General features: G+C 63.5%; 103 protein-coding genes (1 of these 103 only partly in view). 47 read left to right on the top strand and 56 right to left on the bottom strand.

Annotated features, from left to right (window positions below; genetic code table 11):
- The 5 genes in view from PPL01S_RS12955 to PPL01S_RS12935 are tightly spaced (at most 17 nt apart) and all read right to left on the bottom strand, a layout consistent with a single transcriptional unit that may run on beyond the window.
- Positions 1-570, bottom strand: the 5' portion of a protein-coding gene (locus PPL01S_RS12955; RefSeq protein WP_016391180.1) for a metal ABC transporter substrate-binding protein. 333 nt of this gene lie to the left of the window's left edge; the window shows 570 of its 903 coding nt (coding positions 1-570); it begins with the start codon at positions 568-570; its stop codon lies beyond the left edge, outside the window.
- A gap of 17 nt (positions 571-587) precedes the next feature.
- A complete protein-coding gene (locus PPL01S_RS12950; RefSeq protein ID WP_016391181.1) occupies positions 588-1172 on the bottom strand; it encodes a DUF6162 family protein in 585 nt (194 codons plus the stop codon).
- Positions 1169-1489 (bottom strand): hypothetical protein, encoded by a 321-nt coding sequence (locus PPL01S_RS12945; protein ID WP_016391182.1) that lies wholly within the window; start codon positions 1487-1489, stop codon positions 1169-1171. Before PPL01S_RS12945 ends, PPL01S_RS12950 begins: the two co-directional genes overlap by 4 nt.
- Positions 1486-2025: a PA2404 family protein gene (locus tag PPL01S_RS12940; RefSeq protein ID WP_016391183.1), complete on the bottom strand. Its 540-nt coding sequence runs from the start codon at positions 2023-2025 to the stop codon at positions 1486-1488. Before PPL01S_RS12940 ends, PPL01S_RS12945 begins: the two co-directional genes overlap by 4 nt.
- A complete protein-coding gene (locus PPL01S_RS12935; protein ID WP_016391184.1) occupies positions 2022-3215 on the bottom strand; it encodes a PepSY-associated TM helix domain-containing protein in 1194 nt (397 codons plus the stop codon). The genes PPL01S_RS12940 and PPL01S_RS12935 overlap by 4 nt, the downstream gene beginning before the upstream one ends.
- A 230-nt stretch (positions 3216-3445) precedes the next feature.
- Between PPL01S_RS12935 and PPL01S_RS12930 the strand changes: the two genes are divergently transcribed.
- Positions 3446-3874, top strand: a complete 429-nt coding sequence (locus PPL01S_RS12930) for a hypothetical protein (RefSeq protein ID WP_028625600.1) — start codon at positions 3446-3448, stop codon at positions 3872-3874.
- Between the two features lie 138 nt (positions 3875-4012).
- Here PPL01S_RS12930 and pbpG read toward each other — a convergent pair whose 3' ends face one another.
- Entirely contained in the window at positions 4013-4939 is a 927-nt protein-coding gene (pbpG, locus tag PPL01S_RS12925; RefSeq protein WP_028625599.1) for a D-alanyl-D-alanine endopeptidase, read from the bottom strand.
- Positions 4940-5069: 130 nt separating this feature from the next.
- A complete protein-coding gene (locus PPL01S_RS26040; RefSeq protein ID WP_415639441.1) occupies positions 5070-6017 on the bottom strand; it encodes a tyrosine-type recombinase/integrase in 948 nt (315 codons plus the stop codon).
- Here PPL01S_RS26040 and PPL01S_RS25670 point away from each other — a divergent pair.
- Both PPL01S_RS25670 and PPL01S_RS12910 read left to right on the top strand, forming a co-directional pair.
- Positions 5998-6309 (top strand): hypothetical protein, encoded by a 312-nt coding sequence (locus tag PPL01S_RS25670; protein ID WP_028625598.1) that lies wholly within the window; start codon positions 5998-6000, stop codon positions 6307-6309. The genes PPL01S_RS26040 and PPL01S_RS25670 overlap by 20 nt on opposite strands.
- A gap of 4 nt (positions 6310-6313) precedes the next feature.
- A complete protein-coding gene (locus PPL01S_RS12910; protein ID WP_028625597.1) occupies positions 6314-6703 on the top strand; it encodes an antiterminator Q family protein in 390 nt (129 codons plus the stop codon).
- Positions 6704-6868: 165 nt separating this feature from the next.
- Here the strand turns inward: PPL01S_RS12910 and PPL01S_RS12905 are convergent, their stop codons facing one another.
- Positions 6869-7186 (bottom strand): hypothetical protein, encoded by a 318-nt coding sequence (locus PPL01S_RS12905; RefSeq protein ID WP_016392098.1) that lies wholly within the window; start codon positions 7184-7186, stop codon positions 6869-6871.
- Positions 7187-7203: 17 nt separating this feature from the next.
- A complete protein-coding gene (locus tag PPL01S_RS25110; protein WP_144062859.1) occupies positions 7204-8445 on the bottom strand; it encodes a hypothetical protein in 1242 nt (413 codons plus the stop codon).
- A gap of 460 nt (positions 8446-8905) precedes the next feature.
- Between PPL01S_RS25110 and PPL01S_RS12900 the strand changes: the two genes are divergently transcribed.
- From PPL01S_RS12900 to PPL01S_RS12895, 3 genes are all read left to right on the top strand, one after another.
- Positions 8906-9226, top strand: coding sequence for a phage holin family protein (locus PPL01S_RS12900; protein ID WP_016392097.1), 321 nt, complete (start codon positions 8906-8908; stop codon positions 9224-9226).
- Positions 9227-9483: 257 nt separating this feature from the next.
- Positions 9484-9903 (top strand): putative lysozyme, encoded by a 420-nt coding sequence (locus tag PPL01S_RS26035; RefSeq protein ID WP_016392096.1) that lies wholly within the window; start codon positions 9484-9486, stop codon positions 9901-9903.
- Positions 9900-10358: a hypothetical protein gene (locus tag PPL01S_RS12895; RefSeq protein ID WP_028625596.1), complete on the top strand. Its 459-nt coding sequence runs from the start codon at positions 9900-9902 to the stop codon at positions 10356-10358. Before PPL01S_RS26035 ends, PPL01S_RS12895 begins: the two co-directional genes overlap by 4 nt.
- Here PPL01S_RS12895 and PPL01S_RS12890 read toward each other — a convergent pair.
- The 3 genes from PPL01S_RS12890 to PPL01S_RS12880 all read right to left on the bottom strand — a co-directional run bounded on the left by PPL01S_RS12890 (position 10343) and on the right by PPL01S_RS12880 (position 11724).
- A complete protein-coding gene (locus tag PPL01S_RS12890; RefSeq protein ID WP_028625595.1) occupies positions 10343-10699 on the bottom strand; it encodes a helix-turn-helix domain-containing protein in 357 nt (118 codons plus the stop codon). The genes PPL01S_RS12895 and PPL01S_RS12890 overlap by 16 nt on opposite strands.
- Positions 10700-11111: 412 nt before the next feature.
- Positions 11112-11294: a hypothetical protein gene (locus PPL01S_RS12885; protein WP_028625594.1), complete on the bottom strand. Its 183-nt coding sequence runs from the start codon at positions 11292-11294 to the stop codon at positions 11112-11114.
- A 94-nt stretch (positions 11295-11388) separates the two neighbouring features.
- Positions 11389-11724 (bottom strand): hypothetical protein, encoded by a 336-nt coding sequence (locus PPL01S_RS12880; RefSeq protein WP_028625593.1) that lies wholly within the window; start codon positions 11722-11724, stop codon positions 11389-11391.
- 161 nt (positions 11725-11885) lie between these two features.
- Between PPL01S_RS12880 and PPL01S_RS12875 the strand changes: the two genes are divergently transcribed.
- Positions 11886-12707: a shikimate 5-dehydrogenase gene (locus PPL01S_RS12875; RefSeq protein ID WP_028625592.1), complete on the top strand. Its 822-nt coding sequence runs from the start codon at positions 11886-11888 to the stop codon at positions 12705-12707.
- 76 nt (positions 12708-12783) lie between these two features.
- On the opposite strand, the gene PPL01S_RS12870 is transcribed toward PPL01S_RS12875, so the two are convergent.
- The 3 genes from PPL01S_RS12870 to PPL01S_RS12860 all read right to left on the bottom strand — a co-directional run bounded on the left by PPL01S_RS12870 (position 12784) and on the right by PPL01S_RS12860 (position 14234).
- The gene (locus PPL01S_RS12870; protein WP_028625591.1) at positions 12784-13026 is read right to left on the bottom strand and encodes a hypothetical protein; all 243 of its coding nucleotides are present in this window, start codon (positions 13024-13026) and stop codon (positions 12784-12786) included.
- A 98-nt stretch (positions 13027-13124) separates the two neighbouring features.
- Positions 13125-13652: a lactoylglutathione lyase gene (gloA, locus tag PPL01S_RS12865; protein WP_016392089.1), complete on the bottom strand. Its 528-nt coding sequence runs from the start codon at positions 13650-13652 to the stop codon at positions 13125-13127.
- A gap of 222 nt (positions 13653-13874) precedes the next feature.
- The gene (locus PPL01S_RS12860) at positions 13875-14234 is read right to left on the bottom strand and encodes a histone-like nucleoid-structuring protein, MvaT/MvaU family (protein WP_028625590.1); all 360 of its coding nucleotides are present in this window, start codon (positions 14232-14234) and stop codon (positions 13875-13877) included.
- A gap of 357 nt (positions 14235-14591) precedes the next feature.
- On the opposite strand from PPL01S_RS12860, the gene PPL01S_RS12855 reads away from it, so the two are divergent.
- Positions 14592-15881 (top strand): OprD family porin, encoded by a 1290-nt coding sequence (locus PPL01S_RS12855; protein ID WP_028625589.1) that lies wholly within the window; start codon positions 14592-14594, stop codon positions 15879-15881.
- 65 nt (positions 15882-15946) lie between these two features.
- Positions 15947-16696 (top strand): precorrin-6A synthase (deacetylating), encoded by a 750-nt coding sequence (gene cobF, locus PPL01S_RS12850; protein WP_016392086.1) that lies wholly within the window; start codon positions 15947-15949, stop codon positions 16694-16696.
- 41 nt (positions 16697-16737) lie between these two features.
- Here the strand turns inward: cobF and PPL01S_RS12845 are convergent, their stop codons facing one another.
- The gene (locus PPL01S_RS12845; protein ID WP_016392085.1) at positions 16738-17088 is read right to left on the bottom strand and encodes a response regulator; all 351 of its coding nucleotides are present in this window, start codon (positions 17086-17088) and stop codon (positions 16738-16740) included.
- 252 nt (positions 17089-17340) lie between these two features.
- Here PPL01S_RS12845 and PPL01S_RS12840 point away from each other — a divergent pair, with 252 nt between their 5' ends.
- The 8 genes from PPL01S_RS12840 (at position 17341) to PPL01S_RS12805 (ending at position 39048) form a co-directional block, all read left to right on the top strand.
- Positions 17341-20808 (top strand): response regulator, encoded by a 3468-nt coding sequence (locus tag PPL01S_RS12840; protein WP_016392084.1) that lies wholly within the window; start codon positions 17341-17343, stop codon positions 20806-20808.
- Positions 20805-21626: a CheR family methyltransferase gene (locus PPL01S_RS12835; protein WP_028625588.1), complete on the top strand. Its 822-nt coding sequence runs from the start codon at positions 20805-20807 to the stop codon at positions 21624-21626. Before PPL01S_RS12840 ends, PPL01S_RS12835 begins: the two co-directional genes overlap by 4 nt.
- The gene (locus tag PPL01S_RS12830) at positions 21623-22222 is read left to right on the top strand and encodes a chemotaxis protein CheB (protein WP_016392082.1); all 600 of its coding nucleotides are present in this window, start codon (positions 21623-21625) and stop codon (positions 22220-22222) included. Before PPL01S_RS12835 ends, PPL01S_RS12830 begins: the two co-directional genes overlap by 4 nt.
- Positions 22192-23418 carry a hybrid sensor histidine kinase/response regulator gene (locus PPL01S_RS12825; protein ID WP_016392081.1) on the top strand — a complete coding sequence of 409 codons (1227 nt, stop codon included), beginning with the start codon at positions 22192-22194 and terminating at the stop codon, positions 23416-23418. The genes PPL01S_RS12830 and PPL01S_RS12825 overlap by 31 nt, the downstream gene beginning before the upstream one ends.
- A gap of 47 nt (positions 23419-23465) precedes the next feature.
- Positions 23466-23843 (top strand): response regulator, encoded by a 378-nt coding sequence (locus PPL01S_RS12820; protein ID WP_016392080.1) that lies wholly within the window; start codon positions 23466-23468, stop codon positions 23841-23843.
- Positions 23844-24110: 267 nt separating this feature from the next.
- Complete coding sequence (locus tag PPL01S_RS24320) at positions 24111-31652, top strand: Tc toxin subunit A-related protein (RefSeq protein ID WP_028625587.1); 7542 nt, start codon at positions 24111-24113, stop codon at positions 31650-31652.
- A gap of 95 nt (positions 31653-31747) precedes the next feature.
- On the top strand, positions 31748-36088 hold the full coding sequence (locus PPL01S_RS12810) for a SpvB/TcaC N-terminal domain-containing protein (RefSeq protein WP_042156017.1): 4341 nt from the start codon (positions 31748-31750) through the stop codon (positions 36086-36088).
- An 80-nt stretch (positions 36089-36168) separates the two neighbouring features.
- Positions 36169-39048: an RHS repeat domain-containing protein gene (locus PPL01S_RS12805; protein WP_042156015.1), complete on the top strand. Its 2880-nt coding sequence runs from the start codon at positions 36169-36171 to the stop codon at positions 39046-39048.
- Between the two features lie 84 nt (positions 39049-39132).
- Here the strand turns inward: PPL01S_RS12805 and PPL01S_RS12800 are convergent, their stop codons facing one another.
- Genes PPL01S_RS12800 through PPL01S_RS12790 form a run of 3 tightly spaced genes read right to left on the bottom strand, consistent with a single transcriptional unit; the run spans position 39133 to position 41771 of the window.
- Entirely contained in the window at positions 39133-39714 is a 582-nt protein-coding gene (locus PPL01S_RS12800) for a TetR/AcrR family transcriptional regulator (RefSeq protein WP_016392076.1), read from the bottom strand.
- Between the two features lie 12 nt (positions 39715-39726).
- Positions 39727-40575: a 3-hydroxybutyryl-CoA dehydrogenase gene (locus tag PPL01S_RS12795; protein WP_028625585.1), complete on the bottom strand. Its 849-nt coding sequence runs from the start codon at positions 40573-40575 to the stop codon at positions 39727-39729.
- An 11-nt stretch (positions 40576-40586) separates the two neighbouring features.
- On the bottom strand, positions 40587-41771 hold the full coding sequence (locus PPL01S_RS12790) for an acetyl-CoA C-acyltransferase family protein (protein ID WP_016392074.1): 1185 nt from the start codon (positions 41769-41771) through the stop codon (positions 40587-40589).
- Positions 41772-41938: 167 nt separating this feature from the next.
- On the opposite strand from PPL01S_RS12790, the gene PPL01S_RS12785 reads away from it, so the two are divergent.
- The gene (locus PPL01S_RS12785; RefSeq protein WP_028625584.1) at positions 41939-42949 is read left to right on the top strand and encodes an AraC family transcriptional regulator; all 1011 of its coding nucleotides are present in this window, start codon (positions 41939-41941) and stop codon (positions 42947-42949) included.
- A 31-nt stretch (positions 42950-42980) separates the two neighbouring features.
- Here the strand turns inward: PPL01S_RS12785 and PPL01S_RS12780 are convergent, their stop codons facing one another.
- Complete coding sequence (locus PPL01S_RS12780) at positions 42981-44510, bottom strand: catalase (RefSeq protein ID WP_016392072.1); 1530 nt, start codon at positions 44508-44510, stop codon at positions 42981-42983.
- Positions 44511-44615: 105 nt separating this feature from the next.
- Complete coding sequence (locus tag PPL01S_RS12775) at positions 44616-45053, bottom strand: carboxymuconolactone decarboxylase family protein (RefSeq protein WP_016392071.1); 438 nt, start codon at positions 45051-45053, stop codon at positions 44616-44618.
- A 200-nt stretch (positions 45054-45253) separates the two neighbouring features.
- Between PPL01S_RS12775 and PPL01S_RS12770 the strand changes: the two genes are divergently transcribed.
- Positions 45254-45712: a nucleoside deaminase gene (locus PPL01S_RS12770; RefSeq protein WP_016392070.1), complete on the top strand. Its 459-nt coding sequence runs from the start codon at positions 45254-45256 to the stop codon at positions 45710-45712.
- Complete coding sequence (locus PPL01S_RS12765) at positions 45709-46905, top strand: CynX/NimT family MFS transporter (RefSeq protein ID WP_028625583.1); 1197 nt, start codon at positions 45709-45711, stop codon at positions 46903-46905. Before PPL01S_RS12770 ends, PPL01S_RS12765 begins: the two co-directional genes overlap by 4 nt.
- Here PPL01S_RS12765 and pdxR read toward each other — a convergent pair.
- Positions 46898-48331 carry a MocR-like pyridoxine biosynthesis transcription factor PdxR gene (gene pdxR / locus PPL01S_RS12760; protein WP_016392068.1) on the bottom strand — a complete coding sequence of 478 codons (1434 nt, stop codon included), beginning with the start codon at positions 48329-48331 and terminating at the stop codon, positions 46898-46900. The genes PPL01S_RS12765 and pdxR overlap by 8 nt on opposite strands.
- Before the next feature lie 427 nt (positions 48332-48758).
- Here pdxR and PPL01S_RS12755 point away from each other — a divergent pair, with 427 nt between their 5' ends.
- The 3 genes from PPL01S_RS12755 (at position 48759) to PPL01S_RS12745 (ending at position 56374) form a co-directional block, all read left to right on the top strand.
- Positions 48759-51119 (top strand): DNA polymerase II, encoded by a 2361-nt coding sequence (locus tag PPL01S_RS12755; protein ID WP_016392067.1) that lies wholly within the window; start codon positions 48759-48761, stop codon positions 51117-51119.
- A gap of 76 nt (positions 51120-51195) precedes the next feature.
- Positions 51196-55635, top strand: a complete 4440-nt coding sequence (locus PPL01S_RS12750) for an NEL-type E3 ubiquitin ligase domain-containing protein (protein ID WP_028625582.1) — start codon at positions 51196-51198, stop codon at positions 55633-55635.
- Positions 55636-55822: 187 nt separating this feature from the next.
- On the top strand, positions 55823-56374 hold the full coding sequence (locus tag PPL01S_RS12745) for a DUF4174 domain-containing protein (protein ID WP_016392065.1): 552 nt from the start codon (positions 55823-55825) through the stop codon (positions 56372-56374).
- Positions 56375-56386: 12 nt separating this feature from the next.
- On the opposite strand, the gene PPL01S_RS12740 is transcribed toward PPL01S_RS12745, so the two are convergent.
- From PPL01S_RS12740 to PPL01S_RS12730, 3 genes are all read right to left on the bottom strand, one after another.
- Positions 56387-56878 (bottom strand): HvfX family Cu-binding RiPP maturation protein, encoded by a 492-nt coding sequence (locus PPL01S_RS12740; RefSeq protein WP_016392064.1) that lies wholly within the window; start codon positions 56876-56878, stop codon positions 56387-56389.
- Between the two features lie 172 nt (positions 56879-57050).
- Positions 57051-58334 (bottom strand): sensor histidine kinase, encoded by a 1284-nt coding sequence (locus PPL01S_RS12735; protein ID WP_028625581.1) that lies wholly within the window; start codon positions 58332-58334, stop codon positions 57051-57053.
- The gene (locus PPL01S_RS12730; protein ID WP_008092733.1) at positions 58331-59071 is read right to left on the bottom strand and encodes a response regulator; all 741 of its coding nucleotides are present in this window, start codon (positions 59069-59071) and stop codon (positions 58331-58333) included. Before PPL01S_RS12730 ends, PPL01S_RS12735 begins: the two co-directional genes overlap by 4 nt.
- A 217-nt stretch (positions 59072-59288) precedes the next feature.
- On the opposite strand from PPL01S_RS12730, the gene PPL01S_RS12725 reads away from it, so the two are divergent.
- Positions 59289-59564, top strand: a complete 276-nt coding sequence (locus tag PPL01S_RS12725; RefSeq protein WP_016392062.1) for a DUF2790 domain-containing protein — start codon at positions 59289-59291, stop codon at positions 59562-59564.
- Positions 59554-60087 (top strand): thioredoxin family protein, encoded by a 534-nt coding sequence (locus tag PPL01S_RS12720; protein WP_042156011.1) that lies wholly within the window; start codon positions 59554-59556, stop codon positions 60085-60087. Before PPL01S_RS12725 ends, PPL01S_RS12720 begins: the two co-directional genes overlap by 11 nt.
- A gap of 115 nt (positions 60088-60202) precedes the next feature.
- On the opposite strand, the gene PPL01S_RS12715 is transcribed toward PPL01S_RS12720, so the two are convergent.
- The 9 genes from PPL01S_RS12715 to PPL01S_RS12675 all read right to left on the bottom strand — a co-directional run bounded on the left by PPL01S_RS12715 (position 60203) and on the right by PPL01S_RS12675 (position 68360).
- The gene (locus tag PPL01S_RS12715) at positions 60203-61051 is read right to left on the bottom strand and encodes a shikimate dehydrogenase (RefSeq protein WP_016392060.1); all 849 of its coding nucleotides are present in this window, start codon (positions 61049-61051) and stop codon (positions 60203-60205) included.
- Positions 61048-61497, bottom strand: a complete 450-nt coding sequence (gene aroQ, locus PPL01S_RS12710) for a type II 3-dehydroquinate dehydratase (protein ID WP_016392059.1) — start codon at positions 61495-61497, stop codon at positions 61048-61050. Before aroQ ends, PPL01S_RS12715 begins: the two co-directional genes overlap by 4 nt.
- 126 nt (positions 61498-61623) lie before the next feature.
- Positions 61624-62961, bottom strand: a complete 1338-nt coding sequence (locus PPL01S_RS12705) for an MFS transporter (protein ID WP_033743426.1) — start codon at positions 62959-62961, stop codon at positions 61624-61626.
- Positions 62962-63194: 233 nt separating this feature from the next.
- Positions 63195-63557 (bottom strand): hypothetical protein, encoded by a 363-nt coding sequence (locus PPL01S_RS12700; RefSeq protein ID WP_016392057.1) that lies wholly within the window; start codon positions 63555-63557, stop codon positions 63195-63197.
- A 53-nt stretch (positions 63558-63610) separates the two neighbouring features.
- Positions 63611-65761 (bottom strand): TonB-dependent receptor, encoded by a 2151-nt coding sequence (locus tag PPL01S_RS12695; RefSeq protein WP_028625579.1) that lies wholly within the window; start codon positions 65759-65761, stop codon positions 63611-63613.
- Positions 65762-65829: 68 nt separating this feature from the next.
- Positions 65830-66237 carry a DUF2946 domain-containing protein gene (locus PPL01S_RS12690; RefSeq protein WP_028625578.1) on the bottom strand — a complete coding sequence of 136 codons (408 nt, stop codon included), beginning with the start codon at positions 66235-66237 and terminating at the stop codon, positions 65830-65832.
- Positions 66238-66301: 64 nt separating this feature from the next.
- Complete coding sequence (locus PPL01S_RS12685; RefSeq protein ID WP_016392054.1) at positions 66302-67078, bottom strand: ParA family protein; 777 nt, start codon at positions 67076-67078, stop codon at positions 66302-66304.
- Positions 67079-67167: 89 nt separating this feature from the next.
- Entirely contained in the window at positions 67168-67653 is a 486-nt protein-coding gene (locus tag PPL01S_RS12680; RefSeq protein WP_028625577.1) for a hypothetical protein, read from the bottom strand.
- Between the two features lie 83 nt (positions 67654-67736).
- Positions 67737-68360, bottom strand: coding sequence for a glutathione S-transferase family protein (locus tag PPL01S_RS12675; protein ID WP_016392052.1), 624 nt, complete (start codon positions 68358-68360; stop codon positions 67737-67739).
- 150 nt (positions 68361-68510) lie between these two features.
- Between PPL01S_RS12675 and codA the strand changes: the two genes are divergently transcribed.
- The 3 genes from codA to PPL01S_RS12660 all read left to right on the top strand — a co-directional run bounded on the left by codA (position 68511) and on the right by PPL01S_RS12660 (position 71509).
- Positions 68511-69752, top strand: a complete 1242-nt coding sequence (gene codA, locus PPL01S_RS12670) for a cytosine deaminase (RefSeq protein ID WP_016392051.1) — start codon at positions 68511-68513, stop codon at positions 69750-69752.
- 200 nt (positions 69753-69952) lie between these two features.
- Entirely contained in the window at positions 69953-70696 is a 744-nt protein-coding gene (locus PPL01S_RS12665) for a sulfite exporter TauE/SafE family protein (RefSeq protein WP_016392050.1), read from the top strand.
- Positions 70697-70774: 78 nt separating this feature from the next.
- A complete protein-coding gene (locus PPL01S_RS12660) occupies positions 70775-71509 on the top strand; it encodes a hypothetical protein (RefSeq protein ID WP_016392049.1) in 735 nt (244 codons plus the stop codon).
- A 125-nt stretch (positions 71510-71634) separates the two neighbouring features.
- Here PPL01S_RS12660 and PPL01S_RS12655 read toward each other — a convergent pair whose 3' ends face one another.
- Positions 71635-72177: a WYL domain-containing transcriptional regulator gene (locus PPL01S_RS12655; protein ID WP_016392048.1), complete on the bottom strand. Its 543-nt coding sequence runs from the start codon at positions 72175-72177 to the stop codon at positions 71635-71637.
- 127 nt (positions 72178-72304) lie between these two features.
- Positions 72305-73213: a LysR family transcriptional regulator gene (locus PPL01S_RS12650; protein WP_028625576.1), complete on the bottom strand. Its 909-nt coding sequence runs from the start codon at positions 73211-73213 to the stop codon at positions 72305-72307.
- Between the two features lie 155 nt (positions 73214-73368).
- Between PPL01S_RS12650 and PPL01S_RS12645 the strand changes: the two genes are divergently transcribed.
- Genes PPL01S_RS12645 through PPL01S_RS12635 form a run of 3 tightly spaced genes read left to right on the top strand, consistent with a single transcriptional unit; the run spans position 73369 to position 76967 of the window.
- On the top strand, positions 73369-74673 hold the full coding sequence (locus tag PPL01S_RS12645; RefSeq protein WP_016392046.1) for an MFS transporter: 1305 nt from the start codon (positions 73369-73371) through the stop codon (positions 74671-74673).
- Positions 74674-74703: 30 nt separating this feature from the next.
- Positions 74704-75945, top strand: a complete 1242-nt coding sequence (locus tag PPL01S_RS12640; RefSeq protein WP_028625575.1) for a Zn-dependent hydrolase — start codon at positions 74704-74706, stop codon at positions 75943-75945.
- Positions 75945-76967 (top strand): histone deacetylase family protein, encoded by a 1023-nt coding sequence (locus PPL01S_RS12635; RefSeq protein WP_028625574.1) that lies wholly within the window; start codon positions 75945-75947, stop codon positions 76965-76967. Before PPL01S_RS12640 ends, PPL01S_RS12635 begins: the two co-directional genes overlap by 1 nt.
- A gap of 223 nt (positions 76968-77190) precedes the next feature.
- On the opposite strand, the gene PPL01S_RS12630 is transcribed toward PPL01S_RS12635, so the two are convergent.
- Positions 77191-78615 (bottom strand): aminotransferase-like domain-containing protein, encoded by a 1425-nt coding sequence (locus PPL01S_RS12630; RefSeq protein WP_016392043.1) that lies wholly within the window; start codon positions 78613-78615, stop codon positions 77191-77193.
- 324 nt (positions 78616-78939) lie between these two features.
- Between PPL01S_RS12630 and PPL01S_RS12625 the strand changes: the two genes are divergently transcribed.
- Positions 78940-80349, top strand: a complete 1410-nt coding sequence (locus tag PPL01S_RS12625; RefSeq protein WP_016392042.1) for an amino acid permease — start codon at positions 78940-78942, stop codon at positions 80347-80349.
- Positions 80350-80352: 3 nt separating this feature from the next.
- Here the strand turns inward: PPL01S_RS12625 and PPL01S_RS12620 are convergent, their stop codons facing one another.
- The gene (locus PPL01S_RS12620) at positions 80353-80532 is read right to left on the bottom strand and encodes a hypothetical protein (RefSeq protein ID WP_028625573.1); all 180 of its coding nucleotides are present in this window, start codon (positions 80530-80532) and stop codon (positions 80353-80355) included.
- 111 nt (positions 80533-80643) lie between these two features.
- Here PPL01S_RS12620 and tam point away from each other — a divergent pair, with 111 nt between their 5' ends.
- The gene (tam, locus tag PPL01S_RS12615; RefSeq protein ID WP_016392040.1) at positions 80644-81420 is read left to right on the top strand and encodes a trans-aconitate 2-methyltransferase; all 777 of its coding nucleotides are present in this window, start codon (positions 80644-80646) and stop codon (positions 81418-81420) included.
- Here the strand turns inward: tam and PPL01S_RS12610 are convergent.
- Together PPL01S_RS12610 and PPL01S_RS12605 are read right to left on the bottom strand one after the other, a co-directional pair.
- Positions 81417-81782, bottom strand: a complete 366-nt coding sequence (locus tag PPL01S_RS12610; protein ID WP_028625572.1) for a DUF2784 domain-containing protein — start codon at positions 81780-81782, stop codon at positions 81417-81419. The genes tam and PPL01S_RS12610 overlap by 4 nt on opposite strands.
- A gap of 75 nt (positions 81783-81857) precedes the next feature.
- Positions 81858-82727, bottom strand: a complete 870-nt coding sequence (locus tag PPL01S_RS12605; RefSeq protein ID WP_016392038.1) for a LysR substrate-binding domain-containing protein — start codon at positions 82725-82727, stop codon at positions 81858-81860.
- Between the two features lie 244 nt (positions 82728-82971).
- Between PPL01S_RS12605 and PPL01S_RS12600 the strand changes: the two genes are divergently transcribed.
- From PPL01S_RS12600 to PPL01S_RS12580, 5 genes are all read left to right on the top strand, one after another.
- Entirely contained in the window at positions 82972-84288 is a 1317-nt protein-coding gene (locus tag PPL01S_RS12600; protein ID WP_016392037.1) for an MFS transporter, read from the top strand.
- A gap of 14 nt (positions 84289-84302) precedes the next feature.
- Positions 84303-85694: an FAD-dependent oxidoreductase gene (locus tag PPL01S_RS12595; RefSeq protein ID WP_016392036.1), complete on the top strand. Its 1392-nt coding sequence runs from the start codon at positions 84303-84305 to the stop codon at positions 85692-85694.
- Positions 85695-85789: 95 nt separating this feature from the next.
- Positions 85790-86500: a YebC/PmpR family DNA-binding transcriptional regulator gene (locus PPL01S_RS12590; RefSeq protein WP_016392035.1), complete on the top strand. Its 711-nt coding sequence runs from the start codon at positions 85790-85792 to the stop codon at positions 86498-86500.
- A 131-nt stretch (positions 86501-86631) separates the two neighbouring features.
- Positions 86632-87576 carry a LysR family transcriptional regulator gene (locus PPL01S_RS12585; protein WP_028625571.1) on the top strand — a complete coding sequence of 315 codons (945 nt, stop codon included), beginning with the start codon at positions 86632-86634 and terminating at the stop codon, positions 87574-87576.
- Positions 87577-87753: 177 nt separating this feature from the next.
- Positions 87754-89166, top strand: coding sequence for a DOPA decarboxylase (locus PPL01S_RS12580; protein WP_016392033.1), 1413 nt, complete (start codon positions 87754-87756; stop codon positions 89164-89166).
- Positions 89167-89269: 103 nt separating this feature from the next.
- On the opposite strand, the gene PPL01S_RS12575 is transcribed toward PPL01S_RS12580, so the two are convergent.
- Positions 89270-90643 carry an MFS transporter gene (locus tag PPL01S_RS12575; RefSeq protein WP_028625570.1) on the bottom strand — a complete coding sequence of 458 codons (1374 nt, stop codon included), beginning with the start codon at positions 90641-90643 and terminating at the stop codon, positions 89270-89272.
- Positions 90644-91011: 368 nt separating this feature from the next.
- Between PPL01S_RS12575 and quiC the strand changes: the two genes are divergently transcribed.
- The 4 genes from quiC (at position 91012) to PPL01S_RS12555 (ending at position 94519) form a co-directional block, all read left to right on the top strand.
- The gene (gene quiC / locus PPL01S_RS12570) at positions 91012-92919 is read left to right on the top strand and encodes a 3-dehydroshikimate dehydratase QuiC (RefSeq protein ID WP_016392031.1); all 1908 of its coding nucleotides are present in this window, start codon (positions 91012-91014) and stop codon (positions 92917-92919) included.
- A 187-nt stretch (positions 92920-93106) separates the two neighbouring features.
- Positions 93107-93487 (top strand): hypothetical protein, encoded by a 381-nt coding sequence (locus tag PPL01S_RS12565; protein WP_081663483.1) that lies wholly within the window; start codon positions 93107-93109, stop codon positions 93485-93487.
- Between the two features lie 11 nt (positions 93488-93498).
- Positions 93499-93726, top strand: coding sequence for a YMGG-like glycine zipper-containing protein (locus PPL01S_RS12560; protein ID WP_016392029.1), 228 nt, complete (start codon positions 93499-93501; stop codon positions 93724-93726).
- Between the two features lie 121 nt (positions 93727-93847).
- Complete coding sequence (locus tag PPL01S_RS12555) at positions 93848-94519, top strand: TetR/AcrR family transcriptional regulator (protein ID WP_016392028.1); 672 nt, start codon at positions 93848-93850, stop codon at positions 94517-94519.
- A 7-nt stretch (positions 94520-94526) separates the two neighbouring features.
- On the opposite strand, the gene PPL01S_RS12550 is transcribed toward PPL01S_RS12555, so the two are convergent.
- Entirely contained in the window at positions 94527-95534 is a 1008-nt protein-coding gene (locus PPL01S_RS12550) for a GlxA family transcriptional regulator (RefSeq protein WP_016392027.1), read from the bottom strand.
- Between the two features lie 303 nt (positions 95535-95837).
- Between PPL01S_RS12550 and PPL01S_RS12545 the strand changes: the two genes are divergently transcribed.
- Positions 95838-96050 (top strand): PLDc N-terminal domain-containing protein, encoded by a 213-nt coding sequence (locus PPL01S_RS12545; RefSeq protein WP_016392026.1) that lies wholly within the window; start codon positions 95838-95840, stop codon positions 96048-96050.
- Positions 96051-96098: 48 nt separating this feature from the next.
- Here PPL01S_RS12545 and PPL01S_RS12540 read toward each other — a convergent pair whose 3' ends face one another.
- Entirely contained in the window at positions 96099-96416 is a 318-nt protein-coding gene (locus PPL01S_RS12540) for a hypothetical protein (RefSeq protein ID WP_016392025.1), read from the bottom strand.
- Positions 96417-96582: 166 nt separating this feature from the next.
- On the opposite strand from PPL01S_RS12540, the gene PPL01S_RS12535 reads away from it, so the two are divergent.
- The 3 genes from PPL01S_RS12535 (at position 96583) to PPL01S_RS12525 (ending at position 100360) form a co-directional block, all read left to right on the top strand.
- Positions 96583-97077 carry a GNAT family N-acetyltransferase gene (locus tag PPL01S_RS12535; protein WP_016392024.1) on the top strand — a complete coding sequence of 165 codons (495 nt, stop codon included), beginning with the start codon at positions 96583-96585 and terminating at the stop codon, positions 97075-97077.
- Between the two features lie 140 nt (positions 97078-97217).
- Positions 97218-99311, top strand: coding sequence for a putative bifunctional diguanylate cyclase/phosphodiesterase (locus PPL01S_RS12530; protein WP_028625568.1), 2094 nt, complete (start codon positions 97218-97220; stop codon positions 99309-99311).
- A 170-nt stretch (positions 99312-99481) separates the two neighbouring features.
- The gene (locus PPL01S_RS12525) at positions 99482-100360 is read left to right on the top strand and encodes a DMT family transporter (RefSeq protein ID WP_028625567.1); all 879 of its coding nucleotides are present in this window, start codon (positions 99482-99484) and stop codon (positions 100358-100360) included.
- Between the two features lie 12 nt (positions 100361-100372).
- Here PPL01S_RS12525 and PPL01S_RS12520 read toward each other — a convergent pair whose 3' ends face one another.
- The 11 genes from PPL01S_RS12520 to PPL01S_RS12475 form a co-directional block, all read right to left on the bottom strand.
- Complete coding sequence (locus tag PPL01S_RS12520; RefSeq protein ID WP_016392021.1) at positions 100373-100909, bottom strand: GNAT family N-acetyltransferase; 537 nt, start codon at positions 100907-100909, stop codon at positions 100373-100375.
- Between the two features lie 316 nt (positions 100910-101225).
- Positions 101226-101624: a hypothetical protein gene (locus tag PPL01S_RS26030; protein WP_162176852.1), complete on the bottom strand. Its 399-nt coding sequence runs from the start codon at positions 101622-101624 to the stop codon at positions 101226-101228.
- Positions 101625-101630: 6 nt separating this feature from the next.
- The gene (locus PPL01S_RS26025; protein ID WP_144062858.1) at positions 101631-101825 is read right to left on the bottom strand and encodes a hypothetical protein; all 195 of its coding nucleotides are present in this window, start codon (positions 101823-101825) and stop codon (positions 101631-101633) included.
- Positions 101826-101975: 150 nt separating this feature from the next.
- Complete coding sequence (locus PPL01S_RS12510) at positions 101976-103070, bottom strand: sigma-54 interaction domain-containing protein (RefSeq protein ID WP_016392019.1); 1095 nt, start codon at positions 103068-103070, stop codon at positions 101976-101978.
- 9 nt (positions 103071-103079) lie between these two features.
- Positions 103080-104267: an acyl-CoA dehydrogenase family protein gene (locus PPL01S_RS12505; RefSeq protein WP_016392018.1), complete on the bottom strand. Its 1188-nt coding sequence runs from the start codon at positions 104265-104267 to the stop codon at positions 103080-103082.
- Positions 104268-104276: 9 nt separating this feature from the next.
- A complete protein-coding gene (gene msuE / locus PPL01S_RS12500; RefSeq protein ID WP_016392017.1) occupies positions 104277-104837 on the bottom strand; it encodes an FMN reductase in 561 nt (186 codons plus the stop codon).
- A gap of 350 nt (positions 104838-105187) precedes the next feature.
- Entirely contained in the window at positions 105188-105706 is a 519-nt protein-coding gene (locus PPL01S_RS12495) for a cytochrome c family protein (RefSeq protein WP_016392016.1), read from the bottom strand.
- A gap of 4 nt (positions 105707-105710) precedes the next feature.
- Positions 105711-106232, bottom strand: coding sequence for a methylamine dehydrogenase light chain (locus tag PPL01S_RS12490; RefSeq protein ID WP_016392015.1), 522 nt, complete (start codon positions 106230-106232; stop codon positions 105711-105713).
- Positions 106233-106246: 14 nt separating this feature from the next.
- Positions 106247-106882, bottom strand: a complete 636-nt coding sequence (mauD, locus tag PPL01S_RS12485) for a methylamine dehydrogenase accessory protein MauD (protein ID WP_016392014.1) — start codon at positions 106880-106882, stop codon at positions 106247-106249.
- Positions 106883-106886: 4 nt separating this feature from the next.
- Complete coding sequence (locus PPL01S_RS12480) at positions 106887-107423, bottom strand: MauE/DoxX family redox-associated membrane protein (protein WP_016392013.1); 537 nt, start codon at positions 107421-107423, stop codon at positions 106887-106889.
- Positions 107424-107438: 15 nt separating this feature from the next.
- Entirely contained in the window at positions 107439-108590 is a 1152-nt protein-coding gene (locus PPL01S_RS12475; protein WP_016392012.1) for an amine dehydrogenase large subunit, read from the bottom strand.
- Positions 108591-108782: 192 nt separating this feature from the next.
- Between PPL01S_RS12475 and PPL01S_RS12470 the strand changes: the two genes are divergently transcribed.
- The gene (locus PPL01S_RS12470) at positions 108783-110270 is read left to right on the top strand and encodes an aldehyde dehydrogenase family protein (protein WP_016392011.1); all 1488 of its coding nucleotides are present in this window, start codon (positions 108783-108785) and stop codon (positions 110268-110270) included.
- A 69-nt stretch (positions 110271-110339) separates the two neighbouring features.
- Here the strand turns inward: PPL01S_RS12470 and PPL01S_RS12465 are convergent, their stop codons facing one another.
- Entirely contained in the window at positions 110340-111332 is a 993-nt protein-coding gene (locus PPL01S_RS12465) for a DUF6708 domain-containing protein (protein ID WP_042155997.1), read from the bottom strand.
- On the bottom strand, positions 111332-112197 hold an 866-nt coding region (locus PPL01S_RS25335), incomplete at its 5' end, for a hypothetical protein (RefSeq protein ID WP_042155995.1). The genes PPL01S_RS12465 and PPL01S_RS25335, both read right to left, overlap by 1 nt.

The following is a 112197-nucleotide window of genomic DNA, read 5'->3' as shown; positions in this document are numbered from 1 at the left end:
GAAGGTGGCATCGGGTGCTTCGCTGACCTTGGCCAGGGCCTCGGCGCGCAGGGCGCGCAGGCGCTTGGCATAGGCCCGGGCGTTCTGCGTGTAGAACTTGGCGTTGTCCGGGTCGAGCTTGCCCAGTTCGCGGGCGATGTTGTTGACCTGGGCGATGGTGGTGCTGATCGACAGGAAGGTGTGCGGGTTGACCACCTTGCCGGCGCCGCGGGCGGCGATGCCGGTGGCCGCCAGCAGTGGCACGTTCTGGTTGGCCTCGATGGTCTTGATGTCGGGCTTTTCGCTGGCGGCGATCATGCGGTCGGCGAAGTCGTCATGGCCGACGCCGTTGAGCACCACCACGTCCAGGGTGCCGATGCGCTTGATGTCCTCGGCCCGTGGCTCGTAGGCGTGCGGGTTGAAGCCCGCCGGGATCAGCGGTACCACTTCGGCCTTGTCGCCGACGATGTTGCTCACGTAGCTGTAGTAAGGGTGCAGGGTGATACCGATGCGCAGGGGTTTGCCGGTATCGGCCAGGGCCAGCACGGGGAAGGCGCAGGCCAGCAGCAGGGCGAGGGCGGAACGGAACATGAAGAAATTCCTTGAGTTCAGTGACGGTGTTCGCGGGTGACCCCGGCGTCGTAATGGCTGACAACCTGCTGCCAGCCCGCCGCGATCAGCGCAGCCTGGCCGAGGTCGTCCGGGGCCAGCGCCGCGCTGTCACGGCGTAGCCAGACATCGGCCTGGCCGTTGCCGTCGCCCGGCAAGATCAGCAGAAAGCTGCCGGCGATCGCCGGCGCCTGGCTCAGGCCCAGGTAGGCGCCGGTCGGCAGCCACGACCACTGGTGGCGCCCCCGGCTCTGGCTGCCGGCGTCCACCACGAACGGCGGCAGGCCTTCTTCGGCCAGCGCGTCCACGGCGGGCACTTCGGCGTTTTCTTCGCGCAATAGCTGGATCTCGTCGAACGCCACCCGCAGGTCGGTGTAGATGCCCTGCTCGGCGGCGCTGAGGTCGCGGCGCGCATCGATCTGGTGGCTGGCGATGGCCTGTTCGTCCTCACGCTCGCCACGCAGCAGCACCACAGAGCTGGCAACAGCGAGGATCAGCAGGCTGACCAGCAGCACATAAAGGGTTTCATGCCCGGCACCGGCGGGGCGTACCACCTGGGTACGGCTGGGGCTCGGGCCGCTCATGGCTGCGCGATGTCGGCATGGTCGACTTCCACCACGTGCCCGGGGCCGGCGTCGAACAGTACGTAGAACTCGCCGTCGGGGCGCTTGAAGGTCAGGGTCGAGTCCTGGCCGAGCTTGCCACCAACCAGCACTTGCTCGTCGTAGCCGATCACATCCAGGGTCACCCCCGGCGCGCCGCTGCCATCGGAGAAACCGCCGGTGCATTTGACCTCGCCGCCCGCGACCTCTTCGCATTCGCACATCGGGTTATGGGCCAGCGCCGGGCTTGCAGCCAGGGCCAGCAGGGGCAGGGCGAACCTGCGCATCAGGTGCTTCATTTCTTGCCTCCTTGTTTTTCGAGCCAGGTCACAGTGGCGGGGGACGCCTTGGCCAGAGGGACCGACGCCTGGTGCAGGCTGCCATCCCAGCCTTCGATGGTGATCCACACCTCGGCATCGGGCCGGGTGCGGGGCGGTATCGGCAGGTTGGTGCCCATGCGGTACGGCGCACCGAAGAAGATGGTGCCGGCGGCGCGCAGACTGCGGGGCTTGCCGATGCGCAGGTAGACCGCCTTCACATCATTGATGCAGGCCTTGCACAGGGCGGCGTTGAAGCTCTTGAAGTAACCGGCCGGGCCGTCGGCGCGGGGGGCTTCGTTGCGCAGTTCGGCGAGGTCGAGGCGGTAGGGGCCGACCTGGATGTCGCTGATCGGGTTGGCGCCCAGGCCAGCATCGCCGCGAAACAGCGCGGCATCGGCAAAGTACTTGGGCATGAAGCCCAGCGGGACGAGGATCAGCAGGATATTCAGGTGGAAGCGCCACTTCAGCCACCACTGCTTGAGCGGGCTGGCGGGCAGGGCAGGGGCCTGGCTCATGGGCGGATCTCCACGGTGGTGTCGCTGTGGGCCTTGCGTGGCGTGCGCTCGCTGCGCTTGAGGGCGGCGGCGGTGGCCTGGGCGGTGCGCTTGGTCCAGATCAGCAGGCCGCTGAACACCATCAGGGTCAGGACCAGGCCGAAGAAGAACCAGATCAGCTTGATCGGCAGGCCGCCAAAGTCGCCGGTGTGCAGCGGTCGCATGGACTCGGTGACGAACTCCAGGGTGGAGCGGTCGCTGATCACGAACTGGCTGTCGACGTTGCGGGTGTAGGGGTTGACGCTGGCGCTCTGGAGCATCAGCGGGTACCAGCCGGGGCCGCCCAGGGTGATATGGCTGTAGGCGGTGGCCGGCAGCATGATGAAGTTGACCTCAAGGCCCGGCACCGCAAGGCCCGCCAGGCGCGCTGCCTCATCCACGTCGATGCGCGGCGCCGGGCTGCCATCGGCGGTTTGCGGCACGTCCTCGCGGGCGATCACCGGCACGATCGGTTCGCTGGAAATCGAGATGTGGTTGTCGAACAGGATGGCCTGGATCAGGAACCAGGTGCCGGTGATGGAAATGACCGCGATGAACCAGATCGACCAGACCCCGGCCAGGCGATGCAGGTCGCCCCAGAAGATGCGTGGCCCGTGGCCGGTGCGCACCGGCTTGAAAAACCCTTTCCAGAATTTCTTGTACACCACCAGCCCCGTCACCAACGACGCCAGCATCGGCAGGCCGAGCAACGAGACCAGGTACCAGCCCCAGCTGAAACCGTTGGTGAAGGGCACCAGCCACCAGCCATGCAGGGCACGGGTGAAGGCCTCGAAGTTGAAGTCCGGGACCTTGCCCTGGATCGCTCCGGTGTACGGGTTCACGTAGAGCGTGGGGCTGCTGCCATCGGGGTAGGTCACGCCGGCATTGAGGGCGAAGTGCGAGCCGTCGGGCTGACGCAGCGAGCGGACCACCAGGTCCGGTTCGGCCTTGTGCAGGGCATCGAGCACTTGCTGGAAGCTCAGGCGTTCGGCGTTGTCGTCCGGCTTGCTGGCCCGCACATCGGGGTTGGCCAGCCAGACGATTTCCTGGCTGACCACCGCGAGCATGCCGGTGAAGCAGACGATCAGCACGAAGAACCAGATCGGCAGGGCGAGCCAGCTGTGGACCAGGAACCACAATCTGGACTTGGATTTTTTCGGTGATTTGGCCATCGGTCGGTCTTCTGAAAAGGAGGGTCGAGCACAGGCCCAACCGCTGGGGCTGCATTTATAAAGACGAATGAGAATGAAAATCCTGCAAGGTTAAGTGCAAGCAGATGTTTCAAGACGCAACAAAACTGGCAAGGCGTCATGGCGAGGGGGGCTGCTGGCACTAAAGGTCTGCACAGGGCGGCCGATAGGAAGGCCAACGCAAGGACTCATTTCAACGCAGGGACAAACACATGACAGGTATTGCAGCAATCTCCATCGGCGCCGTGTCGCCGGCTCCTACGGCTGTTATGGCCAGTGAGACCGAGAAGGTTGAAGAGGGCCAGGGCAAGACCGTTCAGGCCGACACCTCGAAGCTGCGCGGCAGTGACCAGGCGCAAGGCGCACAGGGCAGCGAAGCGAGTAGCGAGCCCGCGCACATCAAGCAGCTGCGTGAGATGATCAAGAAACTGCAGCAGCAGTTGGTCGAGGAGCAGAAGCAGCTGGCGGCACTGATGGCGCAGAAGATGGACGAGACGTCCAAGCTGGCGGCGGTAGGGGCCAAGCAGGCGAGCATCGCCACGCTCAATGGCGAGATTCTGCAGGCTACCGCGCAGTTGCTCGAAGCCTTGCAGAAGACCGGCGGCAACAGTGCTGGCGGGATGGTCAGCACCCAGGCCTAGGTTTGCCGTGCAGGCGCGGGGTGCCCTATCGCCGGCAAGCCGGCTCCCACAGGTCCACCACAGGCTTCGAAAGCCGCGCCTTGACTGTGGGAGCCGGCTTGCCGGTGATGGGGCCTCCGGCAAGCCCGATCCCGCGTTTTACTCGGTCGCCAGCCGGGTCTTGGTCTGCCGATCCGACTTGTACTGCATCGCCACCGCCGGTGCCGGCTTGGCTGCGCCGGTTTCCAGCCACTGGCGCATGCGGCTGGCATCGGCGAAGTGGGTGTACTTGCCGAAGGCGTCGAGGATCACCATGGCCACTGGGCGGTCGTCCATGCGGGTCAACAGCACCAGGCAATGGCCTGCTTCATTGGTGAAGCCGGTCTTGGTCAGCTTGATGTCCCAGTTGCTCTTGTTGACCAGGTGGTCGGTGTTGCGAAAGCCCAGCGTGTAGTTGGGCTTGCGAAACGCTACGGTCTTTTCGCGGGTGGTCGACAGCTCGCTCAACAGCGGGTATTTGCGCGAAGCCATCAGCAGCTTGCCGAGGTCGCGTGCGGTGGACACGTTCTGCGTCGACAGGCCGGTCGGCTCGACATAGCGGGTATGGCTCATGCCCAGGCTGCGGGCCTTGGCGTTCATGGCCTTGATGAACGCCGGATAGCCCCCGGGGTAGTGGTTGGCCAGGGTGGTGGCAGCACGGTTTTCCGACGACATCAGCGTGATCAGCAAGGTCTCGCGGCGATCGAGCTCGCTGCCAAGACGCACCCGGGAATAGACACCTTTCATGTCCGGGTTGTTGGCAATGGTCATGGTGAGCATTTCGTCCATGGGCTGCTTGGCATCCAGCACCACCATCGCGGTCATCAGCTTGGTGACCGAGGCAATGGGCACCACGCGGTCGGCGTGGCTCGAATACAGTTCCTGGTTGGTGTTCAGGTCGATCAGCAGGGCGCTGCCGGAAGCCAGGTGCAGCTTGGAAGGGTCGCGTTGAACCTGGGTCGGGGGTTGTGCAGCAGCGGTCGACGGGAGGGTCGCAGTTCCTGTGAGCAACAGCAGCAGGCTGAGGATGGACAGGGATGTTTTCACGTTGAGGCTCACTAAAAGTTGGTATGTCGTTGGCTGTGCAAGGGTTTCCCCCTAAAAACGCTTGCATTCTGGAGTATGGCTGAACTGCTGTCGAATGCCTTATATCTAAAGGGCGCAACGTGAACGAAATTTAATCCTGTACCAATTCTGTACCAATTAGCGCACTTTCGAGCTTGGCCAATTCGGACCAATCGTTGGCAGAGTTTAGCCATTTCGCGTAGGTGGTGAGCAGGACCTGCACCGAGTGTCCAAGTTGGCCAGCGATGAATGCGGGGTTCATTCCAGACATGAGGCACATCGTGGCATAGGTGTGTCGGCAGTTGTACTGGGGCCTTGAACGAATGCCCAAACTTTCCACTGCCTCGTTGAAGTGACCGCCTGGTGTGGTTGGACCTTTCATGTGCGGCGAGCGCCCGGAAGGTTGGAACACATAGGGAGAGGTTGCCGACACCCGGCGCTTCTGGACCGCCCGGTAGTGGGCGATCTCCTTGGCCCTTTCCAGCGCGGAGATGGCTCGGCTGTTCAGCATGACAGTCCGGGTGTACTTCGTCTTGGTGCGCTCGACGACCTGCCTCTCAACCACGATCCGGCAGATGTGTGCGGTCTTCTTTTCCAAGTCAATCTCGTCCCAACGCAGGGCCATGATTTCGCCTGTGCGCATGCCGGTGTAGAACGCGAACTCGTAGAAAGCGGCGAACACCTGGTTGCACCGCGAGAAGTTCGCGTACATCCATCCGATCACGGCGTCGGCCTCTTCAACGGTGCACGGGTCGACTTGTTTTTTACTTTTCTGCGGCAGTTGAATCGACGCCGCCGGGTTCCTGTCCACCACTTCGTCATAAACCGCCGCGCGGAACATCGCCTTGACCCGGGCGATTGCGGCGCGTTTGACTGTCGGGCTCTTCCATTCGGTCCTTGCGACCACCTCCCTCAGCACCATGGGCGTCACTGCCACCGGAAAATATCTGTTCCCTGGTCGCAAAGGGCAATCCATGAGTGCCAGCCAGGCCGCGTCGGTGTTCCGTCGCTTGGCCAGCCGCGAATGGTCGAGCCATGACTTGCGCAAGGTGGCGCGCACGGCATGGCTCCTTGACCTGGTTCAATGTCCGGTTTGCAGGGGTAGGGCGGTCGTAAAGGGAGTGTTTTATGAATTGGTATGTGCGGATTGCAACGGCTCAGGTTGGCTCGTCGAAGGTTCCAGGTTGGTGCTTTCGATGGACGAGTTAGTGACGCAACTGAGTTTCAAGCTTCAAGACGCAGAGAACGAGATCGACAGGCTAAAGAATCCATGCAAGGCAGGTGGCCCGGAGCAGCATTACCAAGAATCGAACCGCCTGGGAGTAGGCGGCACAAATTACACAGGGGATTGAGACCATGATGATTCGAAAACCAGCAGGGCGGCCATTGGGAGATACCGAATATTTGCTGCAGCAGTGGGGGTGGTGGCGGATGGATAGGGCGGGCATGCCAAGCTATACGTCGCCAACCTTTGCCCTAATGCACCAGGCGGTGCCGCAGCCCTCGACGAGCAAGAACTATTGCATTACCGACGACTGGGCCCTTGCCATAGATAACGCAGTAGCTCGTCTTACTGTTCGCGATCAGCAAATGGGTGATGTTATCTGGTTGTACTACGGGGCCAAATGGCCGATGGTGAGGGTGGGCAAGCACTACGGTATCAGCGAAGGAAAAGCGAGAGCGCTTGTTAGGGCAGGCGCAGCTTGGATTGACTGCTGTGTAAGTGATAGACGCGTCGCAGCTTGAAGTCAGTATGGAAGTTGCTTTGTTTCGAGGCTGACTGAAAGTAGGGGGCTTTAGCAAGCCCCGCTTCCTATGTTGGTAGTTGTGCGCTATTTGCAGAACTTAATTGAAGGGGGAGAGCTTTAAATAATATATTCAAGTTCATTATGCCCGGCTGCAGCTGTATGTTTAGTAATAAATCATGGTAAAGCCGCTATCAGTGGGGGTGACATAGAAATTGAATCCAGCATTTTGCGCCTGCTGCTTTCGTGTTTCAATCCAATCGTCAGATATGTCAGAAAGTATCTTGACGATCTTTGCTATATTCGATGTTTTGCAAAGCACCAGGATCTTGCAGGTTTTATTCGAGTTGCCCCAGAATATTACGGGTTGCCACGATTTGGCTTCGCCGGCTGATAGCAGAGCCTCGAAAAAAGCATGGTCTTCGTTAGTGTCAGCTATGTTGAGAATGTTGCATACAATATTTTCATCTCTTCCGAAAATCATGGCTGTAATCCTGTTGTTTACCTAGTGAGTGGGTTTCCATTGCCAGTGTCGACGGTGGTTGATCTGGGCTGCCTGGCAGCTAATTCAACAGATAGTTTTCTAATGTCTTCGTAACGTCTGGGGTTTTCGATTAAATCCTCAACTTTACCTATTGGCATGATGCCGCCACTAGGAAGTATTAAGTACTCCGTTGCCCAGTACCCGAGGACTAGTGGTTTATCAAATGTTTCGTCCATTGTGATGCCTCGCTCGGAGCGGGCTGCTACTCTAAACGAGCCACCTGGTAGAACGTATCCGTCATATTTTCGCTGCGATTCCAGATTTGTAATTTGACCGCGCAGAGAGTTAAGTTGCTGCTGTGTTCTGAGATTGTTGACCCTTGCGATATCCGCTTGCAAGGCAGCTATTTCTGGATTGCTACTCGCTTCTTCGGGTACGGGAGGCACGGCGGGAGTGTCACCCAGGGCTGTATCTGCTTTTTTTAACTCGAGCTGAGTGTTTAAATAGGTTATAAGCGATTTATAATTTTCTTCTGAGGAGCTCAATAACTCAGGGGAGCTTACTGGGGCGCCCGCTTGAAGTGTAGTGCCAGAAGTTTCATCGAATGTAAGTGATACAGTGGCGCCTTGAATGCTGAAAGTACGTGTGATTACTCTAAGTATGGTAGGCTCAGAGCTAATTGAAGCCATATAAGCAAGGGAGGTTTTTTGTCTGTTTGCCCAAGTCCAGAGGATCTCATTCATGATCTGGTCCGGCAAACCTTGGCTGGTCGCATCTTTGAGTACTACCGATCCAGTAGCACCCTGCGCACCGCTGGCGGCGAGTGCAACAGGTACTGAATTTAGTGGGATTGCAAGTCCTAACGAGCCGCGGTTATCGACTGAAAAGTTGTAGCTTGGAAATGCGGCTTTAGAGGGACGATAAAATGAAGGAGGATCAACTTGAGTGAAGCTGTTGGAGAAAAAATAATTGTACTGCTCTTGGCTTATTGGAATTCGAGCATAACGATTTACAAGAGGTAGAAATCCCTTTTTTTCCCACGTTTCCATTTCGGTGTTAATTGAGTTGTTTGAAATGTAAATGTCACCGGGTCTAATATCCTCCTCCAATGGATAGATGGGCATGACCTGGCTCGCGCGAACCGTCATACTCCAATCTTTAGCCACTCGTTCAAGCGAATTTTTTGGGGCTATTAGTCCGCAGGATGTCAAGGCGGCAGCAAGTGAAATCAACGTCATGGGCATGATTTTTTGACGCATAGATGCCACCCTCTGCCTGGCCGGCAATGTGTTAAGACAGGAACAGATTATCTACTAGATCAACTACTACAAAAGCATTTATAGCTCAGGGTTTTTGAGGCATAACTGGCATGAAAAAAAACAATTACTCATTGTTGTTGGATTGTTTTTTTCTATTGGTGCTTTTGGTTCGATTTATTTTGTTCCTAAATTCTTAAAGAGGCCGGATGTGGTTTTCCAGTCAGCGAAAAGGGAATGGTGAAAAAGTACTTTTCCGCGCGGAATAACTCTGTTTTCATAGCAGCGTGTGTTGCTGTGAACGCAGCCCGACGCTTTCCAAAAGTCGACCATTGAGTCGGTTTTTTTTGTCCCTATTTTGAGCCCCGCCATTGTGCGGGGCTTTTTGTTCTCGGCCCTACGCCTGCTCCTTGCTTCCAGCGGATGCCGGTGTCGTAGGAGCCGACTTAATTAAGGAATACAAATGAACAACGAGCATCAGGCGCTCGCAGATGTGCCCCTGTGGCTGTTGGTGCTATTGAGTATGGCTGGATTGTCTGGGGAAATGTTGCGGGCATCGGGGGCAGATTTGAGCCTGCGCCAGATTCTGCAGAGGGTTGCACTTCGTTTCCTTGCATCTGGTTTGCTCGGCATGGCGACACTGCTGCTTGCCATGGCTCTTTGGAGCAACCTCTATCTCGCTGCAGGGCTGGGAATCGTTATCGCTGTGATCGGTGCTGACGTTGCAGGCGGACTGTATACCCAGTTCCTGGCAAAACGCGCTGGAGTTCAAACCGAAAAGTAATCTGGGGGCAGCATGATCGACTTGAAACTTGATATCGACAGCGTGCCTCTGGCCCGCGAGATTTCGGACATTCAGCGAAAGCAAATCCCCTTCGCCCTGATGCTCGCGCAGACGCGCCTGGCCACCAATCGCATCAAGCCGGGCATTGCGCAGGTCATGGCCCAACGCCTCGACCGGCCGACGCCGACCACCCAGCGCAGCCTGTTTGCCCAGGCGGCAACAAAGAGTCGCGGCGCCAAGGTCTGGTTCAAAGATCAATGGACGACCGGCATACCTGCCGACACCTACCTTCAGCAAGCGGTGCAGGGTGGGGCGCGGCCGCACAAGCGTTTCGAGAAGTCGCTGATCGCCCAAGGCCTGATGAAGTCCGGGCAGTACGCGGTGCCCAACCCCGACCTGTTGAACCAATACGGCAACGTCTCGCGCGGGGTAATGACCCGCATCCTGTCGGGCCTGGGCGCGGCCGAGGGCGGGCGCGGCTACCAGGCCAACGCCACCGGCAGCAGCCGCAGCACGCGGCCGCCTCGGCGGCGTGGTTCTGGCACTCGCGCGGGCTCAATGCGCTGGCGGAACGCGGCGACCTGGTCGGCATCACCCGCAAGATCAACGGCGGCAGCAATGGCCTGGCCGACCGCCAGGCGCTGTGGGAGAAGGCCCGCCAGGTGCTGGGCGTATGACCGGCCTGGACGGGCGCCTGGCGCTGTTGGTGCTGCTGCTCGGCCTGGCCGTCGGCGGTCGCGGCGCTTGGCTGTGGCAGGCGAACGCCTACGGCCAGCAGCTGGCCACCCAGGCGGCCGACTTCGCCACCGCACGTGACACCGCCGCGCAGGCCGCGCACAGCGCCCTGGAGCAGCGCCTGCAGGCGCAAAGCGGCACCCACTACAAGAAGATGCACGATGCACAAGAAGCTCGCCAGCGCCTGGCTACTGCTGATCTGCGGTTGTCAGTCCTCACTGCCTACCCCGCCGCCGCCGCAGGCCTGGTACATGGCGCCGCGCGCGTCGAACTTGCCCCAGCGCATGCTCAACGAATTCTCGCCATCACCGGCGACGGCGACGACGGATTGAAGGCGCTGCAAGCCTGTCAGGCTTACGTTCGGGAGGTTGTCGGCACCAATCATTCGAGCAGGTGATAGTCGCTTCTGCTGCGGGGGTCTTTTGTGGCGCCCCGGCAATTCGCTCCCGTGAACGGTGCGTTGCCCGGAAAGAAGATCAAGCCCTCTCGTTCAAATGCGAAGGCGAGAGCTTGCATGGTGACCTCGCGCAGCGCTTCGCCTTTCTCGATTCGAGCGATAGCCGACGGTGATACCTTTGATCGGAAGGCGAGAGCTTCAATGCTCCAGCCCAACATTGTCCGAGCCGCTTTGCAGTGTTCGTTGTGGAAACTCAGCGGCAAACTCTCAACCAGCTGCCTTAGTTCGTCGAGTTGTTCGCGCCTTGGCCGGTCGGGAAAATGGATGACGTCAGCGGTCATGGGGGTTCTCCGTTATCTGTATGTGCATACAGTATATGGGCTGACCTCATTCGTCCAAAGCAGGAGCGATATTGATTGGTGAGAATTGATGTCGGCAGAACGCCGGAGGGGGGAACTTGGCTGTGGCTACACCTTCTCGGTTTTACTGGGCGAAGGGGGCCCAAACTCGCCAAAACATATTGATCTGGATCGACGTATATGCCGCTAACGGAGCGGCCTGATGTCGATTTTTGACGCTTGCCGTACTGCTGGAAACCTGCTGTCGATTGCTCGTTGAACGGGGCCACCGAAATGAAAAAAGCTTCATGCTGTAACGGTTATCACGAATCCGTTCGTCGGTTCGTGCGGGGCAAAAAAAGACCCGCCATCGGCGGGTCGCAAGAGGGGTACAGAGCAACACACAACAATTCGTTCAGGCGATCAGGCAATCGGCCTGGAGCTGTTCGGCCAAGGCCTGGGCGGACGCCCGGGTCGCCAGTGGCCCGCTCACGGCTTCGCCGTTGCGCACCAGGTACCAGCAGGCCAGCAGCCCCTGCTTACGCAGTGTGGAAGGGACGGCGCTGCCGATGACGGACATGATCTGAATAGTGGCCATGGGGACCTCCTGTGAAACATGGCCCTACCTTACGCAGCAGCCGACGCGGTTTGAAATCAACTTGCTCAATAGTGCTCATCAGGGTTTTCAACGGTCACCAGCGTGGCGGGCCGTAATACACCGGCGGCGGGCCGTAGAGGCGATATCCCGGTGGGGGTGGCGCCGGTACGTAGTACGGCTGGTAGTAGACCGGTGGAGGCGGTGCCTGCACATAGACCGGCGGGGGGCCGTAATACACCGGCTGGCGCTCTACATAGACCGTGCGGTACTGGCCAGCGGAAACCGTGGCCCCGACCACCGCCCCGACCACGGCTGCACCGAGCAGCGGGCCTGGGCCATACCAGCCACCACCGCCACCGTGGGCGGATGCTTGCCCGCTGATGGCCAGGGCACCGACCAGCAGGGCGATTCCGGGGATGAGACGGTTCATGACGTTTCCTCGCAAAGAAACCCCATGCTTGGGGTCACGTTACTATGCGCCTGCGCTCTGTCAGCTGAGCACAGGGAAATGGTAAAGGTTGTGTAAGGGGCGACCAGTGGTGATCTCTGTTAGGCTGGTCAAACGTTTCAGTTATGAAAAAGGAGCAGTTCATGTCGACAACTCCGAGTAGAGATACCGTGTTGTGCATCTCCCTGGCGGGGCGGCCAGGCACATTTGGCGTGCGTTTTCATAACCACCTCTACCAGCAGCTGGGCCTGGATTACTACTACAAGGCAATGACCACCGACGACCTGCCGGCTGCAGTTGCCGGCATCCGCGCGCTGGGCATTCGCGGCTGTGGAGTGTCGATGCCTTATAAAGAGGCCTGCATGGCCTTGGTCGATGAGATCGACCCGTCCGCGGCCGCCATCGAATCGGTCAACACCTTGGTCAATATCGCTGGCCGGCTGAAGGCGTACAACACCGACTACCTGGCGGTGCGCCAGCTGCTCGAGCAGCATCGGGTCGACCCAGGCACTGCCTTCGCCCTGCGTGGCAGTGGCGGCATGGCCAAGGCGGTGGCCAGTGCCTTGCGCGACGCCGGGTTGCGCGAGGGTGTGATCGTCGCCCGCAACGAGCAGGCTGGCAGGCAACTGGCGGATGTCTGCGGTTATCGCTGGATGGCGGACCTTGGTGACCTGTGCCCGCCGATGCTGGTGAATGTGACGCCGATCGGCATGGCCGGTGGGCCTGAGGCCGAGCAGCTGGCGTTCGGTGAAAATGCCATTACGGCTGCCGAGCGGGTGTTCGATGTGGTGGCGATGCCGGCGCAAACGCCTTTGATCCGGCGGGCGCAGGCGTTGGGCAAGCCGGTGATTACCGGGCTGGAAGTGATTGCGCTGCAGGCCCTGGAGCAGTTTGTGCTGTACACCGGGGTTCGGCCGACGGCGCAGCAGGTGCAGGCGGCGGTGGCGTTTGCGCGGGATAAGTAGCTGGCTGTCAGGGCCCTATCGCCGGCAAGCCGGCTCCTACAAGAACCGGGTGCCGGCGAGAGGGCCTTGGCCAGTGTCAGAAGGCCTTGTGCCCCTTGTCCAGTTGCTCATCCACCAGGGCCCGGCCATGGGCCAACGACACATGCTGGGCATTCTCGAGGTCGGAGAAGAACTTCATCGGCATCGAGATACGCCTGCTGGTGTGCCCCTCGGGGTCGGTGATCAGGCAGCCGGCGGCATAGGGCAGGGGAGAGTCGGGATGGGGCATCACACTGGCGGTGATGGTGTGCTTGCGGTATTCACAGTGAAGAGATTGCATCGTCCTTACCTCGCTGTGGCGCGTATGAAGCGGTTACCTTCATATACCACAGCGAGGGCCCGGAAGTTCCCCGGCCGACGAGCGCGACCGGGCAGGGTTCAGCCCTTGAGCTCGGCAGGTTGGATCACTTCGACCCAGTAGCCGTCCGGGTCCTTGATAAAGGCCAGGTGGTTCATCCGCCCGTCTGCCAGGCGCTTCTGGAACGGCACGTCCAGTTCTTCGAAGCGGGCGCAGGCAGCACGCACGTCAGGCACCGAAATGCAGATATGGCCAAAGCCGCGCGGGTCGGTGTTGCCGTTGTGGTAGGCGAACTCGGGATCGTTCTCGGTACCGTGGTTGTGGGTCAGCTCCAGCACGCCCGGAATGGATTTCATCCACTGGTGACGCTCGGCGTCGTCAGCAGGGATCTGCGCCGGGTCGACCAGGGCCAGGAAGTAAAGGCTGAAGGCCGCTTCCGGGAAGTCACGCTTGTCGACCAGGCGGAAACCCAGCACGCGGGTGTAGAAATCCAGCGACTTCTCGATGTCCTTGACCCGCAGCATGGTGTGGTTGAAGACGAAGCGGGCGGTAGCGGTGTCAGGCTGGGCGGTAACGCCCGGCAGGGTTTGCAGATCGTGCAGGCTCATGGGTACTCCAGAGACGAGGCTGGCAGCGTGGCCAGCGGAACAGACAGTGGGCCATGATACGGCAGTGAAGCGATTGCGCAAATGAAAGCGCCCTGCACAAGGCAGGGCGCTGGAATTAGAGGCCCGCATGTGCGGGCGCGTGATGGGGTCGCTAGTCCTTTAGCTGTCTCGATACTGGGCCAGCGCTTGTGAAAAAAGTGTGAAGCTGGCGTTGATGTTTCATCAGCGTACCCAGCCTTCCACCGTGCCGGCACCGTACTGTTCTTTCCAGGCCTTCAGGCCTCGGTGGTTGCCACCTTTGGTTTCGATCAGCTCGCCGGTATGGGGGTTTTCGTACACTTTCACCACACGCGGGCGGCGTTGCTGCTTTGGCGCACTGGTGGTGCTGCGCGTCGCGGCTTTCGGGTCGAGGATGGCGATGATATCGCGCAGACTCTTGTCATAGCTTTTCATCAGGCCGACTAGTTTCTGCTCGAATTCGATTTCGCGTTTGAGGCCGGCATCCTTTTTCAGCGCCTCCAGTTGCGCCATTTGTTCCTGGAGCGCTTTTTCGGCAGCACGAAACTCTGCAAGTCTGGACACTGTAATCACTCCTGTACGTCTTCCGTGGCAGGGCGTGACGAACATTGAAGAGGGATAAACGCCGGCCACGCGGGTGGGTCTAACTGTTCGCTGACATCGAGTGTAGTCACTTGTCAGGCCCTGGTAAACCGCAAACTTTTTAGTGTGGCGCGGGAACTTTGCTAGTTTCCCGCACGGTAAATTCGGGCCATTTTCCGGGGGCTTTGCCTGGTTTTTAGACCATGGTCCAATGGCTTGTTGCAGAGCGGTTGCGGGATCATTTCAGATGATAGCTGATGATTGTTCGGCTATCCCGCATCCGCGCCGCTTTGTTCGGCGCGGATTTGTTTTTTGCCTTTCTTCTGGATGTTCCCTCGCATGTTTGCCCCTTTTCCTCTCGCCCCCGGGCGCCGTGTTGCCGGCCTGTTCCTGTTGTGTGCCGGTGCCCAGGTCCAGGCCGCCGGTTTCCTTGAAGACAGTACTGCCAAGGTCGAAGCGCGCACTGTCTATTTCAACCGGGACTTTCGTGACGGCCACAGCAGTTCCAGTCAGGGCGCGTCAAAGCGTGAAGAAGCGGCACAAGGTTTCATTCTGAATCTGCAGTCCGGTTATACCCAGGGCCCGGTCGGCTTCGGTGTCGATGCATTGGGCATGTTCGGTTTCAAACTCGATTCCAGCCCGGCAGACAGTAACAGCGGCTTGTTGCCTTCTTCCGGCCATGATCCACGCCACTCTGCCGATCAATACGCGAAGATGGGCCTGGCGGCCAAGGTCAAGGTTTCCAGGACCGTGTTCAAGTACGGCTCGACGATGCCGGATGTGCCACTGTTGAAGTACAACGATGGCCGTCTGCTGCCGACCATGTTCCACGGCGCCCTGCTGACGTCCGAGGAGCTGAAGGACTTCAAGCTCACCCTGGCCCGCTTCAATCAGTACACCGCACGGGACTCCAGCGACCGCCAGGATATTCGCGTGCATTGCAAGAACAAGCGTTATGCCTGCGACATCGAGGCGGATCACTTCGACCTGGCAGGCCTGGATTACCGCTTCAACGAGCGCTTCAGTGCCCAGTACCAGGTGGGCGAGCTGGACAACATCTACCGCCAGCACTTCCTCGGTTTCGTCGCCAACCAGCCGCTTGCCGTCGGCGGCCTTTCGGCCGACCTGAGGTTGATCAAGAGCGATGATATCGGCAACGCCCACGCTGGCGAGATCGATCATCGCGCCTTCAGTGGCATGCTCGGCTACAGCCTGGGTGGCCACAAGGTCAGTGCCGGCTGGCAGCGCATGTACGGCGAAAGCGCCATGCCTTACCTGGATGGCACCAACCCGTACCTGGTCAACTATGCCCAGGTCAACGACTTCGCCGCCGCTCAGGAACGCTCCTGGCAGCTGCGCTACGACTATGACTTCAAGGCCCTCGGCGTGCCAGGCCTGACGTTCTTCACCCGCTACATCAACGGTGATCACATCAAGGTCCCGGGCAGCAACGCCGAGGGCAAGGAATGGGAGCGCGACACCGAGCTCAAGTACCAGGTGCAGAGCGGCACGTTCAAGGATGTCAGCGTGCGCCTGCGCAACTCCACCTACCGCAGCAACTACGAGCAGTGGGCGCGGGACATGGACGAGACGCGGGTCATCGTCAGCTACAACTTCTCGATCTTCTGAGGTCGCTTTGCCAAACCCCGGCGGCCGGCCGACAATGGCCGCTGGTTCCCTTGCAGGGTCTGGCGATGAAAGAGCTGCTGCTGATCGGTATCGGCCCGGGTGATCCACGGCAGGTCACCTATGAGGCCGTGGAGGCGTTGCGCCGTGCCACGGTGTTCTTCGTGCTCGACAAGGGCGCTGACAAGGACGCGCTGGTAGGGCTGCGCAAGGCCATCCTCGAACGTTACTGCCCCGAGGCTGGCTACCGCCTGGTGCAAGTCGCCGACCCGCAGCGCGATGCCGAGGCCGCAGACTATGTGGAGGCCGTGCAGGACTGGCATCGCCAGCGCGCTGCCCTTTACGCCCGCCTGATCAACGAAGAAATGGGCGCCGAGGATATCGGTGCCTTTTTGCTGTGGGGCGAGCCTGGCCTGTATGACAGCACCCTGCGCGTGCTTGACCTGGTCCGCGAACGCGGGGTCGCCCTGCGCTTGCAGGTAATTCCCGGCATCAGCAGCGTGCAGGCGTTGGCGGCACGGCATCTGGTCCCGCTCAACCGTATCGGCGAGCCGCTGACCGTGCTGCCAGGGCGTCGCCTGGCCGAACTGGGGTCGCTCGACAACGTGGTGGTGATGCTCGATGGGCAGTGTGCGTTCGCGGCGCTCGACGACCCTGGGCTGGTGATCTACTGGGGCGCTTACCTGGGGACCGAGGACGAGGTGCTGATTGCCGGGCCTTTGCAGGCGGTGAAGGCGCGTATTCTAGAGGTGCGGGAGGAGGCGAGGGCGCGCAAGGGGTGGGTCATGGATACCTACCTGTTGCGGCGCGAGTTGTAGGCCTTCATCGCCGGCAAGCCGGCGATGAAGCCACCACGCTCTCAAGGCGTGCCCAGAATGCCCACCACCTTGTCACGCAGTTGGTCGATGCTGAACGGCTTGCCGATCATCTGCATCCCTTCCGGCACCTCGAAACTTTCGGCATAGCCACTGGCAAACAGCACCGGCAGCAATGGTCGCAGCGCGCGTGCCCTGGCGGCCAGCTCTTCGCCGCGCATGTCCGGCAGGCCCACATCGGTCATCAGCAGGTCCAACTGCTGGGCCGGGTCTTCGAGAATGCGCAGGGCGCTCGTGGCGTCTTGTGCTTCGATGGCCTTGTAGCCCAACTCGTCGAGCACTTCGACCATCAGCATGCGAACGATGTCGTCGTCTTCGACTACCAGAAGGTACATGGTTCATTTCCTGTTGAAAAAAGACGTGTCTCTATTCTGTGCACCGGGTGGCGGCAGAAGTTCCCGAGGATACCGACCATCACGTTGCGAGGGAACGATTCGTGCACGCCGCCTTCAAATACTGGCTAAATGCCCTGCCGAACCAGCCAAAGCTGGTTAGACTCGCTTGTTAACCGGTGAGCGCAGCGGCAGGCACGAACAGGCGTCGGCCGCCACACTGATCAATGGATTTTTTCGCTCGGGCGTTTTCAAATGATTCAAGCAGCCTCGATGGACCAACGAAGCTTCCGCAAGCTGTTGAGCCGCAACATTGGCCTGCCGCTGGGCGTAGGCCTGCTCGGCGCGGTGGCTTTCGTCGCGGTGATCAACTACCTGCTGTCGTCCATGCAATGGGTCGAGCACACTGACCGGGTGATCGGCAATGCCAACGAAACGGTCAAGTTGTCGATCGACATGGAAACCGGCATGCGCGGCTTCCTGATCACCGGCGACGAACGCTTCCTCGACCCCTACGAAGTCGCCAAACCGAAAATCTTCAGCAGCCTGCAAGGCCTGCGCGGCATGGTCGAGGACAACCCGCAGCAGGTCGACCGCATCGACCGCCTGCTCGCCTTGCAGCAGGCCTGGAACGAGTTCGGCAGCGAGATGATCGCCCTGCGCCGCAACGACGGCGACTACCGACAGGCTGTCAGCAATGGCCGGGGCAAGCGCATCACCGACGAGATCCGCAAGGAGTTCGACGACCTGGTCGGTGCCGAACAGCAACTGCGCACCGCGCGCAACGAGAACGTCAGCAGCGTCACGGTCACGGCCATCACCGCATTCGTGCTGTTCATCGTTGGCCTCAGCGGGTTGCTGGCCTACCTGGGGCGGCGCGACCTGATCGCCTTGTCGAGCAGTTACGATGACAACCTCAGGGCCCAGCAGCGTTCGGCCGAACGCCTGGAACACCAGGCCTGGCTACGCAACGGCCAGACCCAGCTTGCCGAGCAGGTGCTGGGGCAACTGACCCTGCCCATGCTGGGCGACAACATCCTGCGTTTCTTTGCCAGCTACTTGGGCAGCGTGGTCGGCGCGCTGTACGTGCGTGACGGCCACGGCCGGCTGGTGCGTGTCGCCAGCTATGGCCTGGATGCCGAGCAGCAAGCCCGCGAACAGGTGCTGGCCAGTCACGATGGCCTGCTGGCCCAGGTTGTGCGCGAAGGCCGCCTGCTGCGCCTTGAGGACTTGCCCGAAGACTACTACCGCCTGAGCTCCGGCCTGGGCAGCGGCCTGCCACGCAGTGCCCTGCTGATGCCGGCCAGTGATGATGGGCAGATCAACGGAGTGATCGAACTGGGCTTCCTGCGCCCGCTACAGGACCGTGACGACGCGTTCATGGAGCGGATCGCCAGCAACCTCGGCACTTCCATCGAAAGCGCCCGCTATCGCCAGCGCCTGCAGGAGGTGCTGGCCGAGACCCAGCAACTCAACGAAGAACTGCAGGTACAGCAGGAAGAACTCAAGACCGCCAACGAAGAGCTCGAGGAGCAGTCGCGGGTGCTCAAGGAGTCCCAGGCGCACCTGGAAACCCAGCAGGCCGAGCTCGAGCAGACCAACGAGCAGTTGTCCGAGCGCACCGACGCCCTGGACCGCAAGAACGACGAGCTGAGCCAGGCCCAGGAAGAACTGCAGGCCCGTGCCGACGACCTGCAGCGCTCGAGCAAGTACAAATCCGAGTTTCTCGCCAACATGTCCCACGAGCTGCGCACGCCGCTCAACAGCTCGCTGATCCTGGCCAAGCTGCTGGCCGAGAACGGCGAAGGCAACCTCAGCGCCGAGCAGGTCAAGTTCGCCGACTCCATCTACTCGGCCGGCAACGACCTGCTGAACCTGATCAACGATATCCTCGACATCGCCAAGGTCGAGGCCGGCAAGCTCGAAGTGCGCCCCGAGACCACCCAGGTCGAGCGCCTGGTCGAAGGCTTGCGCGGCATGTTCCTGCCGCTGGCCGAGCACAAGGGCCTGGGCTTCGAGGTCAAGATCGAAGGGCAAGTGCCGGCCACCTTGTACACCGACCGTCAGCGCCTGGAGCAGATTCTCAAGAACCTGCTGTCCAACGCCGTCAAGTTCACCGACCATGGCCAGGTCAGCCTGGGCATCAGCTACCAGGCCGGCACCGGTATCGTCTTTGCCGTGCGCGATTCGGGCATCGGCATCGCCGCCGACCAGCAGCAGGCGATCTTCGGCGCCTTCCACCAGGTCGATGGCAGCAGCAACCGCCGTTATGGCGGCACGGGCCTTGGCCTGTCGATTTCCCGCGACCTCGCGCACCTGCTGGGCGGGCAGATCAGCGTCGACAGCAGCCCCGGCCAGGGCAGCGTGTTCAGCCTGATCCTGCCAGAACGCTATGAAGCCGAAGCCGAAGAGGTCGAGGCACTGAGCCTGCGCCCGGCAGTCGACACCCTGCCACCGGCACCCAAGGCAGTCGCACCGACGGTGCCGAAGCTGCCGGCACCGAGCTTCGCCGACGACCGCGAGCGCGCGCCTTTCAGCAACCGTTGCATCCTGGTGATCGAGGACGAGCCGAACTTCGCCCGCATCCTCTTCGACCTGGCTCATGAGCTGGGCTACAGCTGCCTGGTGGCCCAGGGCGCCGACGAAGGTTTCGCCCTGGCGGCCCAGTACATCCCCGATGCGATCCTGCTGGACATGCGCCTGCCCGACCACTCCGGCCTCACCGTGCTGCAGCGCCTGAAGGAGCTGGCGGGCACCCGGCACATCCCGGTGCACATCATCTCGGTCGAGGACCGTGTCGAAGCGGCCATGCACATGGGCGCAGTGGGCTATGCGGTCAAGCCGACCAGCCGCGAACAGCTCAAGGAGGTGTTCGCTCGCCTGGAAGCGAAGCTGACCCAGAAGCTCAAGCACATCCTGCTGGTAGAAGACGACGACCTGCAGCGCGAGAGCATCGCCCGCCTGATCGGCGACGACGATGTCGAGATCACCGCCGTGGCCATGGCCCACGAGGCCCTGGCACTGCTGCGCGAGAACGTCTACGACTGCATGATCATCGACCTCAAGCTGCCGGACATGCTCGGCAACGAGCTGCTCAAGCGCATGACCGCCGAAGACATCCGCGCCTTCCCGCCGGTGATCGTCTACACCGGGCGCAACCTGACCCGCGAAGAAGAGGCCGACCTGCTCAAGTATTCGCGCTCGATCATCATCAAGGGCGCCCGCTCGCCAGAGCGCCTGCTCGATGAAGTGACGCTGTTTCTGCACAAAGTCGAATCGCAGCTGTCCCATGAGCGCCAACGCATGCTCAAGACCGCGCGAAGCCGCGACAAGGTGTTCGAGGGCCGCAAGATACTGCTGGTGGATGACGATGTGCGCAACATCTTCGCCCTCACCAGTGCCCTGGAGCACAAGGGCGCGATCGTCGAGATCGGCCGCAACGGGCGCGAGGCCATCGAACGGCTGGAGCAGCACGGGGACATCGACCTGGTGCTGATGGATGTGATGATGCCGGAAATGGATGGTTTCGAGGCTACCCGGCTGATTCGCCAGCAAGCGCGCTGGCGCAAGCTGCCGATCATCGCCGTGACCGCCAAGGCCATGAAGGACGACCAGCAGCGATGCCTGCAGGCTGGCGCCAATGACTACCTGGCCAAACCGATCGACCTGGACCGCCTGTTCTCGTTGATCCGCGTATGGCTGCCGCAACTGGAGCGAATTTGATTAGCGAACGCAACACCGACATCGAGATCCGGCTGTTGATCGAGGCGATCTACCTCAAGTACAGCTACGATTTCCGCGACTACTCCGGCGCTTCGATCAAGCGCCGGATCCTCCATGCGCTGCGCCAGTTCGAGTGCCTCACGGTGTCGGCCCTGCAGGAACGGGTGCTGCACGACCCGGGAATGTTCATGCAGCTGCTGCAGTTCCTGACCATTCCGGTGAGCGAGATGTTTCGCGACCCCAGCCACTTCCTTGCGCTGCGCAACGAGGTGGTGCCGCTGCTGCGCACGTGGCCGTCGATCAAGATATGGATCGCCGGCTGCAGCACGGGCGAGGAGGTGTATTCGATGGCTATCCTGCTGCGCGAAGAGGGCCTGCTGGAGCGCACCATCATTTATGCCACGGACATCAACCCACGCTCGCTGGAAAAGGCCAAGCAGGGCATCTACTCGATACAGAGCATGCGCGATTACCAAGAGAACTACCGCCAGGCCGGTGGCCGTCGGGACTTTTCCGAGTACTACACTGCCGCCTATGGCAACGCCATCATGGACAGCAGCCTGCGCGACAACGTCACCTTCGCCGACCACAGCCTGGCCACCGACAGCGTGTTCTCCGAGACTCAGCTGGTGTCCTGCCGCAATGTGCTGATCTACTTCAACAAGGCGTTGCAGGACCGGGCCCTGGGGCTGTTCCACGAGTCCTTGTGCCACCGCGGCTTCCTGGTGTTGGGCAGCAAGGAGTCGGTGGACTTTTCCGCTTACAGCGAGCGCTTCGAGCCGCTGGTCAAGCCAGAACGGATCTACCGCAAATCATGAACGGCGTGCAGGCGGTAGTGATCGGCGCCTCGGCCGGCGGCGTGGCGGCCCTGTTGCAGGTACTCGGCGGGTTGCCTGCCGGGTTCGCCCCACCGGTGCTGTGCGTGCTGCACCTGCCCGATGACCGCCACAGCCAGTTGGCCGAAGTGCTGCAACGGCGGGTGCATCGTCCGGTGGCTGAGGCCCATGACAAGGAGCCCATCGCGCCCGGCCAGATCTACGTGGCGACACCGAGCTATCACGTGTCGGTGGAAGCCGATTTCACCCTGTCGCTGAGCCAGGAGGACCCGGTGCATTTTTCCCGGCCGGCAATCGATTTCCTGTTCATGTCGGCGGCCGACGTGTACGGCGCCGGACTGCTCGGCATCCTGCTCACCGGCGCCAACGAAGACGGCGCCGAGGGCCTTGCCTACATCAAGAACAGGGGCGGCCGGACCGTGGTCCAGGACCCCCGCGACGCACAGGTGGCGTTGATGCCGGAGGCCGCCCTGGCCCTGCATCGGCCCGACCATATCCTTTCTCTGAGCGGTATCGAGCAGTTGCTCGCGACCCTGGAATCCAGCGCATGCCAAGCCCTACCACAGCCAAACTGCTGATCGTCGACGATCTGCCGGAAAACCTGCTGGCTCTCGACGCCCTGATCCAGGGCGAAGGCCGCGAGGTGCATCAGGCCCAGTCGGCCGAAGCGGCACTGTCGCTGTTGCTCGAGCACGAATTCGCCCTGGCGATCCTCGACGTGCAGATGCCGGGCATGAACGGCTTCGAGCTGGCCGAGCTGATGCGGGGTACGGAAAAGACCCGCAATATCCCGATCGTCTTCGTCACCGCGGCCGGCCGCGAGATGAACTACGCGTTCAAGGGCTACGAGAGCGGCGCGGTGGACTTCCTGCACAAACCGCTCGACACCTTGGCGGTGAAGAGCAAGGTCGCGGTGTTCGTCGACCTGTACCGCCAGCGCAAGGTCCTCGACCTGCAGCTGCAGGCCCTGGAGCACAGCCGCCAGGAACAGGCACTGTTGCTGGCCCAGTTGCAGGAGGCGCAGGGTGAACTGGAGCGCGCGGTGCGCATGCGTGACGACTTCATGTCGATCGTCTCCCATGAAGTGCGCACACCGCTCAACGGCCTGATCCTGGAAACCCAGCTGCGCAAGATGCACCTGGCCCGTGGCAATCTCGATGCCTTCTGTGCCGACAAGCTGCAGGCCATGGTCGAGCGCGACGAGCGGCAGATCAACAGCCTCATCCGGCTGATCGAAGACATGCTCGATGTGTCGCGCATCCGCACCGGCAAGCTGTCGCTGCGGCGCAAGTCGTTCGACCTCGGCCAGACGGTTCGCGGCCTGATCGAGAACTTCACGGCCCAGGCCACGGCGCTGGAGACGTCCATCGAGCTGCAATGCTGCGAGCTGCTGCAAGGGGAGTGGGACGAGTTTCGCATTGAGCAAGTGCTGGCCAACCTGTTGTCCAATGCCTTGCGTTATGGTGAACGGCGCCCCGTGCAGGTTCGCGTGTTCGCCCAGGACGGCATGGCCTGTGTGCAAGTGCAGGACCAGGGCATCGGCATCAGTGCCGCCAACCAGCGGCGGATCTTCCAGCAGTTCGAGCGGGTCGCGACGCAGCAGGCCAGCAATGGCCTGGGCCTTGGCTTGTACATCTCGGAGCAGATCGTCCAGGCCCATGGCGGGCGTATCCTGGTCGACAGCGAAGAGGGCAAGGGCGCTACCTTCAGCCTGCAATTGCCACTGGCGACGCAACCTGAGCAAAACGACCAGGCGCGGGCAACCTCTGCGTAAGCCTGGGGTCAGATGGCCAACTGTATGAATTTCAAGGCGTTGCAGTCATGAGTGAAGATGCACAAGACGTGGTACTGGTGGTCGAGGACGAGCCGGCGATCCGCATGATCCTGCGCGATTACCTGGCGGGCGAGGGCTACCACGTGCTGGTGGCCGAGGATGGCGAGCAGGCGTTCGCGATCCTCGCGAGCAAGCCGCACCTGGACCTGATGGTGACGGATTTTCGCCTACCGGGTGGCATTTCCGGCGTGGAGATCGCCGAGCCTGCGGTGAAGTTGCGGCCGGACCTGAAGGTGATTTTCATCAGCGGGTATCCGGCCGAGATCATCGAGTCGGGCAGCCCGATCGCGCGCAAGGCGCCGATCCTGGCCAAGCCGTTCGACCTGGAGACCTTGCACCAGCAGATCCAGGCCCTGTTGCGCTGACGCTGCCGGCTCTATTGCCGGCAAGCCGGATCCTGCAGGCAGTGCACCGTCTTCAGATCATGTAACAGGGGAAAGCCGAATGCGCCGAAAAAGCCTACGGCCACTTTCCTGGGGTAACACTTCCTGACTGTCAGATGTACGAGTCGTTTCAATCAGCACCTTCGATTACTTTCGTTGTGATCGAAGTGTGGCTGCCATATCAATTGGCTGCCCCTTTGTAATAAGCGAATCCACTGTTCGGGTTCTTCTTTTTTATAAGGTGTTGCCATGAGCAAACAGTATTCTGAACAACTTCAAGCCTTGATCGATAACGGCGGCGTTTCACTAGCCAGCATGGGTGAGCTTTCGCGCGAAGAACTGCGTGAACAATTAGAGGGTCAGGCAGATACCACGGATGTTGACCTGCTGCACGACGAAATACGTGAGGCTTGCAACCAGGTCAAGATTGAAAAGAAGAATGTCATTGTCCGTGAATCGCCACTGCTCCCGAGCAGGCTCGCCGACCAGCCATTGGAAGCCTCACGTGAAGACGCGGCTGTCGAAGCCCCTGCGGATGCACGGATGCAGCGCGCGCCCGCCGCTGCAGACTGGCGCCAGGACCGCGCGCAACAATTCTGCAGCCCCGGCGACGTAGCCTCGATGTTTTCCCCGGCTGCCTACCTCACGGAGCTGTACCGGCAGGCAAAGGCGCTGTACCCGGAGCAGAACCCCTGGCATATCGACACGCGTCGACCTGATCTGAAGCAGCTTCTGCTGGGGCAGGAGAACCTGGACACGCCGATCAGTGCCCTGAGCATGTCCAACGAAATACTGCTCAGCCGCGCGCGCACGGCGCTCTCCACTCCCGATAGTCCGACGCTGAGCGATGACAACCTGCTGGAGGCGCTGGCGCGTGATGTCGGCACCAGCGGCACGCCCTACCATTTTCAACACAATCGTCTACGCCAGGTATTTGCCCTGCGCGATGAGGATTTCTCGCAGTTGCACGCGGCGCCGCAGTTTGCCAAACACCTCGATGACACTGCGCTGGCCTGCTTGCGCTATGACATCCCGCCGGCATTGCGCGGTTTGCTGACGGACGAGATCAACGAGTCGAACGCAGAGGAAAAGTTCGCCAGCTACTTCCCTGGGGTGACGCCGGAACTGATGATGCAGCCTGCCCGTTTACGCAGTTGGTTTGGCCTGTCGGACGCTGAGCTGCAGAATTTCATGGGGGTATTGGATAACGCGCAATATGATAAAAACATGCTGACGACACGGGTCGGCAATGAAGTCATAAGGCTGGAATTAAGTGGTCCATCTTCATTCTTGAATTATGTTCGACTGTTTCCTTTGAATGAAACGACCTGGCAACTGGCGTTCAATTTCAAAGTCAGTCGTGTTGATCGTTTCAATATCAGTGGTGCGTTTTCCCTGGCGCTGAAGGCGCAAGATTTTGGGGTGGCGGAATTATTACCCAATACTGAATATCGTCAGAGTTTCGAATGGAAGGAAGTGCCCGCCGATTTCACATTCAGAACACAATGGATCAAGTCTCGCGATGGTGGCAATGGCGCTCATGCACACATGTTCAATGCCAGCTTCCAGCGCCATTCGGTAGCGGCCTATCTGCTCACGCTGAACAAGATCATCCGCTTGTACAAGGCCACGGGTCTTCCCATGGCTGTCTTGCAAGGCATCATGCACAGCGTCGACCCCGCGCGGATCACCGATGAGACGTTGGCCGTCATCTATCGCACCGCCCAACTGGTTGCACGGCATGGCATCGACCATCAGGAAGGGTTGCTGATGGCCAGGGGGCTGATCTCTCAGGTAGCCAATGACGGTGAGAAAAGCCAGTTCGATCAGCTCTTCAATGATCCGCCGTTGGTCGAAGGCGGTTTCAGCACGTCCCTTGAGCAGATTTCGCTACATCCTAACCAAGCCCGCGAAGATGCCGAGTCCAAGGCAACCTTGAAACGTGCATGCTGCACGGATGACGAAGGGTTGTATGAACTGGGCCGAATACTGGTCAGCGGTAACACGCACAGGAGTGTCAGTGTCCACCTCCACCGGCCTCACCTCTCTGGTCTCTACACCTTGAGCTTGTGGGCACAGCATCACGACCTGACCCCTGGCGAACTGCGCCTGTTGTTGGAAATGCTCGGTGTGGTCCGTCCGATGAATGCACTGAACCGCAGCGAATGGCAACAGGTGCTGCAGGAGCTGGGCAGTACTTGCGACTGGATGAGGGCGCGTGGCTGGACTGTCCACGACTTGCATCTGATGACCCGCTCCGTCCGAACGATCCCGGTCAGTACCGAAATCGGTAACCTGCTCAACGATTCCAGGAACATGCTGATCACTGCGCAGCTACCCACGACCGATGAAGAGGTAGTCAGTGCGCTCTCTCCCTTGATCGCCTCGACGTTCAACCTCAGCGGTGATGCGCTCGCACAGGCCCTGTTGCGCTGGGGAAGCCTGGCAAAGCCTGGCGGACTGACCCTGCGGCAAACGTGTCAACGGCTGCTCCAGACAGCTCCGTCGGGCCCCCATCAACCTGAAGTTGTGCAGTTCGCCTATGGGCTTGCGCAAATGGCGCTGATCGTCCATGCCTGCCAGGTATCGGGTGATGCGCTGCGCCTGTTGGTGGAAAAACCACGGTTATTGTCGAACAGGGCAGGGGAGCGTGTCGGCGTGGGCTTGCCGCGCGATGTCCAGACCATCATCGCGCTTGGCAACTTCAGTGCGTGGCTGACCAGGCTGTCGGACCCTTCGGGTGCGGGCGGTGCACTGCTCGGGCTAATGGACAAAGGTGTGACATTGGCCGACCTTGCCGTCATGACCGACGTTACCCAGCTAGCACTGGAACAGGCGGCCGCGCAGGCACATGGCAAAGATGACCTGCAAGCGCCAACCATGGTCCACAGCTGGGAAGAGATCGAGGTACTGCTGCAGTGGTCGACGCTGGCCGAAACCTATGGCGTGATGCCGGCCACCCTGGGAGCACTGCTTGCCCTGGACAGTGATTGGGGCAACTGGCAACGCGTGGCAGATGCTTTTCAGGCGGGGCTGCAACCGGTCCAGGTAAAAGTGGCGCATGCCGCCACCGAGCGCCCGCTCAGCCTGGCGTTGACGGGTGTGCTGACGGCGCGACAGCATTTTACCGTGCAAGGGCTGAACCAGCATCTGCTGCTGGATGTGCTGAACACCGAGCAGGTGATCAGCAGCCGTATCGCTGAAGCCATGGCCGCTCTGCAGCAGTTCATTCACCGTACCCTGTCCACGCCGGAAGACCCGCAGGGCATACGCCAGGCGGCCTTGAGCCGCCAGTTCTTTCTTGATTGGACGCGTTGGAACGCCACCTATGCCACCTGGGCGGCGGGGCAGATGCTGATGTACTACCCGGAAAACTACATCGACCCGACGTTGCGTCTGGGGCAGACGCCGGCGATGGACGACATGCTGCAGGCCCTGGGGCAGGCGCAGATCAATGACGATACGGTGGGCGATGCGTTCCATGGCTACCTCAGCGCATTCGAGGAAGTGGCCAACCTGGAAACGATCAGCGCCTATCACGACAGCCGCGATGCCAGCGAGGGCAAGTCCTGGTTGGTCGGACGCAGTCGTGGCGAGCCTCACCATTACTGGTGGCGTACGGTAAATGAAACCAAGCGTGGCGCCGAAGGCGTACTGCCCGCCAACGCCTGGAGTGCCTGGACCAAGATCGAACTGGCCCCACAGGTGCAGGGGCGACTGATACGCCCAGTCGTGTTCAGGGGCAGGCTGCACCTGGGTTGGGTCGAGCGCCAGGAGCAGATCATCAGCCGCGATGACAAAGGTCAGCCGGCGCTGCGCGATTGGCGCTGGTCCTTCAAGCTTGCCTGGCTGCGCTACGATGGCAAGTGGAGTGCGCCCATCGACTACCCGCTGGTCATTGATGCAAAGGCCGAAGCCCGCCTCGACCATCTCTCGTTGTTCCTTGCCGGGTGGCCGGAGCGCGAAGGGTTGTTGATGGGGATCTATGATCGCGTCCAGGCCAATGCTTCCGAAGCGTCGTCCATTGCCGGCCTGCACATCCTCGAAAACCTCAGCAGCCGAAAGCTGGACAGTATCGCGCCGTATCTGGGGTGGGTTCAGCACTGGCTTGATACCGCTGAAAACACTGGCACATGCGCGGTCTTCGAAGGACTGGGGGTACCTGTCGCGCAGCAGCGCGTGGCCGTGGCCAGTGGGTCGGCCGTACCTGCCGGATTTACCCGTTTCGACGCACAGGTTGCGCATGTCCAGGTTGGCGATGTTGCATCGACCAATGGCAACACCTACAGCCTGTCGGTGCGCAGTCAGCTATCGGTTGATGCCAAACGCCCAGCCATCGCAAACGTATGGGTTGCAGCATTGATCAAGCGGTACCCGGCGCTCGGTACGCAGGCAACTGCAATACCGGGGCTGCTTCGCAGTGGTCACGGCGCATTTCTGGTGCGCAAGGAGGGGGCGCAGTATTGGGGATACCTGTGTATCAGCAGCGCGCGCATGGCAGCGCATTTCTCGCACGCAAGCACACTCGTCTCGGTAGGCGACGCCGTTAGAACACCGCAATTCGAGTCATGGCAGCAGGTATCGACGACTGCTGGCTGGGCCTACATGGGGCGCTACAAGATACAGACAGGTGATTATCCGTTGACGGGCATGAACCTGGTTTTCGCCAGCAGACACGGTCTTTTGAACATCCCTCGTCCGCCTGTCAGCGTCATCGAGGCGCTGGCCTATCCAGGGGGGATCGGGCAGGAAAACATCGTTCCTCGGGACTATGGGGCCCTTAACGGTACGGTACCGCGCGCGCAGGTGTTCTGCCGCATCTACAGTGTTGATAACAAACGCTCGACGACCGTTCAGGCAACGCAAGATTACGACCTGGCCAAGGGTCGGGCTCTGGTGCACTTCGATACGACCGCCCAGGTCGGGAACGTGGCCGAGTGGGGCCGAGCCAGCGAGGCTACGCACCGGGTCGAGTTCCAGTTCGGTGACGGCAAGACCCGCAACTACACCGTCAAGGTGTACAAGGATGCCGATGTGCTCAAAACCGCCATCATCGGCACCACCGGCCAAGGCGCTCAGTACCTGGCGCACAGAGGGCAGATGACCCGCCTCAACACCCTGTTCGCCCGGGAGTTGACGGTACGGGCGGTCACGGGTATCAGCAGCATACTCAGCTATGACACCCAACAGATACCTGAGCCTGAACTTGGGGTGATGGCGCGATTGACCTTGCCTGTGTACAAGGCGGCGTCCCATGGCAATGAACGCTGGGCCAAGGTCTGGCTGGCCACGTCGGGCAATGCGCGAACCTTGCTCTGGTCCGGCGAGCTGCGTGACAACGCCACGGTGCTGGCCGACGTGCAGATCGAGCCTGGGCGGCTGTACGCAGGCAACTACCACCTGGAAACGCAATACAGAAGTACCCACAACACAGCAGCAAGCGGCCGAAGCATCATGATCGACAGCCGAACACTGGCCGTCCTGCGTGATGCGGATGTGAAACATTCGACTGCCGGGGGCAGCAAGCTGTCCAAGGAGAATGTTGTCAGCGTCCAGGCTTACGGTCGCAACGCCAGCAATCGCATGGACTTCACCGGTGCCAACGCGCTGTATTTCTGGGAGTTGTTCTACTACACGCCGATGATGGTGATGCAGCGGTTTTTGCAGGAGGAACGCTTCGACCTTGCCGAGCAGTGGCTCAAGCATGTGTTCGACCCGGCAGGTTCTGCCCAGGCAGGCAGCAGCACACATCGGATGTGGAAGGTGCGGCCACTGGAAGAGAACAGCAGCTGGAACGATGAGCCCTTGCTGGTCCTCGACCCGGACGCCGTGGCCCAGAACAATCCGGCACACTACAAGCTCAATGCCTTCATGCGCCTGTTGGACATCTGCATGGGCCGCGGTGATGCAGCTTACCGCAAACTGCAACGCGATACGCTCAGCGAGGCTGGCATCTGGTACCAGCGCGCCCTGAGCCTGCTCGGCGACGCACCCTGGACACCCCCGGGCACCACATGGATCGAGCCCATGCTCGGCCAGGCCGTAGCCTCCGGCAGCAGCCAGTTCCTGCCCGAAGTCAACCGGATGATGCTCGACTACTGGGAGGCGTTGCGAATTCGGCAGTACAACCTGCGCCACAACCTGACCCTCGATGGCCAGCCGCTGAACTTGCCGCTGTACGCGACTCCCGCCGATCCCAAGGCGCTGCTGGCGGCAGAAATCGCTGCCCAGACCGGCGGCGGGCGTGGGTTGCCCCAGGTCACCCATGTGCCGGCGCTGCGCTTTAGCGTCCTGCTCGACGGCGCCCGCAGCATGGCTGCCCAGCTCATCCAGTTTGGCACCACGCTGCAAGGGATTCTCGAGCGCCAGGATGCCGAGGCGTTGGCCGGGCTGTTGGTGAGCCAGGGCGCGGAGCTCGCCGAGAGCAATGTGGGGCTGTACAAGCAAACACTCAGGGAGTTGGCGGCCGATCGCGTCACGCTGGAAAATTCGCTGGCAGCGGCCACGGCCAGTCGCGATCACTACCTGGGGCTTTATGAGGACAATATCAGCACTCGTGAGAGCCAGGCACTGCGCCTGAGAACTGCCTCCGAAGTGGCAGCGGGTGCAGAACCTATCGCCATGGCTGGGTCGGCGGTCATGGCCGCGTTTCCCAAGATATTCGGTTTTTCCAACGGGGGTGGCAAGCCGGAAGAAAGCCTCAAGGCGGTGGCCTACGGCTTTGCCACGCTATCGAAATTGTCGAGCCTCGCCGCTTCGCGAATCACCCAGGAAGAAATCTATGCACGCCGCCGCGCCGACTGGAAATACCAGTACGAATCGGCGCAAAAGCAGATGGCAACGCTTGAGGCGCAAATCGAGGCCCTGACTGTGCGCGAAACCTCCGCGCAGATGCACGTGGTGCACCTGCAGACCCAGGCAGCCCATGCCCAGGCCCAGCTTGCCCTGTATCAGGGCAAGTTCACCGGCAAGGCCATGTACAGCTGGCTGCGCGCACGCTTGGCGAGCATCTTCTACACCTACTACGACCTCACTGTATCGCGCTGCCTGATGGCGCAGCGGGCCTTGCAATGGGAGAAAGGTGACAACGCGACCTATCTGCGTACGGGTACCTGGAACAGCGCCTGGGCGGGCCTGCTGTGTGGCGAAGGGCTGATGCTGGCATTGGGGCAGATGGAATCGGCCTGGGTGAAGTGGCACAAGCGCGAACTGGAAGTGACCCGCACGGTATCCCTGGCCAAGCTGTTCGACGGCAAGCTTGCGGTGCGTGGCAACACCGTCAGTCTGGGCGATGCGATCAAGGCGATCGTTGCGGGTAGCACGGTGGAGGTCGACACCTCGCGCGCACCTGGCAGCCTCGCGCTGGCGGCGGGCGGCGTGTTGTCGATCCAGTTCAACCTGAAGTCCCTGAACCTGGCGGCAGGCTTCGAGACAGCCGGGTCGCGCCGCATACGCAGCATCGCGGTATCGCTGCCGGCAATGCTGGGTCCGTACCAGGATGTGCATGCAAGGTTGCTGACCAATGCCCCGGATCTGCCCGTCGGTTGTGAACAGTGCAGCATCTCGCATGCCGTACAGGACAACGGCCAGTTCAGCCAGCTCAACGGTTACCCGTTGATGCGCCCGGGCACGCAGTTGCTGCCATTCGAAGGGCTGCACATCGCCAAGACCGATGACCGCGACGACCAGACGACGCTGACGTTGAACTTTGCCCAGGCCAAGGGTGATCAGCGTGCGCTGCTGGAGCGGCTGAGCGACATCATCCTGCACGTGCAATTCACCGTCCGCTAAGGACCGCAGCGAAGGCACCCTGGTGCCTTCGCTGCGAGGCCTTCCTATTTCCCGACCCTGGCGCCAAGGCGCCGGGGTCATCGAGGAGCACTACCATGACCGATTTGTCTGTCACCCCGGCGGGTGCCAGTGGCGAACCTGTGTTCAGCCCACCCGCGCTGCCCAAGGGTGGAGGAACCGTTTCGGCGGGCGGCGGCATGCTGTCTGTCGGCAGCGCCGATGGCGCGGCGGGCTGGTCGCTGCCATTGCCGTTGCCGGTCGGGCGCGAACTCTCGCCGTCGTTGAGCCTGGGCTACCGTTCTTCAGCCGGCAACGGCGCGTTCGGTGCCGGCTGGCACTGTTCGCCGCCTGCCATCTGCCGCATGGATCGCCTGGGCATCCCCCGTTACACCAGCAGCGACCGCTGGCAGGGGCCCGATGGCGAGGAAATCCTGCTCGACAAGGGCGCGCCGCGCCAGGTCGCCAGCCTGCCGTTTTCCGATGTGCCTGCCGTGCACACGGTGACGGCCTGGGTGCCGCGCAGCGGCGGCCGTGACCAGCGCCTGGAACACTGGCGCGTACAAACGCGCCCCGATTCGCCCGGCTTCTGGCTGCAATACCACGCCGACGGCAGCATCACCCTGTTTGGCTGGTCGGCTTCGGCACGGGTGGCCGAGCCCGGTACACCTTCGCATGTGGCGTGCTGGTACGCCGAGGAGACGGTCAGTGCCACCGGTGAGCATGTGGTCTACCGCTATCGCAGCGAAGACCAGGCCGGTTGCGACGAGGATGAACGGGCCATGCACCCGCAAGTGGCCAACACCTACCTGGTTGCAGTTCATGCCATGAACGCCACCTCCCGCCTGGCGTTGCTGATACCGGATCAGGCATTTCGCGAAGACGACTTCATGACGGTGATGCAGCTGGATTACGGCGAGCGAGGAGTGGATGTGAACACTCCGCCGGCGTTTGCCGCACAGACGCCGTGGGCCGTGCGTCAGGACTGCTTTTCATACTGGCGCTGGGGCTTTGACAAGCGGGTAAGGCGCCTTTGTCGCGAGGTGCTGCTCTGGCATCGAACCCGGATGATGGCGGGCCAGCAGGACCCACGCCCCGAGTTGGTCTCGCGCCTGCACCTTGAGTATGACGCTTCGGGTGTTGCGTCGGTGTTGGTGGCGGCGCAACAGGTTGCTTATGACGCAGACGGCACACCGCAGTCATTGCCACCGGTGGAGTTCGAGCCAAGCCGCCCGGGACGCGCGTATCCGACCTGGGAAGCGTTGCCCGACCTCGAAGGCTTCAGTGCACCGCACTGGCAGATCGCGGATTTGCTCGGCGAAGGGCTGCCTGGCTTACTGTACCAGCATGCAGGTGCCTGGCTGTATCGTGCGCCTCAGCGTGACGGCGATGCCGGTGGCGACGCCGTGACCTGGGGGCCAGCGCAGGCTTTGCCGGGTGCGCCACGCCCCGGCACCGGTGTGCTGGCCGACCTCGACGGCGACGGTCAACCGCAATGGCTGGTCAACTTGCCGGGACTGCGCGGCAGCTTCACGCTGGCCCCGGACGGGCAATGGCGCGATTTCATCGCCGCCGACGCGCTGCCGAGCGAGCTGGCCCACGGCGCCGCGCAACTGGTCGACCTGACCGGTGACGGGCTGCAGGATCTGGTCATGATCGGGCCGCGCAGCGTGCGCCTGTCGCCCCGGGTACGCGGTACCGGCTGGCAGCCCGCGCAGGATATTTCAGCTGGCCCCACACTGCCCCTGGCGGGGGGAGAGCATCGTCTCGTGGCCTTTGCCGACCTGGCGGGCACCGGCCTGCAACAGTGGGTCGAGGTCACCGGCGAGGGCGTCACCTACTGGCCAATGCTCGGCCATGGCCGTTTCGCCAACCCGGTGCGAATGCCCGGTTTTGCCATCGAACAGTTCAACGCCTCGCGCGTATTGTTCGGCGATACCGACGGCAGCGGTACCACCGACCTGCTGTATGTCGAGCCTGATCGCATACGCGTTTTCGTCAGCCATAACGGCAACCGCTTGGTCGAGGCAGAACCCCTCGCGGCTCCTGAAGGCGTCGTGCTGGATGCGACCTGCAAGTTGCAACTGGTCGATCTGCGTGGCCAGGGCACTGCAGAGCTGGTGCTCAGCGTGCCGCACGTTGTGCCGCGCAGTTGGGTGTACCGCTTCAATGATCGACGTCCCTGGCTGCTCGCTGAAGTGTGCAGCAACACCGGCAGTCGCACCCTGTTCGACTACCGAAGCTCCGCGCAGTGCTGGTTGGACGAAAAGCTGGACCTGCAGCGCCAGGGCCGCAAGGCCGTCAGCCGGTTGCCGTTTCCGGTGCACGCGGTGTCGCAAGTCACCACGGTCGATGACATCAGTGGCCTGCGCACGGTCAGTGGCATGTGTTATCGGTGCGCCGTGTGGGACCCGGTGGAGCGTGAGTTCCGTGGTTTCATGCAAGCGGTGCAGACTGACACGCTGAGCGATGCGCAAGGCACGGCAGCCGAGCGATCGCCACCGGCGCAAGTGCGGCAGTGGTTCCTCAGCGGGGTGGAGGCGCCGGACAGCCTCCCTGCGCAGGGGTTCGCCGGGCCACGCAGCGCAGAGCTGGACTTTGCCTTGCAGGCCACACGCTTCACCCGACTTGACGGTGATCGTGATGTCCCCTATGAACCGCAGGGCGCGGCCCGTCGTTGGCTGCTTCGCGCCTTGAGGGGCGCACGGGTGCGCAGTGAGACCTACGGGCTGGACGGCAGTGAAAGGGCCGATGTGCCGTACAGCATCGAGCGCCAGCGCTGGCAGGTGCGGGTCTACGAGACGGCGCGCGCCGACAGGCCTGCCGCCTTGGTCACGGCGGTGGAAACACTGGCATTGAGCACCGAGCGCATTGCCGAGGACCCGCGCATTACCCAATCGTTGATACTGCGCCAGGACAGGCGTGGACATGTCTTGCAGCACGCCCAGGTGCATTACCCACGGCGGGCCGTCCTCAGCCCTTCACCTTATCCCGTCAGCCTGCCAGAGGGGCTGGAGGCCGATGCCCGCGACCCTCAGCAAGACACCCTGTGGCTGTCTGTGTGGCGCCATCGCGTACACCATCTGGAAAACGGTCACGATCACCACAGCGGGTTGCTCGAAGCGACCCGCAGCGATGTGCTGGCAGTGCCAGCCCATGCATTGCCTCCCGGTGGGTTCAGCGTGGAGCACCTGCTGGCGCCGGGCAGCCCGCTGGAGGGTTTGGCTGATGCCACGTTGACGGGTTACCAGCGCCAGCAATGGTGCGATGCGCAGGGGCAGTTGTCCCCGCTCCCGACCCGCCAGGCCCTGGTGGCCTACCGCGAAATCGCCGTGCTTGAACAGGCCACGCTGGCGCTGCTGGAGGCCAGCCTGTCGCCGCAGGAGGCGGCGCAATGGCACGCCAACGGTGGCCATCACCTGGTTTCCCTGGTCGAGGATGGCAAGCGCGTCTATGTCAGCCGGCACGAGCTGGCCAGGCATCATGGCCCGCAGTTGTTCCATCGCCTTGCAACGCTCCGTGACAATGAACAGGTGGGTGAGCTGCGTATCGACTGGAGTCCGCACGCTGTTCAGGTAAGCAGACTGGTCGATGCTGCCGGCCTGGAAACCACCGTGCGACATGACTGGCGCTTCCTGACGCCCGTGGCATTGACCGATGCCAACGACAACCTGCACGAGGTGACCCTCGATGCCTTGGGGCGGGTGGCACAGACCCGTTTCCAGGGTACCGATCATGGCCAGCCGGCCGGCTATCGCAGCGGCAAGGTATTCACTGTGCCGATGGCGATGGAGGGCTTCCTGGCACTCAAGGGCGGCGAGGTGCCGGTCGCCACGGCGCATCGCGTGGTGAGCGACAGCTGGATGCCACGCGCGCGTGACCGTCAAGGGCGCCCGCTGGCTGGCCGCATGGGTGAACTGGCGCAGCGTCGCCTGCTCAAGGCCGGCCACCTGCCTGCCATTGACCCGCACGATGAGCGCGAGCCGCCCCATATCATCAGCCTGCAGACCGACCGCTACAACGGCGACTCTGCGCAGCAGGTGCGCCTGAACGTGACTTACAGCGACGGGGCGGGCCGCCTGCTGCAGACGGCTGTGCTGAGCGAGCCCGGTGATGCCCTGGTGCGTAACAGCGCGGGCGGCCTCGAGCGTGATGCCACGGGCGCCGCGCTGATCCAGCCGGCACAACGGCGCTGGGCGGTCAGCGGCAAGACCGAATTCGACAACAAAGGCCAGCCTGTGCGCACCTGGTTGCCGTACTACCTCGATGACTGGCGCCACGTCCAAGACGATAGCGCGCGCGCCGGGCTTTATGCCGATACCCACCTGTATGACGCCCTGGGGCGTGTACGCCGAGTGCTCACTGCAGCTGGCAGGCAGCGGCGTACCCATTACTACCCTTGGTTCACGGTGGCCGAAGACGAGAACGATACGGCCTGAACGCGACCTTGATGGCGTGCGCGAGCCACGCACGCCATGCCGCTCACTTCAATGCACAATTCAACAACAGGAGGCACGCGATGCCTGCTCCTAGGGATAACGCTCTACATCGCAATACACCCACGGTGACGGTGCTGGACAACCGCGGCCTGGTAGCCCGGACCATCCACTACCACCGTCACCCGGACAGACTGCCGCTGACCGAGGCCCGGATAATTCGCCAGCATCATGACGCAAAGGGTTTCATGAGCCGCAGCAGCGATCCGCGCATGCACGCCAGCGGCAGGGTCAACTTCAACTGGCTGACGGATCTGGCGGGTAACCAGGTGTGCACGCACAGCGCCGACGCTGGTGTATCGATCAACCTTGGCGACGCCGCCGGGCGGCCGTTGCTGGCTGTGACCCGAATCGCGGTGGCCGAGCAAGGGGGCTACGATCGCAGTGAAGCGGTCACCCGTACCTGGCACTACGAAAGCCCCCACCTGCCCGGTCGCTTGCTGGGCATCAGTGAGCAAGTCCAGGGCCATGCGGCTTGCCGGCTGGAGCGCCTGGTCTATGCCGGAAACAGTGCGGCGCAAAAGGCGCACAACCTGGCGGGCCAACCTTGCGACCACTATCACACCGCCGGCTTGCTGAAGACGACCAGCGTCAGCTTGACGGGCGTGCCCCTGGTGACCTCACAGCGCTTGTTGGCTGTGGCAGCGACTCCCCAGGGGAGGCTCGATTGGCACGGAGAACAGTCTGCCCAGTGGGATGCTCAACTGCAGCCGCAAAACGAAGCCTGCATGGCGTCGAGTACGGTGGATGCGACCGGCGCACTGCTGACGCGGCGTGATGCTGGCGGGCACCTGCATCGCCAGGCCTACGATGTGGCGGGCCTGCTCAAGCGCAGTTGGCTGACCCTTGCAGGGGGCCGTGAGCAGGTCATCCTCGAGTCGCAGAGTTACTCGGCGGCCGGCCAAAAGCTGCGGGAAGCGCACGGCAATGGCCTGGTTACCCTCTACCAGTACAATCCGCGTACCCAACGCCTGGCGGCAGTGCGCACAGAGCGGCCGGCGGGGCATGCGCGTGGTGCCAAGGTGCTGCAGGACCTGCGCTATGCCTACGACCCGGTCGGCAATGTGGTGAGTGTGCGCGACGATGCAGAGCCGGTGCGTTTCTGGCGTAACCAGAAGGTCGAGCCGCAAAGTACCTACGCCTACGACAGCCTGTACCAACTGGTCAGCGCCAGCGGGCGCGAGATGGCGAATGCTGGCCAGCAAGGCGCCAGGCTGCCGGCCTTGGCCAGCCTGGATAACGTGACCTACACCCGTTATAGCCGCACCTATACCTACGACAACGCTGGCAACCTGACCCGCATGCGTCACAGCGCGCCCGCGAGCAACCACAATTACACCACCGATCTTACGGTCAGTGACCGCAGCAACCGGGCAGTGCACGACTCACTCACGCTCGTGCACTCCGACGTCGAGGCGTTGTTCAATGCCAGCGGTCAGCAGAAGGCCTTGTTCCAGGGCCAGCAGCTGACCTGGACACCTCGGGGGGAATTGCACACGGTAACCCCGGTGAGGCGTGAAGGGGAGGCGGACGATTGCGAGAGCTACCGCTATGACATCAGTAACCAGCGTGTGCTCAAGGTCAGGACCAGCAAGACTGCGACCGGCGTGCGTACGCAACGTGTCCAGTACCTGCCAGGGCTGGAGCTGCGCAGTACCCTGCAGGGCGACAGACTGACGCAAGCGTTGCACGTGGTGAACCTGAGCGGTGACGGGCATGCTCAGGTGAGAGCCCTGCACTGGGCAACAGGCAAACCGCCCGAGCTGACGCACGCCCAGTTGCGCTACAGCTATACCGACCAGTTGGGCAGCGGTTGCCTGGAGGTCGATGGCAGTGGTGCCGTCATCAGCCAGGAAGCCTATTACCCGTACGGGGGCACGGCGGTATGGGCGGCTGACAGCGAAGTGCAGGGGCGCTACAAGTTCGTGCGCTATTCGGGCAAGGAGCGCGACGCCAGCGGGCTCTACTATTACGGCCATCGCTACTACCAGCCTTGGCTGGGCCGTTGGTTGAGCGCAGACCCGGCAGGCACGGTGGATGGCCTGAACCTGTTCTCGATGGTGGGCAACAATCCGATGACGCAGGTCGACGATCAGGGATTGATGCTCAGGAGCGTGGCCAGTCTTTTCGGGTTTGGCACAGCGCCGGCACCGGCCCAAGGCGAGAGCGAATCGAGCGCGCCCCCTTCACCCGCGCCGAGCCGCAGCGATGCCCGCTCCAGCCCTGTCGCCTCGGCCACCGATGCAGAACTGCCTTCCCTCGATGGCGGGGCTAAAGTGGACAGCCTCTTCGCTGAAAAGCATCGCAAGGAGCTCGAAGCACGCAAGGCCAAGAAACAGAGGATGAAGGCGAACAAGGCGGCAGCCAAAGAACATGCCATGGCGGCGGCAGAAAGAAAACAGCAACCGAAACGGGCGCCGGCTGCGCCCGTGAGGGAATTCGGCACGCTGCAGTACAACAGAGAGGTCTATGACAGGCTGCAGTCACGTCTGCCGACTGACAGAAAGGCAAGTGGAGAAAGCATTCTGGCCATCGGGCAACGGCCAAATGAAAAGACCGCGAAAGCAGAAATCGTGTTCGTGGACAGAGGGATCGGCAAGGAGGGCTTCAAGCATATAACCGAAGAGCACCGTGCCGATTTCAAGCAGCAGGGCATCGGTACCGACAAGATGATCCTGGAATTGGTGATGTCTGCCTTGGTCCACGGCGAAATCGTGGGTATTCAAGGTAAAGACGCACGCAAGTCGGGTAGGCCTATTTATGAAGTCAACTTTGACGGCAAGGTGCAACACGTAGCGGTGCAACTCAAGGATGACAACAGTGTGCTGGGTGCAAACCCTAAACAGCGCGGCGTCAGCCAGCGTGAAAGGGATGCCTTGAAGCCGCAACCACTGTTGCGATAGAGGATTCCCTCGGGGCTGAACGCTCCTGCAGGCAATCGGGCGTCATGCGCATCCATTGTGAGGATGCGCATGACGCCGGGCCGCTTAGACAAGCGTCCGCTCGATGCCTCCGACCAACAGGTTCTCCATCAACTTCAGACCTTGCTCTTCGGGCAATGCCGTGAGCATCCCCGGCAACTGGTTGAGCAAGGTCGCCACTACCTGCGCCGTCGCGGCCAGCGCGTCCCCAGGCAATTTCGCCTGCGGTGCGATCAAGCGCAGCAAACCTGCCTCATAACGCTTGCGCAGTACCGCCAGGCGTTCCTGCTGCGCCTCGCTCAAGCAACAGAAATCCCGCTCGGCCAGGCGAAACTGCAAGGGCCGTTCGGCATGCAGCTGCCAATGCGCCGCGATCAGGCACGAAAGCGCCGAACCACCACGGGCCATGGCGCGACGGCCAAGTTCCAGGGTGGCCTGCAGTTCCTCGTACAGTTCCTCGATCAGGTCGAACAGCAGGTCCTGCTTGCTGGGGAAATGGTGATACAGAGAGCCTGGCGTCAACCCCACATGCGCCGCCAACTCGCGCATGCTGACCTGGCCGAAGCCTTTCTCGGCAAACAGTGCCATGGCCCGGTCTCGTCGCTCTTCAAAGCTGGTGCAGCGCATTGCGGCATTGACCAAGGCCATGGCGTTCGCTCCTCAGTAGCTGTAGAAACCGCGGCCGGACTTGCGCCCCAGCCAGCCGGCCGCGACCATTTCCTTGAGCAGCGGGGCAGGGCGGTACTTGCTGTCGCAGAAGCCGTCGTGGAAGGCCTCCATGATCGCCAGCAAGGTGTCCAGGCCGATCAGGTCGGCCAGGGCCAGCGGGCCGATCGGTTGGTTGCAGCCCAGGCGCATGCCGGTGTCGATGTCCTCGGCGCTGGCCAGCCCTTCCTGGCGAACCAGGATGGCTTCGTTGATCATCGGCACAAGGATGCGGTTGACCACGAAACCTGGGCGGTTGCCGGCAGTGATCGGCGTCTTGCCCAGCTTCTCGGTGACCACCAGCGCTTGCGCGTAAGTGCTGTCGCTGGTCTGCAGGCCGCGGATGATCTCCACCAGCGCCATCATCGGCACCGGGTTGAAGAAGTGCACGCCAATGAAGCGCTCAGGATGCTCGATGCTGGCGGCCAGCTGGGTGACTGACAGCGACGAGGTATTGGTGGCGATCAGGCAGTCGGCCGTCACGTTGGCGGCTACCTGCTGCAGGATGCGCTGCTTGAGCTGCAGGTTCTCGGTGGCCGCCTCGATCACCAGTTGCGCAGCGCCGAGCTGGGCATAGTCGGTGCTGGTGCGGATACGCGACTTGGCCGCCTCGGCACGCTCGGCATCGAGCGTGCCCTTGTTGACCTGGCGCTCCAGGTTCTTGCTCAAGGTAGCCACGCCGCGCTCCAGCGCGGCATCGGATACGTCCACCAGCAGCACCTGGTAGCCGGCCACCGCACACACTTGGGCAATGCCATTGCCCATGGTGCCGGCGCCGATCACGGCGATGTGTTCAATGCTCATTGCAGGCTTCCTCAAACGCGCTCGAAGACGACGGCGATGCCTTGGCCGCCGCCGATGCACATGGTGGCCAGCGCGTAGCGGCCCTGGATGCGCTGCAGTTCATGGATGGCCTTGGTGGCGATGATCGCGCCGGTAGCGCCGACCGGGTGGCCAAGGGAGATGCCCGAGCCGTTCGGGTTGACCTTCTCCGGGTCGAAGTCCAGGGCGCGGGCTACGGCGCAGGCCTGGGCAGCGAAGGCTTCGTTGGACTCGATCACGTCCAGGTCGCTGATGTTCAGGCCGGCTTTTTCCAGCACCTTGCGGGTGGCCGGGATCGGGCCCAGGCCCATCAGCTCAGGTTCGACGCCCGCGTGGGCGTAGGCCACCAGGCGTGCCAGTGGCTTGAGGCCCAGGCGGCGCACGGCGTCACCGCTGGCCAGCACCAGGCCTGCGGCGCCATCGTTGATGCCGCTGGCGTTGCCGGCGGTCACGGTGCCGTCTTTCTTGAACACGGTCTTCATGCCGGCCAGTTGCTCGGCAGTGACATCGCCACGTACGTGCTCGTCCACGGCGAACTGCACGACGCCTTTGCGGGTTTTCAGCTCCACCGGCACGATCTGGCTGTCGAAGCGGCCTTCGGCGATGGCGCGGGCAGCGCGGCGCTGGCTGGTCAGGGCCAGCTCATCCTGCATTTCGCGGGTGATGCCATTGTTGGCCGCAACGTTTTCGGCAGTGATGCCCATGTGGAAGTGTTCGAAGGGGTCATGCAGTACGCCGACGGTGTAGTCGATGCCTTGCAGATCGCCCATGCGCGCGCCCCAGCGCGCTTGCGGCAGCAGGTACGGGCCACGGCTCATGGATTCGGCACCGGCGGCCACGGCCACGTCGGCATCGCCGAGCAGCAGGCACTGGGTGGCCGAGACGATCGCCTGCAGGCCCGAACCGCACAGGCGGTTGACGTTGAAGGCCGGGGTTTCCTTCGGAATGCCGGCATTCATCGCGGCAACCCGCGACAGGTAGGCATCGCGCGCTTCGGTCGGAATGACGGTGCCCATGACCATATGGCCGATCTGCTCGGCGGCCACGCCCGAACGCTCGATGGCGGCGCGGGTCACGGTGGTCGCCAGGTCGGCCAGCGGCAGGTCCTTGAGGGAGCCACCAAAACCACCGATGGCGGTACGGACGGCACTGACGACGTAGATTTCTGGGCTGCTCATAAAGGCTCCGATAGCTTAGGCATGGCGGGAGCGGGCTGTGCTCTGAGAGAATGGCCGGCGATCCCGAGTGGGTCCGAGTCTAGGCAAAGGCTCTGTTGCAGCCTATGCCGATTCTGTTCAGTCAACGTGGCACTTTTTGCCACTCAGCATAGACAGCGAATTTTGCCATGCGCGATAGCGATACGGTCGCCGTGTACTTTCTCAAGGCCATGCTGCACGCCCTGCGCGAGCAGCCCGAGGCGCGCGACGCCCACCTGCAGGCAGTGGGCATCGCGCCGAGCCTGCTTGCGCAGCCGCAGGCGCGGGTGCCGGCCAAGGCCTTTGCGCAGTTGTGGCTGGCGCTGATCCACGAGTTGGACGATGAATTCTTCCAGCTCGACAGCCACGGCATGCCGCTGGGCAGCTTCGCCCTGATCTGCCGGGGGCTGATCCAGGAGCCGAACCTGGAAAAGGCCCTGCGCCAGTGCATGGGCAATTTCGCCTTGTTCCTGCGCGACCTGCGCGGCAGCGTGACGGTGCGCGCAGGCAGGGCGGTGATCAGCGTGCAATCGCAGATTGCCGACCCGCTGACCCGGGTCTACGCCGAGGAAACCTACCTGGTGCTGATCATGGGCCTGCTGTGCTGGCTGGCCGGGCGACGCATCGCCATCGACCGCACTGAACTGGCAGTGGCGCGCCCGGCCCAGGACGATGACCTGTTGCTATGGGGGCCGGACCTGCGCCTGGGCAGCGGGCGTACCGAAGTGGAGTTCGACAGCGCTTGCCTGCGCTTGCCGGTAGTGCAGGACCTGGCGGGCCTAAAGAACTTCTTGCGCAGTGCACCGCAAGGGCTGGTGATCCGTTTTCGCAACCAGAATGGCCTGGTTGCCGAGGTGTACCGGCACCTGCGTGCCCGGCGCTATGGCCAATGGCCGACGCTGGAGGCCTTGGCCAGGCTGCAAGGTATCAGCGCCAGCACGTTCCGCCGGCAGTTGGAGCGTGAAGGGCGCTCGTATCAGCAGATCAAGGATGAGGTGCGCCGGGCCATGGCCTTCGAGCGCTTGCGCGACGGGGTGTTGAGCATTGCCGAGATTGCCGAGCAGACCGGATTCCAGGAGCCCAGCGCGTTTCACCGGGCGTTCAAGAAGTGGACGGGGCAGAGCCCGGGGAGTTATCGGGCTAGGTTGACCGCGCGTTGATGGTTGCCGGCGATAGGGTCGGTGCAGGCCCTCAATCCTGAAGATCTGCAGCCAATGACTTGACCCGCTGCAGGTCACCCTTGGCTACCTTTGCCACCCTCGTTCCATACTCGGCATCGGCCTTGTACAGGAACGACAGGATAATGTGCTTGCTCTGGTCATCGGCGACGGCCAGCGAGTTGCCAAAGCTGTTGACCAGGTCGCGCTGTTCGATTCTGGAATAGGCACGGTACAGCTCACCGGCCTGTTTGAAGTTCTGCTCGCGGGCAATGCCTTGCTGCTGGGTGTCGCCACTCAGGGCCAACGGTGCGGTACGTGCTGCTTCGTGGGTGCTGCGAGGCTGCAGGCGGCTGGGCTCGTAGTTGACCGACCCGCGCGTGCGGTTGGGGTTGAGCGCGCCATCCTGGTTGCCGTTGTTCACTGCTGCCCTGGGTTGGTTGATCGGCAGGCTGCCAGCATTGGCGCCGACCCGGTACATCTGCGTGTCGGCATAAGAGAACAGGCGCCCCTGTAGCAAACGGTCCTCGGAGGGCTCGATACCGGTAATCAGGTTGGAAGGCGCCAGGGCGACCTGCTCGGTTTCCTGGAAAAAGTTGCCGACGTTGCGGTTGAGCACCATTTGCCCGACCCGGCGCTCGGGCACATCCGGCCAGACCTTGGTGGCATCCAGCGGATCGAAGTCGAAGTCCGCCAGCTGTTCAGGGCGCAGCGTCTGGATGTACAGGTCCCACTTGGGGTAGTCGCCACGCGCAATGGCCCCGACCAGATCCTCGGTCATGTGATTGAAGCTTTTGCCCTGGATCTGCTCGACGGCCTTGGGGTCGAGGTTTTCCTGGCCTTGCAGGCTTTTCCAGTGGAACTTCACGTAAGTGGCGTCGCCCTTGGCGTTGACGAACTTGTAGGCATGCACGCTGTTACCGTTCATGTGCCGATAGCTCTTGGGCGTCCCTTCGTTGGAATACAGCAGTGTCAGGGTGCGGGTGGCTTCCGGCATGTGCGAAAACAGGTCGAAGCGTCGCGCGTCGTTACCGAGGTTGTTGCGTGGGTCGGGCTTGAAGGCGTGAACCATGTCCGGGAACTTGATGGCGTCGCGGATGAAGAAGGTGGGGAAGTTGTTGCCGACCAGGTCCCAGTTGCCAGTGGTGGTGTAGAAGCGCGTGGCGAAGCCGCGCGGGTCGCGCAGGGTCTCTGGCGAGTGGTGGCCGTGGACGACCGACGAGAAACGCACGAAAACCGGCGTCTTTTCACCTGGGGTGAACAGCGGTGCCAGGGTCAGCGCGGACAAGTCTTCGGCGGCGGTGAACTGGCCATGGGCGCCCGTGCCACGGGCGTGCACCACACGCTCGGGAACGCGTTCACGGCCGAAGCGCTGTAGTTTCTGGATCAGTTGTACATCCTGCAGCAGTGTCGGGCCCGTGGCGCCGGCGGTCTGGGAGTGTTGGTTGTCACCGACCTGCGCACCGTTGTCGCGGGTCAGGGGCTGGGCCAGGGCCAGCGGGCTGGCGATCAGTGCAGCACATATCAGTGCCGAAACGGATGAGGGGGGACGGGTTACTGGCATGGGGCTCACTCGCAACGTGGATGAGAGCCCGATGCTAGTAACGCAGCAGAGATGGCACAGTAGGACGGATCAGGTCGTAGTGTGCGAACTTTCATTGCCCGTATGTCAGGCCGGGATCATGGCAAAGCCCACGCCAAACCGGTTCCAGGCATTGATGGTGGCAATGGCCAGGGTCAGGTTGACGACCTCGGCTGGCTCGAAGTGCTGTTGCAGCGCTTCATATTCCGGCTGCGGCGCGCCGCGCTCGGGCAGGCGGGTCAGGCACTCGACCCAGGCCAGCGCTGCACGCTCGCGCGGGGTGAAGTAGTGGGTTTCCTGCCATACGCTCAGCGTCTGCAGGCGCGCTTCGGTCTCGCCGGCCTTGCGCGCGTCGTTGGCATGCATGTTCACGCAGTAGGCGCAGCCGTTGATCTGCGAGGCGCGCAGGCGTACCAGTTCGAGCAGCGAATTCTCAAGGCCGGTCTTGGCCAGGGCTTGCTCCAGGCCGACCATCGCCTTGTAGGCTTCAGGCGAGTGCTTGGCCCATTCGATACGGTTGTGCATGGTGTTCTCCGAGGGATTCAGGGTGGACATGGCACTACCTTAACGCCGACCGTCCAGCGGCCCGATAGCCAATCGACCCCTTTGCCAGGAGGCCAATCGTGGCCATTCAGGTGGCCACTGACCTGCATCCAATCTCTTCATTTCAGCCCTGGGCGAGGAGGCGGGATAATGGCCCGGTCTTGCACCCGGAGAACCGATTCATGTCCGAAGAACGCTACATGCGCGAAGCACTCGACCTTGCCCGCGCCAACATCCAGGCCGGTGGTCGGCCCTTCGGCGCCGTGCTGGTGTATCAGGGGCAAGTGATCGCCCGCGCCGTCAACGAGATCCACAGTACCCAGGACCCGACCGCCCACGCCGAGCTGCAGGCCATTCGCAAGGCCGCCCAGGCCTTGGGCCAGGCACGCCTGGACGGCGCCGAGATCTACGCCAGCGGCCACCCGTGCCCGATGTGCCTGGCGGCCATGCACCTGTGCGGCATCGCGCGGGCCTGGTTCGCCTATGACAACGACGAAGGTGAGCCCTATGGTTTGTCCACCGCTGCCGTCTACGCGCAGATGGCGCGCGCGCCGCAGCAGCAGAGCCTGCCCTTGCGTCCATTGAAGCCAGCAGGTGAAGCTGGTCTTTATCAGCAGTGGAAGCAGGCGAACGCGCAATGAGAGGCGCGTTGAACCTGTTGCTGGTGGTGTTGCTGGCACTGAACCTGCGGCCGATGTTGACCAGCATCGGGCCGTTGCTCGAACCCATGCGTGCCAGCACCGGGTTGGGCTATCAGCAAGCCGCGCTGCTGACGGCGCTGCCTGTGCTGTGCATGGGCCTGGTGCCGTTGCTGCAACCGTGGCTGCGGCGCTGGATCAGCGAGCATGGTGGCATGCTCGGTGGCCTCGCCGCCATTGGCCTGGCCTGCCTGTGGCGCTTGCAGCTGGACAGCGCCTGGGCGCTGCTCGCCAGCGCAGTGCTGGCCGGCCTCGGTGTGGCGGTGGTGCAGGGCATGATGCCCGGCCTGGTCAATCGCTGGTTCCCCGGCCGCCTGGCTGCGGCCATGGGCCTTTATTCGGCGGCGCTGATGAGTGGCGGCGGGTTGGCCGCAGTGCTTGGCCCGCATATCAGCGGGCACTTCGGCCACTGGCAGGCGGGCCTTGGCCTGTGGGCGATCCCGGCGCTGCTGGCCGTCCTGGCCTGGGCCGTGCTGCGGCCGCGCGAGGCAGCGCCAAGGCTGGCAGGCGCTGCCGGAGGCCATTGGTTCGGCACGCGCCGGGCTTGGCTGCTGGCGCTGTACTTCGGCCTGATCAATGGCGGCTACACCAGCATGGTTGCCTGGTTGCCCGCCTACCATCTGGAGCATGGCGGCACCGCGCAAGGCGGCGGCGACCTGGTGGGTCTGATGACGGTGTTCCAGGTTGCCGGTGCGCTAGGGTTGCCGTTGTTGCTGCGTGGCCTGGTGGATCGCCGGCCAGGGCTGTGGCTGGCGCTGTCGATCCAGCTGGCGGGTTTCCTCGGCCTGCTGCTGGCGCCCGGCTGGGCCATGGGCGTCTGGGTGGCGATGATCGGTTTCGGACTGGGCGCGTGTTTCAGCCTGAGCCTGACCTTGACCTTGGAGCATCTGAAAACGCCGGCAGAGGCGGGTAGCCTCGCAGCGTTTGTGCAAGGGATCGGCTTCATCATCACCGGTATCGTGCCGTACATCACCGGTTGGCTGCGTGATGTGAGTGGCGATTTCCAGGCTTCGTGGACGTTGTTGACCGTGACGGTACTGGCCATGCTGCTGGTGACTGCCTGCTTCGCCCCGCGTGGCTACGCCGCCGCCATCGCCCGGCCAGCCAACGGCAGCCAGGCGCCGATGGTCAGCTGAGGCGCTGCAAGGTATCGCGCACGCGGTCCAGCGCGGTGTCGATGTCCAGCAGTTCGATGGCGCCGAAACCCAGCAGCAAGCCAGGGCGCACAGGCGTCTCGGTGAAGAATGGCGCCAGCGAGTAAAGGCCGACTTCTACCTTGCGCGCGAGGCTGGCCAGCAACTCGACGTCCACGCCAGGCTGCGCCAGCGCACTGAGGTGGAAGCCGGCGCTGGCCGGTATCGCCTGGAACCAGGTCGCCAGGTCGCCCTCCAGGCGGGTGAGGATGCGCTCGCGCCGGGCACTGTAGATGTCGTGGCAGCGGCGAATGTGTTTGTTCAGGTGGCCTTCGCCGATGAACCGCGCCAGTGCCCATTGCAGCAGCGTCGGGCTGTGCCAGTCGCTCAGGTGCTTGGCCACGCAGGCAGCATCGAGTACGGACGGTGGTAGCACGGCATAGCCCAGGCGCAGTTCCGGCAGCAGGGTTTTCGAGAAGGTGCCGACATACGCCACCAGCCCCTGCCGGTCCAGGCGTTGCAGTGCATCCGCAGCCGGACCCTGGTAGCGGAACTCGCAGTCGTAGTCGTCTTCGATGATCAAGGCGCCCAGTTCGGCGGCCCTGGCCAACAGGGCCTGTCGGCGTGGGGTGCTCATGGGCATGCCCAGCGGAAACTGGTGCGAAGGGGTCACGTAGATCAGCCGGGTACCGTCGGCGATCTGCTCCACGCACATGCCTTGTTCGTCGACCGGCACTGATTGCAGGCGTGCGCCCAATGCCAAAAAGAGCTGGCGGGCAGGTGGGTAACCGGGGTCCTCCATGGCCACCGGGCATCCGGGCTCGATCAGCACGCGGGCGATCAGGTCCAGTGCCTGCTGGGCGCCATTGCATACCAGCAGGTCGGACGCGCTGCAATGTACGCCGCGAGCATAGGCAATGTGGTGGGCGATGGCCTCGCGCAGTTCGGCCAGGCCCTGGGCGCTGAACTGTCGTTCGGGGTGGCGCTGGCTGCGGCGCAGGGCGTAGTTGAGGCAGCTGCGCCACTGGTCGAAGGGGAACTGCGATTTGGTCGAGGCGCCGCCGACGAAGTCGTAGCGCGAGGGTGCTTCCTGGGTGCGTCTGGCCAGTACCGTGGCGCGTTGTTGCCAGCGGCCCAGCGAGGCGGCTGCCGCGAGGGGTACGGGTTGGGTTTCGCTGGTTTGCACGGGTTGGCGTGGGGTAATGAACGTGCCGCGGCCGACCACGCCGCTGAGCAGGTTGTCGTAGGTTAGGCGCGAATAGGCTTCGGCCACGGTCTTGCGTGACACGCCGAGTTGTTCGGCCAGCAGGCGGGTAGGGGGCAGCTGTGTGCCGGCGGCGAGGTGGCCGCTGTCGATGCCGGCGCGCAACTGCTGGTAGAGCTGGTCGGCCAGGCCTTTGCGGCCTTCGAGGCGGATGTGCAGTTCCATGTAAGGGAGTCCGAGCAGAAGTGTGCTGAGGATAGCGGATCTTTGCTAAATTCTACCGCTGCCCAGAAGCCCTCAACCCGGAAACAGCATGGCGAAGAAACCTGGACGCCCCAAAAAGTAACCAAAAAAGGCTGGCTCCTGCATCCGACCCCTGCGCTTCGCTCCGGGGTTCCCTCGCTCCGGTCTTGCTCCCGGGAGGACCGCGCCGCAGGCCCCATCCTGGGGCCCAGCGCTTGACGGGCATCCATGCCCGTCACCTCCCTCCGCAAGACCTCCACTCGGCCTCCTGAAGTCGCAATTGGCGGCGCCTGGACTGTCGCGCGCTCAGAGGCAAAAGCAAAAGCAAAAGCCAGAACCAGAGCAAAAGCTAAAAGCAGGCCTGGGCTGTAGAATCCTCGCTATTGCAACGTGAAAGTTCGAGGTAACCGTGGAATTGCAGCAGGGCTTTGTCCTGACCCGGCATTGGCATGACACGCCAGAAGGCACATGCGTGGAATTCTGGCTGGCCACCGACCAGGGCCCCCAGCGCGTGCGCCTGGCCCCCCAGGAGTCCGTGGCCTTCCTGCCCCAGGCGCAGGCCGAACACGCACGCCTGCTGCTGACCAACGAAACCGGCGCACAGCTCAAACCCCTGCGCCTGCGCGACTTCGACCAACGCCCCATGGCAGGCCTCTACACCCACCAGCACCGCCAGCTGATGCAACTCGAACAACGCCTGCGCAGCGCCGGCATCGACGTCTTCGAAGCCGACATCCGCCCCCCCGAACGCTACCTGATGGAACGCTTCATCACCGCCGGCGTCCAGTTCACCGGCCAACCCGACAGCCACGGCGTGATCTGCGACGCCCAACTCAAGCCCGCCAGCGATTACCGCCCACCCCTGCGCCTGGTGTCGCTCGACATCGAAACCAGCGAACGCGGCGAGTTGTACAGCATCGCCCTGCAAGGCTGCGGCCAACGCCAGGTGTACATGCTGGGCCCGGCCAACAGCACCGCCGACGACCTCGATTTCGACCTGCACTACTGCGCTGACCGCGCCTCGCTGCTCGCCTGCCTGAACCAGTGGCTGGCCCTGCACGACCCGGACGCCATCATCGGCTGGAACCTGGTGCAGTTCGACCTGCGCCTGCTGCACGAGCACGCCAAGCAACTGCAGGTCCCGCTTGCGCTAGGGCGCAACGGTGCTCCCATGACCCTGCGCAGCCACGCCAACGGCGGCCACGTGTTCGTCGATGCCCCCGGGCGTTTGCTGATCGATGGCATCGAAGCGCTGCGCTCGGCGACCTGGAGCTTCCCTTCGTTCAGCCTGGAGAACGTCGCCCAGACCTTGCTGGGCGAAGGCAAGGCCATCGACACACCCTACCAGCGCATGGACGAGATCAACCGCATGTTCGCCCAGGACAAGCCGGCGCTGGCACGCTACAACCTCAAGGACTGCGAACTGGTCACGCGCATCTTCGCCCATACCCGCCTGCTGCAGTTCCTGCTCGAACGCTCATCCGTCACCGGGCTGGCGATGGACCGCAGTGGCGGCTCGGTGGCTGCGTTCTGTCATTTGTACATCCCGCACATGCATCGCCTGGGCTTCGTCGCGCCGAACCTGGGCAGCCGCCCCGACGAGGCCAGCCCCGGCGGCTTCGTCATGGATTCGCGCCCGGGGCTGTACGACTCGGTGCTGGTGCTGGACTACAAGAGCCTCTACCCATCGATCATCCGCACCTTCCTGATCGACCCGGTGGGCCTGGTCGAGGGCCTGCGCCAACCCGATGATGCCCATTCGGTCGAAGGCTTTCGCGGCGCGCGCTTCTCGCGCAGCAAGCATTGCCTGCCGGCGATCGTCGAGCGCGTATGGCAGGGCAGGGAAGCGGCCAAGCGCGAGGGCAACGCCGCCTTGTCGCAGGCGCTGAAGATCATCATGAACGCCTTCTATGGCGTACTGGGTTCCAGCGGCTGCCGCTTCTTCGACCCACGTCTGGCATCATCCATCACCATGCGCGGCCACCAGATCATGCGCCAGACCCGCGCCTTGATCGAAGCGCGCGGCTTCGATGTGATCTACGGCGATACCGACTCCACCTTCGTCTGGCTCAAGGGTGCCCATGATGAAGAAGCCGCTGCCACTATCGGGCGTGCGCTGGTGGCCGAGGTCAATCAGTGGTGGCGTCAGCACCTGCGCGACACCATGGGGCTGCAAAGCGCGCTGGAGTTGCAGTACGAAGTGCACTACCGGCGCTTCCTGATGCCGACCATCCGTGGCACCGACGAGGGCAGCAAGAAGCGCTACGCAGGCCTGGTGCAGCGTGCCGATGGCAGCCAGGACATGGTCTACAAAGGCCTTGAGTCGGTGCGCACCGACTGGTCGCCACTGGCCCGCCAATTCCAGCAGGAGCTCTATGGCCGGATCTTTCGGGGCGAGCCCTACCGCGACTATGTACGTGCGTATGTGCAGAGCACCCTGGCAGGCGAGCAGGACGAGTTGCTGGTGTATCGCAAGCGCCTGCGCAGGCCGTTGGCCGATTATCAGCGCAACGTACCGCCCCATGTACGCGCCGCGCGCCTGGCCGACGATTTCAACCAGCGCCTGGGACGCCCGCTGCAGTACCAGCGTGGCGGTTGGATCAGCTACGTCATCACCACGGCCGGCCCGCAGCCGCTGGAAAACCTCAATGCGCAAATCGATTACCAGCACTACCTGGGCCGTCAACTGCAGCCGGTAGCGGATGCGATCCTGCCCTTCGTCAACGATGACTTCGCCCGGCTTACCGACCGCCAGCTGCTGCTGTTCTGAGTGGGTGCTAGATAGCTAGTACCGTCGTTGCCCTGCATTGCCTAGCCTCGTGCCGACACGCACTCTGGAGGTAGCCATGCAAGACAACGCCCCGCAGCCGTCGGCTGAAATCGATGCCCTTGCCGTAGCGCAAGCGTATCAGGACAACGTGATCGCAAGGCGTCTGCCCGGTTGGATGGTCTTGCTCAGCGAGTCTGAGCATGACGTACTGGGTGATGCATTGCGCAATCTTTTGGCCTGCCGGCAAAGGCTGACGCTCGAATTCGCGCAGGTACGCGGCATCGATGAGTTCACCAAGCCTTTGTTGCAACAGGCGCTCGACCGCCTGGGGAGCTTCAGGATCGATCAACTGTACATGCGCCGCTGGTACACCTTCACCTCCAACACCGTCAGCTACCTGGCAGGCCGTGTGCCCGTTCAGGACAGCGACTATTACGACCTGCCCTTGCTGGAAGCCGCACTTTACAACTTCACCGAGGATGAGCGCAGTGTGCAGCCCCTGCGCAATGCAGTAGTGGACATTCACGGGAGCGGCCAGGCGGGACTGTCCGCGCTGGCCTTTGCCGGACTCTGCCGCGACCTGGACCTGGGTCAGCAGTATCAGGATCACCTGGACGCCATCTTGCTTCGGCAAACCGGTCAGCAGAGCGTCAAGGCGCTACAGGCCGACTTTCAGCGCAACAGCATGCTGGCCGATGCTTTGCAGGCCAAGGCGCAGGGGGAGCTGAGCGAGGCCGAGCTGCAACTGGTGATTGGCCTGTGCCGCGACAACCGTCCGGGCTGGCTCGAAGGCGCACCGGTACAAGCCCGGCAACTCAAGCTGTTCGGTTGCTCGTTGCAGCGCATCGTGGTGCTGGAAGTGATCGATACGGGCGTGATCTACAACAGCATCAAGCGCGTATTGGTGTATGTCCCCGGGGACCCGCAAGGCGCGTGGAGTGCCTGTGACGACCTGGATGATTATGTCCGCCGAGTGCTCGGCATGCGCCTGCGTGATCAAGGCTATCGGCGCTTTTTCAGCCGTTTCGTGCGCCGCCGCGACGCCCAGCAGCTGTTTGCAGCAGTCAGCGATCGCCTTGATGACGTCGCCGACTGGGCCACGCGCGACCTCGATGAGCAGACCACTGGCTATCCGCTGCCGTTGTTCGACCACTTGGCCGGCGCCTGGGTCGCCCAGATCAAGGACGATGCCGCGATGATCGCCCCCCCCGTGGCACAGCTTGACCGCCAGGTGCAGGAGCAGCATGACAAACGCCTGCGCGCCGAAGGCTGGACCCTGCTGGCCATTGCCGGGCTGTACGTGCCGGCGATTGGCGCCCTGCTGGCGCTGGTGATGGTCTACGAGCTGCTGGAAGAGGCATTTCAGGCGGTATCCGACTGGCGTGACGATGAGCGTGACGCCGCACTGGAGCACCTGCTGCACGTTGGCAAAGGCGTGGCGTTGGTCGGCGCGACTGCCGCTACCGTCGGCGTCGCCCGCCGCGCCTGGAGCCAGGTGGATACGTGGATTTCGGCAAGGCTGGAGGATGGCAGCGAAAAGCTGTGGAATGGCGACTTGCGGCCCTACCGTGGCGAAGGCCCTCCCGCCGACGCGGTGATGGACGAGCAAGGCATCTACAGCGCTGGCGACAACCACTGGGTCGAGATGCAAGGCAACTGGTATCAGGTTTCCCAGCGCAGTATCGATGAACAATGGGGATTGATGCCCTACCAGGGGCATGGCCCGCAGCTACGTCATAACGAAGCCGGTGCGTGGCGGGTCTGGCATGAGCAGCCGGCCGAGTGGAACGACAGGGCAGTGATGTTCCGACGCCTGGGCAGGCCCTACAGCGAGCTGGATGACCAGCAGATCGACCAGGCACTGGCCATTCATGGCCTGAGCGACGAACACCTGCGTGCCTTGCATGTCTACGGTCGCCCAGCAGAAGCCGGGCTTGCCGATACGGTCAGCCGCCTGCTGCTGGCAAGTCGCATTCAGCGCCTGGTCAACGAACTGCGCGACGGTTTGGCAGTCACCGATACGGGGTTATTGGAAAGTGCCAAGGATGTGCTCGCAACATCGGCAAACGGCAGTGACCTGGCAGATGCCATCTGGCTACAGCGCTGGGCAGTGCTGCAACAGGCCTACGATCAACAGTTTCCCGACACCGAGGAAAGCGTGATCTTGCGCAGGGACTTCGCCAGCCTGCACCGGCCGGCGGTTGATGAACTGCTGCGAACTGCCAGTGCAGATGACCGAGAAACCCTGCTGCGGACATTGAGGGTTCCACTGTTCGTTGCCCAGGCGGCCAGGGCGCAGGTCGCGGGGATCCGCGTTGCACGCGTGTATGAATCACTGGCATTCGACTCGCCGCAAAGCCTCGACCTTGGGCGGGTCGCTCTACGGCTGATTGCGCGGCTGCCTGGCGCTGCGGCGCAACCTGGCTGGCGATTGTTCGATGGCGACGCCAGCGAGCCATTGCTGACGACAGAGGGTAGCGGCGCGCCTGTGCAACTGGTCCACCGATCAGGGTTGTTCAGCCTGCGTATTGCCGACCAGGAGCCGTTGACCGAACTGGGTGAGCTGTTCGAGGTGCTGGCCCAGGCGTACAGTCCCGCGCAGCGTGCCTCCCTGGGCATTGGCGAGCCCTTTGCTGTGGCCCTGCGCGAGCGCCTGGCGACGGATGCCAGCGAACAGCGCGAGAGGGTCATGGGCTGGCTTGGCCTGCCTCGACCGAACCACACGTTCCTTGCTCCTCAACGATTCGATGACGGCAGAATCGGCTACCCCTTGAGCGGCGGCCGGTTCTGGGCCACCTTGGGTGGTCGCAGCCCCAGGGCCCTGCAGGCCAGGTTGCGTGACCTCTACCCGGCCTTCAGCGACGAACAGATCGGTCAATGGCTCGAAGGGGCAGATGCGATGGCACGGCTGGAAGCGCTGGAGCAGGAGTACAGCGTGCTGACCAGCCATCTGAATCAGTGGGTGCGAGGGGCATTTCCGACGCTGGAGCTGTTTGCCCGTCGCGAGCTGCGCAAAGGCTTGATCGATTGCTGGCGCAAGCGGGTTCCGGAGCTTCAGGGCGACCCACTGGATAGCCGGCGCTATATGTTCAGCCATGTCCGCAGGCGTATTCGTCAGCTGCCGAGCCTTCCGCAGGCTGTGAGCTTTCCCCATGTGTCGATTCTTGTCTTGCGTGCCATGCGCCTGGAAACGGTCCCGGACCAATTCCTGCGCGCATTCCCCAACCTGCGCAGCCTGGAGATCACCAATTGCCAGCTCAGGAAATTGCCGTTGCCGCAACCGCTTTGCCAGCAATTGGACGTGCTCGACCTGTCGGGCAATCAGATCGCACTGGACGAAGGGCAGGCATTGGTCCTGGCCAGCTGCAGTTCACTGGTGTACCTCAATCTCTCCGGCAATCCGCTGGCCAGGAGTTTCTCGATCTTCGGCATGCCCAGGCTCAATGCCCTGTACCTGCGCGGCACACGGCTGGACACCTTCCCCTATGGCGTCATGGAAAGTCCTGAGCTGCATACCCTCGACCTCAGGAACAACTCGCTCTACGAATTGCCCGAGGGCTTCCATCAATCGGAACTATGGCGCGTGGGCAGGGTCAGCCTGTTCGGCAACCTGTTCGCCACGCCTTCCGAGCAGATGAACGTCTGGCACTGGCTAGGCGAAAGCCGGGTTCCTTATCGTTTGCGTTGGCTGGATGTGCTGGCGACCTATAGCCGCGACAAGATGGCCTCGCTGTGGACGCAACTGGAGGCGCAACAAGGTGCAGATGATCTTTTCGCTACCCTTGCGGCGCTGACTACATCGGGTAACTTCAAGTCCTTCTCGCTTGCCAGGAACTTCGCCATTCGCCTGCTGGACATGTTCGAGACCATGACCAGGGACGAAGCGCTCAAGCGGGAACTGTTCGAGCATGCTGCCGTGACCGATTGCCAGGACAACGCGACCATTCGTTTCTCCGACCTGGAATTGCGGGTAAAGGTGTGGCGCGCACTGCACGGTGAGTTGGCGCGCCATCCCGAGCGTGCGCTCCTGCATCTTGGCGGGCAGCTGTGGCGCATGAATGTGCTGGACCAACTTGCCGCAGAGCATGCCTTGAGGGCAGGGGCGAGCAATGAGTCGATCGAGTTCGCCTTGGCCTATCGCATCGCCTTGCGCGTCAAGCTTGACCTGCCCATCGCGCAGGATGACATGCTCTACGGCGGCATCCCCAACCTCAGCACGCGTGATATTCGCCGCGCCCATCGAGCGGTCGTTGCGGCGCAATCGGTGGAAGCGCTGGCGCAATTCCTAGCGCGGCAACCGTTCTGGCAGGATTACCTGAGAGCCAACTTCGTCACGCGTCTTCGAGTGCCGCAGGATATCCATGACGAGCTGGAGCGGCTTATCGAACTGGGCAACCTGGAGCATGAAATCGAACTTCTTCACATTCACAATCAGCAGCGGGAACATGAGGTGATGGTGCAGTTGACTCGCGAGGCCATGGGCCGGGCACGCACTATCACGCTTGGCGATAGCTGACCCCTGGCAGCTTTGAACTATGCTCTAACTGGGCTGCAATGTTTCCGGAGATGTCGTAGCCCAGTCATGGTAATCGAAAGTTACTTTTGAACCGCGCAAACCCTCAGGCAACTGGTTTAGGCTCATGCGTCGGATCTTTCTCCATGATCTGTAGTCTTTGGTTTATCGAGAGAATAAGGAGATACGCATGCTCGTCCGGTCACTGACCCTCGCCACCTTGTTTGTCGTCGCCGGTCCCTTGTACGCCGCCGACAGCGATGCGCCACTGGCCAAGGAACTGGGCAAGGCCAGGCCGTTGGTCGTCATTGCACCGAGCACTGCCGACCCCACGTTGCGCGGCCTGAATGAGGCCCTCAAGGACCCGGCCACCCAGGCCGCCTTCAAGGAACGTTCGCTGGTGGTGTACAGCGTCGCCAACATGATGGGCAAGCGTGAGGACAAGAACCTCGAGCAGCAGACCACCATGGCCTTGATCCGCGAGCTCAAGCTCGGTGCCAGCAAGGGCACCAAGGTGATCCTGGTGGGCAAGGATGGCGAGCGGCACGTGCTCAAGGATGACGATACGGGCGAGAAGATCGACCCGCAGGCGATCCTCAAGGCGGTCGATGAGCTGCCGGCCACCGAGAAAGCAGTGGCTGCGCCTGAGCCGGTGGCAGTTGCCCCGGAGCTCAAGGTCAAGGATGCAAAACCCGCCAAGCCCGCCAAACCGGCGGCACCTCCCAAACCCTTGGAAGATTGACCCATGGGGCGGTCAGCGGGCCAGCACACGTGACCTGATCACGTGGTCCAGGCTCAGTCGCCCCGATCCCTTGAGCAGCAGCGGCAGCAGTGCCACCAGGTAGATCAGCGGTAGCTTGAAGTTGCCGAACCCCCGGTCGGTGATGGCGTAGCCTTGCGCCAGTTGCGCGAGGCTGGACCAGTGCGCGGGCCAGTGCACCGCGGCGATGGCCACCACGGTGACCACCATCAGCCCTGCCGCCGCAAGGCGCGTGCCCAGGCCCAATAGCAGGAGCAGCGGCAATACCAGCTCGGCCCACATCGACAGCTGCCAGTTCAGCTCAGGCGGCAGTGCGCTGAAGGGGAACGGGAAGCTCGACTGCAGGTCGCCGAACCAGTTGCTGCCATTGAATTTCTCAAGGCCCGATTCGAAGAACTCCCAGGCCAGGAACAGTCGTAGCGGCAGGTCGGCGCTCCAGCTGCCGACGCGGTCGAAGGCGGTGAAGGTGCGGGGCAGGGTAATCATGAGGGTGTCTCCCGGTGATGAAGTGTGGCCGGAAGTGTGCGGGGGGTGGGTATCTGCAGTGTGTCGAGGGGGTGAGGTTGTGTATCCGACTGTAAAGATCGGGTGTACCGACTGGCCCTATCGCCGGCTTGTCGTGGCGACGAACCGCGGCGATAGCATCATCAGCCTTTCATCACAATTCGATCTGCGCACACAGCCCACCGCCCTGGCGATTGCTCAAGGTCAGTTGTCCGCCCATGGCGTGGGTCAGTTGCTGGGCAATCGCCAGCCCCAGGCCCGTGCCTCCGGTACTGCGATTACGCGAACTTTCCACCCGGTAGAAGGGCTTGAGCACTTCGCCCAGTTCGTCGTCGGGAATCCCCGGGCCGTCGTCCAGCACGCGGATCACGGTGTGGCCCTGCGCGCCGCTGACCTCCAGCCGAGCCTTGCCGGCGAACTTCAATGCATTGTCCACCAGGTTGACCAGCACCCGGCGCAGGGCATGGGGTCGGGTTTCCAGCAGGCTGCCGGTGCTGCCACTGCGTTCCACCTGGGCGCCGCTGTCCTGATAGTCGAACACCAGGCTGTCGAGGAAGGCATCGAGGTTGATCCGGCACGGCGGCTCGGTGTTGATGTCCATGCTGCGAGCGTAGGCCACGCCTTCGCGCACCAGGTGCTCCACGGCATCCAGGTCATGCCACAGCTTGTCTTTCTCGACCCCTTCGTCCATGACCTCGACGCGCAGTTTCATCCGCGTGATCGGGGTTTGCAGGTCGTGGGAAATCGCCGCCAGCAACTGCATGCGCTCCTTGAGGTAGGCGGCGATACGCGCCTGCAGGGCGTTGAAGGCGACGGCCGCATATTTCACTTCGCGTGGCCCGCTTTCGTCCAGGCGGACCCCGGGTTTGTCCGGGTCGAGGGTATCCAGTGCCTGCACCAGGCGCGTCAGCGGGCCGATGGCCAGGCGCACCGCCAACCAGGTACAGAACAGCAGCACGGCCAACTGGATCAGCAGCACCAGCGGCAGCCAGCGGGCCACCGGCACGGGCGAGGGCGTGACGTCGATGGTCAGCGGCGCCCCGTCGGCGAGGCGCAAGTGCGCCTGGAAGTGCGCGTTCGGACCTGCAATGACCTGGAAGGTGAGCGGGTAGCGGTCGCCAATGGCCTTGACGATCGACTCGGCGGCCATCGGTGGGTCGCTGCTGGGCATCGCCTGCCCCGGCAACCCCTGGTCAAGCCGGTAGCGGTAGGTGCGCCGCTCCAGGCGCGGCAGCCAGGCGGCCCGTTCAGCCGCCGGCAGACGATCGAGAATGGCCACGGAGGTGGCAACATCCTGTTCCAGGTTGCTGAGCATCATCGAACGGCTGCTGATGTAGCGTTCGTAGGCCTGCAAGCTGAACGACAGCCCATAGGCCAGCACCAGGCCGGTGAAGAAGATCAGTGCCAGGCGCGACGCCAGCGTGCGGGGCCATTTCATGAGGGCGACTCGAGCAATTGCACGGGCAGTGAAAACACATAGCCCTCGCTGCGCACGGTCTTGATGCAGCTTGGCTCACGGGCATCATCGCCCAGGCGCTGGCGCAGGCGGCTGACCAACAGGTCGATGGAGCGGTCGAAGATATCCGCCTCGCGGCCCTGGGTCAGGTTGAGCAGTTGCTCGCGGCTGAGTACCCGCTGCGGGTGGTCGAGAAATACCCGCAGCAGGCGATATTCGGCCCCGCTCAAGGCCACCAGCGTGCCTTCGCTGTCGAGCAGGTGGCGCGCGGTGGTGTCCAGGCGCCACTGGCCGAAGCCGAGCAGCCGGCTGCTCTCGCTGATGGTCAGGTTGGGCGGCAGCATCCGCGTGCGGCGCAGCACGGCATTGATACGGGCCAGCAGCTCGCGGGCGGAGAAGGGTTTGGTCAGGTAGTCGTCGGCGCCCATTTCCAGGCCGATGATGCGATCGGTCTCGTCGTTGCGTGCGGTCAGCATCAGCACCGGTGTGTTGCGATGCTTGCCGGCACGCAGTTCGCGGCACAGCAGCAGGCCATCGTCGCCCGGCATCATGATGTCGAGTACCACCAGGTCGACGCTGTTGGCCTCGAGGAACGCGCGCATCTGCCGGCCATCGGCAACGATGCTGGTGCGCAGGCCGTTCTTCTTCAGGTAGTTGCCGACCAGTTCGCGGATTTCGCGGTCGTCGTCGACGATCAGGATGTGATCGACATGTTCCATGGATGGGTCCTGTGCAAGGGCAGTGGGGCGCAGTGTACCGAGCGCATTCGCGCTTGCCTGCCGGGGTTTGTATTGCAGTGTATCTGGCCTTGGCACAGATACAGGAGGAAGCACATCACAGGCGCGAGCGACACATACCGGATACCTGGCAGCGGTGAAATGGCTCTCGACCGGGGAGCACCACTCCCCACCTCTGAAAGATGCCAGGAGAAATACCATGAACGTGAAATCCTTCGCCCGTGCCAGCCTGCTCGCGGTCTTCGGCTTCGCCGCCATCGCCGCCCAGGCGGCCACCGCGCCGATGAACAATGACGGGGCCATGCAGTACCACTACGGTGATCACCTGGATATCAAGAAAGTGTTGTCGGTGAAGGATGACCAGAGCAACGCCTGTGGCGTGGTCAATACCCGCTTGAACTACCTCGACTCCAAAGGCCAGCACGAAAGTGTGGAATACCGCACCTACGCCACCGGCGGTTGCCATGACAATTGATCGCCGGCTGTTGAAGGCCGGGGGCGTGGCCTTGGCGCTGGTGGGCCTTGGCCTGGCCGGCCAGCTGCTGGCACGCGACAGCTATGGCGCCATGCCGTCGCTGGCCGGTGCCAGCCAGTGGCTGAACTCGCCGCCGCTGGACGCCCCCGTGCTCAAGGGCAAGGTGGTGCTGGTGGATTTCTGGACCTGGGACTGCATCAACTGCCAGCGCAGCCTGCCTCATGTCAATGACTGGGCCCGGCGCTATGCCGACCAGGGGCTGGTGGTGGTGGGGGTGCATACCCCGGAATACGACTACGAGCACGATGTCGGGCAATTGAAAAGCAAGGTCGCCAGCCTCGGCATCGGCTATCCGGTGGCGGTGGACAACGATCATCAGGTGTGGAATGCCTGGGGCAACCAGTTCTGGCCGGCCCATTACTTCGTCGATCGCCAGGGCCAGGTGCGGCATGTGCACTTTGGCGAGGGGGATTATGACGGGCAGGAGAAGGTGATACAGGCTTTGCTGGATGAGAAAGGGTGATCCGCCTGCACCGGCCCTATCGCTGGCAAGCCAGCTGCCACAGGATATGCGCAGTGCTCAAGCCCGGCGCTGTACCTGTGGGAGCCGGCTTGCCGGCGATAAGGCCGTCATGGCCTCAACTGAAACTGGCAAAATGCGCCTGCATCCGCCCTGCATCTGCGGCACGTCCGCTGAACAGCTCAAATGCCTTCACCGCCTGGAACACCGCCATGTAGCTGCCATCCAGCGTGCGGCACCCCAGCGCCCGCGCCGCCCGCAGCAATTCGGTCTGCAGCGGGAAATAGATGATCTCGGCCACCCACAGGCGCGCATGCAGCCACTCCACCGGCAGCGGCGTGCCTGGCAGCTTGGCCATGCCCACCGGGGTGGTGTTGACCAGCCCGTCCGCGGCGGCCAGCGTTGCCGCCAGGTCACTGCCGAGCACCGCCCGGCCCACCCCGAAATGCCGGTTCAGGTTGTCCACCAGCGCTTCGCCACGCGCTGTGTCGACTTCGAACAGCACCAGCCGTTCGACACCTTCACTGAGCAGTGCATGGGCCACCGCCGAGCCGGCGCCGCCCGCGCCCAGCTGTACCACCTGGCGCCGTGGCACGTGCGGCAGGCCACGGCGCAAGCCCTCGGCAAAGCCCAGGCAATCGGTGTTGTGGCCGACCCGCTTGCCGTCCTTGAGCACTACCGTATTCACTGCACCGATGCCGCGTGCTTCCTCGGAGAGCGCGTCGAGCAGGGGCAGGATGGACTGCTTGAACGGGTAGGTGATGTTCAAGCCGGTGAACCCGGTGCGCTGGGCGGCTTCGAGCAACTGGGGCAGGGCACTGTCGTCGAGGCCGAGCTGGTCGGCATCGATCAGGCGGTACACATAACGCAGGGCCTGGGCATCGCCCTCGTGTTCATGCAGGGCAGGGGTACGCGACAGCTGGATGCCACGGCCGATCAGACCGGCAAGGATGGCGGGCCGGGTCATGCGGGGTGCTCCTGCAACAGTTCGGCGAAGTGGCTCAGGGCCATGCGGTAGCCCTGGCTGCCGAGGCCACAGATCACGCCCACGGCGATCGAGGAGACGAACGACAGATGACGGAAGGGCTCGCGCTTGTGCACGTTGGACAGGTGCACTTCGATCACGGGCAGTTCGCTGGCCACCAGCGCATCGCGGATGGCCACCGAGGTGTGGGTCCAGGCACCGGGGTTGATCAGAATGCCCGCGCAGCGACCGCGCGCGGCGTGGATCCAGTCGATCAGTTCGCCTTCATGGTTGGTCTGGCGGAATTCGATCTGCAGGCCCTGCGTCTGGGCCGCGTCAGCGCAGCCCTGGGCAAGGTCGGAGAGGGTTTGGTGACCGTACTGGGTCGGTTCGCGGCTGCCCAGCAGGTTGAGGTTGGGGCCGTTCAGCACGAGGATAAGGGGCTTCATGACGGGCATCGCCTTGTTGTTTTTGGTCTCCTTATTTGTGTACCACCTGGTTAGTTTCGTCAACTGAGCCCACCTTGGAAGTGGGCGATTATCGGACTTCGACAACGTGGCGCAGTGCGCTGCAACTCAGATGGCGCGACCGGCTTCTCGCGGAAGGTCGCCCGGCAGCTGCTCGTCGTGCAACGAAATGCGCGATGTTTCTGGTAGCGCCAAGCCGCCCACCAATGCCACCAGCGCAATCACCACCAGGTAGAACGCCGGCGCCAGGCTGCTGCCGGTCTGGTCGATCAGCCAGGTCGCCACCAGCGGGGCGGTGCCGCCGAACAAGGTGTAGGCCACGTTGTAGGTGATGGCCGATGCGGTGTAGCGGGTGCGCGTCGGGAAGCTCTCCGAGAGCAAGGCGGCGGTGACCACACCGCTGCACAACGCCCCCACCGCCAGCAGGATCACCCCCAGCAGTGCGCCCGACATCGAGCCGGAACTGGCGAGCCAGTAGGCCGGGAACACACAGATCATTACCCACAGGCACGTGAAACCGATGGTCTTGCGCCGTCCGACGCGATCCGAGAACGCCCCGGCCAGCGGGCAACCGACTGCAGCGAACAGCAGGGCCACGGTGGTCACCAGCAGCGACTGGGCACGGGTCAGGTTGCCGACCAGTTGCAGGTAGGTGGCGAAGTAGGTGGTGAACATGTAGAACGACAACGCAGTCAGCGAAATGAACGCTCCCAGATTGCGGATGGCCCGGCCATGGCTGCGCAGGGTTTCCTTGAGGGGCGAATGCTCATGGGTCTTTCCTTCGGCAAGGGCCTGGCGGAAGGCCGGGGTTTCTTCCATGCGCCAACGCAGGTACAGACCCACCAGCCCCAGCGGCGCGGCCACCAGGAACGGGATGCGCCAACCCCAGGCGTTCATCGCTTCGGTCGTCAGGCTGGCCTCCAGGCCATAGGCGATCACCGCCGCGCAGGCGAATGCCGAGAAGGTCGAGACGGGTACGAAACTGCCATAGAACGCACGGCGATTGCGTGGGGCGTGCTCCATCAGGTAGGCGCACGCACCGGCATACTCGCCACCGGCAGAAAAGCCCTGCAGGCAGCGCGCCAGGGTCAGCAGCACCGGCGCGGCGATGCCGATGCTGGCGTAGGTTGGCAGCAGGCCGATCAGCGTGGTCGAGCCAGCCATCAGCAGGATGGTCAGGGACAGGATGCGCTTGCGCCCGAGCCGGTCGCCCAACGCACCGAACACGATGCCGCCCAGTGGCCGCAGGGCAAACGCCACGGCGAACACAGCGAAGGTCTTGAGCAGTGCCACGCTGGCATCGCCGCTGGCGAAGAACTGGCTGGCGAGGAGCGTGGCGAGAAAGCCATAGACCGCGAAATCGAACCATTCGACGAAGTTGCCGATGGCCGAGGCGGCAATGACGCGGCGTAGCGTGGCGGGGGATACGTCATGAGATACGGACATGCGCAGGTGCTCCGGTTCCATAGGCAGCCTGAATGGATGTGACGCGGTCGTGGCCGCGTCATCGTTGTATTACAGGCAGTAGACCGGGCTGCGCGGGGGTGCGCTTCTTCGTAGGCGACCTTGGGGTATCTTTCCTGGCCTTGCTGGCCCAATCACCGGCAAGCCGGCTCCCACAGGGAAGCCACTGATTTCAGTGTGGGAGCCGGCTTGCCGGCGATTGGGCCCGATCAGGTTTACGGCCGGCCAACCCGCCACGGTGCGTAATCCACTTCGCTGTAGCCGCTTGCCACGCCCTGCTCATCGTAGGCGAAGCCCGGCATCTTGCTCAGGTCGAGTGCCATGCAGCGGCTGTTCAGCTGCGCCTGCAAATTGCCATCGAGGCGGAACGCGTCTTGACGCAACGGGTGCGGGAAAAGCTGGACCAGGCAGCCTTCGACCTTGCCCTGGGCGTTGCCCTGATAGTGCACCGCGGCCCTGCCGATGCTGGTCACCGGTTGGTCACGCAGCAGGTGTTCCCAGAAGTACTGCTGTTGTGCAGTGACGCTGCGTGGTGCCGCGGGCAGCACCACCACCATCGGCGCACGCACTTCGAGCACGCCGTACCGGCCTCACCGCCAGGCAGGCGACCAGGCCGGCACACGTTCAGGTATCAGAAGCGCATGTCCACAGCCACCTCGAAGGTCCTCGGCGGGCCCATGTAGTACTGCAGCCCGTAGGCCTGCTTGGCGTACACCTCATCGGTCAGGTTGCGCACCCGCCCAGTGACCGTGGTGTGCTCGTCCAGCCGGTAGCGGGCGAAGGCCCCGAACAGGTCATAGGCCAGGGCCTTGAGGCTGTTGGCGTTGTCGGCATACACCGAACCCACATAGCGCCCATCCACCCCCACCGACCACGCCGGGTCGAAGCTGTAGGTCAGCCACAGGTTGGCCACGTTGGCCGGCACATTGACCGGGGTGTTGCCTGCGCGCGACACCGACACCCCATTGACGGCCTCGTTGAATTCATCGTACTCGGCATCGACATAGGCATAGTTGGCCTCCGCCAGCAGCTTTGACGTGACCTGCAGACGCCCGGACAGCTCGATGCCGCGAGAGGTCTGCTGCCCGGCCTGGACCGTCTGGTTGGGGTCGACCGAGTCGCGCACGGCGAAGTCCTTGCGCACGATCTGGTACAGCGCCACGGTGGCGGCCCCTCGTCCTTCGAGGAAATCGAACTTGCTGCCCACTTCCCACTGCTCGCCCTTGGACAGGTCGAACAGGCCGACGTTGGAGTAGGTCGCCGCAGCCAGCGAACCGGCCGGCAGGTCGGCGGCGGTGCTGTATTGCACATACACGCTGGCCACAGGGGTCAGCGCGAAGGTCAGGCCGATGCGCCCCGACAGCGGTTCCCAGCGCCGTTCGAAGAAGGCCGGCGAGGTGGGGGTGACAGCGCCGTAGTTGGTCACCTGCATGTCCAGGTAGTCGTAGCGCAAGGCGCTCAGCAGGGCCAGGCGCTCGGTCAGTTGCAGGCGGTTTTCGGCGAACACGGCGCGATTGGTGACCTCGTGGCGCCGCTGCTTGGTCAGGCCGGCATTTACCCCGGGGATGTCGTGGAAACTGCCGGGGTCGAAGTGGTCAGGGTCGACCACGTCGGTATAGCTGCCTGAGGTCGGGTACAGGGTCTGGCGCATGCGCGAGTAGTCCAGGCCCAGCGACCATTGGCTGGCCAAGCCCAACAGCCGGTGGTCATGGCGCAGTTCGATGCGGTCACCCAGCACGTTCTGGTCATGGCGTTGCAGGTAGGGGCTGGCGCGCAGCACATTGCCGTCGCTGGTATAGCTGTAACGCTCCAGGTTGCGGTAGTCGCGCTGGGCGTTGTAGTGGTACAGCGTGTTCTGCACGCTGGTACTGTCGCTGAGCTGGTAGTCGAGGATCGAGCGCAACCAGCGCACGCGCTGTTCGTAGCGGCCGTCGGCGACGTTGTAGTTCTCGAAGCGGCGGCTGTTGTCGATCTTCATGGTGCTGCGCCCGGGCAAGATCGGCGCGCCCCAGTACGGGCTGTCCTCGCGGTCTTCCTGGTACTCCAGGGCCAGGGTGTGGGTGAGGTCGGGGGCCAGGTCGCTGAGCAGCGAAAACGCCACGCTGTCCGTCTGCCGCTCGTTGCGGTCGATGTAGCCGTTGCCGTCGCTGTGGCTGTAGTCCAGGCGCATGAAGTGGCGGGCATCGGCGGGGTTGCTGGCCAGGGCCTGGTTGATGCCGAAGGCCACTTCCGAGTCGTCGTAGCTGCCATAGCGCACGCGCCCGTCGACGATCTGCTGGTCGCGGCTGGCGAGCTTGGTGATGTAGTTGATCGAGCCGCCCACCGAGCCTGCGCCATGCAGGAACGACGAAGGCCCGCCGAGCAGTTCGACGCGGTCCAGCACCCAGGCATCGACGGGTCGCATGGCGCTGCTGTAGCCAAGGTTGATGCCGTTGAACAGTTGGGTGACCTGGTTCTGGGTGAAACCGCGATAGCTGACGAAGCCACCGAAGCCAGGGTTGGCCGAGGCGTTCACGCCGGTCATGGCGTTGATCACGTCCTGGCTGTCCTTGGCGCCGCGCGCTTCGATCAGACGACGGTCGGACACGCTCACCGAGGCGGGGGTTTCGCGGGCGCTCTGGCCCAATCGCGAGCCGGTGCGGATCGGTTCATCCAGCTGCACGCCGGAGGGGGCGTCGCGCTCGCCGTCGATGGTGGTGGCGCCAAGTTCCACGGCGGCATCGTCCGCCCAGGCAAAGGTGCAGGTGCCCATGAGGAGCACCAGAGAGGTATTGCGAAGCATATTGTTCTGTCTTCCACGCAAGGGTCATGGCTGACCACGACCGCGCACGCAGACGCGCCCGGTTGGGGTCAGGCGAATTGAAGGACTGCGAGGAAGTCGACGGGGGAGGCGCGGGGGTTGAGGGCAGGGCGTTGGTAGCGCGGCGGCGGTTGCGCCCAGCTGCGCACCACCGTGGGCGAGGTGGCGGCGCTGTGGGCGGCGGCGAAGGTCCAGCCTGCGCTGGTCAATGGCACCGCCATGCCGAACGAGGAGCACACCGGGCAATCGAGCTGGGCCATGTGCTGGTCGCCAGCGGCCCCTTCCAGGTCGATTGCCACGCCATGCTCGCTGTTCACCGAGCAGAACCCGCCTTCCAGGCCGGCCAGGCGCAAGCCGCCCATCTGGCCATGGTGCAGGCCGCACAACAATAGGCTGAACAGGACGCTGGCATAGAGCGTCCAGGCGGTCAGCGTGCGGGTCTGCCGGGTGGTTTTCATGGCGGCGAATCTATCACCCGGACGAGCGGTCGGGTAGCCCCTGGGCGTGGGAGTTTTTACCTGATCAGGCCGCACGCTCCAGTGCGTCGAGCAGGTCGACGAACTCCAGCGACAGCTTGTGCTGCGGCGCCAGGTGCACCAGCGGCACCGAGGCCTGGTGCGACTCGCGCATCTTGATCGAGGCGCTCAGGTACACCGGCAATACCGGCAAGCCTTCGCTGCGCAGCTGATCGACCAGGGTCTGATGCAAGGCCGTGCGCCCGGCGAACTGGTTGACCACCACCCCCTCGACCTGCAGCACCGGGTTGTGGTCCTGGCGCAATTCCTCGACCTCGGCCATGACGCTGTGCAGCGCCTGGCGCGAGAAACTGTCGCAGTCGAACGGAATGAGCAGGCGCTCGGCCGCCACCAGGGCGCTGAAGGTGTAGAAGTTCAGCGCAGGCGGGGTGTCGATGTAGATCCGCTCGTAGTCCTCGCTCAGTTCGACCAGCAGCTTGCGCAGCTTGTTGATCTTGAACTTGTGCTCCAGCTTGCTCTGCAGGTCGCTGAGGTCGGGGCTGGCAGTCACCAGGTGCAGGTTCGGATAGCGGGTGTCGGTGATTGCCACGCGGTGCTTCTTGCCGGCAGCGGTGGCTGGCGACAGGGTCTGGCGGAAGAAGTCGGCGATGCCGGCCGGGATGGCGTCGTGGGTCAGCCCCGTCAGGTAGTAAGTGGCGTTGGCCTGGGGGTCGAGGTCGACCAGCAAGGTGCGATAACCCTCGGCGGCACTGGCGGCGGCCAGGTTGCAGGCGATGCTCGACTTGCCCACGCCACCTTTCTGATTGAAAACCACACGACGCATGAGACGCTCATCCATGAAGAAGGGAAATGTCAGGTTGGGGTCAATCCTATGACCGAAAGACGACAGTTTTGTGACAGACCTTGTTACATCTAGCGTAGCAGAGCGTTTTTTTCCAGCGCGCCCAGTTCATCTTCCACTTGTTGCATGCGCTGTTCGGCCAACGCCTGCACCTTGGCGTCGCGCGCCGTCTCGCGCATCAGCCGGGTGAGCTTTTCGCTCAGGCGCTGGCCTTCCTCGGTCTCTTCGAGGGCACGAGCCTTGGCCGGGTCACGGGTGGCCGCGACGATGCTGGCGAACTCGGCATCGCTGAAATTCTTCTCGCTGTAGAGCTTGAACAGATCCTGGCGCTGGTCCTCGACCGTGAGGTGCTTGCGCAGCACTTCGCGGATGGTCTGTTCGGCCAGTTGCGGGTGCGTGCGGGTGAGCAGGGTGGCCATGCGCTCGATGTTGTGTTGATAGGCTTCCTGCAAAGGCAGGTTGGCCAGAATCTGTTCTTCGCGGCTGGGTTTCTGGTCGCAGGCGCCGAGGGCGGCGATGAACAGCAGGGGCAACAGCAACGTCGGCAAGCGGGGCATGTGGGTTGGCCTTGGGCGCGCATTTCGGAACGCCGATTATAGCGAGGTCGCCCTGGCAAATGCGCCAGGGCTGCACACGGCCTTCAGGGCGTGCCGTTGCGCCCATGTGCGACGAAGCTGGGGCGTTCCGTCAAACGCTCGAAGTACGCGCGAACCGCCGGCAGCGGAGGGTGCTCGAAGGGCGTCTCGAACCAGCGGTTTACCGAAAGCCCGATAGGGATATCGGCGAGGGTGAACCGCTCACCCGCCACATAAGCGCCGGTCGTGACCAGTTGACGCTCGAGGATCTGCATGTTGTGCGTCCACTTTGCGCAACCTTCGGCCAGTGCCTGCGGATCCTGGTGGGCGGGAGAATGCCGGACCAGCGACAGGAAGGCGTAGCTCCATGAGCGGTTCAGGTCCGAGGCTTGCCAGTCGATCCATTGGTCCACCCGGGCCCTGGCGATCGCCTCGGGCGGGTAGCAGTCGGCATCGCCATAGCGGGTGGCGAGGTAGCGGATGATGGTGTTGGATTCCCACAGGGTGAAATCACCATCCTGGATGACCGGGATCATGGCATTGGGGTTGAGCGCCAGGAACTCGGGGCTGTCGGTGGGCTGGAAGCCCGTGCCCCAGTCTTCGCGCTCGAACGGGATGTCGAATTCGGCGCAGGCCCACAGGACTTTGCGCACGTTGATGGAAGACGCTCTGCCCAGTATCCGTAACATGCCTTCATCCTTGTTCGGGGGAAAGCCGATCGTCCATGACGGCATGCCGCGGGTCAAGGGCCTGCTGGAGATCGAACGCTTCTGCTTGGGCGGGTGCGGTCGCTATGCTGTCAGGGCGCATGACCCAAGCCCAAGGCAAGGAGAAACCTAATGAACATCATCAATGCACGCCTGTGTGGCAAGGCCGGCCTGTTCCGCATCGAGCTGCAAGGCGAACGCATCGCCGCCATCGAACCCCAGGCCGAGGTGGCGACCCTCGGCGCTGACGATGACCTGGATGCCGCGCAGAACCTGGTGGTGGCGCCCTTCATCGAGCCGCACATACACCTGGATGCGACCCTCACGGCGGGCGAGCCGAAGTGGAACATGAGCGGCACATTGTTCGAAGGCATCGAACGCTGGGCCGAGCGCAAGGCGATCACCACCCATGACGACATCAAGATCCGCGCCAAAAAGACCATCGGCATGCTGGTGGACCACGGCATCCAGCATGTGCGTTCCCACGTCGACGTGACCGATCCCAAGCTCACGGCGCTCAAGGCCATGGTCGAGGTGCGCGACGAGGTGCGTGGCCTGGTCGACCTGCAGATCGTCGCCTTTCCCCAGGAGGGCATCGAGTCGTTCACCAATGGCCGGGCGCTGATGACCGAGGCAGTGACCCTCGGCGCCGATGTGGTCGGCGGCATCCCGCACTTCGAGAACACCCGCGAGCAAGGGGTGTCGTCGCTGAAGTTCCTCATGGACCTGGCTGAGCGCACCGGCTGCCTGGTGGATGTGCATTGCGACGAAACCGATGATCCTCAGTCGCGCTTTCTCGAAGTGCTGGCCGAAGAGGCACGGGTACGGGGCATGGGCGCGCGGGTGACGGCGAGCCACACCACGGCCATGGGCTCCTATGACAACGCCTACTGCTCCAAGCTGTTCCGCCTGCTGAAGATGTCGGGCATCAACTTCGTCTCGTGCCCGACCGAGAGCATCCACCTGCAGGGACGCTTCGACACCTATCCGAAACGCCGCGGCCTGACCCGCGTCGCCGAGATCGACCGGGCGGGGATGAACGTCTGCTTCGGCCAGGATTCGATCGTCGACCCCTGGTACCCGTTGGGCAACGGCAACATCCTGCGCATTCTCGAGGCGGGCCTGCACATCTGCCACATGCTTGGCTACGAAGACCTGCAACGTTGCCTCGCCCTGATCACCGACAACAGTGCCCGCACGCTCCACCTGGGCGAGCGCTACGGCATCGAGGTGGGCCGCCCGGCGAACCTGTTGCTGCTGTCGGCCCCCGATGATTACGAAATGGTCCGCAGCCAGGGGCATGCGCTGGTGTCGGTGCGTCACGGCAAGGTTCTGATGCGGCGCACCCCGGCGCAGGTCGAGCGCTACCTGTAGAACGTTCGCGCGTTCCCTGTGGGAGCCGGCTTGCCGGCGATCACCGGCGAAGCCGGTGCCATGCTCCGAGGCGCCTGCATCGCCGGCAAGCCGGCTCCTGCAAAGAAAGTCAGCAGCCAAGCCAAACCTGCTTCGAGAAGACATTCGCCTGCTGCTCTGGCAGGGTAGGGCGCTGAATCCCGCCAGGCTGACAAGGATCTATGGACTCGCTCTACCTCATCGCCACCGGCGCCATCGTCGCCGGCTTCGTCCAGGGCCTTTCCGGGTTCGCCTTCGGCATGGTCGCGATGTCGTTCTGGGCCTGGGGCCTGGAGCCGCGCCTGGCGGCCTCGCTGACCGTGTTCGGCAGCCTTGCCGGCCAGCTCATCGCCGTGTTCAGTGTGCGCCGCGGTTTCAGCTGGCCGTTGCTGTGGCCCTTCGTGCTTGGCGGCCTGGCCGGCATCCCGCTCGGCGTGTGGGTGCTGCCGTACCTGGACATGCTGTGGTTCAAGGCCGTGTTCGGCACGCTGCTGGTGCTGTGGTGCCCCCTGATGCTGCTGGCACCGCGCCTGCCACGGCTGCCAGGCAACCGCCTGGCCGACGGTGCGGTGGGCATGCTCGGCGGCGCGCTGGGCGGCATCGGTGGCTTTACCGGTACAGTACCTACACTGTGGTGTACCTTGCGCGGCTTCGAGCGTGACACCCAGCGCGCGGTGATCCAGAACTTCAACCTGTCGATGCTGCTGGTGACGATGCTCACCTACCTGGGCACCGGCGTGGTCACCCGCGACATGCTGCCATCGTTCGGCGTCGTGCTACTGGCCATGGCCCTGCCGGCGTTGCTCGGCACGCGGGTATACCTGGGCATCAGCGAACAAGCGTTTCGCCGGGTGGTGCTGGGCTTGCTGACTTTGTCCGGGCTGGCCATGCTGGTGGCAGCGTTGCCCCCTTTATTGGGCCGCTGAAGACTTGCCTGAGGGCATTGAACTTGGCACCCTTTGGGCCTGTTCACACTTTCCAGGCGCTATATAAGGAATACAACATTGAGCCGGGACTACGTCGGGAAACGCCTCTTCGCCACGCTGCTGGCCCTGACCGCCATGCTGCTGGTCTATCTGGTGTTCAAGGACTCCGCCCGACTGGATGCATCCCTGACCTACGCCTATCTCACCTACCCGAGCCAGTTCAGCGAGCGCATCAGCAAGGCCAACGAGCAGCTCAAGTATGAACAGCTGCAGCCTCATATCGCTCGCATCGGCCAAGGCACCCTGAGCCAGGACCAGGTCGACAAGCTGGTGGAACTGGCCCAGGCGCCCTACGCTCAGTTGTTCGCCACGCCGTTCGAGGCGGGGCTGGTCGACCACCGCACCGGCTTGCTCATCGACCTGCACAACACCGGCGACACGCCCGTGCGCGAGGTCAGGATCCGCCTGCCCGCCAAAGGCCTGGTGCAGGTGCGCGATGGGGCGGGCAACGATACGCTCTATGAAGCCGCGACACCCTTGGTCGAGATCGCCGGCATCGAGCCGGGCGGGGCGTGCAAGGTCTGGGTCTATTTCGATGCCGACTATACGCAGGTCCGCCAGGGCGGTATCAGCATCAGCCACGCCGACGGGGTGGCCGATGTGCGGATCTACCGCGAATTTGCCGGCTTCCCCGCGCTGGTGGCGCGATACAGCAGCGAATTGATAGCGCTGCTAGCTGTACTGGCGCTGGCCGTGCTGGTCCTGGCCTATGCCTGCCTGGCGCGGCGACGCATGAGCAGCTTGCCGTCCTGAGCGGCCTCGCACGATCCCTGTAGGAGCCGGCTTGCCGGCGATGAGGCCCGAGCAGGCAACCTCGAACAGTCTGTTCTGGCCCTATCGCCGGCAAGCCGGCTCCCACAGGGTCCCCACAGGGCTTGTCAGGCACCGCCACCATGCATGGCCAGGCTCTGGCGCAGTTGCTCGACCATGGCGACGCGCAACGCCTCCGGCGCCTTTACGCGGATGGACCCTGCGTGCGAAAGCAGCCAGCCCATCAAGGCCCGGCTGTCATCGACGGTAGCGTCCAGTTTCGCCCCGCCGGTTTCCTCTGGCGCCAGGCGCATGTCGTCGGACAGCGGCTGATCCTCGAGTCGTCGAGCCAGGCCGTCGTCGACCCAGGCACGCAGTTCGATCCGCGCAGTGGGCGATAGCACATCCGGCTGCATTTGCTCCAGCTGGCTGGGGTCCAGCCCCGGTTGCCAATACCAGCCATAGGGCATCCCCTTGCTGTTGCAGTGCACCGGGAACAGCATGGCCAGTTCATTGAGGTCGCGCTCGACCGTGCGCTTGCTGGTCTTGTGGCCAGCCTTGGCCAGCGCGGCCTGCAATTGTGTCGCGCTCTGGCCGGGGTGGCGGTCGGGCAGCAGCTTGAGCAGTTGCCACTGGCGGGCGATGGTGTGGCGGGTAGGGTGGCTGGGCACGGATCTCTTCCTTGAGTCCCAGGCGCAAGGTGCGCCGAGGGTGGTGGCACTTGGCTATTGCGTCAAGCATACCCGCTCGGGGAATGGGATCCAAGTTTAGCCAAACCGAGGCTGCGCGCGTGCCGGGTCAGTCGAGGCTCGCTTGCAATGCGTCGATGAACACCTCTTCGGCCCTGCTCAGGCGCTGCTCGCGGTTCCACAGCAGGTGGATGTCGACATCCGCGATGCCGTCCTGCGGCGGCAGCTTCCACAGTGACCCGGCGGCCACATCCGGCGCCACCACGTGTTCCGGCAGGCAACCGATGCCGAACCCGGCGATCACCAGCCGGCGCACCTCCTCCAGGCTCGGTGAAGAGGCCACGATCCGCCCGGAGAACCCTTGCTGGTCACGAAAGATGGTCAGCGGCGAGAGCATCCCGCCGATCTGGTCACTGGTGAAACTGACGAAATTTTCCCGCTGCAGGTCGCCCTGCGCCTGGCCGAAGAGGGCATGGTGCTTGCCGCAGAAAAAGGCATAGCGCTGGCGCAGGAACAAGCGTTGCTCGAGCCGTGGTTGCGGCCGACGGTTGAGACTCAGCCCCACTGTGGCGGTCTTTTCCTGCAGCGCAGCGACGATGTCGGAGCTGCGCATCACATCGATCTCCACATCCACCCGCGGATGCTGGCGGTGAAACTCGGCGAGAAAGTCGTCGAAACGCTCGCTGACGATACGGCTGATCATCAGCAGGCGCACCTTGCCCACCAGCTCATCCGCCGGTTGCTCCAGCAGCCCGCCGATCTGCGACATCTGCCCGTACACCTCGCCGGCCAGCTGGAACAGCTGCTCGCCCATGTCGGTCAACACGAAGCGCGGCCCGCGACGGGCGATCAACTGGCGGCCAAGCTGGTCTTCCAGGCGCTTGAGCGCCTGGCTCACCGCCGGCTGCGTCAGGTGCAGACGCGCGGCGGCGCGGCTGATGGACAACTCCTGGCCGATCACCCGGAAGGTGCGCAGCAGGTTCCAGTCGAGGCGGTCGTTGAGCAGGCGGTCGGACATGGTCAGGCTCGATGATAAGCACGATTAATAGTTCGAATAATAAATAGAAAATTGACTAATCATAGCCCCGGAACGATAAATCCTTCTCAGAGCGCCGCCAGAGCGCCACTGTGAACCCACTCACTCCTGCCAGAACAACAAGCAAAGGAGCCCCCATGAAGCCCACCGCTTCTGCCCAGCCGCGCCGTGCCGCCGCCGCCGCGTTCATCGGTACCATGATCGAGTGGTACGACTTCTACATATACGCCACTGCCGCCGCCCTGGTGTTCGGCGCCTTGTTCTTCCCCTCCGACGACAGCCTGTTCAGCACCATGGCCGCCTTCGGCACCTTCGCCGTGGGCTTTTTCGCCCGCCCGCTGGGCGGCATCGTGTTTGGCCATGTGGGGGACCGCATCGGTCGCAAGAAGTCGCTGGTCATCACGCTGCTGATGATGGGCATCGTCACCGTATGCATCGGCCTGCTGCCGACCTACGCGCAGATTGGCGCGGCTGCGCCGGTGCTGCTGATCATCCTGCGCGTCGTGCAGGGCATTGCCGTGGGCGGAGAGTGGGGCGGGGCGGTGTTGATGGCGGGTGAACATGCACCCAAGGGCCGGCGCAATTTCTTCGCCTCGTTCGCCCAACTGGGCAGCCCGGCGGGGTTGATTCTCTCGCTGCTGGCATTCGGCGCTGTCACTCGCCTGCCTGAGGAAGACCTGATGAGCTGGGGCTGGCGCGTGCCGTTCCTGGCCAGCGCGCTGTTGCTGCTGGTGGGCCTGGCGATCCGCCTGGGCGTGAACGAGTCGCCGGAGTTCCTCGCCAGCCGCGAGCAGGCGCAAAAGGCCCTTCGCCAAGAGCAGGCCCCGGTGCTGGAGGTGCTTCGCACTGCCTGGCGCCCGCTGTTGCTGTGCATCGGCGCCAACACGCTGGGCATCGCCGGGGTCTATTTCACCAACACCTTCATGATCAGTTACACCACTCAGCAGCTGCACCTTGAGCGATCGCTGATCCTCGAATGCCTGTTCTTCGTGGCCATCATTCAGTTCTGCGTGCAGCCGCTGGCCGCGTGGCTGTCGGAAAAGCTCGGTGCCACCCGCTTCCTGGCCCTGGTTGCGCTGCTGGCAATGGGCTCGCCCTATCCGATGTTCGTGCTGGTCAGCACCGGCCAAGGCCCGTTGATCGTGCTCGGTATCGCTCTGGCCGCCGCCTGCATGGCGTCGTTCTACGCGGTGATCGCCGGCTATGTCAGCGGCATGTTCGAAACCCGCGTGCGCTACACCGCGATTTCCATGGCCTACCAGGTCTGCGGAGCCATCGCCGGTGGCCTGACCCCGCTGATCGGTACCTGGCTCGCCCACAGCTTTACCGGGCAATGGTGGCCGATGGCCCTGTTCTACACCCTGATCGCCAGTATTTCCCTGGTCTGCGTGCTGGCCCTGGCGCGTCAGTACGCCCGCAGCCAGCACCTGGAACTGGCCTGAATCATCCGTTTTAGCGAGGAGTTACCCCCCATGTTGAAGAGCAATGGCGAACGCCTGTGGGCGAGCCTGATGGCCATGGCCGAAGTCGGTGCTACCGCCCGTGGCGGCAGTTGCCGCCTGGCCCTGAGCGACGAGGACAGGGCCGGCCGCGAACTGTTCAGCCACTGGTGCCGCGAGGCCGGCCTTGACCTGACCGTGGACGCCATCGGCAACCTGTTCGCCCGCCGCCCCGGCACCGACCCCGAAGCCGCCCCGGTGATGATGGGCAGCCACCTCGACACCCAGCCCGAAGGCGGCCGTTTCGATGGCGTCTACGGTGTGTTGGCGGGCCTGGAGGTGGTACGCCGCCTCGACGACTTGAACATCAAGACCCGCAAACCGCTGGAAATCGCCGTATGGACCAACGAGGAGGGCGCCCGCTTCACCCCGGCCATGTTCGGCTCGGCGGTGTTCACCGGCACCTTGGCGCTGGAGCAGGCCCTGGCCATCGGCGATGCCGACGGCATCAGCGTGGCCGATGAGCTGCAGCGCACCGGCTATGCTGGCCAGCGCCCGTTGGGCGGCCAGGTCGATGCCTACTTCGAGGCGCACATCGAGCAAGGCCCGATCCTCGAAGACAACGCCAAGGCCATCGGCGTGGTCACGGGCGGACAGGCCATCCGCTGGCTGGACGTGACCGTCGAAGGCATGGCCGCCCACGCCGGCACCACGCCGATGCCGCTGCGCAAGGACGCCCTGTATGGCGCGGCGCGGATGATCCAGGCGGTCGAGCAGCTGGCCGCCGACTTCGCCCCCGAGGGCCTGACCACCGTGGGTGAGCTGTCGATCGCCAAGTCGTCGCGCAATACCATCCCCGGTGTACTGCGTTTCACTGTCGACTTGCGTCATCACCGAGACGAGGCGATCGAGGCCATGGAGCGCGACTTGTCCTTGCAACTGCAAGCGATTGCCGAGAAGCGCGGCCTGCAGGTGCGCATCGAGCGCCACTGGGTCAGCCCGGCGACGCCGTTCGATGCTGACTGCGTGTCCGCCGTGCAGCAGGCAGTCGATGGCCTGGGATATGCCCAGCAACGCATCGTCAGCGGCGCCGGTCATGATGCCATCCTGCTGGCTCGCTACTGCCCGACGGCGATGGTATTCATCCCCTGTGTCGGTGGTCTGAGCCACAACGAGGCCGAAGACGTGCTGCCCGAGGACGCCCGCCAGGGCGCAGACGTACTGCTCAATGCCGTGCTGGCCCGCGCCGGCCAAGTCGAACAAGGAGAAGCCTGATGCGTTGCTACTTCCACCCCGAACAGCTGTTGCACCACCCGCGCAGCTACTACTCGCGCGGCGCCATGCGCACCCCGCAGGAAGTCCCCGAGCGCGCCCAGCGCCTGTTGCAGGCGGCCAAGGACCTTGGCTTCGACATCCGTCAGCCCGACGACGCCGGCCTGGCACCGCTGAAGGCCGTGCACGGCGAGGCCTACCTGGCCTTCCTCGAAGAGGCCCACACGCGCTGGAAGGAGGTGCCCGAGGATTGGGGCGATGAAGTCATGTCCAACATCTTCGTCCGCGAACCCAACGCCCTGCGCGGCATTCTCGCCCAGGCTGCGCGTTACCTGGCCGATGGCAGCTGCCCGGTAGGCGAACACACCTGGCGTTCGGCATACTGGTCGGCGCAGAGCGCGGTGGCCGCGGCCAAGGCGATTGTCGATGGCGAGCCGGCGGCCTACGCCCTGTGCCGGCCACCAGGGCACCATGCGCGGTTCGATGCGGCCGGTGGCTTCTGCTACCTCAACAACGCCGCCGTTGCCGCCCAGGCCCTGCGCAGCCGCTACAGCCGCGTGGCGATCCTCGATACCGACATGCACCATGGGCAGGGGATCCAGGAGATCTTCTACGCACGCAACGACGTGCTGTACGTGTCGACCCATGGTGATCCGACCAACTTCTACCCAGGCGTGGCGGGGTTCGAGGACGAGCGCGGCAGTGGCGCGGGGGAGGGTTACAACCTCAATCTGCCGATGGCCCATGGGGCCAGCGAGGCGGACTTCATGGGGCAGCTGGAAATTGCGCTGGATGCGGTGAAGGACTTTGGTGCCGAGGTGCTGGTGCTTTCGTTGGGGTTCGATATCTACGAGCTGGACCCGCAGAGCAAGGTGGCGGTGACGACTGAAGGGTTTGCGGCGCTGGGGGAGCGGATTCGGGCGTTGCGCATGCCGTGCGTGATTGTGCAGGAGGGGGGGTATCACCTGGAGAGCCTTGAGGCGAATGCTCGGGCGTTCTTTGCCCAGAAGGGGGATTGGCGGTAGGTAGATGGGTTTTTCACAGGAGTTTCAGCGGTCATGAAATCGAGCGCCGCCCGCGCGAACGCCTTGGCGCATGACACGGTATCGCGTCGTACAAACAAGGCGGCCGCGCGCCTCCATCACAGACATCACTGGCCCGAAACAAGCGTAGGAGCGAGCGCAGCTCGCGATGCGCCGCGCGTGCGGCGCTCGATCTCACAAACACCCAAAACCCCGCGACAAGCGCCTACAGTCCACCCCGGCGCACATGCTTCACCAGCACCCTCTCCAACAACTCCCACATCGCCGGATCCGTACTGAACGCCACATTGAACCGCATCCACCCGGTCGGCTTGGCATCGACCATGAACAACTGCCCAGGCCCGAGCATGATGCCTTTCTCCAGCGCATCGTCGAGCAGCGCCGCACTGTCCGGGATCGCCGGGTGCCGGGTCCAGATGTACATCCCCTCGTCCGACTCGGTGAACAGCTCGAAGCCCAGCCGATGCAGGTGCCGGCCCACATCCTGATGCGCCTCGGCCAGGCGCTGGCGCAGGCGCTTGAGGTGCTTGCGCCAGCGCCCGTCGATGATCGCGGCGTACACCACGCGCTCCATCACCTGCGAGGTGGTCAGGCCCGAACGCATCTTCATGTGCAACAGCTTCTGCGCAAGCTCCGGGCTGGCCAGCAGGTAGCCGACCCGCACGTTGGGCGAGATGCTCTTCGAGTAGCTGCCCACGTACACCACCTGGTGCAGGTGGTCGAGGCTGGCCAGGCACGGCTGCGGCTCGGCGATCATGTCGGCGTACAGGTTGTTCTCCACCAGCCGGAAGCCGTGCTGGCTGGCCAGTTGCAGCAACCGATGCAGCTGCGGCAGCGGCGTGCGCGAACAGGTCGGGCTGTGCAGGTGGGGCTGGGTGAAGAACGCCGTCGGGCGATGCTGTGCCAGCAATTGTTCCAGGTGGTTGAGGTCGTAGCCGTTGGGCGTACGCGGCACGCCCACCAGCGTGGCGCCCTGGGTGCGCAGCACGCTCATCAGGTTGGGGTAGCCAGGGTCGTCCACCAGCACCACGTCACCCGGGCGTACCAAAGTACGCACAGCCAGGTCCAGAGCCTGGCTGGCGCCGTGGGTGAGCATCAGCTGCGCCGGGTTGGCAACGATCGACAGTTCCTGCTGCAGGTTCTGTGCGGTCAGCGCGCGCAGTTCCGGCAGGCCCATCGGGTCGCCGTAGCCAGACAGCTCCAGCGGGCTGCCGGCAACCTGGCGCAGGCCGCGACGCAGGCCGTCTTCGTACATCCAGTCGTTGGGCAGCCAGCCACAGCCCGGCTTGAACGGCAACTGGCGGGTTTCGAAAATCTGCTGCAGGTACCACTCGGAGTTGAACGATGGTCGACTGGTGTCGGCTTCACCGCTGTGGTTATCCAGCAACTCGGCCGCCGCGCGGTTGACGAAGAACCCGGCGTTGCCCCTGCTCACCAGCAGGCCCTGGGCCACCAGACGGTCGTAGGCCTCGACCACGGTGAAGGTACTCACCGAGTAGCTGGCGGCAAAGGCGCGGATAGACGGCACCTTGGCGCCCGGCTTGAGCGTCTGGTTGTCGATCATCTCGCGCAGCCCGTCGATGATCTGGTTGACCAGCGGGGTCGAGGAGTCTGGCTGTAATTCAAACATTCGGGGGCCTTGAAGGGTGCGTAGCGCCTGGCCTGTGTAGGGTGTATTGCATCGGCGGCCTGTACAGTGCAGTGCGACTTTCATGCCGCTGTGCATGGCTCTCTGAGTAATACATTTTTACATTAGGTGTCAGATATCGCCACATAAAGCATGTTCAGTTCGCCCGAGGGTTCCCCTTGGGCGCGTCAGCAGGCCGCCATGGAAGGCCTGCGTGTGTTGCCACACACCTCCTGCCCGCATTAGCACTGATGTACAGGCGAGGCCGTAGACCATCGCGGTCTCGCAGTTTTCCTTGGATAAAAAGAAGCACGGGGTACACAACTGATGGACGCAACATCCACAACCACCACCGCGAAAAGCGGGCACGAGAGCAAGCTCAGTGCCTCGCTCAAGTCGCGCCACCTGACGATGATGTCCATCGCCGGGGTAATTGGCGGCGCCTTGTTCGTCGGTTCCGGCAGCGTGATCCACAGCGCCGGCCCGGCTGCTGTCCTGGCCTACCTGGCCGGCGGCATCCTGGTGGTATTGATCATGCGCATGCTCGGTGAAATGGCGACGTCCTCGCCTGACACCGGCTCGTTCTCCACCTACGCCGACCGCGCGATTGGCCGTTGGGCCGGTTTCACCATCGGCTGGCTGTACTGGTGGTACTGGGTCATCCTGATGGCCTGGGAAGCTTATGTGGCGGGCAAGATCCTGCACGGTTTCTTCCCCGACGTGAGCGTCAACGTGTTCGTGCTGGCCACGACCCTGCTGCTGATCACCGTCAACTTCTTCAACGTCAAGCACTACGGTGAGTTCGAATTCTGGTTCGCGCTGATCAAGGTGATTGCGATCGTCTGCTTCCTGATCGTGTGTACCGCAGCGGTACTGAACGTCTGGCAGTTCGGTGAAGTGCGTGGTATCACCCACCTGACCGCCGAAGGCTTCATGCCCAATGGCATCACCACGGTGATCGGTGCGTTGCTCGGGGTGATGTTCGCCTTCCTCGGCGCCGAGATCGTCACCATCGCCGCTTCCGAAGCGAAAGACCCGGCCACCCAGATCGTCAAGGCGACCAACTCGGTGGTATGGCGTGTGTGCCTGTTCTATGTCGGTTCGATCTTCCTGATCGTCTGCCTGGTACCGTGGAACGATCCGCAACTGGGCGTCTCCGGCTATGGTGCCTACCGCCGTACCCTGGAGCTGCTGGGCGTGCCTTACGCCGAGCTGCTGATGAACTTCGTGGTGCTGACCTCGGTGAGCAGCTGCCTGATCTCGGGCCACTACACCGCTTCGCGCATGCTGTTCTCCCTGGCCCAGCGTGGCGACGCGCCGTCGTTCTTCAAGATGACCCGCGCCGGCACCGGCGTACCGGTGTACGCGATCATCGGCTCCTGCGCCGTGGCCGTGGTCTGCGCGCTGATCAACTTCAGCGAGACCCTGCGCCCGAAAGACGTGCTGGACACCCTGATGAACACCACTGGCATGATCGCCCTGCTGGTGTACCTGGTGATCGCCTTCTCGCAGCTGCGCATGCGCCGCAAGCTGATTGCCGAAGGCAAGGAAGTGCGCCTGAAGATGTGGCTGTTCCCGTGGCTGACCTACCTGGTGATCGCCTTCATCGTCGCCGCGCTGGTGACCATGGCGTTCATGCCTGACTACCAGATCCTGGTGATCTCCACCGGCATTGCCGCGGCTGTGGTAGTGGCCATGGGTGTGGTGCATCAGATTCGCAGCGCCAGGCAACACTAAGCGCTAGTGGTGGTTCGAAACGGCCGGCTCCCTTGTGGACCCGGCCGTTTCGCGTTGTTGGGCCTGGGATTTTTCTGCGGGCATGTGGAAGCGCTGGTTCATCCAGGGCGAGCCGAGCAGCGCGGCGGCGGCGATCAGGGCCAGGATGGCGAGGGCCAGGGATATTTTCATGGGCATGCGCATAATGAGACTGATTCGAAGCATAGACAGACAGTTCCGGCCCTATCGCCGGCTTGCCGGCGATAGGGCCAGATGGCTTATGCTGAGCACACTGCCCGCCAAAAGGAGCCCCACATGGCCTGGTCCGCCACCCAGTATTCCCTCTTCGAAGACGAACGCACCCGCGCCGTGCGCGACCTGCTTGCCGCCGTACCGCCTCGTCCGGTGCGCCATGCCACCGACCTGGGCTGTGGCCCGGGCAACTCCACCGAAGTGCTGCTGCAACGCTGCCCGGATGCCCAGGTGACCGCCCTGGACAGCGACAAGGACATGATCGACAAGGCCCGCGAACGCAAACGCCTGCACATCCCGCGGGTGCGTTGCGAAATCGCCGACATCAGCCAGTGGAGCGCCCCCGAACCCCAGGACCTGATCCTCGCCAACGCCTCGCTGCAATGGGTGCCCGACCACGCCGCGCTCTACCCGCACCTGGTGCGCCAGCTGAGCGAAGGCGGCAGCCTGGCCGTGCAGACCCCGGACAACCTCGACGAGCCGGCGCACCGCCAGTTGCGTGAGATCGCCAGCCGTGGCCCGTGGGCCGACAAGTTCGCCGACTTCAGCCTGCCGCCGCGGCACCAGGCGGCGTTCTACTACGACCTGCTCAGCCCGCTGTGCGCCCGGGTGGATGTGTGGCGCACGACCTACCATCACCCCCTGGCGGGCGGGGCCGAGGCGGTGGTGGAGTGGTTCAAGGGCTCGGCCTTGCGCCCTTACCTGAACCAACTGGACGAAGGCGAGCAGGCGTCCTTCCTGCAGATGTACCTGCAGGCCATGCAGCGGGAGTACCCAGCCTCCACCGATGGCAAGGTGCTGCTGCCGTTCCCGCGGTTGTTCCTGGTTGCTACCCGCTAGTGGTGGCGCCAGCGCCGGAGCACGAAGCCGTAGATGCACAGGTTGAGCACCAGCACGATGGCGCCGAGCAGCCACTGGATCTGCGGCGTCAGCCCGGCCGGGTAGATCAGCGGCCAGATGTAGTGCTCGACGAAGCCGCCGTGGTAGCCCGCATCGCCGGCGGCAAAGCGCATGCGGTTTTCCCAGTCGGTCAATGGGCAGTCCAGGTGCAGGCCTTCGACCGCCAGGCCCCAGGCCAGGGCGGGCAGGTGCAGGAACAGCGCAGGGCGCCATTTGAGCACCAGCAGGCCGCCCAACAGCACCAGCAGGATGAAGGCCAGGTGCAGCAGGACCAAGGTGTCGGCGGTCAGGCGAAAGAGCATGGCGAGTGCGCCTGGGGTTGAGGTATTGCCAGCATAGTTGTGTTGGCAGTACCGGCCTCATCGCCGGCAAGGCCACTACAACCCTTCCTGCACCATCTGCAAGAAGGTTGCCACCACCCGCCGCGTACGCTGTTCTCTCAGGCATACCAAGGTCTCGGTCAGGTGCCGCTGGCAATCCACGATCGGCAGCGCGCATACCCGCGCATCGGCGCCGAACTCCGCCGCCGACACCACCCCCACGCCAATCCCCACCACCACCGCCTCGCGCGCCGCTTCACGGCCTTCGACCTGGATCGCCGGGCGAATCCGCAGGCCTGCGCGCTGCATTTCCTCCTCCAGGGTCTGGCGGGTCACCGACCCCGGTTCGCGCAGCACCAACGGCGTGTCGTCCAGGTCCGCCAGGCTGATCGACCCACGACTGGCCCAGGGATGGTGGTGCGAAACGAACGCCACCATCGGATCGCGGCGCAGGGGCACGCAGAACAGCCGCTCATCGTCGACATCGCGCCCCAGCAAGGCCAGGTCGGCCTGGTAGCTGAACAGCCGGGCCAGGGAATCGTCGGTATTGCCGGTTTCAATCTTGACCTGGATACCCGGGTAACGCTGGCAGAAACGCGCAATCTGCGGCAGCACGTGCACCGGCGCATCCACCGCCAGCACCAGGCTGCCGGTGTGCAGGGCCCGCGAGTCCTGCAGCAGTTCATGGGCCTCGGCCTCGCAGGCGAACAGCCGCTGGCTGATGCCCAGCAGGCGCTCGCCCAGGTCGGTCAGCTGCACCGAGCGCTTGTTGCGCTGGAACAGCTGCACGCCGAAGCGCTCTTCGAGTTTTCGCACCTGGTCGGACACCGCCGGCTGGGTCAGAAACAGCTTCTGCGCGGCGCGGGTGAAGCTGCCGTGCACGGCCACCGCGTGAAACGCCTTCAGTTGAGCATGGGACACCGACATGAGGACTCCAGTAACAAGCCAGGCTTATGTGTGAAATACGATAAATCGATTTTATTTATCAGTCACCAGCTGTTTCCATACTCCTCAGCCCATCGCCGCCGCCACAAGCGGTTGCCGGGCCATGGCGCGCACTCCTGCGCCATCTGACCAATGACGAGCCCACGTCATGCAGTGCGCAACACAACAACAAGACAGGCGTTTTTTCACATTCTGCCGGCACACTTGAGCAAGAGGTCAGACACACATGAATCACTCCCTAGCCGCCATCAAGCGTTGGCGCATGCAGATTTTTGCCATCACCTGGCTGGCCTACGCCGCCTTCTACTTCACCCGCAAAGCCTTCTCGGTGGCCAAGCTCGGCATCGGCGAAGACCCCACCTTCATGCTCGACAAGGCCGCCATGGCCAACCTCGACGGTATCTACCTGGCCGCCTACGCCGTGGGCCAGTTCACCTGGGGCATGCTCGCCGATCGCTTTGGCCCACGTGTGGTGGTGCTCGGCGGCCTGCTGATCTCGGCGGCGGCTGCGGTGGTGATGGGCAGCTACGCGACCTTCCCGATCTTCGCCACCTGCATGCTGATCCAGGGCCTGGCGCAGTCCACCGGCTGGGCGGGGCTGTGCAAGAACATCGGCAGTTTCTTCCCGTCCTCGCAACGTGGCCGGGTGCTGGGGCTGTGGAGTTCGTGCTACGCCTTCGGCGGCCTGGTTGCCTCGCCGTTCGCCGGCTGGTGGGCCTATACCCTGGTCGGCACCTGGCACGCGGCGTTCTTCTCCAGCGCCGCGGTGGTGGCTGTGGTGGCGGTGCTGTTCTTCTTCCTGCAGCGCAACAAGCCCGAGGATGTCGGCCTGCCAGCGGTGGAGCCCGAGCCGCAGAGCATGGCCCCGGCCGGCAACCTGTGCAGCGTGTGGGCGCCGTTGCGCGAGATCCTGCGCAACCGCACGGTGATGACCCTGGGCCTGGCGTACTTCCTGCTCAAGCCGGCGCGCTACGCGATCCTGCTGTGGGGGCCGGTGATCGTCTTCGAACAGATGCCCTCGGTCGGCAAGGTGGGGGCGGCAATCATCCCGACGGCCTTCGAACTCGCCGGGCTGCTGGGCCCGATCATGATCGGCCTGGCCTCGGACAAGCTGTTCGGCGCCCGGCGCATGCCGGCCTGCGTAATCAGCCTGGTGCTGCTGACCATGACACTGGCGGCGTTCATGGCGGCCATGCACAGCGGCAGCATCGTGCTGGTGGTGAGCCTGCTGTTCGTGATGGGCCTGACCCTGTACGGGCCGGACTCGATGATCAGCGGCGCGGCGGCGATCGACTTCGGCACGGCCAAGGCCGGCGCCACGGCGGCGGGCTTCGTCAACGGTTGCGGCTCGGTGGGCGCGGTGCTCGGCGGCTTGCTGCCTGGCTACTTCGACAGCGTCACGGTGTTCATCGTGTTCGCCGGCTGTGCCCTGTTCTCCGCCCTGGTGCTGCTGCCGCACTGGAACAGCCGCCCGGCCAGCGCGCCCCAGGCCCAGGACGTGGCACCCAATACCAGCATGGCGATCAAGCCACTGCGTACCTAAAGGAAAGCGAGCGAATGAGACCCTTCTGGCTGCAACAGGCCCTGGATTCGGAGCAACAGGCGGTGTGTCCGCCGCTGCAAGGCGATGCCCGTTGCGACGTGTGCATCGTCGGCGGTGGCTACACCGGGCTGTGGACTGCGCTGATGCTCAAGGAAGCGATTCCGGCGCTGGACGTGATGCTGATCGAAGCCGACATCTGCGGTGCTGGCGCCAGTGGTCGCAACGGGGGTTGCGCGCTGTCCTGGTCGGCCAAGTACTTTACCCTCGAACGCCTGTTCGGGGGGGCCGAGGCGGTGCGCCTGGTGCGTGAGTCGGAGCGCAGCATCGCTGCTATCGGTGAGTTCTGTGCGGCCAACGGCATCGATTGCGACTATCGCCTGGACGGCACCTTGTACACCGCAACCAACGCGGCCCAGGTGGGCGCTACCGATGCAGTGATCGCGGCGCTGCAGGGCAAGGGGATCAATTCGTTCGAGCGCCTGCCACTGGATGAAGTGCAACGTCTCGCCGGCTCGGCGCGGCACCTGGAGGGCTGGTTCTCGCCTGCCGCCGCCACGGTGCAGCCGGGCCGGCTGGTACGTGGCTTGCGGCGGGTGGCCCTGGAGCGCGGCGTGCGTATTCACGAAGGCACGGCCATGACTGGCCTTGAGCACGGTGCCCCGGTGCAGGTGCGCACGGCCCACGGCACGGTGCGCGCCGACCGCGTGGTGCTTGGGCTGAACGCCTGGATGGCGCGGGCGTTCCCGCAGTTCGAGCGCAGCGTGGCGATCGTCTCCAGCGACATGGTGATCACCGAGCCGTGCCCCGAACTGTTGCGCGAGATCGGCTTGAACAATGGCATCAGCGTGCTCGATTCGCGGATCTTCGTGCATTACTACCACAACACGTCCGACGGCCGCCTGATGCTTGGCAAGGGTGGCAACACCTTCGCCTATGGCGGGCGCATGCTGCCGGTGTTCGACCAGCCATCGCCGTACCGGCCGCTGCTGTGCGAAAGTCTCGGCGACTTCTTCCCGGCCTTGGCCGAGGTGCCGCTGGCGGCAAGCTGGAATGGCCCGTCGGACCGCTCGGTGACCGGCTTGCCGTTCTTCGGCAAGCTGGACGGGCAGGGCAACGTGTTCTATGGCTTCGGTTACTCGGGCAGCGGTGTCGGGCCGTGCCACATGGGCGGGCAGATACTGTCATCGCTGGCGCTGGGGCTGGACAACCCTTGGACGCGCTCGCCGCTGGTCAAGGGGCCGCTGGGATTGTTCCCGCCGGAGCCGATCCGCTACCTGGGTTCGCTGCTGGTGCGCAACGCCATCCGCCGCAAGGAGCACGCCGAAGACCGAGGTCAGCGGCCCCGACGCCTTGATGTGCGATTGGCGCGCTTCGCCGCAGCGGCGGGCAAGGCTGACAAAGCATGAGATTACTTGTCGATCCACTGCCCGAGGGCGTATAAACTGCACCCACTTTTGGCCGGTCGCTTCCTGAACCGGCCGCTGAAACAAAGAGAGTCGACATGGGCGCACAGTGGAAAGCCAAACATAGAGAAACAGCTGCCAACGCCAAGGGCAAGATCATGGGCAAGCTGGCCAAGGAAATCCAGATCGCTGCCAAGTCCGGCGCTGACCCGGACATGAACCCGCGTCTGCGCCTGGCCATCGCCCAGGCCAAGAAGGCCTCGATGACCCGCGAGACCCTGGAGCGCGCGATCAAGAAAGGTGCTGGCCTGGACGGCGAGGCCGTGCAGTACCATGCCGTCAGCTACGAAGGGTTCGCCCCGCACCAGGTGCCACTGATCGTCGAGTGCCTGACCGACAACATCAACCGCACCGTGGCACAGATCCGCGTGCTGTTCCGCAAGGGCCAGCTGGGCGCCAGCGGTTCGGTGGCGTGGGACTTCAACCATGTCGGCCTGATCGAAGCGACCCCGGAAGGCGACGCCGACCCGGAAATGGCCGCCATCGAAGCCGGTGCCCAGGACTTCGAGGACGGTGAGGAAGAAGGCTCGACCCTGTTCATCACCGACACCACCGATCTGGATGCCGTGCAGAAGGCGCTGCCGGAGCAGGGTTTCACCGTTGTTTCGGCGAAGATCGGCTATACCCCGAAGAATCCGGTCAGCGCTGCCAGCCTGAGCGCCGAGGCATTGGCCGAGGTAGAGGCGTTCCTCGAGGCGATCGACGAGAACGAAGACGTGCAGAACGTCTACGTCGGGTTGACCGAGTAAACGATCGGGGCCGCTTTGCGGCCCGATCGCCGGCAAGCCGGCTCCCACAGGGTTCGTGAAGTCGCCAACGAACCCTGTGGGAGCCGGCTTGCCGGCGATTGGGCCCGTACAGGCAACCAAGGGACCCCTGCATGAACCCAACCTTCGCCTCCCTCAGCCTCGCCCACCTGCGCACCCTCGACTGCCTCCTGCAGCTCAAGAACCTCAGCCACGCCGCCGTTCGCCTGGACGTCAGCCAATCGGCCCTGAGTCGTCAGCTGGCCCACCTGCGCGAAGCTTTCGACGACCCGTTGCTGGTGCGCCAAGGCCGCGGCTATGTCCTCAGCGAACACGCCGACTCCCTGGTCGAACCCCTGCGCCAGGTGCTCGAGGAACTCCAGGCCCTGCGCCAACCTGCAGCGTTCGACCCAGCCCGCTGCGAACGACGTTTCTGCCTTGCCGCTTCCGACTATGTTGCCGAACACATGCTGCCGCTGCTGGTGGCTGCGCTTGAGCAGGAAGCCCCCGGTGTGTCCATCGACTACCGAACCTGGCAGGCGGGCCAGTACGCTTTGCTCGCCAGGGGCGAGATCGACCTGGCCACCACGCTGTTCGACGAATCGCCCGCCAACCTGCACGGTCGCCTGCTCGGTGAAGACCGCGCGGTGTGCCTGATGCGCCGCGATCATCCACTGGCGGCCAGCGAGGCGCTGAGCCAGGACGACTACCTGGCGTTCAAGCACGTGCGCATCTCCGGTGGTGGCGACAAGGACAGTTTCATCGACCGCCATTTGCGCGCCCAGGGCCTGCAACGTCGGGTCAGCCTGGAAGTGCCGTTCTTCTCGGCCACGGTGCAGGTCATCGGCAACAGCCAGGCACTGGCGACCGTGCCCGAGCACATCGCCCGCCAGCTGTGTCGCCTGCATCCATTGGCCTGGCGGCCGCTGGGGTTCGTCGAGCATACCCAGCGCTACTGGGTGGTATGGCATCAGCGCTTGCAGGCGTCGGCCGAGCACCGCTGGCTGCGCAAGCGGGTGTTCGAGTTGTGGCGCCAGTCGCAGTTCGGTGTGCAAGGCGGGCATGCGGATCTGCCATAGCAGGTATGCATGAAGCGGGGGTATTCATGCAGGGGCGGGCGCCTAGACTTGGGGCATTGAGTTGTCTGCACGGGCCCTGTCGCCGGCAAGCCGGCTCCCACAGTTCACGATCCTCGTGGGAGCCGGCTTGCCGGCGATGAGGCCGGTGCAGCCAGCAAAACATCCCCAGGAGCCCCCATGACCCCCGAACAATTCCGCCAGTACGGCCACCAACTGATCGACCTGATCGCCGACTACCGCCAGACCGTCGGCGAGCGCCCGGTCATGGCCCAGGTCGAGCCCGGCTACCTCAAATCTGCCCTGCCGGCCGCCGCCCCGCAGCAGGGTGAGCCGTTCGAAGCGATCCTCGATGACGTCAACCAGTTGGTCATGCCCGGCCTGTCGCACTGGCAGCACCCGGATTTCTACGGCTACTTCCCGTCCAATGGCACGCTGTCGTCGGTACTGGGCGACTTCCTCAGCACCGGCCTCGGTGTGCTCGGCCTGTCGTGGCAATCGAGCCCGGCGCTGAGCGAGCTCGAGGAAACCACCCTCGACTGGTTGCGTCAGTTGCTCGGCCTGTCGGCGCAGTGGAGCGGGGTGATCCAGGACACGGCCTCCACCAGTACCCTGGTCGCGCTGATCTGTGCCCGTGAACGTGCCAGCGACTATGCCCTGGTGCGTGGCGGCCTGCAGGCCGAAGCCAAGCCCTTGATCGTCTATGTCAGCGCCCATGCCCACAGCTCGGTGGACAAGGCTGCGCTGCTGGCAGGCTTTGGCCGCGCCAACATCCGCCTGATCGCCACCGACGCGCAGTTCGCCATGCGTCCCGATGCCCTGCAGGCGGCCATCGAGCAGGACCTGGCCGCTGGTAACCAACCTTGCGCGGTGGTCGCCACGACCGGTACCACGACGACCACCGCGCTGGACCCTTTACGTGCCATCGGCGAGATTGCCCAGGCCAGGGGCTTGTGGTTGCACGTCGACTCGGCCATGGCCGGCTCGGCGATGATCCTGCCGGAATGCCGCTGGATGTGGGACGGCATCGAGCTGGCCGATTCGGTGGTGGTCAATGCGCACAAGTGGCTCGGGGTGGCGTTCGACTGCTCGATTTATTACGTACGCGACCCGCAGCACCTGATCCGGGTGATGAGCACCAACCCCAGTTACCTGCAGTCAGCGGTCGATGGCGAGGTGAAGAACCTGCGCGACTGGGGCATTGCGCTGGGGCGCCGGTTCCGTGCGTTGAAACTGTGGTTCATGTTGCGCAGCGAGGGTGTCGAGGCGCTGCAGCAGCGTTTGCGGCGGGACCTGGACAATGCGCGCTGGCTGGCCGAGCAGGTGCAGGCGGCGGGGGAGTGGGCGTTGCTGGCGCCGGTGCAGTTGCAGACCTTGTGCCTTGTCCACAGGCCAGCGGGGTTGGAAGGGGACGCGCTGGATGCGCATACCAAGGCCTGGGCCGAGCGGCTGAATGCGTCCGGAGAGGCTTACGTGACGCCGGCGACCCTGGAGGGGCGCTGGATGGTACGGGTGTCGGTGGGAGCGTTGCCGACCGAGCGTGAGCATGTCGAGAAGCTGTGGGCGCGCTTGCAGCAGGTTGTCAAAGGCTGAAATCGTTGCGGCCCGATCGCCGGCAAGCCGGCTCCCACATGGAACGTACCTGTGGGAGCCGGCTTGCCGGCGATTGGGCTGCAAAGCAGCCCCATACGATCTGTCAGCTGCTCACCGGCTGCAAGCCACCCTTGCGGCTCTGCTCGAAAGCGGCCTTCTCCATCGGCCTGGCCTGTGGATTGCCCAGATCTTCCATCGCCAACCGATGCGTCTCCGGCGCAATGTACGCCGCCAGCGCACACAGGCAGGTAATGAAGAACGCCAGCCCACCAATCACCAGCGGAATGTTGTCCGAACCCGGCGGCGCCACCAGGGCGAACAGTGCCGGCAGCATGGCCGTCAGCATGGTGCCGACGTTCTGCGCGATGGCCATGGCCGACACCCGGTAGCGGGTCTGGAACAGCTCCGGATAGAAGCTGGGGAACACCGCGTTGTAACCCTGGTAGACCATGCCCCACATCAGGATCGAGGCAGCAAAGGCCAGCGGCACGTTCTGGATGCTGATCGCATACAGGTAGACGAACGCCAGCAGGCCCGAGCCCAGGCAACCGGCGATCATGGTCGGGCGACGGCCGATCTTGTCGGACAGGTTGCCGACGAAGGGAATCACCAGCACCGCGACAATGTTGCCCACCACCGGGATCCACAGGTACACGCTCTTGTCGAAGCCGATGCCGTAGGCAGGCTGTACCGCATAGGCCGCGCCGAAGATGGTGGCCACCACCGGGATCACGTTCATCAGGGCCATGAACATCACCAGCACCATGTGCTTCCAGCTGTGGCGGAACGCCTCGCTGATGGGCGACTTGGCCACCTTGTCCTGCTTCTCTTCCTTCACGAATGCCGGCGTCTCATGCACTTCCTTGCGGATGATGAAGCCTGCGATCAGTACCATGGCGCTCATCAGGAACGGAATTCGCCAGCCCCACTCGTTGAACGCCTCGCTGGGCATGAAGTAGGCCAGCGGCAGGAACACCGCTGCCGCCAGCACCTGACCGGCCTGCACGCCCTGCAGGGTGAAGCTGGCGTAATAACCGCGGCGTCCGAACGGGGCATGCTCCATGATCATCGAACTGGCCCCGGAGATCTCGCCGGCCACGGCAAAGCCCTGGATCAGCCGCAGCACCACCAGCAAGGCCGGGGCGAGGATACCGCTGTCGTGGTAGGTGGGCAGCAGGCCGACAGCCATGGTCGACAGGCCCATCAGGAACATGCACAGCAGCAGGACATTCTTGCGCCCGCGGGTGTCTCCCCAGTGGCCCAGCACGAAGGCGCCGACAGGGCGTGCCAGGTAGCCGACACCGTAGGTGGCCAGGGAGGCGATGATGGCCATTTTCGGGTCGGTGTTGGGAAAGAAGATCTGCGGGAAGATCAGTGCCGCGGCCTGGGCATAGATGAAGAAATCGTAGTACTCGAGTGCCGAGCCTATCCATCCGCTGGCGGTCGCTTTCCTGGCTTGAGAGCTTGAGTGGGCCATGGGTATCTCCGTTGTTCTTGTTGGTTCCCGCACGTCGAACGTGGGGTTATTTCGGGAGTGTGGGTGTGCGCGCTGGGTTGATGTTTGCCCAGGGGGTGGGGCGAATCAATTCGTTGAAACGGGTTTTGTGCGATAATCGAACGCAAAACTAACCGTTCCGTACAAAGTGATTGAAGGGGCGACTTTACCCGCGAATAATCGACGGTGCCAGGAAGTCGGGTGCTGTAGAGGCTCGACTGGCCCTATCGCCGGCAAGCCGGCTCCCACAGAGGTCTGTGCAATCCCTGTGAGAGCCGGCTTGCCGGCGATAGGGCCTGATCAGAAGCCCGCACTTCCAGCCCCGTAGCCCAATAACAAGGAACTCCCCCATGCAGCGTTCGATAGCCACCGTGTCCTTGAGCGGCACCCTGCCGGAAAAGCTCGAAGCCATCGCCGCCGCCGGTTTCGACGGCGTCGAGATCTTCGAGAACGACTTGCTCTATTACGCCGGCAGCCCGCGTGAAGTGCGGCAGATGTGCGCCGATCTCGGCATCGCCATCACCTTGTTCCAGCCCTTTCGTGATTTCGAAGGCTGCCGTCGCGAGCGCCTGCAGAAGAACCTTGACCGCGCCGAGCGCAAGTTCGACCTGATGCACGAGCTGGGCACCGACCTGGTCCTGGTGTGCAGCAACGTCCAGGCCGACGCATCGGGTGAACAACAGTTGCTGGTGGACGACCTGCGCCTGCTGGCCGAGCATGCTGGCCGGCGCGGCCTGCGCATCGGCTATGAGGCACTGGCCTGGGGCCGTCACGTCAACACCTACCAGCAGGCGTGGAACCTGGTGCGTCAGGCCGACCACCCGGCGCTGGGGGTGATCCTCGACAGTTTCCATACCTTGTCGCTCAAGGGCGACCCGGCTGCGATCGGCGAGATACCGGGCGACAAGATCTTCTTCGTGCAGATGGCCGACGCGCCGATCCTGAACATGGATGTGCTGGAGTGGAGCCGCCACTTCCGGTGCTTCCCGGGGCAGGGCGAAATGGACCTGGCCGGTTTTCTTGCGCCGATCCTTGCCACGGGCTATCGCGGGCCATTGTCGCTGGAAATCTTCAATGACGGTTTCCGCGCAGCGCCGCCACGGCAGAACGCCGCCGATGGTTTGCGTTCGCTGCTGTACCTGGAAGAACAGACGCGTTTGCGACTGGAGCAGGAAGGTACTGCCATCGAGCCGGGCGTGCTGTTCACCCCGCCGGCAGCCAGCGCCTATGACGGCGTGGAGTTCCTCGAATTTGCAGTGGATGAAGCCGTCGGCGCCCGCCTGGGCAGCTGGCTCAAGCGCCTGGGCTTTGCCGAAGCCGGCAAGCACCGCAGCAAGGATGTGCGCCTGCTGCGCCAGAACGACATCAACATCGTGCTCAATGCCGAGCCTTACTCGTTCGGCCACAACTTCTTCGAAGCCCATGGCCCGTCCCTGTGCGCCACAGCGTTGCGGGTCAAAGACGAACAGACCGCGCTGCAGCGCGCCACCGACTTTCGTGGCCAGCCGTTTCGCGGCCTGGTCGGCCCTAACGAGTGCGAAGTGCCCGCCGTCCGAGCGCCAGATGGCAGCCTGATCTACCTGGTGGAGCAGGGCGCCCAGGGCCCGTCGCTGTACGACACCGATTTCCGTCTGGACCCGGCCATCACTGCCAGCGGTGGCCTGCAGCGCATCGACCACATGGCCCTGGCACTGCCTGCCGAATCGCTGGACAGCTGGGTGCTGTTCTACAAGAGCCTGTTCGACTTCGCCGCCGACGATGAGGTGGTGCTCCCCGATCCCTACGGCCTGGTCAAGAGCCGCGCGCTGCGCAGCCAGTGCGGCAGCCTGCGCCTGCCGTTGAACATCTCGGAGAACCGCAACACCGCGATTGCCCACGCCTTGTCCAGTTACCGCGGCTCGGGGGTGCACCATATTGCCTTCGATTGTGCGGATATCTTCCGTGAAGTGGCGCGGGCGAAGGAGGCCGGCGTGCCGCTGCTGGAAATTCCGTTGAACTACTACGACGATCTGGCGGCACGGTTCGATTTCGACGACGAGTTTCTCAGCGAGCTGGCGTATTACAACGTGCTGTATGACCGTGATGCCCAGGGCGGAGAGTTGTTCCACGTCTACACCGAGCCGTTCGAAGAGCGGTTCTTCTTCGAGATCATCCAGCGCAAGGCGGGGTATACCGGATACGGCGCGGCGAACGTGGCGGTGCGTCTGGCGGCGATGGCCAAGCGACGCAGTGGGGCGGTGCGCAAGCCGGTTTTGTAGTCGGCTGTAGGGCCCTATCGCTGGCAAGCCAGCGATGAGGCCAGTCCACTCAGAAGGGCATTCAGCGCCTTGGTCGTTATCGAGCGGCAGGTAGCAAAAACATCGCAGCTTTCATCGAGGAATCTAAACTTGTCTGAAGGTCCGAGTGTGCAGTTGTCGAGGTTCATCCTGGCGAGGAGGGCAGACGATGAGAGCATTGCGATGGGGCACGTTGGCAGGCGTGGTGTGGATGGCCCTGCTCACGGCATCGGGCATGGCCCGCGCCGAAGGGGTTGCGATGATTACCGGCGAGCAATGGATGCAGTCGTCCGAGCAGCTCAAGAAGGTCTATCTCATCGGCATCGCCAACGCCTACGAGGTAGAGGCGGCCTACTACGGGGCGAAACCGCCCTCCGATGAGCAAAGCCTGATTCCACGTTTCGGCCGAGGCTTGAAGGGCCAGACGCTCGACACCGTCCGCGAAAAGCTCAACCAGTGGTACGCCGCCCATCCCGAGCAGGTCAAACGGCCCGTCATCGAGACCATCTGGTTCGAGATGGTGCAACCCGGCCTGAAGCAGAACAAGTAGCGGAGGTGAACATGAACCGGTTGCAATGCTTTGCCCTGGCCCTCACCGCAGCGAGTGCGATGGGCTGCACGTCGATGAGCGCCCAGCAGCAAGGGACAGTGAGCGGTGCGGCCATCGGTGCCGCAGCCGGCGCGGGGATTGCCGCGATCGCCGGAGGCAGCGGATGGACAGGCGCAGCGGTCGGCGCCGTCGCGGGTGGGGTTGTCGGCAATATCAGGGGCAGCAGGCAGCAGAAGTGAGCCCGCGTCGGGTGTGAGGCACTCGCCCCATTCCTGATCACCCGACCAACAGCGCGCTTCCCTGCACCGGCTCGCTCACGGATAATCCCCAGCTATTCCAACAGACAGCCCGTGAGCCGCTATGAGCAATCCCGTAGTCCACCTCGGCCAGCCTGAGATCGAGGGGGCGCGCAAGTCGCGCAAGAACAACCCCGAGAAAACCCGCGAGGACATCCTTCAGGCCGCCATCAATGAGTTCGTCCAGCAAGGCCTGGCCGGCGCGCGGGTGGACGCCATCGCCGAGCGCACGGCCACCTCCAAGCGCATGATCTACTACTACTTCGGCAGCAAGGAGCAGCTGTATGTCGAGTGCCTGGTCAAGCTCTACGGCGATATCCGCAAGACCGAGCACGGCCTGGACCTGGAGTCGCTGCCAGCGGAGGTGGCGATCCAGCGCCTGGCCGAATTCACCTTCGACCACCATGATCGCAACGTCGACTTCGTGCGCATGGTCTGCACCGAGAACATCCACTACGGCGAGTATGTGAAGAAGTCGCCGGTCATTCGCGAGATGAGCAGCCTGGTGGTGAAGGCGCTGGAAAAAACCCTGGAGCGCGGTGTGGCCGAAGGGGTGTTCCGCTCCGGTATCGAGGTCATCGACCTGCACATGCTGATGAGCTCGTTCTGCTTCTATCGGGTCTCCAACCGCCACACCTTCGGTCACATCTTCGACATCGACATGTCCGACGAGCAGGTCAAGCAGCGCCACAAGGCGATGATCTGCGATGTGGTGTTGCGCTACCTGCGCGCCTGAGCCGTGCTCACTCGCCCAGCCGTTGCTCGCGCGACGGCGGGTAGCCGAAGTAGGCCGCGTAGCACTTGCTGAAGTGCGACACCGAGACGAAGCCGCAGGCCACCGCCACCTCCATCACCGACAGGTCCGAGTACTGCAGCAGGCGGCGGCTCTTGGTGATGCGCAGCTCCATGTAGTAGCGCCGCGGCGAAGTGCCGAGCTGGGCCTGGAACAGGCGGTCGATCTGGCGCCGCGAGCGGCCGCTGTAGGCGGCCAGCTGGTCGAGGCTGAGGGTTTCTTCGAGGTTGTTCTCCATCAGCTCGACGATGGTGCGCAGGTGCAGGCTCATGGACTTCTTCGCCCCAGGCCCTACCTGGCGGTAGCGCGCGCCGGAAAACGACAGGATTTCCTCGACGCCTTCGGCCAGTCCATCCCCATACAAGCGGCGCACCAGCCCGAGCATGAGTTCCATGGCGCCATTGGGGCTGGCGGCAGTGAGGCGGTCGCGGTCGAGGGTAAAGCTGGCGGGGGTGATGCGCGTTTGCGGGCTGCGCTCGGAAAGGCTGGCGCGTTGCTCGGGGTGGATACTGCAGCCGTAGTCATCGAGCACCCCGGCACGGCCGAGGAACCACGCCCCATTCCACAGCCCGGCCAACGCCATGCCGTGGCCGGCGCAGTCACCCAGCAGGCGGTCGAGCTCCGGGTATTTGAGTGGGGTACGCAGGCCGCCGCAGACGATCAGCAGGTCGAGCTCTCGGGTTTCCTTGGCCGACAGCTCGGTGGCCACCAGTTCCAGGCCCAGGTCGCTCAGCACGCGGTCGCCGTCCAGCGACAACGGGGTGAAGCGGAAGCTGTCGGCGCGCAGCAGGTTGGCGGTGACCAGCACGTCCATGGCCACGGTGAAACTGGCCATGGAGAAGTGCTCGAGCAACACGAAGTCGACCCGGTAGGGGGCCTGGGGGCTGTCGGCGGCTGACTTGAGCCGCAGCATGTTGCTGGTGCTGGTCTTCTTGCTGAACTGGCGTGGGGTGGGCACTCTGGACTCCGCTTCCTGGCTGGCTTGCAGAGTGTGGCGGGTGGCCGTGGGAAAGACAATCGCCCAGGTGGCGGTGTCGCATTCGAGGTCGGGTGGAGGCAACTGGGTTTGTCGGTGGATTTTCGGCGCCCATGAGATCGAGCGCCGCCCGCGCGGCGCGCGATCTCACAGGCGCAAGATCTCCATCGGCGAACACCTTCATGACCTACTCAAGCCCAAACCATACCCCCATCAACCAAAATCCAACTGAACCCTCACCTCTGGCAGCTACCCAACCCCTTACATGCCAACGGGAGAGTGCTCATGGAAATCGGAACGGTCTGGATCATCGTCGCAGCCGTGGTCATCGCACTGGAGATCTTCGCCATCTGGCACATCATCGGCAGCGACCGGAGTGCCGAGCGCAAGATGCTGTGGGTTGTCTTCGTCGTCTACGCACCCGTTCCGGGGCTGCTGTTCTGGGCCTGGCGTGGCCCGCGTGCGGTGAAGGGCAGGGCAGTGCTGCAGGAAAAATGAAGCCATCGCGCATCAGGCGCGCCGTGCGCCTGATGCGCCAAGCAGTGGTCAGGCGAGGATGCTGAAGCGGATGGCGGGCCCGAGGCCGTCGACCATCAGGCTGCCGTAGAACTTGACCCGGGTGAGGGCCTTCAAGCCCTTGAGCTCTTCGTGGATGCGGCCGCGAATTTGGCGTTGGGCTTCATCGATGCGGTCGTGGATGGTGCTGTGGTACAGGTGGACCTCACCGAGCAAGGTAGTCTCGATCTGCGGCAGCGGATCCCAACCGATCTCACGCAGGTGCAGGCGGGCTTGCGCGGCCGCGCCCTCGTCGTCATCGCTGCGGGGCTTGATGGTGTAGGCGAGCTGGAAATGATGCTGGGTCATGGGCATCTCCTTGATGCGGACTGATGGCTGGCCTCCGTGCCGGAACCTGCAATCTACAGCGCTGTGCGCGCTGTGCCTATAAACATGATGTGGACGTTTCGTGCAGGCTGTCGCGAAAATCCCTACATAAAAACCGTAGAATGGCCGTTTTTCGCCGAGCCCGCCCATGCTGCCCATCGAGCTTCTGCCCACCACGCCGGACCAGGCCGAACTGATCCGCAACCTCTACCAGTTCTACGCCTACGAATCCTCTGACTGGGAGCAGGAAGACGTGGAGGTCGACGGGCGTTTCTACATCCACGAAGCGCACCTGCAGCGTTACTGGCAAGCCCCGGGCTGGAGCGCCAACCTGGTGCTGCTCGATGGCTACATCGCAGGCTTCGTGCTGATCGAACGCAGCGAGTTGCCGGATATCGATGCCTTGGAACTGGCCGACCTATTCATCCTCAAGCGCTACCGCCGCCAGGGCATCGGCCGGGCGGTGGCGCAACAGTTCCTGGGCAGCCCCGGCGACTGGCTGCTGCGCTGCCATGTCCTGGACCCGGTTGCGGTAGCCTTCTGCAAGGCGATGGTCGCCGAACTGTACCGGCCGGTGCAGCAGATGATGCTGGAAGATGACCCGGACCTGCTGACCTATCGCATCACGTCTGCCCTGCATTGAGTTGCGCCCTGGTCTGCAAAATTCTGTGACCCACTTCACAAAATTCATTCAAGCGGCATAATGCCAGCATCGCTATCAAAGTCCCGGCCGCTCTATTCCGGGGTTCCTTTTCGTGCACGTTGCAGGTTCAGGTAAATTTCATGTCGCTAGTCGCAAGCCCCGACATCATGTACCGGCTGTTGATCCAGAGCGTGGTGGACTACGCCATCTACCTGCTCACCCCCGAAGGTATCGTCGCCAACTGGAACCCCGGCGCCCAGCGGGCCAAGGGCTATTTCGCCGAGGAAATCGTCGGCAAGCATTACTCGTTGTTCTATACCGAAGCCGATCGCGCCGCCGGTCTGCCCGAGCAGAACCTGGAGCAGGCCCGCCAGACCGGGCGTTTCGAGGAGGTCGGCGTGCGCCTGCGCAAGGACGGCAGCGTCTTTCACGCCCATGTGGTGATCGATGCCGTGCGCGATGACGCCGGCAAGCTGGTCGGCTTCGCCAAGGTCACCCGCGATATTTCCGAACGCCGGCAACAGGAGCTGGAGCTGCTGCAGGCCAAGGAGCTGGCCGAGCAGTACAGCCAGGAAATGGCCAACCTGTCGCAGTTTCTCGATTCGGTGATTGCCAACATTCCCGCCAGCGTCATCGTCCAGGACCTGGAAACCCAGCGCATCCTGCTGGCCAACCAGCAGGCCGAACGGCTGTTCGGCGGGCCGGGCTGCAGCATGATCGGGCGCCTCCCCGGCGAATGCATGGCCCCGGGCGCCGCCGACTACCTGGAGCAGCAGCTCGGCCGCGGCGCCCGCAGCAGCAAGGGTTTCGCCGCCGAAACACGGGTCGATACCCTGTGTGGCCCACGCACCTTGCGCAGCCGCGCATTGCTCAGCCAGAACCGCGAAGGCCAGGCCGACTATGTCCTGTTCGTCGCCGAGGATGCCACCGAAGAGCTGGCGGCCCACGCCCAGATCCACCACATGGCGCACCACGATGCGCTGACCGGCCTGCCCAACCGCACCCTGTTCAACGAGCGCCTCAAGCAGGCCCTGGTGCGCGGCCACGAGCATGACCGGCTGACCGCCGCGTTGTGCCTGGACCTGGACAACTTTAAGAACATCAACGACTCGCTCGGCCATGCCTTCGGCGACAAGCTCTTGCGCGCGCTGGGCAAACGCCTGCGCCGCGAACTGCGCGAGCACGACACCCTGGCGCGCCTGGGTGGCGACGAGTTCGCCGTGGTCCTGACCGGCCTTGAACACCGCGATGCCGCCAGTCATACCGCGCAGCGGCTGATCGAGGCCATCAGCCCGCCCTTCCAGATCGAGGGCCATCAGTTCTCGGTGGGCGTGAGCATCGGCATCGCCTTGTCTCCCGATGACAACGACCAGGCCGAGCAGCTGCTGGGCTATGCCGACATGGCCTTGTACGAAGCCAAGCGCAACGGTCGCAACCGCTACGAGTGCTTCAACGTCGAACTCGATGTCGCCGCACGCCAGCGCCGCCTGGTGGAAACCGACCTGCGCACCGCGCTGCACCTGGGGCAGCTGCACCTGCATTACCAGCCGGTGGTGGATCAGCAGACCAACAGCGTGACTGGCTACGAAGCGCTGTTGCGCTGGGAGCACCCGACTCGCGGCATGGTCATGCCCATGGACTTCATCCCCATTGCCGAGGAAACCGGGCTGATCCACGAACTCGGCACCCGGGCGCTGAACCTGGCGTGCCAGGAGGCGGCCAGCTGGGACAGCGAGCAGACGGTGTCGGTCAACCTGTCGCCGGTGCAGTTCAAGAACGGCAACCTGGTCCACATCGTGTCCCTGGCCCTTGCCGACTCCGGCCTGCCGGCGCAGCGTCTGGAGCTGGAAATCACCGAATCGGTGCTTTTGGGCAACAGTGAAGAGAACGTGCGTACCCTGCGGGCGCTGAAGGACCTGGGCGTATCGATTTCGCTGGACGACTTTGGCACCGGCTATTCGTCGCTGGGCTACCTGCGCTCGTTCCCGTTCGACCGGATCAAGATCGACAAGTCGTTCGTGCACGACATGTGCGAGAGCCGCGAGGCGATGTCGATCATCCGCGCCATCACCGAGCTGTCCAACAGCCTGATGATCAAGACCACGGCCGAGGGAGTGGAGTCCGAGGAGCAGATGCAGCGGCTGGCCGCCGAAGGCTGCTCGCACTTCCAGGGTTACCTGTACGGCCGGCCGGCGCCGGCCAGCGAGCGGTTGAAAGAGGTGGCGGCAGTGTGACGAAGGCGGCGCCGGGACAAAGTGGTCGATCAGCGAACGGAATGCGTCTTGCCGTTCAGGTGCAGCGGGGATTGCCCTTGGGTAAGTCGTCGTATCTCTTCTAGAATCCCTGCTGTCGCACCTGCCGTAACCCGGGCGCTGCATGCCGCCGCGCCGCCGTCGAGATCGCCATGAGTTCCAGCACCCCCTTGTCCGGTGTCAACCAGCCCTTGCGCGGCATTGCCCTGGTGGTGGTGGCGACGTTCCTGTTTGCCAGCCACGATGCGCTGTCCAAGTTTCTCGGCGGGCTGTATCCGATCGTCATGGTGGTGTGGGTCCGCTATGTGGTGCACACCTTGCTCATGGCCGGGATCTTCCTGCCCAGGTCCGGCCTCAACGTGCTGCGTACCCGGCGACCCGTGCTGCAGACCCTGCGCGCATTGAGCCTGCTCAGTACCAGCCTGCTGTTCACCACCGGCTTGCAGTACCTGCCGCTGGCCGAAGCCACATCGGTCAACTTCCTCGCTCCGGTGCTGGTCACCGCGTTGTCCGCGCCGCTGCTCAAGGAGCGGGTCACGGCGGGGCAGTGGCTGGCGGTGGTGCTGGGGTTCATTGGCGTGCTGGTGGTGGTGCATCCGGGCGGTGCAATGTTCACCCCGGCGATTCTCTATCCGCTCGGTTCGGCGCTGGGCTTCTGCTTCTACCAGTTGCTGACGCGAATGGTCGCCGCCTACGACAGCCCCACCACCAGCAACTTCTACGCCGGGTTGTGCAACACCTTGGTGATGAGCGCGCTGGTGCCGTTCTTCTGGCAGCTGCCGCGCTGGGACCATGCGCTGTTGATGCTGGCGCTCGGTGGCTTCGGCATGAGCGCGCATTTGCTGCTGACCCAGGCCTTCCGCCATGCCGCACCGGCGCTGTTGGCGCCGTTCAGTTATTGCCAGATCGTGTTCGCCGGGCTGTTGGGCCTGGTGATCTACAGCCAGGTGCCGGACAGTGCCAGCTTGCTGGGGATCGCGATCATCTGCGTGAGCGGGCTGGGGGCAGCGTGGATGCAGCGCAGCAAATGAGGCGCTGCAGCGCTACTGGCCTTGCGCAGCCTTGGGCACGCGCCGATAGAGCGGTCGTGGGGTGCTCGGGTCGAGCTCGTTGAGCCGGCTGCCGGCCACGCTGAAACCTGATCGTTGCGCCAGGCGCTGGCTCGCGTGGTTGTCGATGTCGGTGGTCAGCCACACCGGCGTGTCGATCGCATCGAGCAGGCCGACCAGCGCTTCACGCATCAGGCCCTGGCCACTGCTGGCCTGGCTGACCCAGTAGCCCACTTCGTATTCGCCATTGCCAGGGCTCAGACCGATGCAGCCGATCACCGCATGGCCGTCCGGGCGCAGCACGAAGTAGCGCTTCTCCGCGGTCGGTTCGAGGAATTCGCGGGCGCTCGCGTGCAGGCTTTCGCGCACTTCGTCCAGCGTCCAGTCAGGTTTGGCCCAGGCCAGGAATGGCTCATGCAGGCTGTAGCTGTCCAGCAGGGCGTGCAGCACTTGCTCGGCAAGCGCCGGCTCGGGACGCACCAGGCGTGTGCGTGGCGTAGACAGGGTGCGAGGCAGCGTGGCGTGGGACATGGGCCTTCCTGGCTGTGAGTGGAGTGAGGCGAACAATCTAATCACAGTTTCCGCGTGTTGTACCGGCCACGGTGTTCGCGGATGCCGGGGACCAGGCCGCATGCGCATAGCGAAACTTACGTGGCGGATATCGCCGCGGTAATGCTGACTGACGATTGGCGGCGCGAGTGCTAGCGAAGCGGGACCCGTCGGTCTACGCTGACTATCTGAGAAACATTCTGCAACATTCGGCCAGCAGGCCCTGATGGATCTCGTTCAATTGTCGGTGATGGAAGGCCGCGCTGGTTGGCAGGTCGCCCCATGGGGGGGCCGGACATCACGGGAAGCCTTGTGCAACCCGTGCAACTCCAAGCGGAGGCTCATCATGCTGAAGAAATGTATGTTGGCGTTGGCCATCGGCGCGGTGCTGTCGGCATCGGCGGTACTCGTACCTGACTCTCTTGGCGGTGCATCCAGCGCGTATGCGAAGGATGGTGGCGGCGGTGGAGGTGGCGGGCACGGCGGTGGCGGGGGTGGCAGTGGTGGAGGCGGTGGGCACGGCGGCAGCGGCGGTGGTGGCCACGGCGGTGGTGGTGGAAGTGGCGGCGGTGGTCACGGCGGTGGCGGCAGTGGCGGAGGTGGTGGTCACGGCGGCAGCGGCGGTGGTGGTGGACACGGTAGCGGCGCAGGCCATGGCGGTGCGGGTAGCGGTCATAGTGGCGATGGTGGTGGCCATGCCAGTTCAGGTCGTGGAGAGAGCGGCCGGAATGGGGCAGATGATGGCGCCAACCACGAAGCCAACCATGAGGCAAATCACGAAGCGAACCACGAGGCAAATCACGAAGCAAATCACGAAGCGAATCACAATGTAGGCGAGGCGCACGGCGTAGGGCATGGCGCGGATGATGGGGTGAATCATGATGTCGGGGATGATCATGGAGGTGATCGGACCTGACAGTGGCAGAACCGTTGCGGCCCTATCGCCGGCAAGCCGGCTGCCACAGGTACCTGCTGAGTTCTTCAACTCGGTGGGGTATCTGTAGGAGCCAGCTTGCTGGCGATGAGGCCACAGCGGACGCTGCAAGGCTCAGATCGACAACCGCACCACCCTGGCATCAAACGCCTGCTCCTGCTGTACCCGCCGCTTGTTCACCACCAACTCGCCAATGGCAATCAGCCGCGTGCGCGTGACATTGCGCGACAACCCTAGCAACTGTGCGGTATGTACCTGGTTGTAATGGCAGAAGTGGTAGGCCGAGCGCAGCAGCGCATTTTCGACCTTCTCGTACAACTCCCCAGGCTGCTCCTCGTACAACCGGCTGAATGCCTGCAAAAGCAAGTCTTCGACGCCATTGTTGCTGGCCTCCTGACGCTCCAGGCGCAGATGGGACAGACGCAGATCCTGCGCCTGCACCAGCCCATCGCCGCAGGTCAGCAGGCTGTGATGAATCACGTTCTCCAGTTCGCGAATGTTGCCCGGCCAGCTGTACTCGACCAGCTTGGCCTGAGCCTTGGGGCTGAGTTCCACCGGGCCGTAGCCCAGGCGCTCGCTGTAGCTGCGGATGAAGTGCCGGGCCAGCGGCAAGATGTCGCCGGGCCGGTCGCGCAGCGGGTGCAGCTGCAGGGCCACCACGTTCAGTCGGTAGTAAAGGTCTTCGCGAAAATGCCCGGCATTGATGGCTTTTTCCAGCTGCACGTTGGTTGCCGCCAGCACCCGCACATTGATCGCAATGCTCTTGCGCGAGCCCAGCCGCACCACCTCGCGCTCCTGCAACACGCGCAGCAGCTTGACCTGGATCGGCAGCGGCAGGTCACCGATCTCGTCGAGGAACAGCGTGCCGCCGTTGGCCTCCTCGAACCAGCCGGCCTTGGCCGCCAGGGCGCCGGTGAAGGCGCCTTTTTCATGGCCGAACAGCTCGGCCTCGACCAGCGACTCGGAGAACGCGCCGCAGTTGACCGCGACGAACGGGCCGTTGCGCCGGCCGCTGAGGTTGTGGATGTGGCGTGCGACCAGCTCCTTGCCCGTGCCGGTTTCGCCGATGATCAGGACGCTGGCCTCGCTGGGGGCGACCTGCTGCAAGTGGGCGAGAAGCGCCAGCGATCTGGGGTCCTCGAAGACCTGTGCGGTCGCCCTGATCGAGGTAGCCAGTTGCGGTGACGGGGGGAGGGTCAGCAGTTGCATGGGCGATCCTCAGGAATAGAAGGATGGGGCAGGGCGCTGGCCGCTGAGGGCCCACTCGCCGAGCTCGTGGATGCGGTAGTCCACCGGGTCGTGCAGGGTTTGCGTTCTCAGGTTGCGCCAATGGCGGTCGAAGCGCAGCGAAGCATGGGTGGCGCGGGCGCCGGTGACTTCGAACAGGCGGTTGCAGATGTCCAGGCCGTGGCGCGTGGCCGCGACCTTGGCGGTGCCGATGGCCAGGGCCAGGTCGCCGCGCTCCTCGGCGCTCAGCGCCTGTGCCTTGGCCCAGGCACTGTCGAGTTGCCGGGCGGCACGTTCGATCAGCAGCCGCACGCTTTCCAGGCCGACCCAGAACTCGCCGTAGTGGCGCAGCACGTAAGGGTCGTCGGCGGGGCTGGTGGCCCCCGAACGGAACCACGGCCGGCTTTCCTTGAGGGTGTACTGGCGCGCCTCGTCGAATGCACCTTCGGCGATGCCGAGGAACAGGTTGGCGAAATGCAGTTGGGCGATCAGTGGGCGCAGGGCGGCGAAGGGAGTGCTCAGCGGTCCGGGGTCGAGCAACAGTTCGTCATGCTCGACGCGCACCCGTTCGAAAGTGGCGCTGCCACTGTCGGTCTGGCGCTGGCCGATGTTGTTCCAGTCGTTGTGCAGGCTGATGCCGGTGCGGCCGCTGGGGATCGCGGCAATCAGCAGCTTGCCGCCGGCGCGTTCGTCCACGGCCGAGGCAATCAGCATTTCCGAGTCACTGGCGCCGGAGCAGAAGCTTTTCTTGCCCGAGAACTCGCACCAGCCGTCGAAGTGCTTGACCACCGTGCGGGTGTCCAGTGGGTTGAGGGCATTACCCCAGAACCAGTGTTTGCGCGCGGTCTGCTCGAACCACGGCTGCCATTGCTCAGGGCGCGAGAACAGGCGCACGGTGGCCAGCATCAGGTGATGGAAGCCGAGCACGTGGGCGAGCGAGCTGTCGACGCGAGCGAACTCGCGCACCACCTCCAAGGTGTCGTGCCAGCTGGCGCCCTGGCCACCGAAGGCCTGCGGGATCACCAGCGACAGCAGGCCACTGTCGCGCAGTGCATCGCGTTCGGCCTTGGGCGTGCCGCCGCGCTCGTCACGCTCGACGGCGCTTTGGGCAAATTGCCCGGCCAGCTCACGGGCAATGGCCAGGGCCGAACGCTGGGCAGGGTTTACCGGTGCATTCATGGCCACTCCTCAGGCGCTCTTGCGCAGCGCATGGTGGGCGCCGAACAGCGGCACGGCGCGCTCGGCGGCCAGGCGGATGCGGGCGTTCAAGGCATCGCTGGAGACCCGGTAATCGGCGAGCTCTGCCTGGCTGGCATACACCCCGATCGGCAAGGTCAGCGCCTGCAGGAAGCTGAACAGCGGGCGCAACTGGTGATCCAGCACCAGCGCGTGGCGTTCACTGCCACCAGTGGCGGCCAGCAGGACCGGGGTGTCTGTCAGCGCGTCCTGGCCGATCAGGTCGAACAGGTGCTTGAAGTGGCCGGGGAAGCTGCCGCGGTAGACCGGTGTGGCCACCACCAGCAGGTCGGCCTTTTCCACCAGGCGCAACTGCTGCTCGACGGTCTTGGGCAATTCGTTGCGCCACAGCGCGGCGCCAAGGGGCCGGGCGATATCGCCCAGTTCGATCAAGTGCGGCTTGATGTTCAGGTGCTGGCCCAGTTCGGCGAGGATGGCCTCGGTCAGGGTGAGGGTGCGTGAGGGGCGGGAAGTGCCGCCGGACAAGGCTACGACGTTCAGGGGGGCGCTCATGGCATGTCTCCGGTTCAGGAAAGGGGACTTTGCTTGAGCAATCGTCGTGCCGGGTTGTGATGTCGTTATTAATCAACAAGTTGCATGCATTCCAAGGGTGCGACTGGTGTTGCCTTGCGGGCCTTGGATGTTGATCCGGTGTTGCGCTGCAGACAGTTGGCCAGGTGTTGGCGGCTGTACAGTTGGGGGAGTTATAGAGCAAATGCGATTTGATAAAAAAGAATAAGAATTCATATTCTTATATCTTTATTGTTTTTAGGGCCCAATCGCCGGCAAGCCGGCGATTGGGCCCTGGAAAGCAAAAAAAAGCCCGCTGACCGAGCGGGCTGAACGTAGAGCACTCGCGTGATTCAGTGGCCAAGGCCATCGCTGATGACGATCCCCTTGGCCTGCATGGCCTCGATCAAGCCTGCCCGCACATGGGGCAGGTTGAGCATGCTGTTGTGGCGTACCCGCTGGACTTCTTCACCACTGTACGGCTGCCACCGCTCGGGCGTGCTGCCGCCTGCCATCCCCTCCTTGGCCAGCAGCCAATTGAGCAGGTCGGCAATCTGCTGATCGTTCAGCGCCGACTGGGAAATCCCCGGCACCCGCACCAGGAACTCGCGGCCTCCAGGCACGCGCAGGAAATTGCCGACAAAGCCCTGCATGCGCGGGGTATCGTTGGCCGCCGAGCCTTCGCCATGGTCGCGGTGGCAGCCCGCGCACTGCAGCTGGTAGTTCACCGGCACCGAGTACCCGGCCTGGGCGATCGGCACCGGCGGTACCTCGTTGCCCGGCGTCGAGCGCTGGTTGGGGTTGGGCAGGGTCCTGGCCTGGGCCAGTGGCGCCAGCAGGCACAGGAGCAGAAGCGCCATCACACCCTTCATGGCGCTACACCGCCACGCCGCGGATGATGGTGACGGTGCAGTTGTAGATCTTCGACTCGGCGCCCAGGCACCAGTTGATGTCGTTGTTGTTGAATGGCCGGTACAGCGGTTGTTCATCATCGTTGCGCGAGCAGGCGCACTGGCCGCAGGCATGCTTACCGCAGCAGTCGTTGTACGAAATGATGTAGTTCTTGCCATCGGCCGGGTTGCGGCAGGTGCCGATCCAGGTCACCAGGGAGGCATCGGTACCCGGCGGGCACGAGGTGATCGAGCCACCGCAGCACGAGCAGAGGAAGCCATCGATCGAGCAGTTGCGCCAGTAGTCGCAGCTGGTCGGGTCGCCCGGGTCGCCCATCTTCGGTTCATCGGCGGCCAATGCCTTGGCGGTGCGGTCGATCGGCAGGAGCACCGGCAGCGCGGCGCCGGCCACGATCAGCGAGCCGAGGCGCGCCAGCACCTTGCGCCGTGAGGTGGTGTCGGCGACATGGCGGCTGGAGCGTTCAAACAGTTTGTCGAGAAAACTCATGGGGGGCTCCGCGATCAGTGCTGCGCGCTGTGTGGGTGGGCGTGGTCATGGGCATGGTCGTGCTTGTGCTCGCCATGCAGGTAGTGCTGCAGGCTGGCGCTGCCCAAGTGGACGGTTTCGAACAGGCTGTCGAGGTGCTCGCGGGAGTTGACCAGGCCCTTGGCGCGCAGGGTGCCGGCCTGGTCGATGAGCACGGCATAGGGCAGCTTGCCGATCTGGTAGGTCATGCCGATCTCCGGGCCGACCACATAGGTGGCCTGCTGCAGGCCGTTGGCCTCGATCAGCGCCTGCTGCTCGGCGAAGTCGCCGTCGCTGACGTAGATCACGTCCAGGGCACCGCTGTTGTCCTTGGCGATCGACTTGACCGCCGGCAGCAGCGATTTGCACACCGGGCAGCCGGGGGCGAGGAAGAACAGCAGTTGCGAGCGTTCGCCGCGGTAGCCGATGTTCACCGGGCGGCCGTGGCGGTCGGCGGCGGTCACTTGCGGCGCAGGGTCGTTGACGGTGACGCCTTTGTCCACCATCAGCGCGCCTGCCGGGGCGATGCGTCCGTGCAGCACGCCGATCTGGCGCACCAGGGCCATGACCGTGAAGGCGACGGCGATCAGCAGCAGCCAGAGCAGGATGTTCGATGCGATGAGCAGTTGCATGGGGTTATCTCCCAGTCAATTTGGCAAGACGCGGCTGGTTGGCCAGCAGGCCATCCACCGCTACATGAATCAGCAGTGCCACGGCACCGGCCGCGATCACCACGAAGATATCCAGCGCGCCCAGCGCGCGTTCGGACATGGGCACGGCGGCCAGGCCCGCGAGCAGGGCGATCACCAGGTTGCGCAGCAGCAGCACCGGGCGCAGCGGTTGCGCGGCACCGGGGCCGGAGCAGCCACAGTCGATGTCGCGACGCCCGCGCCACAGGTTCAGGCCGATGGCGCTGGCGTACAGCGCCATCAGCAGCACCACGCCCAGCGCCGCCAGGCTGTGCCAGGCGGGCAGCAGCAAGGCCAGCGCCAGACCTAGTTCGGCCAGCGCCAGGCTGGCCGTTGCCGTGGGCACCAGTGCATCGGGCAGCACCTGATAGGCGCGCACGATGCCGTTGAACGCACGCCAGTCACGCAACTTGTGGCTGGCTGCGCTGGCCAGCAGCGCCGCCAGGGCGGTACCGGCGGCAGTCACCAGGACAGGATCAAGCATGGTCGGGTCTCCTGCTTACCAAGGGGCCAGGGTGAGCACTGGCGTGTCGGCGATCTGATCCATCGCGCCGCTGTGCTTGCCGGTGGCCAGGTCGAAGAACTGCACGCCGCCTTCCAGGTCGGTGGCCACCAGGATCGGCGCCTTGTCGTGGCTCGCCTGCAGGCTCCACACAGGTTTCGGCGATTCCAGGGTGCCGAGCTTCTTGCCGGTCTTGAGGTCGAACGACCAGATGGTGGTGCTCGGGTCTTCCCATTTGCCATCGGTGTGCTTGTCGTGCATCAGCGCATACAGGCGGTTCAGGCCAGGCGCCACGGCCAAGGCCTGCCAGCCACCTGGCGCCCAGCCTTGCTTGCGGTCCTCGTCGCTGACCAGTGACCAGGTGGGCAAGGGCTTGGTCTTGCCGCCCTCGAAGCTGACCGGGTACACCTCGCCCTGGGTGGTGGTGAAATAGTAGGTGTCACCATTGGCGATGGCGCGTTCGTTCAGGCGCACCTTGTTGGGGTCGAAGAACGGCGTTTGCGTGCGCAACACTTCCTTGCCCTGATCGTCCAGGGTGACCAGCAGCAGCTGGCCGTCACCGCACAGCGAGGCGAAGCTGCGCTTGCCCACCGGGTAGTTGAGCACGCATCCGCTGATCGCCACTTCGCTGGCGACCTTGCGCGCCTGGGTGTCGACCACGGTCACCGACGTCGAAGGGGTGAGGTTGAAGACATAGGCCAGCTTGCTGTCGGCGCTGACGCCCATGGCGTACTTCTCGGTCAGGGTGCTGGCACGCTTGGCCGGCAACACCACTTCCCATTGCGGGCGGAGGGTCTGGGTGTCCCAGGCCACCAGGACGTCTGTGCGTTCGCCGTAGGTGCCGCGCGAATAGAACAGGTTCGCCGAGTACAGGGTGCGGTTGTCCGGGCTGAGCGCGGTCGGTGCGACGAAGGCATTGGTGGTCATGCCGAGCATGCGCTTGGCCTTGGGGTCGACCACCACCACCTTGCCGGCGATAGGGTTCTTGAAGTCCACATCGAGGATGTAGACACGGTGGGGATCCGGTGGGAACGGCAGGGTGTTGCTGCCGATCTCTTCGGCGGGCAGCTCGGCCCGCACCGCGCTGGTGCTTGCGGCCAGGGCCAGGGCCAGGGCTGCCGAGATGCTGAGCCTGTCGACGCGACGCATTGGCTATCTCCGATGTTGTTATGGGTTATGCAGTCATCGCAGTGTGCCGCCTGGCCCGAGGCGCTGCTTTGGCCAGCGTGACATTCTCTTGAGGCTGCCTGACAAAACGCCTTGCAGGGCTGGCAGGCAGGTGGGCAGGCGCCTGAAGATCGGCCAGCACTGTTTTTCCACTGCCAATCCAGGAGTCATGTCATGAGCGATATCCAGCTGTTACCTGCCGTGGTCGAATTCCTCGCCAGGCCCCATGGCCATTTCATCGAGGGCCAATACCAGGCGGGCGAGGCGGGGCCGTCGATCGAGGTGTATGACCCCTCCCGCGGCGCAGTCATCAGCAAGGTCGCCGAGGCCAGCGAAGCCGAGGTGGCGCGTGCCGTGGACAGTGCCCGGCAGGCATTCAAGGGCGCCTGGGCCGAGGTTTCGCCGTATCAGAAGGGCGTGGTGCTCAACCGTCTGGCGGACTTGATCGAGACCCATGCCGAGGAGCTGGCACAGCTCGAAACCCTGTGCTCGGGCAAGTCGATCAACCTCTCGCGCGGTCTGGAAATCGCTCAAAGTGTAGTCTTTCTACGCTACTTCGCCGGCTGGGCGAGCAAGATCACCGGGCAGACCATGACCCCGTCGATCCCCTCGTTCGCCGGCGAGCGTTACACCGCGTTCACCCTGCGCGAGCCGGTGGGTGTGGTGGCCGGCATCGTGCCGTGGAACTTCTCGGTGATGATCGGTATCTGGAAGATCGCCTCGGCCCTGGTTACCGGCTGCACCATCGTGGTCAAGCCTAGCGAGTTCACCCCGCTGACGCTGCTGCGCATTGCCGAGCTTGCGATCGAAGCCGGTGTGCCGGCGGGCGCATTGAACGTGGTCAACGGCCGCGGCGCCGTGGGCCAGCGCCTGATCGAAAACGCCAGCGTGGCCAAGGTGGCGTTCACCGGCTCGGTGCCGACCGGCATTGCCGTGGGCAAGGCGGCGATGGCTGCCAACCTGACCCGCGCCACCCTGGAGCTGGGCGGCAAGAACGCGGCGGCGTTGCTGGCGGACGTGGACGTCGACAGCGCGGTGGCCGGCATCGTGCAGACCGCCTATGTGCACCAGGGCCAGGTGTGTGCCTCGCCTGAGCGGCTGTACGTGCACCGCAGCAAGGTCGACGAAGTCTCGCGCAAGCTGGGTGCGGCGCTGGGGCAACTGAAGATCGGTTCTGCGCTGGACCCCGAAGCCCAGTTCGGCCCGCTGGCCAATGCAGCGCACCTGCAGAAGATCCTCGGCTTCTTCGAACAGGCCCGCCGCAACAACACGGTGATTTGCGGCGCCAAGGCGGTCGAACGGCCGGGCTACTTCGTCGAGCCGACCGTGGTCCTGGCCAACGACGCCAGCGATCCATTGCTGCACGAGGAAACCTTCGGACCGATCGTCTGCGTGCTGCCATTCGATGACGAGGAGCAACTGGTCGAGTTGATGAACGACAGCCCCTACGGCCTGACCGCCAGCCTGTGGACCAACGACCTGTCCAAGGCGCTGCGGCTGATCCCCCGAATCGAGGCAGGCACGGTGTGGGTCAACATGCACACCTTCCTCGACCCGGCGGTGCCGTTTGGCGGCAGCAAGGCTTCAGGGATAGGGCGCGAGTTCGGCAGCGCGTTCATCGAGGATTACACCGAGTTGAAGTCGGTGATGATCCGCTACTGATTGATATCTCTGAGCGTAACCCTGCGGGAGCGGAGCTGGCTGTTCCCGTCAGGGCTTGCCAATTGGACATCAGCGGCTTGCCTCCTCGATTTCACGGGGGAAGCGGGGTTCGTAGCAGAGCAGCAGCGAGAGCCAGTGCCCGGTGGCGTGGATGAGGATCGCTGGCAGCAGCAGCACGTTGATGGCGACGAAGACCCACAGGCCGGTGTGACGCAGGAAGTGGGTGTCCAGGCCCCAGGCGGCCTTGAACGACAGCCAGGGCCAGGGGAATTTGCTGAGCAGCTTCTTCGGTGCGGGAGCGGCGGCGGGGCCGTCTTCCATGTAGCGGCGGATGTACTCCCAGAAGGCCAGCAACTCGCTGGCGTTGCGCGTTGGCTTGCCGACGAAGGTGACCTCCAGATTGTCGGTGGGGATGCCCTGCAAGTCCACGCCGTCACCCCGGTCCCAGACCAGGATGAGGAAGCCGCCGGTGCCCTCCAGTTCGCTCATCTTCTTGTCCAGGAGGATCTCGGTCTTGTCCCAGTCCATGATGAGGATGCCGCCCAGGTGCTTGGGGCGGAGTAGGTAGACCTTGCGGGTGATGCGGTTGAAACGAACGATGATGCGTCGGACGGTGAAGGACTCTAGGCGAAAGTATCGGAGTGTGTACTTAAGAAAGATGCCGAGTACCACTAGCCAAAATATCGGGAATAGGGTGAGAAAGAAGTAGTCCGAACCTGCCAAGAGTACGCCATCATTTCGATAACCTGAAGTGAGATCAGGAATGGATATACTCAAGGTCAACACGAGAGCGTGGATGATAATTCCATAGAAGCAGCCAGCAAAAAATGTAATGATGCCTCGTTTCTCATCATTGGGCGTGCGCAGATCGATGTATTGTTCGGAGTAGGAATAGAGGGACTCATTGTCGTAGACTTTTTCGGAGACAGAGTCGCCCACGCCTTCCGGAGCATGGAGCTCCTCCTGCCCCGGTTGACGTTGTTCCTTTTCGTATTCTTCGCAGGCTTCTTCGTAAGTCATCAGCGTTTTTGACCATTGAAAGCCGCGTTCCAGAAAATACATCAGAGTGTGCTCCTAATGGCGTTTTGCAGGATTTCAATTTCCCGCTCTTCAGTCTCGGCGATGCCATTGCTACGGCTCTTGCGGAATGTGCAATGGTCCAAATACCGCTGCAAGGCATCAGGAAGCACGAAGACTTCGACCAGAACCAACGACAAAATGACCAGATTGAGGCCGAAGAAGATGCGGAGCATTGGCACCATGCGCGCGGCCAAAGCGGTAGAGGTTCGCGCGCCTATTTTTATTAAGGGGCCAACAACTGGTTTGCTCCCGTATTTCTTTAGAAGGTATTCAAAAAGCGGGTTGGCAAGTCCCAGACCGACTGAAATCGATAGAGAAGATGCGCCTAGTTGCGTAGTTGCGCGTAAGAAATAGAATCCCGCTATCGAGTAATTGTCGAGTTTAAAATTCTTATAAGTGTCTTTGAGGTCATACCATGCCCCGACCGCAGCGGCACCCCCCGCCAAATTCCCCGCCGCCAACCGCAAGCCCCCACTGAACACCTTGGCTCCCTGCTGGACAGCCGCATTGCCGCTGCGCCCGGCCATGGCCACCGCGGTCGCCCCCAGTTCGACACCAGCAGCGGTAAGCGCCACCACGGCCGCCACAACCTCGACATACTCCCGGCTGTGCTTGTCTGTCACCGCCAGCTTGTTGTAGAGGTTCCACAGTTCCAGAAATACCAGCACGCGACCCACGCGCAGTTCCGCCATCGGTCCCTTGGTCTCAGCGCGCAAGGCGTCGTCAAAGCCGCGATCGATGGCCCGGTCCAGGCGCGCCTGCGCTCCCCGACTGAGTGCCTTGCCGTCACGCATCTCCAGGCGGAAGTGCCGGGCAAAGCGCCCCAGCCTGGCCTGGACGGTGGCGG

The organism is Pseudomonas plecoglossicida NBRC 103162 = DSM 15088 (genome assembly GCF_000730665.1).
Taxonomy (GTDB): domain Bacteria; phylum Pseudomonadota; class Gammaproteobacteria; order Pseudomonadales; family Pseudomonadaceae; genus Aquipseudomonas; species Aquipseudomonas plecoglossicida.
Note: the sequence above shows the minus strand (reverse complement) of the source record. Positions and strands in the feature narration are given on the sequence as shown.

What these genes read in the sequence shown, in the direction of transcription:
- PPL01S_RS12950 (WP_016391181.1), bottom strand. Translation starts at nt 1,172, where the DNA reads ATGAGCGGCCCGAGCCCCAGCCGTACCCAGGTGGTACGCCCCGCCGGT.
- PPL01S_RS12945 (WP_016391182.1), bottom strand. Translation starts at nt 1,489, where the DNA reads ATGAAGCACCTGATGCGCAGGTTCGCCCTGCCCCTGCTGGCCCTGGCT.
- PPL01S_RS12940 (WP_016391183.1), bottom strand. Translation starts at nt 2,025, where the DNA reads ATGAGCCAGGCCCCTGCCCTGCCCGCCAGCCCGCTCAAGCAGTGGTGG.
- PPL01S_RS12935 (WP_016391184.1), bottom strand. Translation starts at nt 3,215, where the DNA reads ATGGCCAAATCACCGAAAAAATCCAAGTCCAGATTGTGGTTCCTGGTC.
- PPL01S_RS12930 (WP_028625600.1), top strand. Translation starts at nt 3,446, where the DNA reads ATGACAGGTATTGCAGCAATCTCCATCGGCGCCGTGTCGCCGGCTCCT.
- PPL01S_RS12910 (WP_028625597.1), top strand. Translation starts at nt 6,314, where the DNA reads ATGATGATTCGAAAACCAGCAGGGCGGCCATTGGGAGATACCGAATAT.
- PPL01S_RS12905 (WP_016392098.1), bottom strand. Translation starts at nt 7,186, where the DNA reads ATGATTTTCGGAAGAGATGAAAATATTGTATGCAACATTCTCAACATA.
- PPL01S_RS25110 (WP_144062859.1), bottom strand. Translation starts at nt 8,445, where the DNA reads ATGCGTCAAAAAATCATGCCCATGACGTTGATTTCACTTGCTGCCGCC.
- PPL01S_RS12900 (WP_016392097.1), top strand. Translation starts at nt 8,906, where the DNA reads ATGAACAACGAGCATCAGGCGCTCGCAGATGTGCCCCTGTGGCTGTTG.
- PPL01S_RS26035 (WP_016392096.1), top strand. Translation starts at nt 9,484, where the DNA reads ATGGACGACCGGCATACCTGCCGACACCTACCTTCAGCAAGCGGTGCA.
- PPL01S_RS12895 (WP_028625596.1), top strand. Translation starts at nt 9,900, where the DNA reads ATGACCGGCCTGGACGGGCGCCTGGCGCTGTTGGTGCTGCTGCTCGGC.
- PPL01S_RS12890 (WP_028625595.1), bottom strand. Translation starts at nt 10,699, where the DNA reads ATGACCGCTGACGTCATCCATTTTCCCGACCGGCCAAGGCGCGAACAA.
- PPL01S_RS12885 (WP_028625594.1), bottom strand. Translation starts at nt 11,294, where the DNA reads ATGGCCACTATTCAGATCATGTCCGTCATCGGCAGCGCCGTCCCTTCC.
- PPL01S_RS12880 (WP_028625593.1), bottom strand. Translation starts at nt 11,724, where the DNA reads ATGAACCGTCTCATCCCCGGAATCGCCCTGCTGGTCGGTGCCCTGGCC.
- PPL01S_RS12875 (WP_028625592.1), top strand. Translation starts at nt 11,886, where the DNA reads ATGTCGACAACTCCGAGTAGAGATACCGTGTTGTGCATCTCCCTGGCG.
- PPL01S_RS12870 (WP_028625591.1), bottom strand. Translation starts at nt 13,026, where the DNA reads ATGCAATCTCTTCACTGTGAATACCGCAAGCACACCATCACCGCCAGT.
- gloA (WP_016392089.1), bottom strand. Translation starts at nt 13,652, where the DNA reads ATGAGCCTGCACGATCTGCAAACCCTGCCGGGCGTTACCGCCCAGCCT.
- PPL01S_RS12855 (WP_028625589.1), top strand. Translation starts at nt 14,592, where the DNA reads ATGTTTGCCCCTTTTCCTCTCGCCCCCGGGCGCCGTGTTGCCGGCCTG.
- cobF (WP_016392086.1), top strand. Translation starts at nt 15,947, where the DNA reads ATGAAAGAGCTGCTGCTGATCGGTATCGGCCCGGGTGATCCACGGCAG.
- PPL01S_RS12845 (WP_016392085.1), bottom strand. Translation starts at nt 17,088, where the DNA reads ATGTACCTTCTGGTAGTCGAAGACGACGACATCGTTCGCATGCTGATG.
- PPL01S_RS12840 (WP_016392084.1), top strand. Translation starts at nt 17,341, where the DNA reads ATGATTCAAGCAGCCTCGATGGACCAACGAAGCTTCCGCAAGCTGTTG.
- PPL01S_RS12830 (WP_016392082.1), top strand. Translation starts at nt 21,623, where the DNA reads ATGAACGGCGTGCAGGCGGTAGTGATCGGCGCCTCGGCCGGCGGCGTG.
- PPL01S_RS12825 (WP_016392081.1), top strand. Translation starts at nt 22,192, where the DNA reads ATGCCAAGCCCTACCACAGCCAAACTGCTGATCGTCGACGATCTGCCG.
- PPL01S_RS12820 (WP_016392080.1), top strand. Translation starts at nt 23,466, where the DNA reads ATGAGTGAAGATGCACAAGACGTGGTACTGGTGGTCGAGGACGAGCCG.
- PPL01S_RS24320 (WP_028625587.1), top strand. Translation starts at nt 24,111, where the DNA reads ATGAGCAAACAGTATTCTGAACAACTTCAAGCCTTGATCGATAACGGC.
- PPL01S_RS12810 (WP_042156017.1), top strand. Translation starts at nt 31,748, where the DNA reads ATGACCGATTTGTCTGTCACCCCGGCGGGTGCCAGTGGCGAACCTGTG.
- PPL01S_RS12805 (WP_042156015.1), top strand. Translation starts at nt 36,169, where the DNA reads ATGCCTGCTCCTAGGGATAACGCTCTACATCGCAATACACCCACGGTG.
- PPL01S_RS12800 (WP_016392076.1), bottom strand. Translation starts at nt 39,714, where the DNA reads ATGGCCTTGGTCAATGCCGCAATGCGCTGCACCAGCTTTGAAGAGCGA.
- PPL01S_RS12795 (WP_028625585.1), bottom strand. Translation starts at nt 40,575, where the DNA reads ATGAGCATTGAACACATCGCCGTGATCGGCGCCGGCACCATGGGCAAT.
- PPL01S_RS12790 (WP_016392074.1), bottom strand. Translation starts at nt 41,771, where the DNA reads ATGAGCAGCCCAGAAATCTACGTCGTCAGTGCCGTCCGTACCGCCATC.
- PPL01S_RS12785 (WP_028625584.1), top strand. Translation starts at nt 41,939, where the DNA reads ATGCGCGATAGCGATACGGTCGCCGTGTACTTTCTCAAGGCCATGCTG.
- PPL01S_RS12780 (WP_016392072.1), bottom strand. Translation starts at nt 44,510, where the DNA reads ATGCCAGTAACCCGTCCCCCCTCATCCGTTTCGGCACTGATATGTGCT.
- PPL01S_RS12775 (WP_016392071.1), bottom strand. Translation starts at nt 45,053, where the DNA reads ATGCACAACCGTATCGAATGGGCCAAGCACTCGCCTGAAGCCTACAAG.
- PPL01S_RS12770 (WP_016392070.1), top strand. Translation starts at nt 45,254, where the DNA reads ATGTCCGAAGAACGCTACATGCGCGAAGCACTCGACCTTGCCCGCGCC.
- PPL01S_RS12765 (WP_028625583.1), top strand. Translation starts at nt 45,709, where the DNA reads ATGAGAGGCGCGTTGAACCTGTTGCTGGTGGTGTTGCTGGCACTGAAC.
- pdxR (WP_016392068.1), bottom strand. Translation starts at nt 48,331, where the DNA reads ATGGAACTGCACATCCGCCTCGAAGGCCGCAAAGGCCTGGCCGACCAG.
- PPL01S_RS12750 (WP_028625582.1), top strand. Translation starts at nt 51,196, where the DNA reads ATGCAAGACAACGCCCCGCAGCCGTCGGCTGAAATCGATGCCCTTGCC.
- PPL01S_RS12745 (WP_016392065.1), top strand. Translation starts at nt 55,823, where the DNA reads ATGCTCGTCCGGTCACTGACCCTCGCCACCTTGTTTGTCGTCGCCGGT.
- PPL01S_RS12740 (WP_016392064.1), bottom strand. Translation starts at nt 56,878, where the DNA reads ATGATTACCCTGCCCCGCACCTTCACCGCCTTCGACCGCGTCGGCAGC.
- PPL01S_RS12735 (WP_028625581.1), bottom strand. Translation starts at nt 58,334, where the DNA reads ATGAAATGGCCCCGCACGCTGGCGTCGCGCCTGGCACTGATCTTCTTC.
- PPL01S_RS12730 (WP_008092733.1), bottom strand. Translation starts at nt 59,071, where the DNA reads ATGGAACATGTCGATCACATCCTGATCGTCGACGACGACCGCGAAATC.
- PPL01S_RS12725 (WP_016392062.1), top strand. Translation starts at nt 59,289, where the DNA reads ATGAACGTGAAATCCTTCGCCCGTGCCAGCCTGCTCGCGGTCTTCGGC.
- PPL01S_RS12720 (WP_042156011.1), top strand. Translation starts at nt 59,554, where the DNA reads ATGACAATTGATCGCCGGCTGTTGAAGGCCGGGGGCGTGGCCTTGGCG.
- PPL01S_RS12715 (WP_016392060.1), bottom strand. Translation starts at nt 61,051, where the DNA reads ATGACCCGGCCCGCCATCCTTGCCGGTCTGATCGGCCGTGGCATCCAG.
- aroQ (WP_016392059.1), bottom strand. Translation starts at nt 61,497, where the DNA reads ATGAAGCCCCTTATCCTCGTGCTGAACGGCCCCAACCTCAACCTGCTG.
- PPL01S_RS12705 (WP_033743426.1), bottom strand. Translation starts at nt 62,961, where the DNA reads ATGTCCGTATCTCATGACGTATCCCCCGCCACGCTACGCCGCGTCATT.
- PPL01S_RS12695 (WP_028625579.1), bottom strand. Translation starts at nt 65,761, where the DNA reads ATGCTTCGCAATACCTCTCTGGTGCTCCTCATGGGCACCTGCACCTTT.
- PPL01S_RS12690 (WP_028625578.1), bottom strand. Translation starts at nt 66,237, where the DNA reads ATGAAAACCACCCGGCAGACCCGCACGCTGACCGCCTGGACGCTCTAT.
- PPL01S_RS12685 (WP_016392054.1), bottom strand. Translation starts at nt 67,078, where the DNA reads ATGCGTCGTGTGGTTTTCAATCAGAAAGGTGGCGTGGGCAAGTCGAGC.
- PPL01S_RS12680 (WP_028625577.1), bottom strand. Translation starts at nt 67,653, where the DNA reads ATGCCCCGCTTGCCGACGTTGCTGTTGCCCCTGCTGTTCATCGCCGCC.
- PPL01S_RS12675 (WP_016392052.1), bottom strand. Translation starts at nt 68,360, where the DNA reads ATGTTACGGATACTGGGCAGAGCGTCTTCCATCAACGTGCGCAAAGTC.
- codA (WP_016392051.1), top strand. Translation starts at nt 68,511, where the DNA reads ATGAACATCATCAATGCACGCCTGTGTGGCAAGGCCGGCCTGTTCCGC.
- PPL01S_RS12665 (WP_016392050.1), top strand. Translation starts at nt 69,953, where the DNA reads ATGGACTCGCTCTACCTCATCGCCACCGGCGCCATCGTCGCCGGCTTC.
- PPL01S_RS12650 (WP_028625576.1), bottom strand. Translation starts at nt 73,213, where the DNA reads ATGTCCGACCGCCTGCTCAACGACCGCCTCGACTGGAACCTGCTGCGC.
- PPL01S_RS12645 (WP_016392046.1), top strand. Translation starts at nt 73,369, where the DNA reads ATGAAGCCCACCGCTTCTGCCCAGCCGCGCCGTGCCGCCGCCGCCGCG.
- PPL01S_RS12640 (WP_028625575.1), top strand. Translation starts at nt 74,704, where the DNA reads ATGTTGAAGAGCAATGGCGAACGCCTGTGGGCGAGCCTGATGGCCATG.
- PPL01S_RS12635 (WP_028625574.1), top strand. Translation starts at nt 75,945, where the DNA reads ATGCGTTGCTACTTCCACCCCGAACAGCTGTTGCACCACCCGCGCAGC.
- PPL01S_RS12630 (WP_016392043.1), bottom strand. Translation starts at nt 78,615, where the DNA reads ATGTTTGAATTACAGCCAGACTCCTCGACCCCGCTGGTCAACCAGATC.
- PPL01S_RS12625 (WP_016392042.1), top strand. Translation starts at nt 78,940, where the DNA reads ATGGACGCAACATCCACAACCACCACCGCGAAAAGCGGGCACGAGAGC.
- PPL01S_RS12620 (WP_028625573.1), bottom strand. Translation starts at nt 80,532, where the DNA reads ATGCGCATGCCCATGAAAATATCCCTGGCCCTCGCCATCCTGGCCCTG.
- tam (WP_016392040.1), top strand. Translation starts at nt 80,644, where the DNA reads ATGGCCTGGTCCGCCACCCAGTATTCCCTCTTCGAAGACGAACGCACC.
- PPL01S_RS12610 (WP_028625572.1), bottom strand. Translation starts at nt 81,782, where the DNA reads ATGCTCTTTCGCCTGACCGCCGACACCTTGGTCCTGCTGCACCTGGCC.
- PPL01S_RS12605 (WP_016392038.1), bottom strand. Translation starts at nt 82,727, where the DNA reads ATGTCGGTGTCCCATGCTCAACTGAAGGCGTTTCACGCGGTGGCCGTG.
- PPL01S_RS12600 (WP_016392037.1), top strand. Translation starts at nt 82,972, where the DNA reads ATGAATCACTCCCTAGCCGCCATCAAGCGTTGGCGCATGCAGATTTTT.
- PPL01S_RS12595 (WP_016392036.1), top strand. Translation starts at nt 84,303, where the DNA reads ATGAGACCCTTCTGGCTGCAACAGGCCCTGGATTCGGAGCAACAGGCG.
- PPL01S_RS12590 (WP_016392035.1), top strand. Translation starts at nt 85,790, where the DNA reads ATGGGCGCACAGTGGAAAGCCAAACATAGAGAAACAGCTGCCAACGCC.
- PPL01S_RS12585 (WP_028625571.1), top strand. Translation starts at nt 86,632, where the DNA reads ATGAACCCAACCTTCGCCTCCCTCAGCCTCGCCCACCTGCGCACCCTC.
- PPL01S_RS12580 (WP_016392033.1), top strand. Translation starts at nt 87,754, where the DNA reads ATGACCCCCGAACAATTCCGCCAGTACGGCCACCAACTGATCGACCTG.
- PPL01S_RS12575 (WP_028625570.1), bottom strand. Translation starts at nt 90,643, where the DNA reads ATGGCCCACTCAAGCTCTCAAGCCAGGAAAGCGACCGCCAGCGGATGG.
- quiC (WP_016392031.1), top strand. Translation starts at nt 91,012, where the DNA reads ATGCAGCGTTCGATAGCCACCGTGTCCTTGAGCGGCACCCTGCCGGAA.
- PPL01S_RS12565 (WP_081663483.1), top strand. Translation starts at nt 93,107, where the DNA reads ATGAGAGCATTGCGATGGGGCACGTTGGCAGGCGTGGTGTGGATGGCC.
- PPL01S_RS12560 (WP_016392029.1), top strand. Translation starts at nt 93,499, where the DNA reads ATGAACCGGTTGCAATGCTTTGCCCTGGCCCTCACCGCAGCGAGTGCG.
- PPL01S_RS12555 (WP_016392028.1), top strand. Translation starts at nt 93,848, where the DNA reads ATGAGCAATCCCGTAGTCCACCTCGGCCAGCCTGAGATCGAGGGGGCG.
- PPL01S_RS12545 (WP_016392026.1), top strand. Translation starts at nt 95,838, where the DNA reads ATGGAAATCGGAACGGTCTGGATCATCGTCGCAGCCGTGGTCATCGCA.
- PPL01S_RS12540 (WP_016392025.1), bottom strand. Translation starts at nt 96,416, where the DNA reads ATGACCCAGCATCATTTCCAGCTCGCCTACACCATCAAGCCCCGCAGC.
- PPL01S_RS12535 (WP_016392024.1), top strand. Translation starts at nt 96,583, where the DNA reads ATGCTGCCCATCGAGCTTCTGCCCACCACGCCGGACCAGGCCGAACTG.
- PPL01S_RS12530 (WP_028625568.1), top strand. Translation starts at nt 97,218, where the DNA reads ATGTCGCTAGTCGCAAGCCCCGACATCATGTACCGGCTGTTGATCCAG.
- PPL01S_RS12525 (WP_028625567.1), top strand. Translation starts at nt 99,482, where the DNA reads ATGAGTTCCAGCACCCCCTTGTCCGGTGTCAACCAGCCCTTGCGCGGC.
- PPL01S_RS12520 (WP_016392021.1), bottom strand. Translation starts at nt 100,909, where the DNA reads ATGTCCCACGCCACGCTGCCTCGCACCCTGTCTACGCCACGCACACGC.
- PPL01S_RS26030 (WP_162176852.1), bottom strand. Translation starts at nt 101,624, where the DNA reads ATGGCCACCACCATCGCCACTATGACCGCTACCCGCACCGCCATGGCC.
- PPL01S_RS26025 (WP_144062858.1), bottom strand. Translation starts at nt 101,825, where the DNA reads ATGATCATCCCCGACATCATGATTCACCCCATCATCCGCGCCATGCCC.
- PPL01S_RS12510 (WP_016392019.1), bottom strand. Translation starts at nt 103,070, where the DNA reads ATGCAACTGCTGACCCTCCCCCCGTCACCGCAACTGGCTACCTCGATC.
- PPL01S_RS12505 (WP_016392018.1), bottom strand. Translation starts at nt 104,267, where the DNA reads ATGAATGCACCGGTAAACCCTGCCCAGCGTTCGGCCCTGGCCATTGCC.
- msuE (WP_016392017.1), bottom strand. Translation starts at nt 104,837, where the DNA reads ATGAGCGCCCCCCTGAACGTCGTAGCCTTGTCCGGCGGCACTTCCCGC.
- PPL01S_RS12495 (WP_016392016.1), bottom strand. Translation starts at nt 105,706, where the DNA reads ATGAAGGGTGTGATGGCGCTTCTGCTCCTGTGCCTGCTGGCGCCACTG.
- PPL01S_RS12490 (WP_016392015.1), bottom strand. Translation starts at nt 106,232, where the DNA reads ATGAGTTTTCTCGACAAACTGTTTGAACGCTCCAGCCGCCATGTCGCC.
- mauD (WP_016392014.1), bottom strand. Translation starts at nt 106,882, where the DNA reads ATGCAACTGCTCATCGCATCGAACATCCTGCTCTGGCTGCTGCTGATC.
- PPL01S_RS12480 (WP_016392013.1), bottom strand. Translation starts at nt 107,423, where the DNA reads ATGCTTGATCCTGTCCTGGTGACTGCCGCCGGTACCGCCCTGGCGGCG.
- PPL01S_RS12475 (WP_016392012.1), bottom strand. Translation starts at nt 108,590, where the DNA reads ATGCGTCGCGTCGACAGGCTCAGCATCTCGGCAGCCCTGGCCCTGGCC.
- PPL01S_RS12470 (WP_016392011.1), top strand. Translation starts at nt 108,783, where the DNA reads ATGAGCGATATCCAGCTGTTACCTGCCGTGGTCGAATTCCTCGCCAGG.
- PPL01S_RS12465 (WP_042155997.1), bottom strand. Translation starts at nt 111,332, where the DNA reads ATGTATTTTCTGGAACGCGGCTTTCAATGGTCAAAAACGCTGATGACT.